At 54.0% G+C, this 115,343-nt stretch carries 115 protein-coding genes and 2 pseudogenes (2 of these 117 running past the window's edge); 80 read left to right on the forward strand and 37 right to left on the reverse strand.

What is annotated here, in order from left to right; all coding sequences use genetic code 11:
* On the reverse strand, positions 1-939 hold the 5' portion of the coding sequence (locus RMR21_RS15320) for a sugar ABC transporter ATP-binding protein (protein WP_498670333.1). Its footprint begins 588 nt before the window's first position; 939 of the gene's 1,527 nt are visible here — the first part of the coding sequence; it begins with the start codon at positions 937-939; its stop codon lies off the left edge, out of view.
* A 162-nt stretch (positions 940-1,101) separates the two neighbouring features.
* Here RMR21_RS15320 and RMR21_RS15325 point away from each other — a divergent pair, with 162 nt between their 5' ends.
* Positions 1,102-2,124, forward strand: a complete 1,023-nt coding sequence (locus tag RMR21_RS15325) for a LacI family DNA-binding transcriptional regulator (RefSeq protein WP_498670334.1) — start codon at positions 1,102-1,104, stop codon at positions 2,122-2,124.
* A 35-nt stretch (positions 2,125-2,159) separates the two neighbouring features.
* Here the strand turns inward: RMR21_RS15325 and RMR21_RS15330 are convergent, their stop codons facing one another.
* Positions 2,160-2,429 (reverse strand): DUF6074 family protein, encoded by a 270-nt coding sequence (locus tag RMR21_RS15330; protein WP_498670335.1) that lies wholly within the window; start codon positions 2,427-2,429, stop codon positions 2,160-2,162.
* Between the two features lie 394 nt (positions 2,430-2,823).
* Here RMR21_RS15330 and RMR21_RS15335 point away from each other — a divergent pair, with 394 nt between their 5' ends.
* Positions 2,824-3,114 (forward strand): exopolysaccharide production repressor protein, encoded by a 291-nt coding sequence (locus RMR21_RS15335; protein ID WP_498670336.1) that lies wholly within the window; start codon positions 2,824-2,826, stop codon positions 3,112-3,114.
* Positions 3,115-3,227: 113 nt separating this feature from the next.
* Positions 3,228-4,223 (forward strand): glycosyltransferase family 2 protein, encoded by a 996-nt coding sequence (locus RMR21_RS15340; RefSeq protein ID WP_498670337.1) that lies wholly within the window; start codon positions 3,228-3,230, stop codon positions 4,221-4,223.
* 19 nt (positions 4,224-4,242) lie between these two features.
* Here RMR21_RS15340 and RMR21_RS15345 read toward each other — a convergent pair whose 3' ends face one another.
* Both RMR21_RS15345 and RMR21_RS15350 read right to left on the reverse strand, forming a co-directional pair.
* Positions 4,243-5,211, reverse strand: a complete 969-nt coding sequence (locus RMR21_RS15345; protein ID WP_498670338.1) for a polysaccharide pyruvyl transferase family protein — start codon at positions 5,209-5,211, stop codon at positions 4,243-4,245.
* Positions 5,212-5,247: 36 nt separating this feature from the next.
* Positions 5,248-6,213 carry a glycosyltransferase family 2 protein gene (locus RMR21_RS15350; protein ID WP_498670339.1) on the reverse strand — a complete coding sequence of 322 codons (966 nt, stop codon included), beginning with the start codon at positions 6,211-6,213 and terminating at the stop codon, positions 5,248-5,250.
* A gap of 114 nt (positions 6,214-6,327) precedes the next feature.
* On the opposite strand from RMR21_RS15350, the gene RMR21_RS15355 reads away from it, so the two are divergent.
* The 10 genes from RMR21_RS15355 to RMR21_RS15400 all read left to right on the forward strand — a co-directional run bounded on the left by RMR21_RS15355 (position 6,328) and on the right by RMR21_RS15400 (position 18,742).
* Positions 6,328-7,800 carry a lipopolysaccharide biosynthesis protein gene (locus RMR21_RS15355; protein WP_498670340.1) on the forward strand — a complete coding sequence of 491 codons (1,473 nt, stop codon included), beginning with the start codon at positions 6,328-6,330 and terminating at the stop codon, positions 7,798-7,800.
* 364 nt (positions 7,801-8,164) lie between these two features.
* Positions 8,165-9,313, forward strand: coding sequence for an acyltransferase family protein (locus RMR21_RS15360; protein ID WP_498670341.1), 1,149 nt, complete (start codon positions 8,165-8,167; stop codon positions 9,311-9,313).
* Between the two features lie 4 nt (positions 9,314-9,317).
* Complete coding sequence (exoK, locus tag RMR21_RS15365) at positions 9,318-10,109, forward strand: endo-1,3-1,4-beta-glycanase ExoK (protein WP_498670342.1); 792 nt, start codon at positions 9,318-9,320, stop codon at positions 10,107-10,109.
* Between the two features lie 53 nt (positions 10,110-10,162).
* Positions 10,163-11,347 carry a glycosyltransferase family protein gene (locus tag RMR21_RS15370; RefSeq protein WP_498670343.1) on the forward strand — a complete coding sequence of 395 codons (1,185 nt, stop codon included), beginning with the start codon at positions 10,163-10,165 and terminating at the stop codon, positions 11,345-11,347.
* Between the two features lie 11 nt (positions 11,348-11,358).
* Positions 11,359-12,375, forward strand: a complete 1,017-nt coding sequence (locus RMR21_RS15375; RefSeq protein WP_498670344.1) for a glycosyltransferase family 2 protein — start codon at positions 11,359-11,361, stop codon at positions 12,373-12,375.
* On the forward strand, positions 12,372-13,316 hold the full coding sequence (locus RMR21_RS15380) for a glycosyltransferase family 2 protein (RefSeq protein ID WP_498670345.1): 945 nt from the start codon (positions 12,372-12,374) through the stop codon (positions 13,314-13,316). The genes RMR21_RS15375 and RMR21_RS15380 overlap by 4 nt, the downstream gene beginning before the upstream one ends.
* The gene (locus RMR21_RS15385) at positions 13,316-14,308 is read left to right on the forward strand and encodes a glycosyltransferase family 2 protein (protein WP_498671717.1); all 993 of its coding nucleotides are present in this window, start codon (positions 13,316-13,318) and stop codon (positions 14,306-14,308) included. Before RMR21_RS15380 ends, RMR21_RS15385 begins: the two co-directional genes overlap by 1 nt.
* A gap of 45 nt (positions 14,309-14,353) precedes the next feature.
* On the forward strand, positions 14,354-15,259 hold the full coding sequence (locus RMR21_RS15390; protein ID WP_498670346.1) for a UTP--glucose-1-phosphate uridylyltransferase: 906 nt from the start codon (positions 14,354-14,356) through the stop codon (positions 15,257-15,259).
* Between the two features lie 75 nt (positions 15,260-15,334).
* Complete coding sequence (locus tag RMR21_RS15395) at positions 15,335-17,683, forward strand: polysaccharide biosynthesis tyrosine autokinase (protein WP_498670347.1); 2,349 nt, start codon at positions 15,335-15,337, stop codon at positions 17,681-17,683.
* Positions 17,684-17,797: 114 nt separating this feature from the next.
* The gene (locus RMR21_RS15400; RefSeq protein ID WP_498670348.1) at positions 17,798-18,742 is read left to right on the forward strand and encodes a 2-hydroxyacid dehydrogenase; all 945 of its coding nucleotides are present in this window, start codon (positions 17,798-17,800) and stop codon (positions 18,740-18,742) included.
* A gap of 5 nt (positions 18,743-18,747) precedes the next feature.
* Here the strand turns inward: RMR21_RS15400 and RMR21_RS15405 are convergent, their stop codons facing one another.
* Both RMR21_RS15405 and RMR21_RS15410 read right to left on the reverse strand, forming a co-directional pair.
* Positions 18,748-21,690 (reverse strand): hybrid sensor histidine kinase/response regulator, encoded by a 2,943-nt coding sequence (locus RMR21_RS15405; RefSeq protein ID WP_498670349.1) that lies wholly within the window; start codon positions 21,688-21,690, stop codon positions 18,748-18,750.
* Positions 21,691-21,831: 141 nt separating this feature from the next.
* A complete protein-coding gene (locus RMR21_RS15410; RefSeq protein WP_498670350.1) occupies positions 21,832-23,046 on the reverse strand; it encodes a TIGR03862 family flavoprotein in 1,215 nt (404 codons plus the stop codon).
* Positions 23,047-23,127: 81 nt separating this feature from the next.
* Between RMR21_RS15410 and RMR21_RS15415 the strand changes: the two genes are divergently transcribed.
* The 3 genes from RMR21_RS15415 to RMR21_RS15425 are packed head-to-tail and all read left to right on the forward strand — an operon-like array spanning position 23,128 to position 25,066.
* Entirely contained in the window at positions 23,128-23,724 is a 597-nt protein-coding gene (locus tag RMR21_RS15415; RefSeq protein ID WP_498670351.1) for an IMPACT family protein, read from the forward strand.
* Positions 23,725-23,763: 39 nt separating this feature from the next.
* Positions 23,764-24,432 (forward strand): pseudouridine synthase, encoded by a 669-nt coding sequence (locus tag RMR21_RS15420; protein ID WP_498670352.1) that lies wholly within the window; start codon positions 23,764-23,766, stop codon positions 24,430-24,432.
* 7 nt (positions 24,433-24,439) lie between these two features.
* Entirely contained in the window at positions 24,440-25,066 is a 627-nt protein-coding gene (locus tag RMR21_RS15425; RefSeq protein ID WP_498670353.1) for a class I SAM-dependent methyltransferase, read from the forward strand.
* Here the strand turns inward: RMR21_RS15425 and RMR21_RS15430 are convergent, their stop codons facing one another.
* Entirely contained in the window at positions 25,067-25,252 is a 186-nt protein-coding gene (locus RMR21_RS15430; RefSeq protein ID WP_498670354.1) for a hypothetical protein, read from the reverse strand.
* A 190-nt stretch (positions 25,253-25,442) separates the two neighbouring features.
* On the opposite strand from RMR21_RS15430, the gene RMR21_RS15435 reads away from it, so the two are divergent.
* The 10 genes from RMR21_RS15435 to RMR21_RS15480 all read left to right on the forward strand — a co-directional run bounded on the left by RMR21_RS15435 (position 25,443) and on the right by RMR21_RS15480 (position 37,304).
* The gene (locus RMR21_RS15435; protein ID WP_498670355.1) at positions 25,443-26,669 is read left to right on the forward strand and encodes a PQQ-dependent sugar dehydrogenase; all 1,227 of its coding nucleotides are present in this window, start codon (positions 25,443-25,445) and stop codon (positions 26,667-26,669) included.
* Between the two features lie 116 nt (positions 26,670-26,785).
* Positions 26,786-27,802 (forward strand): DNA topoisomerase IB, encoded by a 1,017-nt coding sequence (locus RMR21_RS15440; RefSeq protein WP_498670356.1) that lies wholly within the window; start codon positions 26,786-26,788, stop codon positions 27,800-27,802.
* 182 nt (positions 27,803-27,984) lie between these two features.
* Positions 27,985-29,646, forward strand: coding sequence for a phosphoethanolamine transferase (locus tag RMR21_RS15445; protein WP_498670357.1), 1,662 nt, complete (start codon positions 27,985-27,987; stop codon positions 29,644-29,646).
* A gap of 80 nt (positions 29,647-29,726) precedes the next feature.
* A complete protein-coding gene (locus RMR21_RS15450; protein ID WP_498670358.1) occupies positions 29,727-30,380 on the forward strand; it encodes a response regulator in 654 nt (217 codons plus the stop codon).
* A 4-nt stretch (positions 30,381-30,384) separates the two neighbouring features.
* Positions 30,385-31,713 carry a sensor histidine kinase gene (locus RMR21_RS15455; protein ID WP_498670359.1) on the forward strand — a complete coding sequence of 443 codons (1,329 nt, stop codon included), beginning with the start codon at positions 30,385-30,387 and terminating at the stop codon, positions 31,711-31,713.
* Positions 31,714-31,784: 71 nt separating this feature from the next.
* Positions 31,785-32,891, forward strand: coding sequence for an RHE_PE00001 family protein (locus tag RMR21_RS15460; protein WP_498670360.1), 1,107 nt, complete (start codon positions 31,785-31,787; stop codon positions 32,889-32,891).
* A 177-nt stretch (positions 32,892-33,068) separates the two neighbouring features.
* Complete coding sequence (gene ugpB, locus RMR21_RS15465; protein WP_498670361.1) at positions 33,069-34,373, forward strand: sn-glycerol-3-phosphate ABC transporter substrate-binding protein UgpB; 1,305 nt, start codon at positions 33,069-33,071, stop codon at positions 34,371-34,373.
* Between the two features lie 150 nt (positions 34,374-34,523).
* Positions 34,524-35,405, forward strand: a complete 882-nt coding sequence (ugpA, locus tag RMR21_RS15470; RefSeq protein WP_498670362.1) for a sn-glycerol-3-phosphate ABC transporter permease UgpA — start codon at positions 34,524-34,526, stop codon at positions 35,403-35,405.
* A 10-nt stretch (positions 35,406-35,415) separates the two neighbouring features.
* Entirely contained in the window at positions 35,416-36,264 is an 849-nt protein-coding gene (gene ugpE / locus RMR21_RS15475; protein ID WP_498670363.1) for a sn-glycerol-3-phosphate ABC transporter permease UgpE, read from the forward strand.
* Complete coding sequence (locus tag RMR21_RS15480) at positions 36,264-37,304, forward strand: sn-glycerol-3-phosphate import ATP-binding protein UgpC (RefSeq protein ID WP_498670364.1); 1,041 nt, start codon at positions 36,264-36,266, stop codon at positions 37,302-37,304. The genes ugpE and RMR21_RS15480 overlap by 1 nt, the downstream gene beginning before the upstream one ends.
* A gap of 58 nt (positions 37,305-37,362) precedes the next feature.
* Here RMR21_RS15480 and RMR21_RS15485 read toward each other — a convergent pair whose 3' ends face one another.
* On the reverse strand, positions 37,363-38,526 hold the full coding sequence (locus RMR21_RS15485; RefSeq protein ID WP_498670365.1) for a M20 aminoacylase family protein: 1,164 nt from the start codon (positions 38,524-38,526) through the stop codon (positions 37,363-37,365).
* Positions 38,527-38,789: 263 nt separating this feature from the next.
* On the opposite strand from RMR21_RS15485, the gene RMR21_RS15490 reads away from it, so the two are divergent.
* Positions 38,790-38,939, forward strand: coding sequence for a hypothetical protein (locus RMR21_RS15490; RefSeq protein WP_498670366.1), 150 nt, complete (start codon positions 38,790-38,792; stop codon positions 38,937-38,939).
* Positions 38,936-39,228 (forward strand): annotated as a pseudogene (locus RMR21_RS15495) (DUF2958 domain-containing protein). Before RMR21_RS15490 ends, RMR21_RS15495 begins: the two are co-directional and overlap by 4 nt.
* Before the next feature lie 275 nt (positions 39,229-39,503).
* Here RMR21_RS15495 and RMR21_RS15500 read toward each other — a convergent pair.
* Together RMR21_RS15500 and RMR21_RS15505 are read right to left on the reverse strand one after the other, a co-directional pair.
* Entirely contained in the window at positions 39,504-39,650 is a 147-nt protein-coding gene (locus RMR21_RS15500) for a hypothetical protein (RefSeq protein WP_498670367.1), read from the reverse strand.
* 170 nt (positions 39,651-39,820) lie between these two features.
* Positions 39,821-40,000, reverse strand: a complete 180-nt coding sequence (locus RMR21_RS15505) for a hypothetical protein (RefSeq protein ID WP_498670368.1) — start codon at positions 39,998-40,000, stop codon at positions 39,821-39,823.
* 779 nt (positions 40,001-40,779) lie between these two features.
* Here RMR21_RS15505 and RMR21_RS15510 point away from each other — a divergent pair.
* The 3 genes from RMR21_RS15510 to RMR21_RS15520 all read left to right on the forward strand — a co-directional run bounded on the left by RMR21_RS15510 (position 40,780) and on the right by RMR21_RS15520 (position 42,615).
* Complete coding sequence (locus RMR21_RS15510; protein WP_498670369.1) at positions 40,780-41,628, forward strand: NUMOD3 domain-containing DNA-binding protein; 849 nt, start codon at positions 40,780-40,782, stop codon at positions 41,626-41,628.
* Positions 41,629-41,767: 139 nt separating this feature from the next.
* On the forward strand, positions 41,768-42,130 hold the full coding sequence (locus RMR21_RS15515) for a hypothetical protein (protein ID WP_498670370.1): 363 nt from the start codon (positions 41,768-41,770) through the stop codon (positions 42,128-42,130).
* Positions 42,127-42,615, forward strand: a complete 489-nt coding sequence (locus RMR21_RS15520; RefSeq protein WP_498670371.1) for a hypothetical protein — start codon at positions 42,127-42,129, stop codon at positions 42,613-42,615. The genes RMR21_RS15515 and RMR21_RS15520 overlap by 4 nt, the downstream gene beginning before the upstream one ends.
* A 111-nt stretch (positions 42,616-42,726) precedes the next feature.
* On the opposite strand, the gene RMR21_RS15525 is transcribed toward RMR21_RS15520, so the two are convergent.
* The 3 genes from RMR21_RS15525 to RMR21_RS15535 form a co-directional block, all read right to left on the reverse strand.
* Entirely contained in the window at positions 42,727-43,026 is a 300-nt protein-coding gene (locus RMR21_RS15525) for a hypothetical protein (RefSeq protein WP_498670373.1), read from the reverse strand.
* Between the two features lie 425 nt (positions 43,027-43,451).
* Complete coding sequence (locus RMR21_RS15530; protein ID WP_498670374.1) at positions 43,452-44,291, reverse strand: hypothetical protein; 840 nt, start codon at positions 44,289-44,291, stop codon at positions 43,452-43,454.
* 498 nt (positions 44,292-44,789) lie between these two features.
* Positions 44,790-45,503, reverse strand: coding sequence for a hypothetical protein (locus tag RMR21_RS15535; protein WP_498670375.1), 714 nt, complete (start codon positions 45,501-45,503; stop codon positions 44,790-44,792).
* A gap of 197 nt (positions 45,504-45,700) precedes the next feature.
* On the opposite strand from RMR21_RS15535, the gene RMR21_RS15540 reads away from it, so the two are divergent.
* From RMR21_RS15540 to RMR21_RS15550, 3 genes are all read left to right on the forward strand, one after another.
* Entirely contained in the window at positions 45,701-46,141 is a 441-nt protein-coding gene (locus RMR21_RS15540; RefSeq protein WP_498671719.1) for a lysozyme, read from the forward strand.
* Positions 46,138-46,452, forward strand: coding sequence for an endodeoxyribonuclease (locus tag RMR21_RS15545; RefSeq protein WP_498670376.1), 315 nt, complete (start codon positions 46,138-46,140; stop codon positions 46,450-46,452). Before RMR21_RS15540 ends, RMR21_RS15545 begins: the two co-directional genes overlap by 4 nt.
* 350 nt (positions 46,453-46,802) lie before the next feature.
* Positions 46,803-47,060: a hypothetical protein gene (locus tag RMR21_RS15550; RefSeq protein WP_498670377.1), complete on the forward strand. Its 258-nt coding sequence runs from the start codon at positions 46,803-46,805 to the stop codon at positions 47,058-47,060.
* Here the strand turns inward: RMR21_RS15550 and RMR21_RS15555 are convergent.
* Positions 47,057-47,824, reverse strand: coding sequence for a hypothetical protein (locus RMR21_RS15555; RefSeq protein WP_498670378.1), 768 nt, complete (start codon positions 47,822-47,824; stop codon positions 47,057-47,059). The two genes, RMR21_RS15550 and RMR21_RS15555, sit on opposite strands and share 4 nt — an antisense overlap.
* A gap of 107 nt (positions 47,825-47,931) precedes the next feature.
* On the opposite strand from RMR21_RS15555, the gene RMR21_RS15560 reads away from it, so the two are divergent.
* The 7 genes from RMR21_RS15560 (at position 47,932) to RMR21_RS15590 (ending at position 53,039) form a co-directional block, all read left to right on the forward strand.
* Positions 47,932-48,258 (forward strand): hypothetical protein, encoded by a 327-nt coding sequence (locus RMR21_RS15560; RefSeq protein ID WP_498670379.1) that lies wholly within the window; start codon positions 47,932-47,934, stop codon positions 48,256-48,258.
* A gap of 8 nt (positions 48,259-48,266) precedes the next feature.
* A complete protein-coding gene (locus RMR21_RS15565; protein ID WP_498670380.1) occupies positions 48,267-48,563 on the forward strand; it encodes a hypothetical protein in 297 nt (98 codons plus the stop codon).
* Positions 48,563-48,883, forward strand: a complete 321-nt coding sequence (locus RMR21_RS15570) for a hypothetical protein (RefSeq protein ID WP_498670381.1) — start codon at positions 48,563-48,565, stop codon at positions 48,881-48,883. The genes RMR21_RS15565 and RMR21_RS15570 overlap by 1 nt, the downstream gene beginning before the upstream one ends.
* A 57-nt stretch (positions 48,884-48,940) precedes the next feature.
* On the forward strand, positions 48,941-49,687 hold the full coding sequence (locus RMR21_RS15575) for a hypothetical protein (protein ID WP_498670382.1): 747 nt from the start codon (positions 48,941-48,943) through the stop codon (positions 49,685-49,687).
* Positions 49,684-50,382, forward strand: a complete 699-nt coding sequence (locus tag RMR21_RS15580) for a hypothetical protein (RefSeq protein ID WP_498670383.1) — start codon at positions 49,684-49,686, stop codon at positions 50,380-50,382. Before RMR21_RS15575 ends, RMR21_RS15580 begins: the two co-directional genes overlap by 4 nt.
* A 175-nt stretch (positions 50,383-50,557) precedes the next feature.
* Positions 50,558-51,277 (forward strand): recombinase family protein, encoded by a 720-nt coding sequence (locus tag RMR21_RS15585; protein WP_498670384.1) that lies wholly within the window; start codon positions 50,558-50,560, stop codon positions 51,275-51,277.
* An 85-nt stretch (positions 51,278-51,362) separates the two neighbouring features.
* Positions 51,363-53,039: an ATP-dependent nuclease gene (locus RMR21_RS15590; RefSeq protein WP_498670385.1), complete on the forward strand. Its 1,677-nt coding sequence runs from the start codon at positions 51,363-51,365 to the stop codon at positions 53,037-53,039.
* A 107-nt stretch (positions 53,040-53,146) separates the two neighbouring features.
* Here RMR21_RS15590 and RMR21_RS15595 read toward each other — a convergent pair whose 3' ends face one another.
* The gene (locus tag RMR21_RS15595) at positions 53,147-53,914 is read right to left on the reverse strand and encodes a hypothetical protein (protein ID WP_498670386.1); all 768 of its coding nucleotides are present in this window, start codon (positions 53,912-53,914) and stop codon (positions 53,147-53,149) included.
* Positions 53,915-54,105: 191 nt separating this feature from the next.
* Here RMR21_RS15595 and RMR21_RS15600 point away from each other — a divergent pair, with 191 nt between their 5' ends.
* Positions 54,106-54,498: a hypothetical protein gene (locus RMR21_RS15600; protein WP_498670387.1), complete on the forward strand. Its 393-nt coding sequence runs from the start codon at positions 54,106-54,108 to the stop codon at positions 54,496-54,498.
* A 56-nt stretch (positions 54,499-54,554) separates the two neighbouring features.
* Here RMR21_RS15600 and RMR21_RS15605 read toward each other — a convergent pair whose 3' ends face one another.
* The gene (locus RMR21_RS15605; protein WP_498670388.1) at positions 54,555-55,022 is read right to left on the reverse strand and encodes a hypothetical protein; all 468 of its coding nucleotides are present in this window, start codon (positions 55,020-55,022) and stop codon (positions 54,555-54,557) included.
* A gap of 17 nt (positions 55,023-55,039) precedes the next feature.
* Positions 55,040-55,426: a hypothetical protein gene (locus RMR21_RS15610; RefSeq protein ID WP_498670389.1), complete on the reverse strand. Its 387-nt coding sequence runs from the start codon at positions 55,424-55,426 to the stop codon at positions 55,040-55,042.
* 169 nt (positions 55,427-55,595) lie between these two features.
* Between RMR21_RS15610 and RMR21_RS15615 the strand changes: the two genes are divergently transcribed.
* Positions 55,596-55,793: a hypothetical protein gene (locus RMR21_RS15615; protein WP_498670390.1), complete on the forward strand. Its 198-nt coding sequence runs from the start codon at positions 55,596-55,598 to the stop codon at positions 55,791-55,793.
* A 137-nt stretch (positions 55,794-55,930) separates the two neighbouring features.
* On the forward strand, positions 55,931-56,584 hold the full coding sequence (locus tag RMR21_RS15620; RefSeq protein ID WP_498670391.1) for a hypothetical protein: 654 nt from the start codon (positions 55,931-55,933) through the stop codon (positions 56,582-56,584).
* Positions 56,585-56,588: 4 nt separating this feature from the next.
* On the opposite strand, the gene RMR21_RS15625 is transcribed toward RMR21_RS15620, so the two are convergent.
* A complete protein-coding gene (locus tag RMR21_RS15625; RefSeq protein WP_498670392.1) occupies positions 56,589-56,987 on the reverse strand; it encodes a DUF5681 domain-containing protein in 399 nt (132 codons plus the stop codon).
* Positions 56,987-57,253: a hypothetical protein gene (locus RMR21_RS15630; RefSeq protein ID WP_498670393.1), complete on the reverse strand. Its 267-nt coding sequence runs from the start codon at positions 57,251-57,253 to the stop codon at positions 56,987-56,989. The genes RMR21_RS15625 and RMR21_RS15630 overlap by 1 nt, the downstream gene beginning before the upstream one ends.
* A gap of 120 nt (positions 57,254-57,373) precedes the next feature.
* On the opposite strand from RMR21_RS15630, the gene RMR21_RS15635 reads away from it, so the two are divergent.
* From RMR21_RS15635 to RMR21_RS15705, 15 genes are all read left to right on the forward strand, one after another.
* The gene (locus RMR21_RS15635) at positions 57,374-58,786 is read left to right on the forward strand and encodes a terminase large subunit domain-containing protein (protein WP_498670394.1); all 1,413 of its coding nucleotides are present in this window, start codon (positions 57,374-57,376) and stop codon (positions 58,784-58,786) included.
* 80 nt (positions 58,787-58,866) lie between these two features.
* Entirely contained in the window at positions 58,867-61,107 is a 2,241-nt protein-coding gene (locus tag RMR21_RS15640) for a portal protein (RefSeq protein WP_498670395.1), read from the forward strand.
* Between the two features lie 10 nt (positions 61,108-61,117).
* Positions 61,118-61,372: a hypothetical protein gene (locus RMR21_RS15645; RefSeq protein WP_498670396.1), complete on the forward strand. Its 255-nt coding sequence runs from the start codon at positions 61,118-61,120 to the stop codon at positions 61,370-61,372.
* 60 nt (positions 61,373-61,432) lie between these two features.
* Positions 61,433-62,485: a hypothetical protein gene (locus RMR21_RS15650; RefSeq protein WP_498670397.1), complete on the forward strand. Its 1,053-nt coding sequence runs from the start codon at positions 61,433-61,435 to the stop codon at positions 62,483-62,485.
* A 13-nt stretch (positions 62,486-62,498) separates the two neighbouring features.
* A complete protein-coding gene (locus RMR21_RS15655; RefSeq protein WP_498670398.1) occupies positions 62,499-63,425 on the forward strand; it encodes an SU10 major capsid protein in 927 nt (308 codons plus the stop codon).
* 73 nt (positions 63,426-63,498) lie between these two features.
* Positions 63,499-63,840, forward strand: coding sequence for a hypothetical protein (locus RMR21_RS15660; protein WP_498670399.1), 342 nt, complete (start codon positions 63,499-63,501; stop codon positions 63,838-63,840).
* A gap of 1 nt (position 63,841) precedes the next feature.
* Positions 63,842-64,432: a phage adaptor protein gene (locus tag RMR21_RS15665; RefSeq protein WP_498670400.1), complete on the forward strand. Its 591-nt coding sequence runs from the start codon at positions 63,842-63,844 to the stop codon at positions 64,430-64,432.
* Complete coding sequence (locus RMR21_RS15670; RefSeq protein WP_498670401.1) at positions 64,429-65,967, forward strand: hypothetical protein; 1,539 nt, start codon at positions 64,429-64,431, stop codon at positions 65,965-65,967. The genes RMR21_RS15665 and RMR21_RS15670 overlap by 4 nt, the downstream gene beginning before the upstream one ends.
* Positions 65,968-66,287: 320 nt before the next feature.
* Positions 66,288-66,698 carry a hypothetical protein gene (locus RMR21_RS15675; RefSeq protein WP_498670402.1) on the forward strand — a complete coding sequence of 137 codons (411 nt, stop codon included), beginning with the start codon at positions 66,288-66,290 and terminating at the stop codon, positions 66,696-66,698.
* 12 nt (positions 66,699-66,710) lie between these two features.
* Entirely contained in the window at positions 66,711-68,240 is a 1,530-nt protein-coding gene (locus tag RMR21_RS15680) for a hypothetical protein (protein WP_498670404.1), read from the forward strand.
* Positions 68,240-69,772, forward strand: a complete 1,533-nt coding sequence (locus RMR21_RS15685; RefSeq protein WP_498670406.1) for a hypothetical protein — start codon at positions 68,240-68,242, stop codon at positions 69,770-69,772. The genes RMR21_RS15680 and RMR21_RS15685 overlap by 1 nt, the downstream gene beginning before the upstream one ends.
* Positions 69,773-69,820: 48 nt before the next feature.
* Complete coding sequence (locus RMR21_RS15690) at positions 69,821-70,798, forward strand: phage tail tip lysozyme (RefSeq protein WP_498670407.1); 978 nt, start codon at positions 69,821-69,823, stop codon at positions 70,796-70,798.
* On the forward strand, positions 70,798-72,657 hold the full coding sequence (locus RMR21_RS15695) for a hypothetical protein (RefSeq protein WP_498670408.1): 1,860 nt from the start codon (positions 70,798-70,800) through the stop codon (positions 72,655-72,657). Before RMR21_RS15690 ends, RMR21_RS15695 begins: the two co-directional genes overlap by 1 nt.
* A 70-nt stretch (positions 72,658-72,727) precedes the next feature.
* Entirely contained in the window at positions 72,728-74,167 is a 1,440-nt protein-coding gene (locus tag RMR21_RS15700) for a hypothetical protein (protein WP_498670409.1), read from the forward strand.
* An 11-nt stretch (positions 74,168-74,178) separates the two neighbouring features.
* On the forward strand, positions 74,179-74,748 hold the full coding sequence (locus RMR21_RS15705; protein ID WP_498670410.1) for a hypothetical protein: 570 nt from the start codon (positions 74,179-74,181) through the stop codon (positions 74,746-74,748).
* Between the two features lie 84 nt (positions 74,749-74,832).
* Here the strand turns inward: RMR21_RS15705 and RMR21_RS15710 are convergent, their stop codons facing one another.
* Entirely contained in the window at positions 74,833-76,698 is a 1,866-nt protein-coding gene (locus RMR21_RS15710; RefSeq protein WP_498670411.1) for a recombinase family protein, read from the reverse strand.
* Positions 76,699-76,984: 286 nt separating this feature from the next.
* Here RMR21_RS15710 and RMR21_RS15715 point away from each other — a divergent pair, with 286 nt between their 5' ends.
* Complete coding sequence (locus RMR21_RS15715; protein ID WP_498671721.1) at positions 76,985-77,980, forward strand: D-alanyl-D-alanine carboxypeptidase family protein; 996 nt, start codon at positions 76,985-76,987, stop codon at positions 77,978-77,980.
* Positions 77,981-78,109: 129 nt separating this feature from the next.
* Positions 78,110-79,225: a CobW family GTP-binding protein gene (locus RMR21_RS15720; RefSeq protein WP_498670412.1), complete on the forward strand. Its 1,116-nt coding sequence runs from the start codon at positions 78,110-78,112 to the stop codon at positions 79,223-79,225.
* 66 nt (positions 79,226-79,291) lie between these two features.
* Here the strand turns inward: RMR21_RS15720 and RMR21_RS15725 are convergent, their stop codons facing one another.
* Complete coding sequence (locus RMR21_RS15725) at positions 79,292-80,599, reverse strand: GH1 family beta-glucosidase (protein ID WP_498670413.1); 1,308 nt, start codon at positions 80,597-80,599, stop codon at positions 79,292-79,294.
* Between the two features lie 236 nt (positions 80,600-80,835).
* On the opposite strand from RMR21_RS15725, the gene RMR21_RS15730 reads away from it, so the two are divergent.
* Both RMR21_RS15730 and RMR21_RS15735 read left to right on the forward strand, forming a co-directional pair.
* Positions 80,836-81,936 (forward strand): Gfo/Idh/MocA family protein, encoded by a 1,101-nt coding sequence (locus tag RMR21_RS15730; protein WP_498670414.1) that lies wholly within the window; start codon positions 80,836-80,838, stop codon positions 81,934-81,936.
* Between the two features lie 19 nt (positions 81,937-81,955).
* Positions 81,956-82,600 carry a ThuA domain-containing protein gene (locus RMR21_RS15735; RefSeq protein ID WP_498670415.1) on the forward strand — a complete coding sequence of 215 codons (645 nt, stop codon included), beginning with the start codon at positions 81,956-81,958 and terminating at the stop codon, positions 82,598-82,600.
* 40 nt (positions 82,601-82,640) lie between these two features.
* On the opposite strand, the gene RMR21_RS15740 is transcribed toward RMR21_RS15735, so the two are convergent.
* Positions 82,641-83,564: an ROK family protein gene (locus tag RMR21_RS15740; protein ID WP_498670416.1), complete on the reverse strand. Its 924-nt coding sequence runs from the start codon at positions 83,562-83,564 to the stop codon at positions 82,641-82,643.
* A gap of 268 nt (positions 83,565-83,832) precedes the next feature.
* Here RMR21_RS15740 and RMR21_RS15745 point away from each other — a divergent pair, with 268 nt between their 5' ends.
* The 11 genes from RMR21_RS15745 to RMR21_RS15795 all read left to right on the forward strand — a co-directional run bounded on the left by RMR21_RS15745 (position 83,833) and on the right by RMR21_RS15795 (position 94,620).
* Positions 83,833-84,960: a PLP-dependent cysteine synthase family protein gene (locus RMR21_RS15745; RefSeq protein WP_498671723.1), complete on the forward strand. Its 1,128-nt coding sequence runs from the start codon at positions 83,833-83,835 to the stop codon at positions 84,958-84,960.
* A 148-nt stretch (positions 84,961-85,108) separates the two neighbouring features.
* Positions 85,109-86,281: an ABC transporter substrate-binding protein gene (locus RMR21_RS15750; protein WP_498670417.1), complete on the forward strand. Its 1,173-nt coding sequence runs from the start codon at positions 85,109-85,111 to the stop codon at positions 86,279-86,281.
* Between the two features lie 105 nt (positions 86,282-86,386).
* Positions 86,387-87,250, forward strand: a complete 864-nt coding sequence (locus RMR21_RS15755) for a branched-chain amino acid ABC transporter permease (protein WP_498670418.1) — start codon at positions 86,387-86,389, stop codon at positions 87,248-87,250.
* A 1-nt stretch (position 87,251) separates the two neighbouring features.
* Positions 87,252-88,256 carry a branched-chain amino acid ABC transporter permease gene (locus RMR21_RS15760; protein ID WP_498670419.1) on the forward strand — a complete coding sequence of 335 codons (1,005 nt, stop codon included), beginning with the start codon at positions 87,252-87,254 and terminating at the stop codon, positions 88,254-88,256.
* Positions 88,253-89,017, forward strand: a complete 765-nt coding sequence (locus tag RMR21_RS15765) for an ABC transporter ATP-binding protein (RefSeq protein WP_498670420.1) — start codon at positions 88,253-88,255, stop codon at positions 89,015-89,017. Before RMR21_RS15760 ends, RMR21_RS15765 begins: the two co-directional genes overlap by 4 nt.
* Positions 88,998-89,714 carry an ABC transporter ATP-binding protein gene (locus tag RMR21_RS15770; RefSeq protein WP_498670421.1) on the forward strand — a complete coding sequence of 239 codons (717 nt, stop codon included), beginning with the start codon at positions 88,998-89,000 and terminating at the stop codon, positions 89,712-89,714. The genes RMR21_RS15765 and RMR21_RS15770 overlap by 20 nt, the downstream gene beginning before the upstream one ends.
* A gap of 125 nt (positions 89,715-89,839) precedes the next feature.
* Positions 89,840-90,898, forward strand: coding sequence for a hypothetical protein (locus RMR21_RS15775; RefSeq protein WP_498670422.1), 1,059 nt, complete (start codon positions 89,840-89,842; stop codon positions 90,896-90,898).
* Positions 90,898-91,323, forward strand: coding sequence for a hypothetical protein (locus RMR21_RS15780; protein ID WP_498670424.1), 426 nt, complete (start codon positions 90,898-90,900; stop codon positions 91,321-91,323). Before RMR21_RS15775 ends, RMR21_RS15780 begins: the two co-directional genes overlap by 1 nt.
* A gap of 184 nt (positions 91,324-91,507) precedes the next feature.
* A complete protein-coding gene (locus RMR21_RS15785) occupies positions 91,508-92,089 on the forward strand; it encodes a histidine phosphatase family protein (RefSeq protein WP_498670426.1) in 582 nt (193 codons plus the stop codon).
* A gap of 76 nt (positions 92,090-92,165) precedes the next feature.
* Positions 92,166-93,677, forward strand: coding sequence for a glucose-6-phosphate dehydrogenase (gene zwf / locus RMR21_RS15790; protein WP_498670427.1), 1,512 nt, complete (start codon positions 92,166-92,168; stop codon positions 93,675-93,677).
* Between the two features lie 328 nt (positions 93,678-94,005).
* Complete coding sequence (locus tag RMR21_RS15795; protein ID WP_498670428.1) at positions 94,006-94,620, forward strand: pyridoxamine 5'-phosphate oxidase family protein; 615 nt, start codon at positions 94,006-94,008, stop codon at positions 94,618-94,620.
* Positions 94,621-95,394: 774 nt separating this feature from the next.
* Here the strand turns inward: RMR21_RS15795 and RMR21_RS15800 are convergent.
* From RMR21_RS15800 to RMR21_RS15840, 9 genes are all read right to left on the reverse strand, one after another.
* Positions 95,395-96,351 carry an ROK family protein gene (locus RMR21_RS15800; RefSeq protein WP_498670429.1) on the reverse strand — a complete coding sequence of 319 codons (957 nt, stop codon included), beginning with the start codon at positions 96,349-96,351 and terminating at the stop codon, positions 95,395-95,397.
* 15 nt (positions 96,352-96,366) lie between these two features.
* The gene (locus RMR21_RS15805) at positions 96,367-97,062 is read right to left on the reverse strand and encodes a ribulose-phosphate 3-epimerase (protein ID WP_498670430.1); all 696 of its coding nucleotides are present in this window, start codon (positions 97,060-97,062) and stop codon (positions 96,367-96,369) included.
* 4 nt (positions 97,063-97,066) lie between these two features.
* The gene (locus RMR21_RS15810) at positions 97,067-97,876 is read right to left on the reverse strand and encodes an alpha/beta fold hydrolase (protein WP_498670431.1); all 810 of its coding nucleotides are present in this window, start codon (positions 97,874-97,876) and stop codon (positions 97,067-97,069) included.
* Complete coding sequence (locus tag RMR21_RS15815; RefSeq protein ID WP_498670432.1) at positions 97,876-98,706, reverse strand: sugar phosphate isomerase/epimerase family protein; 831 nt, start codon at positions 98,704-98,706, stop codon at positions 97,876-97,878. The genes RMR21_RS15810 and RMR21_RS15815 overlap by 1 nt, the downstream gene beginning before the upstream one ends.
* The gene (locus tag RMR21_RS15820) at positions 98,706-99,782 is read right to left on the reverse strand and encodes a Gfo/Idh/MocA family protein (protein WP_498670433.1); all 1,077 of its coding nucleotides are present in this window, start codon (positions 99,780-99,782) and stop codon (positions 98,706-98,708) included. The genes RMR21_RS15815 and RMR21_RS15820 overlap by 1 nt, the downstream gene beginning before the upstream one ends.
* Positions 99,783-99,833: 51 nt before the next feature.
* Positions 99,834-100,937, reverse strand: a complete 1,104-nt coding sequence (locus RMR21_RS15825) for an ABC transporter ATP-binding protein (RefSeq protein WP_498670434.1) — start codon at positions 100,935-100,937, stop codon at positions 99,834-99,836.
* Between the two features lie 5 nt (positions 100,938-100,942).
* Positions 100,943-101,836, reverse strand: coding sequence for a carbohydrate ABC transporter permease (locus RMR21_RS15830; protein ID WP_498670435.1), 894 nt, complete (start codon positions 101,834-101,836; stop codon positions 100,943-100,945).
* Positions 101,820-102,701 (reverse strand): carbohydrate ABC transporter permease, encoded by an 882-nt coding sequence (locus RMR21_RS15835; RefSeq protein WP_498670436.1) that lies wholly within the window; start codon positions 102,699-102,701, stop codon positions 101,820-101,822. The genes RMR21_RS15830 and RMR21_RS15835 overlap by 17 nt, the downstream gene beginning before the upstream one ends.
* Positions 102,702-102,791: 90 nt before the next feature.
* A complete protein-coding gene (locus RMR21_RS15840; protein WP_498670437.1) occupies positions 102,792-104,045 on the reverse strand; it encodes an ABC transporter substrate-binding protein in 1,254 nt (417 codons plus the stop codon).
* A 126-nt stretch (positions 104,046-104,171) separates the two neighbouring features.
* Here RMR21_RS15840 and RMR21_RS15845 point away from each other — a divergent pair, with 126 nt between their 5' ends.
* From RMR21_RS15845 to RMR21_RS15855, 3 genes are read left to right on the forward strand one after another with little or no spacing between them, the layout of a single operon-like run.
* Positions 104,172-104,546 carry a CidA/LrgA family protein gene (locus tag RMR21_RS15845; RefSeq protein ID WP_498670438.1) on the forward strand — a complete coding sequence of 125 codons (375 nt, stop codon included), beginning with the start codon at positions 104,172-104,174 and terminating at the stop codon, positions 104,544-104,546.
* Complete coding sequence (locus RMR21_RS15850) at positions 104,539-105,237, forward strand: LrgB family protein (RefSeq protein WP_498670439.1); 699 nt, start codon at positions 104,539-104,541, stop codon at positions 105,235-105,237. Before RMR21_RS15845 ends, RMR21_RS15850 begins: the two co-directional genes overlap by 8 nt.
* Positions 105,238-105,265: 28 nt before the next feature.
* A complete protein-coding gene (locus RMR21_RS15855) occupies positions 105,266-106,453 on the forward strand; it encodes an ROK family transcriptional regulator (RefSeq protein ID WP_498670440.1) in 1,188 nt (395 codons plus the stop codon).
* 80 nt (positions 106,454-106,533) lie between these two features.
* On the opposite strand, the pseudogene RMR21_RS15860 reads toward RMR21_RS15855, so the two are convergent.
* Positions 106,534-106,766 (reverse strand): annotated as a pseudogene (locus tag RMR21_RS15860) (IS3 family transposase); the annotation flags it as partial.
* 155 nt (positions 106,767-106,921) lie between these two features.
* Between RMR21_RS15860 and RMR21_RS15865 the strand changes: the two are divergent.
* On the forward strand, positions 106,922-107,557 hold the full coding sequence (locus RMR21_RS15865; RefSeq protein WP_498670441.1) for an SGNH/GDSL hydrolase family protein: 636 nt from the start codon (positions 106,922-106,924) through the stop codon (positions 107,555-107,557).
* Positions 107,558-107,647: 90 nt separating this feature from the next.
* Positions 107,648-109,258, forward strand: coding sequence for an ABC transporter substrate-binding protein (locus tag RMR21_RS15870; protein ID WP_498670442.1), 1,611 nt, complete (start codon positions 107,648-107,650; stop codon positions 109,256-109,258).
* 319 nt (positions 109,259-109,577) lie between these two features.
* Here the strand turns inward: RMR21_RS15870 and RMR21_RS15875 are convergent, their stop codons facing one another.
* A complete protein-coding gene (locus RMR21_RS15875; protein ID WP_498671725.1) occupies positions 109,578-110,417 on the reverse strand; it encodes an alpha/beta fold hydrolase in 840 nt (279 codons plus the stop codon).
* Positions 110,418-110,679: 262 nt separating this feature from the next.
* On the opposite strand from RMR21_RS15875, the gene RMR21_RS15880 reads away from it, so the two are divergent.
* Entirely contained in the window at positions 110,680-111,684 is a 1,005-nt protein-coding gene (locus tag RMR21_RS15880) for a GlxA family transcriptional regulator (protein ID WP_498670443.1), read from the forward strand.
* Between the two features lie 36 nt (positions 111,685-111,720).
* Here the strand turns inward: RMR21_RS15880 and RMR21_RS15885 are convergent, their stop codons facing one another.
* The 4 genes in view from RMR21_RS15885 to RMR21_RS15900 are tightly spaced (at most 33 nt apart) and all read right to left on the reverse strand, a layout consistent with a single transcriptional unit that may run on beyond the window.
* Positions 111,721-112,533, reverse strand: a complete 813-nt coding sequence (locus RMR21_RS15885; RefSeq protein WP_498670444.1) for a TIM barrel protein — start codon at positions 112,531-112,533, stop codon at positions 111,721-111,723.
* Positions 112,534-112,566: 33 nt separating this feature from the next.
* On the reverse strand, positions 112,567-113,685 hold the full coding sequence (locus RMR21_RS15890; protein ID WP_498670445.1) for a Gfo/Idh/MocA family protein: 1,119 nt from the start codon (positions 113,683-113,685) through the stop codon (positions 112,567-112,569).
* 10 nt (positions 113,686-113,695) lie between these two features.
* Positions 113,696-114,475, reverse strand: a complete 780-nt coding sequence (locus RMR21_RS15895; protein WP_498670446.1) for an ATP-binding cassette domain-containing protein — start codon at positions 114,473-114,475, stop codon at positions 113,696-113,698.
* Positions 114,476-114,477: 2 nt separating this feature from the next.
* Positions 114,478-115,343, reverse strand: partial view of an ABC transporter permease gene (locus RMR21_RS15900; RefSeq protein ID WP_498670447.1) — the 3' portion only. Its footprint extends 241 nt past the window's final position; 866 of the gene's 1,107 nt are visible here — the last part of the coding sequence; the start codon falls outside the window, past its right edge; it ends in the stop codon at positions 114,478-114,480.

Here is a 115,343-nt window from a genome sequence, read left to right on the forward strand (position 1 = left end):
GCGATTGCGCAGCCCGACAATGGCTTCTGCAAGCTCGGTACGACCAGAACCGATCAGGCCAGAAAAACCGATGATCTCACCTTTGCGCAAGTCGAAACTCACATCCTTGACATAGCGGGTCGATAGGCCGCCGACCTTAAGAACAATCGCTTCGTCGACATCGGGCTCGCGTTTGGCCGGATAAAGGCTCGACAGCTCTCTTCCGACCATCAACTGCGCAATGGCCTCGCCATCCAGCGAGGATGTCGGCGCAGTTTTCACCCAATGACCATCCCGAAGGACAGTCACACGGTCGGTCAGTTCCATCACCTCGTCCAACTTATGCGATACGAAGACGAAGCTCGTACCCTTGTCGCGCAATTTGCGAACCTGCTGGAACAGGTAGCTTGTCTCGTCACGCGACAAGACGGCTGTTGGTTCATCCATGAACACGATACGGGCGTCGCGGCTGATAGCCTTGGCAATTTCCACCATTTGCTTTTCAGCAATCGATAATGTGCCAATCAGCGCGTTTTCATCCACAGTACAACCGAGTTCATCCAGGACACACCGCGTTTCCGCGCGCATGGCCTTGCGGTCGAGAATCCCGAAGCGTGTGACTTCCCGCCCTAAAAACAGACTTTCAGCGACAGTGAGATGTTCGGCAAGATTGAACTCCTGGTGAATGATGACGATACCAAGAGACTCAGCCGTCCCGTTTGGCGGCAGCATCACAGGTTTGCCATCGAGAAGAATTTCACCTGAACTTGGCTGCTCGAAACCGGAGAGAACTTTGACGAGCGTCGACTTGCCCGCGCCGTTCTCACCCATAAGCGCGTGGATTTCACCTCGCTTCAGCTCAAAATTGACGCTGAAGAGCACCTGCACACCATTGAATGATTTAGAGATTCGACGTGCCGATAGCACGGTGTCTCCGCTCTCTGCGGTGGTCATCTCCATGGCACCCCTCCCCAGGTAGCTCCATCTCCAAATGCTCATGTAAACCTTTACACTCATCATGTAAAGGTTTACATCAGGCTGATCGCACGGATTTAATGGATCAAGTTTGACGGATCAAATGCTACGTGTAGTGTCCGGTCGCGCACATATCCGAGGCCCTCATTGTCGATTCCCTCATCTGCCACGATAGAAGACGTTGCCCGAATTGCGGAGGTTTCCATCGCAACTGTGTCGCGCGCCATTCACATGCCTGAAAAGGTAGCGAACTCGACTCGCCTTAAGGTCAACCAGGCAATTGCGGTGACAGGTTACACCACCAACGCGATGGCCCGCAGCCTCAGGCTGGGCCGGTCCAATATGATTCTGGTGGTCGCACCGGATATTGGCGATCCTAATTTTTCCAACATTCTGGTTGGACTTGAAAACGAAGCGCGCGCGCATGGCTACGGCATTCTCATCGGCCACACGCAAAACGACGCGCAGCGCGGTCTGGAATATCTGAAATTCCTCAATTCGAACCAGGCGGCAGGGCTCATTCTTTTCACGGGCATCTTGCCGTTCGGTCATCAGGCGATGACAGCGCGACTACCGCCAAGCGTGGGCGTCTTCGAGCCGATCTACAATGGCGGTATTCCGTATGTTGGCGTTCACGACATGGCCGGGGCGCGCAAGATTGCCGACATGCTAATCGCCGAGGGTCATCAGCGCATCGCTTTCATCGGCGATTCCAGAACCCGTCTTGCCTATAGCAGACGACGCGCCGGATTTGATGAGGGCATGAAGGGAGCAGGTCTGACCGTGGTGACGGATCTTGTCATCGAGGGAGATGGCACACTGGAAAGCGGGCGACTTGCCGTCGAGCAACTGTTTATGCGCGACAATCTCCCAACCGCTTTTATGTGCGTCAACGATCAAACCGCAATTGGCGTGATGATCGGACTGGCAGCGCGAGGATATGATATTCCACGCGATTTTTCGGTGACCGGCTTCGATGACATTCCACAGGCGGCGTTTATGTCGCCAGCGCTGACGACCATTCGCCAGCCCAGAACATCCATCGGCAAACATGCGATGGCACTACTTTTGGATCTCTTGGAAGGACGCCAGCCGAGCGAGCCCGAGATATTATTGAGCCCGGACCTTATCGTGCGAAATTCGGTCGGCGGGCCTGCGCGGCAGTTATAGAACGCTACGCTGAACCACTTCAGGTTTATGGGACTTCAGTAGGTCTCGCGACGAACAGGTTCATCCTGCTGCGAGGCAGACCAGAGCTCGGCTTGGACGGCACCCTGAAAATCCATGATTTCCTGGCGCATGGCAAGCTCGTCATATCCAAGGCCGGTCAAGTGAGCGGCGAGAGTCCTGCACTCGCTCCGCCAGAAGAGATTTGCCTCTTCTCCGTTCAGTTGCTCAAGCATCTGAACACAGCGCTTGATGTCTACGACGCGATTTTTAGCGGGAAACGCAATTACTTCAGAACGCTCTGTCACACGCACACCTTACTGCTTCGGGAATCAACATCCTATGTTTACCTGCCGCATGGTTAACGAAGTCTACAGACGCTGGATTATCGTCCTGCAGGTCTCGTGTTTTGTGAGGTTGATCGGGCCAAGAGGCCTGATGAAGCGGAACACGGATCCCATGTGGTTTCACTTTCAACCGTCAATTCAACGGCTTTTATTGAAACACCGCACTTCGCATGAGAAGGGATCAAAAATTTGCGCAAATTTTACCATTAAAGATCACCAAAACTTCATTCTGCGCGTTTTAAGAGAAGTATAAGGATATTGAACCGGATTGGGTTCCGTAATATACTGCGTTCAAAAGAAACCAATAAAAAAGCATACCTCAATAGTGAGAGAATGCTTTACGGAGGAGAGAAACATGTACGCGCCGCGCGTTTTCATCAGTATGATGTGTGCTTTGCTGGCGTTTGCAGTTGCGACCTATGTTATCTATGGGTCTTTTTACACGGCTTTCATCCAAACCGTACTCGGCCTCGTCATTATACAGGTCGGCTACTTTGCTGGCATAGTGTTTCTTGTTGCGAAAGAAAAACAGCGTCTGCGCGAAGCCTCTGGTTTTCAGAAAGATGCGCCAATTCTGCCCGAAACGACAATCGTTGACACGATTGCGGCAGTTGCACCACATCGCGCTAAATTAAGCGACTTCTGAGACCTGATCCCTACTCCATTCCTTTTCGCAATTGCGAAATAACGCCCGTCTGTCCATATCTCTGACATTTTCTACGTTGAGAAAACAGCAACGTAACAATGCAGGGAAACGGCATGGCTCCGGGCTTACAATCCATTTGTGTAATCATTGCTGCGAAAAACGCTTCTGACACGATCAGAACTGCAATCGTATCGGCATTGTCGGAGCCCGAAGTTGCGGAAGTCGTCGTTATCGATGACGGTTCGACGGACGCAACGAGCGCTGTGGCGCAGGCGTGTGACGACGGAACAGGACGGCTGAAAGTCGAGCGTTTCGACACGAATCGCGGGCCATCTGCCGCACGCAATCACGCAATCTCCCTATCGACATCGCCACTTATCAGCATTCTCGATGCCGATGACTTTTTCTTCGAAGGCCGCTTCGCAGCTATGCTCTCGACCGATGATTGGGACCTCGTTGCCGACAATATCGCGTTCATCCAGCAATCGGTCGCGAGCGCATCCTCACTACGTCCCGCTCGATTTTCTCCCGAAGAGCATTTTCTCGAACTAGCGGAGTTCATCGAAGGCAATATTTCCAAACGGGGTGTGGAACGCGGCGAAACAGGATTTTTGAAGCCGGTCATTCGTCGCGCTTTTTTGGAAAAACATGGATTAAGGTACGATGAAGCTTTGCGACTGGGCGAGGATTATGAGCTCTATGTTCGCGCTCTCGCTTGCGGCGCGCGTTACAAGGTCATTCGCAATTGCGGCTACGGCGCCATCGTCAGGGGAGACTCCCTGAGTGGCAGCCATCGTACGGACGATCTGAAACAGCTCTTCGAGGCCGACCAGAGGATTCTGGCAGCCTATCCGCTCAAGGAAGAGGAAAAACGCGTTCTTCTTGAACACGAGCGCCACATTCGCGAAAAATTCGAGCTGCGCGATTTCCTCGATGCCAAATCAAAGGGCGGAATGGGTGCAGCGCTGTCCCATGCGCTCAACCGCCTCCCTGCAGTACCAGCGATCGTCCAGGGCATCGTGCGCGATAAAACCGCACGTTTCCAAAAGAATCCTCAGCATACCGCAGACATCAGATATCTTCTACGGGCAACGCCGCTCAATTCTTGAAACCGAGCGGCGTTTTATCTCAGAAGTAGTCTTTTTTGATTGTTTCCAACACAGCCTGAAAACGCTGTTTGCGCTCCTCGAGCTGGCCGTCCGGGCTAAGGCGCGGTTCGGCACGGCTTGCCTGCCACAGAGCGAGCGTGGATGGCGCTGCAAGAACCTGCTTCGCCAGTTTGCGTATAGAACGCTGTTCCTCCTGCGGACGAACGAGAACGTCACCCTCATGGGCGGGCGCTTTCAATGCGGATGCCGATGTCTGTTCGACAATCGCCGGTGGAGGTGGCGGCGGGAAACTCATTCCCCAGAACTTGGAGCCCTTCTTCGCCGCTTCGGCGCGTGTCGAAACCGGGATGTAACGCGGCTCATATTTTACCCCGACACTGCCAGCCCAATCGCTCCACTTGAAGCTGTTGATGGAGGTGGAGGTGCTGACCGCAACCCATGGCACACGGAAGGCATCGGCCAGAATTGCGCCATGCATGGATTCGGCCACGATGAATTCCGATTGGGCGATATGCCTGATGACTGCCTTGGCCTCTCCACGGGGGTCGAGATAGGTCAGTCCTGCGGGCTCGCAAACAGTGTCCCACATGCCGAACTCCGCCGACTCCCAATGCGGGACGAATGTCTTCTTGTGGATTTTGGGCAAGTTCTGGAAATCCGGCATCTCGGTGACCATGACGGCTGGATCGACAATCCCCATCTCAGGCGGAAGGCCAAGCTTGCCTGCAGTCATCTCTCCACGAACGCAACGTATGTCCCAAAGATCGCGGTTCGAAATATCCGGCACGGCGCCATAACCGTAACCACTTCCGACAATCAGCTTGCGCTGCGTTGGCGGAAAGAGGACATCGTTCAGGACAGTTCCGACGCCGACAAGCAACACGTCCGGATGAACGTCCCGCAAACCAGGCAGCAGAAAATCCCAAAGCCATAGATTAAGGTCATCGCCGAAATTGCCGTGATGCGATTCCCAATGATAAGGTCTCATGGACTACTCCTGAATAAAATATGAGTGGCAAGTCGCTTATTTCGGGCGAGCCAGTTTGCCAGTTCCCAACTCGAATGCAGCACGCAAGATCGCCGGATCACGCATCATCCATTTGAACAGAAGGCCCAATTCCGGTACCTTGCGCTGTTTCAGCTTTCCTGCCTGGCTCCACAACGCCTGCTTGCGGGCCGTGTTCTTGTAGGATGCGATGGACGCAACATCGGCTGGACGCTTGGCAAAGCGGCTCTGCAATGTGTCGAGCGCCACCCAGGTGTTGAATTGCTGGCGCAGAAATTCCGGCGAGGTGTTGTCGATGCTATGGAAAATGTTGACGCCCATGCCACGCATGGCACCGGCATCGTCACACAACAGGGAACGCTTGGATGCGAGAATGCAATCGCAGAAAAACAGGACGTCTTCTGCCGCAAGGCGCAGAACAGGGTCGAACCGTATCTTCTCGAACAGCGGCCGACCTATGACCATGCACGACAGGTGCAGGAAGCTCCAGTTGCGCAACATGACGGTGGCGAGATCCGGTAATTCGATGATTTTGGGTGACTCCGACAAGCGCTTTGCACCTTCGTCATTCTCCAGTTCCGCAATAGCGAAGTGATAATAGAACTCGTCACTCGCCTGCATCGACGCCCAGTAGCACTCGCCGCCAAACGTATCGAGGCTGAAAGCGGCATTCTTCAAGTGGTCTGGTGTCCACATATCGTCCGAATCGAGAAAAGCGACGTAGGTGGTTTGTGCAGGCACGTTGTCGAGGCCTGTGTTGCGCGCGCCACCTGGACCAGCATTTGCCTGCTTGACAAGCTTGATGCGCGCCTGTTGGTCTGCGCTGAGTTCGGCGATCTCCTTCTCAATCGGATAGGGCGATTCATCATCGACGATGACGAGATCGAAATCCTGAAGGGTCTGGGAAAAAACCGAGGCCAATGCACGGCCAAGGATGCCATGCTGTTTTTGATAATAAGGAATAACGACTGTAAATTTCGCCATTGTTTCGCCCCTTGTGTTGATCAAGAAGTGTCGGGCCCGATAAGAAGAGCGGCCCCGATGAGTGGCTAACCCCCTGCCAGCCCCCACTGGCCTCCGAATTTATAGGATGCACGCATGCCCCCTGCTCCGAGCGTCAAGACGATTACCGCAAATGTCGGTTGGAGCATATTGTCAAAAACAGGCACATTCGGGCTTAAGTTTGTCACAGTGCCAATTCTTGCCCGATTGTTGACGCCTGAAGAGTTCGGCGTCGTTGCAGTCGGGCTGACCGTTGTCCAGTTTCTCACAATGATTGCCGGCGCGGGGCTGACGTCAGCGCTGATCGTGGAGAAGGAAGAGGATATGGACACGATCCATACCGTCTTCTGGGCCAATCTGGCGATTTCCTGCACCATGGCCGCCATTCTTTACTTCGGCGCGGAGTTTTTCGGCGGTCTGCTGGGTGCGGTCGAAAGCGCCTATCTGCTGCGCATCATGGCCTTTCTGATTCCCTTGCAGCTGGCGGGCGACGTTGCCTATTCGCTTCTGGCGAGGCGCATGAATTTCAGCAAGGACGCCATCTGGAGCATGACGTCCGAAAGTGCCGCTGCCATACTTGCCGTCATCCTTGCCTTTTCCGGCTTCGGCGTGTGGGCGCTGGTCATACAGCTTTTCGCCGCGGCCCTGATTCGGCTTGTCGGCCTTTATGCCGTATCGCGCTACAAGCCCGCCTTCATCATGAAGCCAAAGCGTCTCATTCCTCTCCTGGGTTTCAGCTCTGGGTTAATGGGGTCAGAGATCGCCAATTTCGTCACTTTTCAATCGCCGATGGTTATCATTGCCCGCTATCTCGGCCTTGCGGATGCAGGTGCATACTCGGCATCCAATCGTTTCGCCAGCATTCCGAACCAGGTGGTCCTGTCTGCCGTCATGGGTGTTCTGTTTCCCGCGTTCAGCCTCATGATGGATGACAAAAATCGTCGTCGTGAAGCGCTGATGTTCAGCACGCAGGTGCTAACCGTGTTGTTGGCACCCATGATGTTCGGGCTCTGGGCTATTGCCGAGCCTGCAATGTTGGTAATTTTTGGCCCGAACTGGGCCTACGCCTGGCCGGTGCTGGGGCTTCTAGCCTTGTCGAAAGCCATTTTGACGCCGTGCAGTACATTTATTCCTTATCTCAAAGGTGCAGGATACGGTCGTGTTCTGTTTTGGTCAGCAACGATCCGCGCTATCGTCACCACCGTTGCCGTCTGGCTGGCTGCTCGTTATGGGACGCTGATCGACGCGATGGTTTGGCTGTGCATTGTCAATGCTGTGACACTCGTTGCCTACTCCTGGGCGGTGTTCCGGGCAAGTGAAACGCCGCTTCTTCGGGGCATGTATGTCAGCAGCAGACCGATGATTACCGCATTCGTTATGGCGCTCTGCGTGCGATATGTCCTGCACATATTCGAAACGAGCCTGCCGCACGCCTATATGCAGGTTCTGGTGGGAGCCGCCGTTGGCGGCGTTGTATATGCTGTTCTGATCCTGCTGACGGAACGTGTCCTGCTTCGAAAGATTGTTGGTCTTGTGCGTGACCGGAAAACGAAGCAGGCAGCGGTGTAACCTGCTTAAACATAGCAGTCTGACGGCCACAAAGCAGCCTGCTTTCAACGAGTCACATCCGATTAGTGCGATGAAAGCAGCTCTGTTTTTGCATCGCAATAATTTTAGATGCCTTAAATTTCATCATCCTCCTCAAAGGAACAAAACGCGTGTTTTTAATTTTATTAATTAAAATCAATATTTTAACTATTTTCCTAAAATAAAGAGCTGGCGACTACGCAGATTCACCTGTGATATTTCGGCGGAACTTATGCCGCGCCGCCACATTTTGTCCGTAACTAAAACCGAGACTGCGTTTTCGGGCATACGTTCGTTATGATTGAAATGCGGTTGAGGGAGACACCGCGCAAAAAGGGTAACTGACGTGACTTTTGATCAGAACCTATCCTCCCGTATCAATTTGATGCGCATAGTCTTGATATCTGGAATCGTGTTCGTACACGTACCGCACGATCCTGATACCAGCCCGTTCCTGGGTGTTTATGGCTTTTTCGACTGGATACGTGTGTTTTTGGGTGACGCACTGTTCCGGATCGGCGTCCCCTGTCTCAGCGCGATATCTGGCTATCTGCTTTTCAGGCGTGGTTTGGCGGACTTCGACTATCCGGCGACGATCAAGTCCAAAACACGAACCGTGTTGCTACCGTTCATATTGTGGAACGGGCTCCTGTTTTTAGGCGTCCTCCTGATGCAGCGCTTCGGCGTTGGTGTTGGATATTTCCCGGATTTGTGGAATGCGACCGCACGCGAAATCATGAACCATGGCGCAGCTATCGAAGAGTTTCCTCTCAACGTTCCCCTGTATTTCCTGCGTGACCTCTTTGTCTGCATTCTTCTGTCCCCGGTCCTTGCATTTCTGGTTCACCGTTTTCCCTGGCCGACGCTTGCAGTTCTGCTCATACTAACGGCACTGCCGGATCTCCCACTTTGGATCGTTCAGAAAAAATCGATTCTCTTCAGCTTTTCGCTCGGTATCGCGCTCGCACTTCACAAAGTCGACTTGAAAACGCTCGATCCCTACGCCGGCAGAATAACGCTCGCCATCATGGTTGCAGCAACGCTGTTGGCGACAGGATTGTATTTCACAGGACCGGGATTTACCTTTGAATTGAACCTGCTGCGAAACCTGCTTGCGGTTTCCGGCGCGATCGGTCTGTGGGCATTTTCCTCGATCATGATTGAAAGCCGGGCCGGGCGACGCCTTTCACAGACCGGCAGCCTCAGCTTCTGGATTTTCTGCGCTCACTATCCGCTTCTCGTGATCATGTGGATGATCTGGAACAAGGGCGGTCCAGACTTCTATCCTGCCTTCTATATCGGTGCCGTATTGTTGTCATTCGCCATCCTTATAGTGACGAACGCTCAGGTTCGATCCAAGCTTCCGTCGGTTTACGCCGTGTTGACGGGAAGCCGCAGTAGCAAGCCGAAAAGCCAGACACCTCTGACATCGACTGCGTCGGCGCTATCACATCCAACATCGGCAGACACAGCCTACTCGCAACGACATAGGTGACACCATGACCGCTTCTTTCATATTTTCTCAATCGCGCCTGATCACGGCAGCGATGCTCGCCTTGAGCCTCGGAGCACCCGCCGCAATGGCGCAGGAAGACAACGGCAAGTCATTTGTCGAAAAATTTGACAGCATGGATCGCTCCTTCTGGTACGTCTCCGACGGCTGGAACAATGGTCCACACCAAAATTGCACCTGGTCTAAAAAGCTCGTGAAATTCGAAGATGGGCAGTTGCAGCTCGGCTATCAGGAAGGCAAGGCAGGTGACCGCAACTACTCGTGCGGCGAAATCCAGACCAAGGGTCGCTACCGTTACGGTACATATGAGGCGCGTATCAAAACGGCACCCGGATCCGGTTTGAACTCGGCGTTCTTTACCTATATCGGCCCGACCGACAAGAAACCCCATGACGAAATCGATATGGAGGTTCTCGGCAAGAACAGCTCTGAGGTCCAGTTGAACCAGTATGTATCTGCCAAGGGTGGCAACGAAAAACTTGTCGATGTCGAGGGTGGAGCGGACAAGGCTTTCAACGACTACGCCTTTGTTTGGGAGCCTGAGCGCTTGCGTTATTACGTCAATGGCAAAATGGTACACGAAGTAACGGATGTGTCCACAATTCCACAAAATCCGCAGAAGATTTTCTTCAGCCTTTGGGGCACGGACACGTTGAAAAGCTGGATGGGCAAGTTTGCCTACACAGGCCCGACCGTCATGAGCGTCGAACAGATGGCGTTTACGGCACTCGGCGACGAATGCCAATTTCCTGAATCCGTTGCCTGCGTGTCAAACTAACGCGACAACGCATAGGTAGATTGTCTCGACCACCTTTTTTCAGGACGCATTTTATGACGCATATTCTCTATCTCGCTCACGACCTAGCCGACCCGGCCATCCGCCGGCGGGTTATGACGCTGCAAGCGGGTGGAGCAAAGGTCAGCCTCGCAGGATTTACGCGCGGTGAAAACAGGCTCGCGACTGTCGACGGCGTCACGCCCATCATATTGGGCGAGACTGCCGATGGGCAGTTTGTCCAGCGCATCCTGTCTGTTGTAAAATCAAGTTTTTCCCTCAAACACCTTCTGAAAAACGTGACGAGGCCTGACGTCATCATAGCACGTAATCTTGAGATGCTGGCATTATCACGCCGCGTATCAAGCATTTATGGGCGTGACGTACCTGTGGTCTACGAGTGCCTCGATATCCACCGTCTGCTTCTGAACGAAGGCCCAGCCGGGACGCTCGTGAACGCCGCGCAACGCTATTTCGCCAAAGACGCCAAGCTGCTGATCACCAGTTCACCGGCGTTTGTGAGCCAGTATTTTGCACCACGCTCAGGCTTGGCCTTGCCAGTACTGTTGCAGGAAAACAAGGTTCTCGTTCTTGACGCAAACCAAGCGCAGATCGCCCCCCAGCCCCGCGCCCCAAAAGCCGGTGAGCCCTGGAGAATCGGTTGGTTTGGCGCACTGCGTTGCCGAAAGTCGCTCGAAATTCTCGGAAATTTTGCGAAGCGGATGGATGGCAAGGTTGAAATCGTATTGCGCGGTCGCCCGGCCTACTCCGAGTTCGACGATTTTGACGGTTACGTTGCCAATGCGCCGCATGTGACTTTTCGAGGGCCATACAAGAACCCCGAAGATTTGGCCTCGATCTATGATGACGTGCATTTCACGTGGGCGATAGATTTCTTCGAAGAAGGTCAAAACTCAAGCTGGTTGCTGCCAAACAGGCTCTATGAAGGCTGTCTGTATGGCACTCTTCCCATTGCAGTGGCGGGAACAGAAACAGCTCGTTTTCTGGAGACCAGAAACATCGGGCATGTTCTTCCAATTGCCAACACTGAGACCCTTGAGGCACTTTTCCAGCAGATGGATGAGCCGACCTATCTCGAATCGTTTAAAAACCTTGCATCCATCGATCGTGACCACTGGGTGACGGATAATCAGGACTGCATTCAACTCGTTCATAAACTTGCGTCATTGGCAGCGCCGCACAATGGCCGCTCCGTTGCAGCAAAACTATCAACCGCTTGACGGGGTCAGCCATGAAGTTGCAAACCATTCCAGACGTAAAAACTTTGATCGTCATTCCGTGCCTCAATGAGGCACGGACGATCGATGACCTCCTCCTGAAATTCTCCAGCACGCTGAACAATCTCCAAGACCGCATCATCGTGGCAGACGGCGGAAGCACGGATGGAACACGCGACATCGTCGCCAAGTTTTCCATGCAGGATCCCAGGATCATTCTTCTCGCCAATCCAAAGCGCATTCAGAGTGCGGGGATAAATCTGGCCGTCGAGATGTTCAGCGAGGGATATGATTATCTCATTCGCATCGATGCGCATGGCGATTATCCCGATGACTATTGCCATCGCCTGCTGGAGGATGCCGTTCAAACAAACGCTGATTCGGTCGTCGTCGCAATGGATACGGTGGGGCATGGGACGTTCCAGAAGGCCACCGCCATCGCCCAGAACTCCAAACTTGGCAATGGAGGATCGAAGCACCGCGAGGGGGCGAAGGGCCACTGGATCGACCACGGCCATCACGCACTGATGCGGATTTCCGCATTCAAGACTGTCGGCGGCTATGACGAGAGCTTTAGTCACAATGAAGATGCCGAGCTGGATTTCAGGCTTCGCAAGGCCGGTTTCCGCATCTGGATGACAGACAAGACGCGTATGACCTATTATCCCCGCGCGGATGTGCGGCCTCTGTTCAAGCAATACATGGCATATGGTCGCGGACGCGCGAAGAACCTCTTGAAGCATCGTTCCTTGCCAAAAATTCGCCAGATGATTCCACTGGCCGTCATGCCGATTGCGCTCTTGGCTGTGCTGGGTATTTTTTATTGGATTGCTCTCTTGCCCCTGTGCCTTTGGATCGCCGCGTGCCTCGGTTACGGGCTTTGGATGGCCGTCGCTCAGAAAAACCCATATGGTCCTCTGGCGGCCTTCGCCGCGATGGTCATGCATTTTGCATGGTCAACAGGCTTCTGGCTTGAACTGGCTGGGTCTTTTGGCACTCCGGCGCCGATGACAGGAAAGGCGATCTCATGAGCAGCACGTCACTTGCTTCGGCTTCACAACCGGTCAAAGTCGATATTGGCATCTGCACCTACCGCCGCCCGGCGGTGGTCGCCACGTTGAAGTCCCTGTTCGATCTCAGCGTTCCACACAACGTCACAGTTCGCCTCATCGTGGCCGATAATGACGCAGAGCCTAGTGCGGAAGCGTCAATCGACCGGTTGCGCGAAACCTCGCCCTTTGAGATTACCTACGTTCATTGCCCGAAATCAAACATCTCGATTGCCCGCAACGCGTGCCTCTCCACCAGCGATGGCGACTATCTGGCCTTCATCGACGATGATGAAACCGCACCTGCAGAATGGCTCGTCGAGCTTCTCAAAACCGCGGATGAGACGGGTGCCGAAACGGTCTTGGGACCTGTGACAGCAATTTACAAACCAACCGTTCCGGACTGGATGCGCAGAGGTGATTTCCATTCGACCCGGCCAGTCTGGGTCAACGGCCAGATCATCACCGGCTACACCTGCAACACACTGTTGCGTATGAAGGCACCCTCACTCAGCGGTCGACGTTTTGCCTTATCGCTCGGCCAGAGTGGAGGAGAAGACACGCACTTCTTCTCACATATGCATGCGGATGGCGGACGTATCGCCTTTGCAGAAAAGGCACTGCTTTCAGAGCCCGTGCCCGACACCCGCGCCAGCTTCATGTGGCTCGCAAAACGCCGCTTTCGCTCCGGACAGACGCACGGTCGGTTGCTCGCGGAGAAAAAGCCGGGGATTTCCCGCGTTGCGCAAGGTCTGATTGCCGGGGCAAAGATCATTGCATGTGCTGCCATGGCGGCAATAGGCGCGTTCGATCCTGTGCGGAGGAACAAGCAATTGCTTCGTGTGGCGCTTCACATGGGATCTCTCAGTGGTGCCTTCGGTGTGCGTGAGATACGCCAGTACGGCGCCGTGGAGGCAACATGATGGAGGCGCTGGCACAGCCCGATGTTACCTTTATCATAGCAGCATATAATTCAGCTGAAACCATCGTTCCCGCTATCGAGAGCGCTTTGGCTCAGGAAGACATCTCGCTGGAAGTCATCGTCGTAGACGACAAGTCATCCGACGCGACGCGCGAAATCGTCGGCGCTCTAAGGCATAAAAACCCACGCGTGCGACTGATTGCGCTGGAGCACAATCTCGGTCCAGGCGGGGCGCGGAACGCTGGGATCGATGCTGCCAATGGTCGATGGATCGCCGTGCTGGATTCCGACGACGCGATTGAGCCAAAGCGCGCGGCGCGAATGATTGCCCGTGCAGAAAACGCAAATGCCGTTATGGCAGTTGATAATCTCGATGTCGTTTACACAGATGGACGTCCAAAGGAGACGATGTTTCCCGAGGCGCTTCTGGAGGCGCGTCGCGTCTTGACGCTCGAAGACTTCATTGCCTCGAATGTATTGTTCCGCTCGACTTTCAATTTCGGCTACATGAAGCCGATGTTCAGTCGTGATTTTCTGAATACGCATCAGCTACGGTTTCACCCCACACTGCGGATCGGAGAGGATTACCTGCTCCTGGCATCCGCCCTCGCCGTCGGTGGTCTCTGCGTCATCGAACCACAGCCGGGCTATGTCTACAACATCCGGGAAGGCTCCATTTCCCGCGTGCTTGAGCTTCGTCATGTGGAGGCTATGATCGCCGCCGACGAAGAGTTCCTGGCCCATTATACGCTGCTGCCAGCAGCAAAAAACGCACAGAACCAACGAAGCCGAAGCCTGATCGAGGCGCGTCATTTTCTGATGCTGGTATCGAGCATCAAGAAGCGCTCGGTCGGCGGCATCCTGAAAATTGCGCTGCGCGATCCGGTTGCACTGCGGCATCTTCGCATGCCGATCGAATTGCGATTGAGGAAACTCCGCGAATCCCTTTTTACTTCAACGATTGATCGGGACGTGAAGCGGCAGGCATCCTGATGCTTGGCACGACCCGCTCGTAAAGTATTGTCCAAGGAGCATGCTGTGGACCTGAACAGGACCGTCAGAAAAGCTGTTATTCCCGTCGCGGGAAATGGAACGCGATTCCTGCCTGCTACAAAGGCCATGCCGAAGGAAATGCTGACAATTGTTGACAGGCCCGTCGTACAATATGCCGTCGACGAAGCGATGCAGGCTGGAATCGAACACATTATCTTCGTCACCAGCCGCAACAAAACGGCGATCGAGGATTATTTCGACAGCGCCCCCGAACTTGTGAACACTCTGACGCGGGCCGGAAAGACAACGCAGGTTCTGCAACTGGAAAAAATGTTACCGCTTGCCGGAACCGTCAGCTACACGCGCCAGCAGATACCACTCGGTCTGGGGCACGCCGTTTGGTGCGCTCGAGAACTTGTCGGAAAGGAGCCTTTTGCCCTGCTGCTGCCCGATATGGTGTCTTATGGAGCCCGCGGTTGCATCTCGGGACTGATGGAGCTGTATGAAGAAGTCGGCGGAAACATTCTGGGCGTGGAAGAATGTAAGGCTGAGGAAACATCGGCCTATGGCATTGTCGGCGTCGGCCCGACGGTAAATCACGGATTTCGCGTCACGGAAATGGTGGAAAAGCCTGAACCTTCCCAAGCGCCATCCCATTTTTACCTCAATGGTCGGTATATTTTGCAGCCGGAAATTTTTGATACTCTCGCCAAACAGGAGCGCGGCGCAGGCAACGAGATACAGTTGACGGATGGTATGAGGCGCCTTGCCGAAACACAGCCGTTTCATGCCCAGAAATTTATCGGGCGAACATTCGATTGTGGTAGTAAACAGGGGTTTATCGCGGCAAACGTTGCCTTCTCGCTAATGCGCTCTGACATGGAAGCCCAAGTCCTGGCTTCTATCAAGGAACTTGTCTTAAACCACGAAAGCCGCGTCAAAGCTGCCTGATATTCAATAATCCGATGCAGGGAGGGCAGAGAAAATCTGGCTTCCCGCTCGCAATTTAAACCACAAGGTGGGTCCATGCACCACAAGACCTTTAGATCGAACATGAATTTCCAGGAACCATCGAAGGATGCCGATACATTCATAGACCTCGACCGTCTCTGGGCGGCCGTCGTACGCCGCGCGAATATCATCGGTGCCTGTGTCATTGTCTCCATGGTTCTGGCTGGACTTTATCTCGTGTTCGCGACGCCGGTTTACACAGCGATGACGCAAGTCCTGCTGGACGATAGCCTGTCGCGCTATGCCGAAGAAGAGGATCCTGTTCCGGCGGCTCAGGTCATCGACAACCGCATCGCCAGCGCCGTCGAAATTCTGAAGTCGAAGGAAATGGCCTTGACGGTCGTCGACAAGGCCAAGCTCGACCAGAATGAGGCGATCGTCAATCCGCCGATGTCGCCCATGGATCTAGTCAAGTCTTCCATCAAAGGGGTCGCTGATCTGCTGACGCCAAATTCGCCTCCGGCATCTGAAGCGGCGATCCGCAATGGCCGTCGCGAAAAGGCGGCTGCGATCATTCAGCAAGCACTGACGGTTGAACGCGTTGGTCGAAGCTCAGTCATCGCCATATCCATTCTCTCGACTGACCGGCAGTTGGCGACCCAGATCGCCAAGACCTACGCTGAATCCTATCTGACCGAACAGTTGAACGCGAATTTCGATGCAACAGAACGGGCGTCTGTTTGGCTGCAAGAGCGACTGACAGACCTTAACCAGCGCTCTCAAGCTGCATCCCTTGCCGTTGAAAAATACAAGGCCGCCAACAACATCGTATCGTCGCGTGGTGAGTTGATGTCGGAAAGCCAGCTTTCTGACTTGAACGGACAACTGATTGCCGCCCAGGCGGATGCCGCAACTGCGTCGGCTCGTTACAATCAGTACAAGTCGATCACTGATCAAGGACCCGACAACGCGGTCAACAACGCGATCGTATCCGCGCGCGATACCGACAACTCGGTCATCCAGGATCTGCGCAAACGCTACATCGCCATCACGGACCGTGAGCGCGGCGTTGTCCAGCAATTTGGCAAGGATCACCCGCAGGCGATAGCGCTGGCGAGTGAAAGAGGCGACCTCTCCCGCCAGATTTATCAAGAACTTCAGCAGCTCACCGGCAGCTTCAAGAACGATTTCGATGTCACGGAGTCGCGCGTGCAGTCCTTGCGTGAGAACATTGACCGTGTCGCTGGTCGAAATTCGGAAGCCAATATGACGCTTGTCAAGCTTCGAGAGCTTGAGCAGCAGGCAGCGGCGCTGAAGACGCTTTATGAATCGTATCTTGGCCGCTTTGAAGAGGCGTCTCAGAAGCAGTCGTTCCCGATTGCCAAAGCTCGTATCATCTCCGATGCGGGACTACCAACGTCCCCGTCCAGCCCCAAAAAGACGATGACCATGGCGCTTTCCATCGTGCTGGGTCTGATGCTCGGTGGTGGTGTCGCTGCAATTCTGGAATTCCGGGACAGATACTTTCATACCGGAAACGATGTGCGCGACAATCTGCGTATGCGCTTCCTTGGTTACCTGCCATTTATCGGCGAAAGGGGCGTCGACGTCACGAAGCCAGAAACGGGTGCGGCGACGCCTGATGTCCCCGATAGCGACATTGAAGAGAACGGACAGGTCTCGTTCCAGAAAATGCTGCGTCTCGCCGTGGATAGCCCCCGATCCAGCTTCACCGAGACCCTGCGCAATGTGAAACTGACCGCAGATGTTGTCATTCAGGAGAAACAGTGCCGTGTGATCGGCGTCATCTCCTGCTTGCCGAACGAAGGGAAGTCCGTCGTTGCGCTTAACCTGGCTGGCCTCATCGCCACGACCGGCAAACGCACGCTGGTCGTCGACGCCGATATCCGCAATCCCGGTCTCAGCCGCATGTTGACTACCCGCCAATCGGCCGGTCTCGTGGAAGTCGTGCTGGATGAGGTGCCGTGGACGAAGGCTGTGAAGGTCGATAGCCGTACGAAAATGGGTATTTTGCCCGTTTCAACCAGCAACCAGTTCGCGCATTCCAGCGAGTTGCTGGCATCTTCGGGCATGCGCAAGTTCATGGAATCCGCGCGGGAAGCCTGTGACTACATCATCGTTGACCTTGCCCCGGTGGTTCCCGTCATCGATGCCAAGGCCTTTGCGTCGCAGGTGGATGGCTTCGTATTCGTGACCGAGTGGGGCAAGACGCCTATCCAGATGGTGCAGAACCTGATGAGCCACGAGCCGGAGATTGCCAACAAGACACTTGGTATCGTGCTGAACAAAACCGACATGACCGAGTTGCAGCGTTATGCCGGCCCCGGCGGTTCCGAGCATTATCACGAGAAGTTCTCGGCTTACTACGGCGATGCAAAGAAGCCGGTAACCGAACCGGCCTAAATCCAGAACAAAATGCCCGCCTCATGCGGGCATTTTTTTGAACCGAGCGCTGGATTTCACGCTCGGTTTTCCGCATTGATGTCGCACGTAAATCTGCGCAGGATATTTTCAACCATGGCTTCCCCTATCGCATTCGTTTCCCGCACGACAGAAGCCAATGAGGCCGAGTGGATCAAAACCCTGTCCGCAGCATTGCCGGACGAGACGATCCTTTCCATCAAAACGCTGACGGATGAGCAAAAGTCACAGGTAGACGTCGCTATCGTGGCAAATCCTGATCCAGCAGATATTGCTCAACTGACTGGATTGAAATGGATCCACAGTCTGTGGGCAGGCGTGGAGCGCCTTGTCGCAGAGCTCGGTACGGCATCGCCGCCGATCGTTCGTCTAACGGACCCGGAACTGTCTCGGGTGATGGCCGAAGCGGTGCTCGCATGGACCTATTATCTCCAACGCGATATGCCTGCCTACCGACAGAACCAGCTCAATTCAGTCTGGCGGGAATTGGATTACCGACATCCCAAAGACATGACCATCGGCATATTGGGGCTCGGTGCTCTGGGCGCTGCGGCAGCCGCAAGATTACGTCAAGCGGGGTTCAACACTGCAGGCTGGAGCCGGTCATCCAAAACACTCGACGGTGTCGAGACGTTTTGCGGTGACGAAGGTCTCACAACACTGTTGAAAAAAAGCGACATTCTTGTCTGCCTTGTTCCACTGACGGCCGACACTCGGGGCCTATTGAATAGGAACAGCCTCGGTATCATGAAAAAAAATGCTGCTATCATCAACTTCGCGCGCGGTGCGGTCATCGTTGCAGATGATCTGCTAGCCGCTCTTGATACAGGTCATCTCTCGCACGCGGTTCTGGATGTGTTCGAGGAGGAACCACTTTCGGCTCAGTCGCCGTTCTGGTCACATCCGAAAGTCACCGTTCTGCCGCATATTTCGGCGCCTACGAACCGGCAGACATCTGCCACTATTGTTGCCGCAAACATCGAAAACTGGCGCCGGACGGGTGTGCTTCCACCGACAGTGGGTATGGCTCGCGGCTACTAACAGCTCTAGACGTCAGCGCTCATCGCCTGAGTGATGGCGAAGCGAACATCGTTTTCGTCGTAAGGCTTACAAAGAAGGACAGAACCGGCCGGGGCATTCTTCGGCAGAAAGTTGTCACCGGTCGCAAACACGATACCGATTTCCGGCTTGCGTGTTTTGATGAACAAAGCAAGCTCTGAGCCGCTCATATCCGGCAAGCCGACATCCGTTACAAGCACATCGAACTCTTCGCGTTGGATGAGGTCCATGGCCTGTGTGGCGTTTGCGGCTTCTATCACCGTATGTCCGCCCTCCAGAAGGATGTCGGCCGTATTCATGCGAATTAGATCGTCATCTTCGACCAGCATGACACGCATTGATGTCTTGGCCCGCAATTTGGCAAGAGTTGCCTGTTCTGAGGAACGGTCCCGGCTGGCTTCAACACGCTGCTTCTGGTTGGCGATCACGTGGCGCAAACGTCTGGCCAAAGCTTCACGCGTATAGGGCTTCGACAGCAGCTCGATCCCTGCATCCAGCTTACCGCCATGGACGATGGAATTTTCGGTATAGCCGGACGTGAACAGGATTGCGAGGTGCGGCAGACGCTCTTTCGCCCGTCGTGCCATCTCGCTGCTTTTCATCGGACCCGGCATCACCACATCGGTGAAGATCACGTCGATGGGCACTCCGCTTTCGGCAACTGTCAAACCTGCCTGCGCATCCCGCGCCGTCAGCACGCGATAGCCGAGATCGGACAGCGTTTCGACCACGATGCTTCTTACTTCGTCATCGTCCTCGACTACGAGCACAGTTTCCGTGCCGCCGACAATCGGGCCGGTTTGCGCGACAACTTCACGGTCCTCATCCGAATGCGAGCGGGGTAGATAAATCTTGACGGTCGTCCCCTGCCCGACCTCGCTGTAAATCTTGACATGCCCGCCAGACTGCTTGACGAAACCATAGACCATGGAGAGGCCAAGTCCCGTCCCTTTGCCCTCGGCTTTGGTCGAAAAAAACGGTTCGAACACCTTGTCGACAATCTCTGGCGCCATGCCAGAGCCCGTATCGGACACTGCGAGCATCACATATTGGCCAGCCTCGACTTCAGCATGCGTTCGCGCATAATCCTGGTCCAGAGATGCATTTCCAACCTCGATCGTCAGTTTTCCGGAACCTTCCATCGCATCGCGGGCGTTGATCGCAAGGTTCAACAGAGCGTTCTCTACCTGTGTGGGGTCGGCATAGGTATTCCACAGGCCACCGACAGTGACGACCTCGACTTCGACTGCCTCACCGAGTGAGCGTCGCAGCAGGTCGTCCATGCCGACAACGAACTTGCCGACATTGATGACCCGCGGCTCTAGCGCCTGGCGGCGGCCGAAGGCCAACAACTGACTGGCGAGTTTCGCCCCGCGACTGACACCCGCCAACGCGTTGCCAACCCGCCGTTCAGCACGTTCATTGCCAGCGACGTCTTTCGCCAAAAGCTGAAGATTCCCGGCGACGACCTGCAACAAATTGTTGAAATCGTGCGCAACTCCCCCCGTCAATTGGCCGATGGACTCCATTTTTTGTGCCTGTTGAAGCGCTCTTTCTGCCTGTCGACGCTCACCGATTTCGGCAGCGACACGCGCTTCGAGACCTTCGTTGAGGTGGCGCAACTGGTCTTCTGCCCGTATGCGGTGGCGAATTTCACGTTCAAGATTGGCGGAGTGCTCTTTCAGCGCGACTTCAGCGGTGCGTTGTTCGGTAATATCGGTGTGAACGCCGACCCATTCAATGATTGATCCTGCGCTATCGAGAATGGGAATGGCGCGTATGGCGAAGGTGCGGAAAACGCCATCGTGACGGCGAACGCGGTGCTCCCACACATAGGTGGACTTCATGGCGACCGCTTTGTTCCAACTGTTGATCGAGCCCTCACGATCATCGCTGTGAACGGCCTCTGCCCAGCCATAACCCTGATACTCATCGAATGTCTGGCCGGTGAGTTCCCCCCAACCGCTTTGCTCGCCAACCATCTTCCCATCCGGGCTGTTGGTCCACAGAACCCCATGAACGGCACTGACGGCAGCACGAAAACGGTTGTTGCTGACCAACAGCTCCCGCTCGGCGCGCTTGCGTGTTTCTATATCGATGATGAGAACATAGCAGCCATCGATTTGACCTTGCGAGGTACGTCGCGGGACATAGCGGATTTCGGCTGCACGCTTTACACCATCAGCGCCTGGAATCTCCGCGTCGTTGACAACAGTTTCCCCACCCAGAGCACGCTCGATAAACGGAAGCCGTTTCTGATAGAATATCTCGCCGATAACGTCCGAGACTTTTCGTCCCAAAACGTCTTCGGGACGGTGGTTGAACCATTCCAGATAACCCTGATTGGCGAACTGGTAGACATGATTTTGATCGATAAATCCGACAAGGATTGGCAATGCGTTGGTTAGGCGGCTCAGCTCTTCCCGGCTCGCAGCCAGCTCCGCCATGGCCCTAACCTTGTCGGTGTTTTCAAGGACCGTGCACAAAACGCCATCAACGGTGCCGGCATCGTTGTGGATGGGTGTGTAGAAGAGATCGAAGATCACGTCTTCGGGCTGCCCATGCCTTTTGAGAATAAGCGTTTGCTCGCGGAAAGACTGGACCTCGCCACGAAAACCCGCTTCCAGGATTTTCTTGTTCCAGTCCCAAATCTCGGGCCAGATGTCCTCAACGGTGCCACCAAGCGCTTTCGGATGGTAGTTGCCCGCAATCTCGATATATCCGTCATTGTAGATCATGACGTGGTCCGGCCCCCACATCAACACCTGGGGGATCGGCGAATTGACGACGGAATTGACCTTATGCCGCAGATTTGCAGGCCACGATGGAATGGCACCAAGCGGCGTTTCAGACCAGTCAAATGCGCGGACCAGAGAACCGGCTTCACCGCCACCCACAGGCCATTGGCCGAACCCAGAAATATCAGTCATAAAAGATCACCAACGAGAGCACCAACCCTCATCCACCCAAAGCTGCAGTCAAACGGGACTGACAGGCACCATCCAATGCATGCGAAGAAACTTATCAAGCGTTTTTTTGACGCCGACGCAATAGGACATTGAACGATATCGTCAGCCCGCAGATTTCAGCCAGTCGACGACGCCCTGCCCTGCTGCTTTTCCCGTAGCAAAACAAGCTGTTAGAAGATACCCCCCAGTTGGGGCTTCCCAGTCCAGCATCTCGCCCGCCACGAACACGCCAGGCATGGATTTCAGCATGTAGCGGGCGTCAATACCGTTCAAAGCGATTCCCCCGGCACTGGAAATGGCTTCTTCAATGGGCCGTGTTGCCACAATCGAAATCCGTAGAGCCTTTATCTGCTCGGCAATCTCCGTAGGCGACATGGCGGACACGCCAGGGACGCATTCGCGCAATAGGGCGACTTTGATCGGCGACAACCCTGCCGCCTTTCGCAATTTGTTCGAGAGACTGTCTTTGCGAGAGTGTGTTGTCAAAGCGCTAGAAAGGCGATCTTCAGAGCGCCCCGGCGCCAGATCAACGATCAAGCTGGGCTGTTCACCCTTCTCAAGCGCATCACGAAGGCAGGCTGAGTGCGCATAGATCAGACTGCCTTCGATACCGTATCTCGTTACGACAAACTCACCTTCGAAACGTCCTGCTCTGGAACTCGCAGCGACGGATTTGACGGGTTCTCCGGCACATCGATCGCTGAAATGATAACTCCAGCCGACGTCGAACCCGCAATTGGCAGGGCGAAACCCATCAATGTCGATGCCTTTCTGCGCCAACCACGGAACCCAGGCGGCATTAGAACCGAGCTTCGGCCAACTCGCGCCGCCAAGAGCGAGGAGAACGGCGTCGGCAGTGATAACAATACGGCCATTGGGCGTATCGAACGTCAAAGCATCATCTTCAAAACCGGTCCAGCGATGCCGGGTTTTGATATCGACGCCCTGTTGCTGCAACTTCGCCAGCCATGCCCGCAGAAGCGGTGAGCCCTTCATAGTGACCGGGAAAACGCGACCAGACGTTCCCGTAAATGTTTCCTGTCCAAGCGAAAGCGCCCAGGAACGAAGCTCGTCCGGCCTGAACCCGTCAAGTGCGGGTGAAAGCAGATCACGGGCCTTGCCAAATCGGGTCACGAAATCCCGGTAATCTTCTGCATGCGTGAGATTAAGGCCGGACTTGCCTGCCATCAGGAATTTCCGCGCAACCGTTGGCATAGCCTCAAACACCGTGACGGCAAGACCTGCAGCGGACAAAACCTCTGCTGCCATCAGGCCGGCTGGCCCGCCTCCAATGATGGCGACTTGCTTGTCCTGCATTGCCAAATTCCCACCGCGGTTTTCGTTATGATCTGCCTTATAACGATTTGCCTGTCACAATACATGCGCTAATGAAGCGTCATGTTCACGCTCAATGGCCTCGAAACCTGTTCTCAGGACATCAAGAAAAGCCGGTTCATTGCATGGGCCAGCCCTGTCGCGGATGAACAGTTGGCCAAATGCTTCATCGAGGAGCGTTCGGATGCCACGGCCAACCATAATTGCTGGGCATGGCGCATTGGCCAGGTTTATCGTTTCAGCGATGATGGCGAGCCATCCGGAACCGCTGGCAAACCCATCTTGCAAGCCATCGACGGACAGTCCCTCGATCGCATTGCCTTGGTTGTCACGCGATGGTTCGGAGGCATTCTTTTGGGCAGCGGTGGCTTGATGCGCGCTTATGGGGGTACCGCCGCAATTTGCCTGCGTAACGGCGGAAAAACACCGTTGGTTGCAACAATCTCGACGACCCTCGACTGCGGATTTTCCGATCTAGCCTTGGTAAAGTCCAGGCTTCTGGCTGTGCCGGATCTTGTGATCAAAGCAGAGACATTCACAGATAGCGGTGCAAGCCTATCTCTCGTGGTACCCGCTTCAAATGCCACCAAAGTTGCCCAGATGGTTTTGAACCTGACAGCTGGACGCGTAACGCTTCCATTGCCACAATCCTCGCCATAGACCACCTCGCCATCAGACAAATTTATGCTATGAGACAGCATGTCATCTGCGCTTTCAAATCCGCATTACCATCCACCGATGGAGCCATATATCTCCATGCTCTACCGGGATGGCGATATCGTCGTGCTCGACAAACCGAGTGGCTTGTTATCGGTTCCAGGTCGAGACCCGGCACTTTCCGACAGCCTGGCAACGCGGGTTCAAAAACAGTTTCCCAAGGCTTTGATGATCAACCGGCTGGACAAGGATACATCAGGCATCGTGCTCATGTCTCTGAACCGCAAGGCTCATGCCGCGATCGCGTCGCAGTTCGAGAACAGAACGACGCACAAATCCTATGTCGCTGTTGTCTGGGGACATGTTGATGGCGAGGCAGGTCAAATCGACCTTCCACTCGCGATTGATCCTGACAATAAACCGTGCCACCGCGTGGACCATGAGGCTGGCCGGGCATCGCAAACTGAATGGAGCGTTCTTGAGCGTCTGCCGCTTCCAGCAACGCGGCTTACGCTTCATCCATTGACCGGGCGGACACACCAGTTGCGGGTCCACATGAAGGCGATCGGTCACCCGATATTGGGCGATGAATTTTATTCCGATGGCGAAGCTTTGAAGGCTTCCGTACGATTGCTGTTGCATGCCGAGGCGTTGGGATTTCGACACCCTGACGGTCGCGACGTAACGTTCAACGTTGCCAGCCCTTTTTGAGGTGACGATGACGGACAAAGATCGTGACGAGCGCTTTATCGTAGATTTTGTAGGCGGAGCCGTCGGGCACAGATTGCGCTCGGGTGAGGGCCGTGGCCAGACACTGGCCAAAGCGGCCGGGATCAAAAGTGGCAAACTTCCGAGAATAGTCGATGCCACCGCAGGGCTGGGACGGGATGCGTTTTTGCTGGCTTCGCTGGGAGCGGAAGTGACACTCATTGAACGATCGCCGCAGATGCATGCCCTGCTGCACGAGGCGATATTACGCGCCATATCTGAAGGTGGCATCTATGAGACTATCGTGTCGAGAATGACACTACTTCACGGAGACTCGCGAGAAATCATTCCTACGCTGTCTCCAGAAGTCATCCTGGTCGATCCAATGCATCCACCGCGTCAGAACACGGCTCTTGTGAAAAAGGAAATGCGGGTTTTACGGGAATTGGTGGGGGCCGATCCTGACCAGACCGAGCTTATGCACATTGCGCTAGCCCACGCTCAAAAACGTGTCGTTTTGAAATGGCCACTTCGTGCCGACCCTATGCCCGGCATCCGTAAACCATCCCATCAATTGCTTGGAAAAAGTACGCGTTACGACGTCTTCATGATTTTGAATACAACAACATTCACCTGATCAGCGAAGCACGGCCTTTCTCTGGGCATTCATCAAAAGTTCATGGCGCGAAGCGAATTCTCCGAAAAGTGTGCGCAAACGCGACTCCTCTGTTTCATCCAGCCGATAACGGCGGCAGAACTCCGCGACGCTCTGGATCGGCTTCACATCCGCCGTTTCCATTTCCGTATTGACCACGATTTGCATTCTATCCTCCTTGGCATTTCAAGGAAGCAAAACCCGTGGCAAATCAAAGCGTTCCAACTCACTTCTTACCCATAAAATATCAGCCCTTCCCATTTACACGATGGAATCAAGTTTTGTTGAGACAGTTTGACGAAACGAAACTGCGACCCATATGTTTCCGGCCAGTCATCATAAATTGGAAGGGAGATCCATGCAGCGCGTTCATCTACTCACAACGACCGTTCTCGCCATGTGCCTAGTGGTGCCACTCGGCACGAACGCCCACGCACAATCCGCCAACTCGGCTGAAGCGGGTCAGGCAAATGCGCCGGATCAACGACCCGCGTTTCAAGGACAGACGCGCGCTCCGCAACCCGACACATTGCCATCATTGACCAAAACCGTCGTTGCAGAAGGGCTTCCTCACTTGTGGTCGATGGAAATACTCCCTGATAGCCGCATGATTGTGGCCGCCAAAGAAGGCACGATGCATATCGTGACAGACGGCAAGGCGAGCCCCGCTCTCGAGGGTGTGCCCAAAGTCTCGTCCGCTGGCCAGGGCGGGCTTCTGGACATCGCGCTTGCGCCTGATTTCGAAACGTCGAAAATGATTTATTTCTCATTTTCGGAACCGCGTGATGGCGGCAACGGTACCTCTGTCGCATCTGCCAAACTCGTCGAGAGCGACGGAAAAGCCCTATTGGAAGATACGAAAGTCATTTTCCGCCAGATGCCAACCTATGACGGAGACAAGCACTTCGGTTCGCGCCTCGTCTTCGGTCCCAATAAGGAATTGTACGTGACTGTTGGCGAACGCTCCGACAAGGAGCCACGTGTTCAGGCACAGGATGTATCGAGCGGCCTCGGCAAGATTTTCCGCATCGATGCGAATGGTAAAGCCTTCCAAGGCAATCCCTTCATCGGTAAAGACAACGCTTTGCCTGAAATCTGGAGCTATGGTCATCGCAATATGCAATCCGCAACCCTTGACGGTCAGGGTCGTCTATGGACCGTCGAGCACGGTCCCAAGGGCGGAGACGAACTCAACCTGCCCAAGGCCGGTTTGAACTACGGGTGGCCCGTCATCACGTACGGTATCGAATACAGCGGTAGTGCCGTTGGCGACGGCATGACGTCCAAGGACGGAATGGAACAGCCCGTCTATTATTGGGACCCGGTCATCGGTCCATCAGGCATGGCCTATTATGATTCCGACGCCATTCCGGAGTGGAAGGATTCGATCATCATCGGTGGCCTCGTCACCAAAGGCATCGTTGTTCTAAAAATCGACAACGACAAGGTTGTCTCTGAAAGCCGCTTGCCCCTGGAGGAGCGTATCCGCGATGTGAAAGTCGGTACCGACGGCTCCATCTATGCGGTGACGGAGCAACGCGGCGGCGGCAAGTCCCAAATCCTGAAGCTCACGCCGGGCGCATGAAGCAACGCGGCCGGGAGCGATGACAAACCCGCTCCCGGCAGCGTCCTTTAGCTGCTTCTGGAACACGGACGCGCTGGGCGCATTATCCTCCATAGGACGAGGAGCCATTTGCGAACATGAACCAGTTGCCAATCCGCTTATTGAAAAAAATCGGGCTGACTTACGTCAGCGATCAAGAACCGGGCATAGCACGTGAACGCCGCGGCAACGGGTTTTCCTACCGCCTGCCAAGTGGCGAACTTCTCTCAGACAAAATCGAAATCAGTCGCCTCAAATCGCTTGGCGTGCCACCAGCCTATGAAAAGGTGTGGATTTGCATCGATCCAACCGGCCATTTGCAAGCCACGGGCTATGATGCGCGTGGGCGCAAACAATACCGCTACCACCCTGAATGGCACGCCTTCCGGGGCGATACGAAATTCTACCAGCTCAAGACGTTCGGCGAGGCTTTGCCATCAATCCGCAGACGCGCAGCATCCGACATTGCAAAGCAGGAAATCGGGCAGAATGCGACCCTGGCTGCCCTCGTTCTCCTTCTCGATGCAGCCCATTTGCGTGTGGGCAACAAGACCTATCTGGAAACAAACGGCACCTATGGTGCAACAACACTTCTCAAGAAACACATCAAATTCGGGGAAACGATCGAGCTACGGTTTGCAGCAAAGGGGGGACAGCGCGTCAAACGCAAGCTAAAGCATCCTCGCTTGCAAAGAATTCTGGAAAATATCGCCGACCTGCCCGGCAGACAGCTGTTTGTCTGGCAGGATGACGAGGGTGACGTTCACCCGGTCGATTCCAGCGCGTTGAACGCCTACATTTCTCAAAGCGCTGGCGAAGGAATTTCCGCAAAAACGTTTCGCACATGGGGCGGAACTCTTGCAGCCTTTGGGCATGCCGTGCGGGCGCTCGAAGACGGTGATCGGCCAACCATTAAAAGCATGTGCGTTGCGGCATCCGAGGAATTGTCAAACACCCCGACAATCTGCAGAAAAAGCTATGTGCATCCTGCGGTGTTGGATATCGCAACGGATGAAAAGTCGATCAAGCGCATGGAGAAGGTCCTTGGCAGCGACTTGAAACAAACCTCTGGCCTGCGAGCCGACGAGCGTAAACTCCTGGCATTTCTTCCGTAGCGTCTGCCAACCGTGGCGCGGCATCGACCCTTAAAAGCACGCTGGACATGATGACGTGCATCGACAACACGTCGTTCAGTTTCATGTCAGCTACATGACACATCCACCTTCCTAAACACCATCTTGCGTCGCCGCTTTTCCCGGCGGGGGCGCCTATGGTCTGGCTTATTGGAAGAAATGCGATGTCTTTGTCATCTACAACATTGAGAAACGGTCGTGCTGAGATCAGGCGGCCCGCTGTCGGTAGCGTCACGCTTGGACTGGTGACAGCCCTCTATGTGCTGGCTTTCACAAATCACACGTTCTGGGCAAAAGCTCACACCTATCTTGCTCCTTATCCAGTCGCCATTTTCGGGCTATACGTTGCGCTGGGTGCTGCATTTTCGGCCGTCTTCATTCTGTTTACGGCAAAATATGTCACCAAGCCGATCTTTGGGTTTCTCATCATCGTCGCTGCGGTCTCGTCCTGGTTCATGGACAGGTTCGGCGCAGTTATCGATAGCGATATGGTGCGAAACGCGTTTGAAACGACACATGCCGAAGCCAACAATCTGATGACTCCGGGATTTGCCTTACATCTCGTAATCTTTGCTGGCATCCCGATTGCTATTCTCTGCGTGATCAAGATTGAGCACCGCCCGTTTTTTTCGAAACTGTTGTGGAACACACTCGCCATCATCGCTTGTCTTTCAGTAACGATTGCCATCGCTGCGGCGAACTCCAAGACGTTCACGACCGCCGTGCGCCAGCACAAGGATCTCGTCAAAAGTCTGAACCCGCTGACGCCGATTTCCTCGACGATCCATTACGTGATGCAGGCTGATCAAGAGGCGAAATTGACGGTGTCCCCGACCGGACAGGACGCCAAAATCATGCCTGCTCTGGCTGGCGTTCATAAGCCGCGCATCACCGTCATCGTCGCCGGAGAGACGGCACGTGCGGTGAACTTTTCCCTGAACGGATATGGCCGTGAGACAAATCCGAAACTCAAGGCGCAGAACGTCGTCTACTTCCCCAATACGGTGAGCTGCGGAACCGCGACTGCCATATCGTTACCTTGCATGTTCTCCCGCTTTACCCGCTCGGAATACAGTCACAGCAAGGCATTATCGAATGAGAATCTCGTCGATGTCCTTGTCCATGCCGGTGTCGATACCCGTTGGTGGGACAATGATACGGGCAGCAAGAACGTCGCCGACCGCATACCCTATTTCGATCTTTCCGCCACTCAGGACCCGAAATTCTGCCCGACGGGCGAATGTCGCGACGATATATTTCTGGACAGGCTTGATAGCTGGCTGGACGGCGTGACAAAGGATAGCGTGATTGTCCTTCACCAATTGGGCAGCCACGGCCCCACCTACCATCTTCGATACACGGACGAATATCGCAAATTCACGCCCGATTGCCAGACCGCCGAGCTTGGGAACTGCCAGGATTCAGAGATCGTGAACGCCTACGATAATACGATCCTTTATACAGATCACTTCCTCTCAGCCATTATCGACAAGCTCAAAACGCGATCCAACAAGCTGGCGACCAGTATGATCTATGCGTCGGACCACGGTGAATCGCTGGGTGAAAATGGAATCTATCTGCATGGTGCGCCTTATATTCTTGCCCCGGCCGAGCAGACGCATGTCCCCTTTGTTGTCTGGGTTGATAATGACTTTGCAAAATCGATGGGATTGGACAGCGCTTGTCTTTCTAAAGATGCGCAGGCTGGCGGTCGGTCGCATGACAACTTCTTCCACAGCATTTTGGGCATGATGAACATATCGACATCCGTCTATGACCGGTCGCTTGATGTCTTCAGCAACTGCACCCGCAGACCGGCAGCTTGATCATATGGAGCTTGACGAGATCAGATACGCAGAATACCCACTGTAATATCCCAGTCATTGGGGTCGAAAGCGAGGTATTCTTGCGTGTTCTGCTTGTCGAAGACGATCATGTGCTGGGCGAAGCACTTCGGGATCACGTTGCGGCAGCAAGCCATGCAGTCGATTGGTTCAAGACCGTCGCCGACGCGACGGCTGCAACGCAGACTGTTACCTATGGTCTCGTTCTGCTCGATCTTCGACTGCCAGATGGTGAAGGCCTTTCCATATTAAAGGGCTTGCGAAATCGCAATGATGCGACGCCGGTCATCATTTTGACCGCTCACGACCAAGTGTCTGACCGTATTGAGGGTTTGAATTCCGGCGCAGACGACTACCTCGTCAAACCGTTCAATCTGGGCGAATTGACCGCGCGCATGCTGGCCGTTTCCCGTCGTTATGAGGGCCGCTCGGCATCGGTCGTCAAACTGCCGGGCATAGAGATCAATCAGGTTGCCCGCAACATTATTGTCGACGGGCAGTCGCTGACGCTGAGCGCACGCGAGTGGGCCGTGCTGGAAAAACTGGTTGAAAGACCCGGAGCCGTCGTCTCGAAGGCGCAGCTGCACGAGACACTTTACGAATTCGGTGCGGAAATCGAGAGCAATACGGTCGAGGTCTATGTCAGTCGCCTTCGCAAGAAAATTGGCTCCGACAGGGTCGAAACGGTACGCGGCCTCGGCTACACGATCAGGTAAGGCAATGAAACGAAAAGACAGTATGACCCGCACAATGGTCATCGCGCTCACAAGCGTGGTCGCGCTCTCTTGGCTGGTCGCCTCTGGTCTCGGTATCATGGTCATGCAGGATGAGTTCGCGGAAATCTTCGACAGTTCCGTGCAGGAAACCGCTGAGCGGCTGATGCCGCTGATCGCCGATGACCTGAAAGAACGCAGCCCGGAAGCGGAACGCCGCCTCGTGCAACCCGCCTCGGGCGAAGAGTATCTGACCTACCAACTGCGGGATCGCGAAGGCGAGCTTCTGCTGCGTTCCTACGAGAGCGCGGCCGAACCCTTTGACGTGCCGGTTACGCCAGGGTTTGCCGATACGGCCACGCACCGCATCTATACGGTCAGCAACGCGGACGGCAGCCTCTATCTGCAAGTCGCAGACGCCTTTGCCAACCGCCGAGAGGCCATTGTCGAAGCCGGGACGGCGCTTGTGCTGTTTCTGCTGTTTCTGATCCCAGCCAGCATCGTCGCCGTTGTCCTCGTCGTTCGGCGAACACTCGCACCCGTGCAGACATTACGCGATGAGATCGGGCGCAAGGACAGTGGCAACATGGCACCTGTTGATGACCAGCATTTACCGCGAGAACTTCACCCGATCGCCAGATCCGTCAACCTTTTGCTGGAGCGTCTGCGCGCAGCTCTGGAATCCGAGAGGGCGTTCGCGTCCAATAGCGCCCATGAATTGCGAACACCCATTGCAGGTGCGCTTGCCCAGGCCCAGCGGTTGAAGGCCGATATTCCCTTAGCGTTCGCGCCGAGAGTGGACCAGATCGAGCGATCCCTGTCTCATCTCGCGCAACTTGCAGAAAAACTCCTGCAAATGTCACGGGCGGATGCCGGCATTGGAACATCGGAGACCCATACGGATTTGCTGCCCATCGTCGAACTCATGTTGGAAGACATTGGACGCTCGGACCTCGGAACGGGTCGCATTCAGCTACATCTGCCTGACGATGGCGGCTTGGAGGGCAAGATCAGCCCTGACGCCTTCGGCATCGTTGTGCGCAATCTCGTTGAAAACGCCCTCATTCACAGCCCGGAGCGAAGCCGGGTGGATATCCATGTCGACACTGACAATTCGTTTCGTGTGGTCAACCAGAGCGCCATTATCGACCCTGAGCTCCTGCCAAAACTGACCACCCGGTTTACAAGAGGCGCGACGCAGGCTGCAGGCTCGGGCCTGGGTCTTGCAATCGTCCACCATCTGGTGAGCCAGATGAAGGGATCGATGCTGATCACTTCACCTGCCACCGCTCGTAACGATGGCTTCGAAGTCAAGGTGTCCTTGCCGAGGACATAAAAATCCGGGTAAAACCATATGAAAGCCAGCGCCGAAATTGCTTTCATATCGGCTCCATCCTATCAATTTTCATGCTCTACGATGTCACCCGCCTGCCACTCGACCGCCTGCTCCTTGCATCCACCAAGGCGACAGAGGGCTTGGCGCGTCTGGACGAACGGATCTTGCGCTCGCCGATCGGTGAAGGTTTTTTGCAGCGGCAAGACTTTATGGATGCGGTCTCATCGCTCTGGATTGATGGGGAACTGGTTCACATCGAAGATCTTGTGCTGCACGATGCGCATATGGATATTCGCGCGCCGACCCACGAGATGGCGATAGCAAACCGGATTTTGCGCACCCGCAGGCAGATTTTCGGCAACGGGCCTCTTTGGGCATTGAGCCCATCCGGGCTTTCGCGTCTGCGCGGTAACGACGTTGCAGATAAGGGCAACACGCTGCATCTTCATGTGTCTCCAGGCGAGCAATATCCGGTTGCGCCAACTGATGATGAGGACGCGATGCTGCTCAGCGATGAGTTATCCGCCATCGACAGATTGATCGCCCGCAGCACAGCCACGCTCGCCTCGATCACGACGAAGGACACGCAACCGCAGCATCGAGCTGACAGCCTCACGCGTGATCCGGACTGGAACGAAGACGAGCGACTAGGGGAATGGAAACAATCGTTAAAGGCGACGGAGGGATTGCCCTCCGTTCTGCGCGCCGCTGTAGCCCTCGACGCATGGCAGCGGCTGGAAGTGCTGCAACGGAGCCCATGGCTTGGACGGCAACTGGCTGCGGCATTACTGAGGGAGGAAGGGCTGACGACGTCCCACTTGGCCGCATTGAATAGCGGATTGCGGGCAATTCCCCGTGAGCGCAGAAATGCCGGGACGCAGGTGGAGCGGATCAGTGCCGTTTTGGATAGTCTGCGAGAGGCTGCCGCCCTCGGCATGAAGGAGCACGATCGGCTGTTGAACGCCAAGAGCCGCATGGAGCGAAGGCTGACCGGTCGCCGGTCAAACTCGCGCCTGCCGGAGTTGATCAAGCTTGTCCTTTCGCGACCCGTCGTCTCTACAGCCATGATTGTCAAGGCCTTGGGCACGACACCCCAAGGTGCCGTGGGCCTCGCCAACCAGCTGGAGCTACGCGAAATGACCGGGCGCGGCCGCTTTCGCGCCTGGGGAGTCATCTGATCGCTGGCGTCCGGATCGGCTGATAACTGTCGGTATCCACGATTATATTAGCGGGCTAACCAACAACTCTCCACCATCACGAAGAAAGAGGTTGCTAGTGGCCGCCTAAGTGAGCAAGAAATGCTGAAGGCGATTCTCAATCGCCGTATAATGAGTTCATGGTAGGGAGGAAATTCCATGAAAGTCGTTCTCACATCGGTGACTACAGCTGCAACTGCTCTTTTGATGGCGTCCAGCGCGCTCGCCGCGACGGAAATCCAGTGGTGGCATGCCATGACAGGTGCAAACAACGAAGTTGTCGAGCAGCTTTCAAAGGAATTCAACGAAAGCCAATCCAACTACAAGATCCTGCCTGTCTTCAAAGGTACCTATCCTGAAACGCTCAACGCGGGCATCGCGGCGTTCCGTGCCAAGCAACCACCAGCCATCATTCAGGTTTTCGATGCTGGCAGTGGTGTGATGATGGGTGCACAGGGCGCGATCGTGCCGGTGGCCGAGGTCTTGGAAAAGGGCGGCTTCAAATTCAATAAAGCCGACTATCTACCTGGCATCGTCTCTTATTATTCCAAGCCTGACGGCACAATGCTGTCATTCCCGTATAATTCCTCATCGCCGATCATGTACTACAACAAGGACACCTTCAAGAAGGCCGGACTGGATGCGGAAAATCCACCGAAAACATGGTCTGAAGTTTTTGAGGCTGCCAAGAAGATCAAGTCGAGCGGCGCTGCTCCTTGCGGCTTCACATCCACGTGGCTGACATGGATCCAGACCGAGAATTTTGCCGCATGGAACAACCTTTCCTACGGTAGCAATGAAAACGGTCTGGCTGGCACCGACGTGAAACTGGCCTTCAACTCCGAGCCTTTCGTCAAGCATTTCCAGGCGATTGCCGATCTCGCCAAGGATGGCACGTTCCGCTATGGCGGTCGCACGTCCGAGGCCAAGCAGCTTTTCACGTCCAGCGAATGCGGCATCCTGACCGAGTCTTCCGGTGGCCTTGGCGATATCGTCAAGAGCGGCATGAATTACGGTATCGGCCAGCTTCCCTATGACGAGGGAGAGGGTCGCCCGCAAAATACCATTCCCGGCGGTGCCAGCCTCTGGGTCTTCGGCGGCAAGTCCGACGACGAGTACAAGGGCACCGCGGAGTTCTTCCACTTCCTGTCGCAGACCAAGATTCAGTCGCGCCTGCACCAGGTGTCCGGCTATATGCCGGTGACGCTTGCGGCTTATGAGGACACCAAAAAGTCTGGCTTCTATGAAAAGAACCCGGCTCGCGAGACCCCACTGCTGCAGATGATGGGCAAGCCCCCGACAGAAAACTCCAAGGGTGTGCGTCTGGTCAATCTCCCGCAGGTTCGCGACATCATGAACGAAGAGTTCGAAACGATGCTCGCTGGCAAGCAGGATGCAAAAGCCGCCCTCGACAAAGCGGTCGAACGCGGCAACGCAGCCATCCAGCAGGCGATCGGCAAGTAAACCGCCTTCTAGCCGCTCGCACCCGCTCAGGGTGCAGCGGCGATGGTTGGATCGGAGCGGCACGGTTGAAACGCGCCGCTCCTCATTCGTTCGCGTATCGGATGATGTCCGGCTCATTTTTTCGGTCCGATGCTCTCAAGGAGCCCGCCTTTGCAAAGCGTTGTCTTTCCCAACAAGATACTTCCGTATTTTCTCGTTGCTCCGCAGATCGTTCTGACGGTCATTTTCTTCTTTTGGCCCGCGAGCCAGGCACTTTACCAATCGGCGATGCGAGAAGACCCGTTCGGCCTTCAGAGCACCTTCGTCGGCTTTGCGAACTTCTCCGCCATTCTGTCTGACCCCAATTACTTGCACGCGCTTCAGGTCACCGTCGTCTTCAGCATTGCAACCGCGCTGCTTTCGATGGCGGCGGCCCTTTTACTGGCAACGGCTGCCGATCTGGTGGTGCGCGGCAAGGGCTTCTATCGCACGATGATGATCATCCCCTACGCCGTCGCGCCTGCCGTGGCCGGTATGCTGTGGCTGTTCATGTTCAACCCGGCCATGGGCACCCTCGCCTATCTTCTGCGCCGCAATGGCATCGCCTGGGATCCTCTGCTGGATGGCAATCAGGCCATGGCGCTGGTTGTCGCTGCTGCTGCCTGGAAGCAGATCAGCTACAATTTCCTGTTTTTCGTCGCAGGTCTTCAGGCCATACCCAAGTCTCTGCTGGAAGCCGCTGCGATCGATGGTGCACGGGGAGCCCGGCGATTCTGGACGATCATCTTCCCGCTTCTGGCACCGACGACCTTCTTTCTGCTGGTGGTCAACACCGTCTACGCCTTCTTCGATACATTCGGCATCATTCATTCCGTCACCGGCGGCGGACCGGCCAAGGCCACGGAAACGCTGGTCTACAAGGTTTACAATGACGGCTTCGTCAATCTCAACCTCGGCTCATCCGCCGCACAATCGGTGGTCCTGATGGTCATCGTCATTGCGCTCACGGCATTCCAGTTCCGCTTCGTCGAGCGGCGCGTGCATTACGGTTGAGGAGAACATCATGATCCAGAACCGTCCCATCGCAACGCTCATGGCGCATCTGATGCTGATCATCGGCATCATCATCGTAGCGTTCCCGATCTACTACACATTCATCGCCTCTTCGGCGACATCGACCGACATTCTGCGCCCGCCCATGTCGTTGCTGCCAGCCGGACATCTGGCGGAAAATTACCATGAGGCGATTTCCGGCGGTGTGGAGCGCGTCGTGGGCGTCAGTCTCGAGCGTCTGCTGTTCAACAGCTTCGTCGTGGCTGTTGCGATTGCGCTGGGCAAGATCGTCATCTCGTTCCTCTCGGCGTTTGCCATCGTCTTCTTCCGGTTCCCCTTCCGCATGGGATTCTTCTGGATGATCTTCGTGACGCTGATGCTGCCGGTGGAAGTCCGCATTTTGCCGACCTACAAGGTGATCGTAGACCTCGGCCTGTTGAACACCTATGCGGGCCTGACGCTTCCCTTGATGGCGTCTGCCACGGCCACCTTCCTGTTTCGCCAGTTCTTCCTGACGATACCCGGCGAACTGGTTGAGGCGGCGCGCATCGACAATGCGGGGCCGTTCCGCTTCATGCGCGATATTCTGCTGCCGCTTTCGACAACGAATATCGCGGCCCTTTTCGTGATCCTCTTCATCTATGGCTGGACGCAATATTTGTGGCCGTTGCTGGTAACGGATCGCGCTGAAATGAACACAATCATAATTGGCCTGCGCCGCATGGTGGATTTCACCGATGCATCGACGCCGTGGAATTACGTGATGGTGACAGCGATCCTGGCTATCATCCCGCCCGTTCTCGTCGTCGTCTTCATGCAGCGCTGGTTTGTCAAAGGCTTGGTGGAGACTGAAAAGTAATGGCGACAATCGAACTCAAGGACGTCCGCAAAGTCTATGGCGGCAACATCGAGGCGATCAAAGGCGTCTCGCTGGACATTCAGGATGGCGAAATGATCGTGCTGGTCGGGCCGTCTGGTTGCGGAAAGTCGACCCTTTTGCGCATGGTGGCCGGGTTGGAGAGTATCAGTTCGGGCAGCATCGACATCGCGGGCAAGCGCGTCAACGATCTCGAACCCGCCGAGCGCGACATTGCCATGGTCTTCCAGAACTATGCGCTTTATCCGCACATGACGGTGCGCCAGAACCTCGCCTATGGCCTGAAGAACCGCAACACACCGAAGGACGAAATCGACCGCCGGATAACGGATGCGGCAAAAGCTCTGGAAATCGAACAGTATCTGGAGCGTAAGCCGCGCCAACTGTCAGGTGGCCAGCGTCAACGCGTTGCCATGGGCCGTGCCATCGTGCGCAAACCGTCTGCGTTCCTGTTCGATGAGCCGCTGTCCAATCTCGACGCAAAGCTGCGCGTGCAGATGCGCGTCGAAATTCGGCGTTTACAACGCTCGCTCGCCACGACCAGCATCTATGTGACCCACGACCAGATGGAAGCGATGACGCTTGCGGATCGCCTCGTGGTCCTGAATGCAGGACGTATCGAGCAGGTCGGCACGCCTATCGAACTTTACGAAAAGCCGGCGACGAGTTTCGTTGCCACCTTCATCGGTTCTCCGTCGATGAACCTGCTGCCGCTCAATGGCTCCGTCTGGAACGTGCCGGAAAACGGAAGCATTCCCGCCAACGCGACCACAATCGGCATTCGCCCTGAAAACCTTATTATTGCGGACACGGCTTCGAACGCCGCATTCAAGCTACCAGTTCAAGTGGCGGCGGTAGAACTGGTCGGCGCGGAGAGCTACGTTCACGGCGAAATGCCAGACGGTAGCACCATCGTCTTCCGCGTCCCCGGTCGCTCGGCGATGGAAATCGGGCAGACCGTAACGATCACGGCAGATCCAGCCCATTTCCATCTCTTCGACGCCGCTGGTTCGCGCATTTAGCGCAAAGATGGGTAACGACCGCGCTCAAAGATCGCGGTCGTTCACAGCCTTATGCCTTTCAGCCTGCCAAACGCTGCTCGGCAAGCTTCACCCAATAGGACACACCATAGGCAATCGCCTCATCGTTGAAGTCGTAGGCAGGATTGTGCAGCCCGGCACTCTCGCCATTGCCGAGAAATATGAAAGCGCCTGGACGTTCGTTGAGCATGTAGGAAAAATCCTCTCCCGCCATGGATGGGTCCACATCAGGATCGACATTCTTGTCGCCGACGATATCGCGCGCGATACGAATGGCGTGCTCCGTCTCATCGGCATGGTTGACCGTCACGGGGCAATGCCGCTCGTAAACCACTTCCGCCTCAGCATCATTGGCTGTCGCAATGCCCTCAGCAATCTGCTTGATGCGGTTTTGTGCCACGTCGCGCACCCCCTCATCCAGCGTGCGGACCGTGCCTGCGATCACCGCCTCGTTGGGAATGATGTTATGGCTGGAACCCGCCTGAAAACGCGTAACAGAGACGACCACCGAGCGAATGGGATCGGTATTGCGCGAGGCAATCAGCTGGAGATTGGTCACGATCTGCGCCCCGATTGAGATCGGGTCTATCGTACGATGCGGCTGAGCCGCATGACCGCCCCGCCCCTTGACGACGATGGAGAATTTATCCGGGGCCGCCATGATCCCACCCTTGCGGATGGCAAATGAACCCAGTGGAATACCCGGCATATTGTGCATGCCGTAGACTTCATCGATCTTGAAGCGGGTCATCAGGCCGTCTTCGATCATGGCAAGCGCGCCAGCGCCACCCTCTTCCGCTGGCTGAAAGATCACAGCGACAGAGCCTGTGAAATTGCGTGTTTCTGCCAGATGTTTTGCAGCCCCCAGCAGCATGGCCATATGGCCATCGTGGCCACAGGCATGCATCTTGCCTGCAATTTTCGACGTCCAGGGCTTGCCGGTCTCCTCCACGATCGGCAAAGCGTCCATGTCGGATCTGAGACCTATGGTGCGCCCTTTTCCATGCCGACCATGGATGATCCCCACGACACCGGTGCGACCAATGCCTGTCACGATCTCGTCAACACCAAAGGATTCCAGCTTGCCTGCGATGAAAGCCGCGGTGTCGTGAACGTCGTAAAGGAGTTCAGGATTTTCATGGAGATGGCGCCGCCACTCGCTCGCTTCTGCCTGCAATTCGGCGGCTGTGTTCAAAACTGGCATACTGTTATTCCCGATTTCCCATTCTCGACATCTGCATCACGCGCGTTCGCTACGAATATTGCGCCGCATAATTGACGCAATCAATGTACTTGCAAGATGCTTATTTTGCACATGTGTCGCTCTCGCTTTATCGCCTTGTTATAACGCGTAAACCTCTGCCACGCAGCAAAAAGAAGATTTTGAGGTAGTCAAATCTTTGCTCGCCCTGATCACCAACTGGAATTAACTCTGAGTTGTAGATACAACTTATAGGAGTTACGCAAATGGGTTTTAAGGTCTGGGGCAAGATCGACGGCAAGCGTTTCGAACAGGTGTTCACAAGTGTTGCTGAATGGCGTGCTGAGCGTAGCGTGATCGAACGTGTGGCTGCGGTAGTCGTTATGGGAATGGCGAGTGTCGAGGTTGCAGCGTGAACCAACTGCTCACACCTGAACTACGTGCGAAACTCTTGCACAACAATGCGACAGCGCGGGAACACGATCATATTCCAGTCGTCAAGTGGTTTACACCTTGGGGTGCTGCGACGTGGCTGCTTACGGCATGGGCGAACCTGAACTCGGCTATGTCAGCCTAAGCGAAGTAACAAGCGTATCAGGACCACATGGTTTGAAGATCGAGCGCGACGAGCATTTCAACCCAACCAAGCGTTTATCCGCTTACGTTGAGGCTGCGCGACAAGATCGACGAGTGGTGGACATTTAATTGAGGATGATCTTTGTCTTGTGATCAGACTCGGACGCAGCAAGCCTTCTCAATAACTCGTTGAATGCATCGTCGTTTTGCACGGCGTGAGATAAAGCAGATCGTGAGGTCTGCTTTATCATCTCGTGGCTAAGGTGCTTGGACAGTTGATGCTGTTGGTCTGTCATAAATTTCGCCTTGTGTTCCCCGACCACCAAACGAAAAGCAAAACCGTAGGTTCCAACGGAATGGCTGAAAAACTCTAAGTGGTTGCTTACGATCAGTGATTTGTGGGTCTATCGATGAAGGAAACGATCTTTGAAACGCTCGGCATCGCGATAGTCGGTATCATCGATAAATCGACTGATCTTTCCCATTAGAAACCAAGCGCGGATCAACAGGATGACGAATGCGCCTGTGATCAGATAACCCCAAAACTCCATGTGCTTGCCTCCATCGCAAAAGCAAAGCGCTAGTGCCATGGATTTCATTGGGCAACCGCCCAATGAAAAGCCCGCTTGGAAATGAGCAAACCAAGCGGGCTATCGATCCCAGAGGTGGAGTAAACTCTTGCATTGGACCAACGCCACCACAACATGGCGTCCGTCCTTATTTACTCAGGGGCATTCAGACCGCGTAATTCTGCGATCCACTGGCTCACCCGCAGTATGCGGTGCTTTTCTTCCGTCTCTGGCACATCAAACGCTTCAAAGCGTTTCAATATTGTCGCCTCTCCTTCGAGAGGTTCTGGTTTGCGTCTGCGGGTTGGTTGGGTCTTGAACTTATTTTCCATTCCCCATTATGCGTCCGACCCATCACCTGGGTCGATAAAAGAATGAGGTCATCGCTGGAATGCTCACTTAAAGTGAAGCATTCATCCCGCGCCATAGACGCTCATACAGCGAGGTCAAAAAAGCCCTGCGTAATGTTGCGCGGTTGACGTTAACCGTACCCAGTGACGCTCTTTGACGCGTTTCCGTCAGCGCAATTGCATTTACCTACCCGCCACTTCTTTATTGCCTACGGCGTCGCAGACGGAAACACTGACGGAGTGGAGCGAAGCGACCAAACGGATATCACGAAGTGGAGCGGAGCGACCAAAAACAATGGCTATGCCGCCAGCAGTGAAGTGGAGTTCCCAATTGGGAACGAGCGAAAGCGACCGCGTGTAGCAGAGGTGAGTGGGATTTGAGTGCCAACGAAAACCCGCGAAGCGATGCGTGAAGCCGCCAGCGCTTTGCGCTAGTAGAAGTGGGATTTGTTGGGTCCATATACATATATGTATATGGATCTAATTAACCTACCTCTGTTAGTGTAATGCCTGTTCTATATTATATGGTTCCTATCAACCTACCTGTCAAAGATAAGACGAATGAAAATACAATGATGAGATAAATAACAGGTAGATGAAATATTCTCCATGTCTTTCCTCGACATGCGCCGTGGCCGATCTCAACTTGGCCACGGCTTTTTTATGCAAGAAATATCATGACTTAATCCACGGCAATATTTTATAAATAGATAGACTAAGCGCAGTTGAGATAGCGCCAATAATAAGAAAAGAGGAACAACATGGAATATCCAATCAAGAAGCCGAAAGCATCGGCCCGCGAAGTTATCCGCGCAATCACAAAACAATCTGATCCAGTTGAGATGGCTGCCGTTGTGGATGCAGCATTGTACGCGCAATGGCAAAACGCCCGCGATTATCAGGAATTGAAGAAGCGCACGTTCACTCTGACATTTGCAGAGTTCCTGTCGCTGGTCACTTCAAGCCGTCGCCAACGCATGGAAAAGGCAATGGCGGAGGGGCAGTTCGAACGGATGATGAAAGGCAAGTTCGGTTATGTGCTGGGCTGGAAGAACCGCAAGGCATTCCAAACCGGCATAATGAGCGTGGAAACTGCCGCGTTTCTGAATCGTGAAGATAGCGAACGTTCCACACAGTTCGGTCCCGGTGATCAGCATTCCGATGAGAGCAAAGACCTCATCCGCAAAGCCCGCACTGGCAAAAAGGCTTCTGACACGACGAAGAAGAAAATGTCCGACGCAAAGAAGGGCAAGACGCGTGATGCCGAGACAAAACAAGCCATCAGTGCAGCGTTGAAGGGCAAGCCGAAAACGGAAGAGCAGAAAGAGAAGATCAGGGCCGCTGTGAAAGCGCGTCTGGCGGAAAAGAAGGCCGCAAAAGCAGGGGAACAGAAATGCCTAGAAAACACACTGACGCAACCAAAGCAAAAATCGCAAATGCCCGCAGAGGCAAACGTCATTCCGATGATGTCAAACGCCGGATCGGTGAAGCCCAGCGCGGCAAGACCTTATCCGCAGAACATCGCGCAGCAATTGCAGAGGGCCAGCGTATTCGTTGGGCGAAAGCCAATGGTCAAACCATATGAGGCCGTTTTGAGCGTGCAGGCATAAATACAACGTTAGACGACCATAAAAAGGAGAACTCAAAAATGAGCAATGACACAAAACTAATCCAAGCGTTGGACGACGCAGCCGATGCCATCCAAAAGGCCATCGCTCACTTCGCACGTACAGCGAAGGAGAACCAGCAATGAGCATCAGATCAGAATCAATTTTCGAGAATCGCAAAAAGCGCCTCCTGAGAGAGTTCGCAAAAACATTTCCCGGACAGACACCACCGACAACCGATGAAGAAGTTCACCACTACTTGGATGAAGAGCAGTTTCTGGCTGTTCGCAGTCTCGTAAATCGTCAGTATTCGTGGTGGCATCCAACTTTGGATAAGCCAACCTCCCGCGAAGCAATCTTAGCGATCCGTCAGTGTCACTTGGGAGAAATGGACCTCGATGCAGCGCATGAGGAATGCACGGAGGAAACGGGCAAGAAAGAGATCATCGCGCTCGCACGCAATATCATCGAGCAGCAAAAGATGACACAGGAGCAAACCCGATGAGCATTTCAATTAGCACTTTTGCAGACATCTTCGAAGTCGTTCAGACTGTCATTGAAACCCATCCCGACGCACTGGCCCTTGATCCAATTGCGGACCTCAAGGCCAAGTCAACAGTTCGCATCCCATACACACGGAAGCCCAAACAGAATGCCTCGTCCGCGTTCATGACTATCAAGAAAAAACATAAGAATTGGATTGGTCTACTGCTTGGTGAACTTCAACATTTTGTAACTGGCGCTCACGGTGACATCACCATCATGCATGGCAAAGCAGGTGCAAAAAGCAGCGTCAAGCGCAAGTCGCAGACATGGCACGAGTTTGTCACCGAACTGTACGACGACAAAATTGCAAACCGCGACAACATTAGCGAGGCACAAGCCCGTCAACTCGTCGCATTGATCGCACAGTTATCCGCAAGCGGTCACAAGTTGAAGGGTTGCGGTGATATTGAGTTTGTCGATGAGACCGGGAAGGCGCTGTGTTGAGCGTCCAACGCGACTTTAGAACACGCAAGTATGTTCACTCAAAGTGAAGGGCTTTCACACGAAGAAAGCCCCGGCGACTTCGCTGTCATCCGGGGCCTTGTTTTTTAAGGGTCACCATTCGAATTTCGGATTGATGTCCCACTTGTCGATTGCAGTATACGGTAATCCGAGTTTGTGGTCGATGTACCAGAGATACGGTAACTTCTTCAGGGTATCCATGTCAGGCCAGTTGTTGAACTCGTGCTTCGTTCGAAAGTGCAGCCGCCAAGGAAAGCGACGTGCGTGATCATGCGACGTGATGATACCGGGAAAATCACTTTCGACAGGCTGTTCTGGTAACTTCAGCGGGTCTTCCAGATAAACCCACTCGTTGTCTGTGAGTGTCTGGTGATAAAGGCGAAGATATCGCACTTCGACCATTTCCCTGCGAAAATCTTTGCCCCAGGTAGTTCTCCATCGAAAGTCGTATTCTCCGTCAGATCCCCGCTTGCTCGGGCATTCTCGGATAAGCCGATTGAGATTGGTCATCACGTAGCAACTACTATAAACGTTGTTCCGTAAATGCTCTGGACAAACATCTGCTGGTTTCGTCAACCCGATATAGTCGCTCAGCAACCGACCATAGAGTTTTGCAATCGCTTCAAGTTAGTCTTCGTTGAAAACGTGCTTAAACTCATCAACCCTAACCGGTTTTCCCAGACATAGTCGGTCACGAAGTCCATGAAGTGTGTTTGACCGTAGTTTCTCCTGAATGCTCGCATTGAAAGGGCTAACAAACACAGGAGAAGAAGGGGCGGGATTAACCGCCCCCTTTCGTTTCCTCCGACCGAACCGCATCATGCAGCCTCTTTGCTTGAAGCCTTTGTTGCCTCGTTCAAATTGGCCACCTGCTTGTTGATCACACGAAAAAGCGCATCACCTTCCAATCCGCTATCAAAGAGGATCGTAAGTTCGCCTTCTTCAACGTGGACGATGACAGCAGCGTAGCCGTCACTCAGTTTCACCGACTTTAGAATGTCATCGGTGACCGGAAGTTTTGCGACCGGCCCAAAGAGAGCCGCAGCAGTCTTCGCTTCGTCGGTCCAAACGTTCGTGTTGCGACGAGCGCCTTTTTGTTGAACCGTATCAGCAGCAACGATGTCGCTGATGCGTGGCCTTACACCGTCTTCCGAACCTTCTATCTCGATGACGTCATCACCAATCAAGATTTCAACGACCTTTTCGTGGCTGATCTTGTTGTGGAGAAAAAACCGAATGACACTGGCATACTTTTCGAAGGATCGATTGCGCGACCACTTCTGTTTTGGTTTGCCATCTTTGTTCTTCACCGGCTTACCCGTTACGGGGTGCAAAACCGGCTTCCAATTTCCATCAACGATGCTCATCATTGGAAGGAAAATGTTCGGGTTTTTCGCCATCACTTCTGGATCATGCAGATTTACTGGCGTGATGCCATGCGCAACGCATTCAGCATCAATCTTCGACTTTACATCGGAGACATTGACGTAGGCCTCTCCCATTTCGACAAAAGACGCCACCATGACAGCCATAGCCTTTCGGCTTCGGCTCTCAGCGACGTTCATCGCAGTGATGGTTTCTTTTACCTTCCGCATAAGCGACTTCGCGTCGATCGATGCAGCAGGGAGAGTGGTGGAGGTGTTCTTTTCAATAGACATTTGCGCGTTCCTTCCGCTTTCCACCGGCACCATGCCAGTGGCCCCTTGGAAGCCGACGCGCTCGTTGAGCAGGTCGTTTGAATGGCCCCAAGGTTAGCGCACGCTTCGAATGACGAATGTCAGCCGAACCCGTCTCCGATGCATCTCAACGATATCGTTGAGTTCGTGCCGATTTGAACGGCGTACCCCAGACGGTGGAATGCTAGCGCGAATGTCAATTTTCAAAGAACAGTCGGTCGATTTCTCAGCCAGACATGGGCGTTCTAACATGGACTTCCCGATAGTCAACAATAAAACGCAGTAATAAGTAATTTTATGCTTCACCTGCGAGTGAAAGATGAATAATTAAAATCTTGATGAAAGCATTAGTTAAAATTCTAAATAACAAATACTTCACTTAAAGTGAAGAAAGCGCAGCTTCGTTCACATAGTTCACTCCGTAAGCCCTTTCGAAAGAGCGGGCTTTTCTTATGATAAGCCGCGTACATGCGTTGGAGCCTACGGATTCGCCTTGTTTTCTTCTTGTGTCCCGTCAATAGCAGAGGTCGTGGCTTGGCCAGTCGGGCTACGTCTTGAAAACACTAATATCATGGCAACGAAAGCAAATAGGGGCAAGAAAATGAAGGCAAGTCCGGTCACGATGGTTTCATCTAGCAGCCAGTATCGGTCCTCAATGTATCTCGTGGCGACAGAGGCACCTTTCTTTTCAGCGTGATCGGCAATGTCCTCCGATTTGAAGTAACTCTCACCGTATGTCGCGAAGGCGGTAGCCTCAGAGTAACCATGCATAGCGATCAGTCGCACCATCTCGCCGGGCGGAATGTTAAACGTCATGGTGGGCTTGTCGATTTTGGTGCTCTTGCTAGGGGCCGATTGATAGATTTGGTCTGCACCACGGATAGTAACCTCGACGTCGCGGAGGACCACGTCAGACTCATTCACGACATTAAATTGCGTGATGATAAAACCCGATGAAGCGTTACTTAATGCTCGTTCGAGGTCGGGGTCTTTTGCCTCTTCAATAGCGCGGGACCGGACATCATAAGGAATTGGTTGCGCTGGAACCCGTATCTGCTGAGACAATAGAGAAAGTTCTGGCTTCTTCGGCACGGTTTCTTTTTCGTTAGAACCGACAGTTAGTAGATAGCCACCGACGACCGTGACGACCACACCGACAAAAATCGAGTTCAACGTCGAAATCCAAGCCTTCATGGTGGGGCATCAACCTTCTAATCTTCTTCGATTCAATGTCGCTACTATATCACCGCTTCGGTCGAAACCTGTTAACTGATCCTTAACTCACGCGCTGAATCCTCAACAAGTCACAGGTTTGCTGGCCGAGGCCAGCAAAGGTGTGCCTGAGCATCACGTGGAGCCAGTGCGTACGTTCGCCATCCAGTAAATATGGGATGGCAATAAACAAAGCATCCATCGATTTAATCAGGCAGTTTGAAGGCTGCGAACTCACTGCATATCTTTGCCCCGCAAACGTGCCAACCATCGGATACGGCACCACAAAGGGGCTGAAACGCGCCGATGTGGGTCGGAAGACAATTACTGAGGCAGAGGCAACCCGCTTGCTGCTTGAAGACGTGGCTCGTTTCGAGAAGGCCGTGGACAAATTGGTGAAGGTCACATTGACCGATAATCAGCGCGGCGCACTGGTCAGTTTCACCTACAACCTGGGCGAAGGAAACTTCGGTTCATCCACACTGCTGAAGAAGGTCAACGCTGGTGATTTCAAAGCCGCGCAGTTGGAGTTTGCGAAGTGGGACAAAGCCGGTGGCAAAGTGCTTGCCGGTCTTACTCGTCGTCGTGCTGCCGAAGCAAAGTTGTTCGGCACGCCATGAGGAACCGCTTTGAAGAAAAGGTCGCAAAGACGCTCGGCCCTGAATACGAATATGAAACGCTACGGCTCTCCTACACGGTCCAGCGTAAGTACCTGCCTGACTTCATTGATACAGCGGGTAAGAAGATCGTGGAGGCCAAGGGGCTATTCACTGCCGAGGATCGAGCCAAGCACAAGGCCATAAAGGCGCAGCACCCGGATTACGAAGTGACCATCGTGTTTCAGAACGCACAGCGCACGATCTCCAAGACCAGTAAGACCACATATGCGGGCTGGTGCGATGCCAATGGCATCAAGTGGCAGCAGGCTTGATTGGCATACAAGAATTTTCGATAATCGCTTTTCCACAGATAACGCATCAAAACTCATTGACAGGTATTGTCGGCAGGCAACCGTATTTGTATAAAGAAGACGAAGGGTGTGCGTACTAAAATCACGCCCAGTCATCCCCATGCTGCGTTGGCAGTTGTTTTGGAAATCGAAGTGCTGGCAACGATTTCCGGTTGGGTTAAAGTAAGCCAGATGTTGTTGAGTTTCTTGTCGGGCGAATGTGGTGCTCCGACACGGTTTTGCAAAAAGTCACGTAGAGACTTGTAGGTGCCAGTACACCGTACGAAAACCGAGAAGCGGGACGACATCTTCAATTCAAACGTGAGAGCCTCATGGACAATTTGTTCGATAAGGCGATTGCGGCTGCATTGAAGATGATCGATTTCGTGAACCTGTCCGAAACAATCGTATTCATCATCGTCGTTGCCGTACTTCGCATCCTCCATCTCCTTGCTGCTGGCTGGGTAATGAAACATTGCGGCCTTCAAAGGTTCAAAACGCTCGGAATGACGCTTGAAGCGCCGCCTGCGATTAAACTAAAGAAGTCCGTTGATCTTGTGAGGCCATCCAGAGAGGACGAAGCCGCTTAAAGGTCTTCCAGCGGAACTGTTGGCGTATTGTAGCGGCCAATGGCCTCTGCTGTGGCACGAAGTTTCTCGATAAGCGCGGGTAGATCACGAGCGGTATCAAGATCACGCCAAGAAACTGTGATCTTTCCAATCGGAATACCGCGGCCATCGCGGACGCCGCATTGGAGCATTTCAACAGTGCCAAGGTTCTTCATGCTTGCACGTATGTAGGCGCTTTGAATGCCTGCTCTAGTCCAGTGACCACACTCGGTGACACCCGGCGAGGGAAACAACACGTTATTAGTTTCCGCAGCAATCGAGTTTGGTATCTTCTGGAACTCTTCGGGAATGTAAGCGATGCCTTCACGGACGAATGGGCAATGCACATTCGCGTAGTTGAATGGCACACCACCGAGGCCATATGAGCCATTCGAGAATGTCCAGAACGTTGCACGCTCTGCATCGAACTCTTCGCCAATCTCATCCACAGCCGCGCATGTCAGTGCATCACGTGGAATGCTCTCTTGCAATCGCTTTGCTTCTTCTTCCGGTGGAATAGGAACAGGGATTGGCTCGATCAGTGTTTGCTGGGCAGGGACCACATACACGGCAACCTTCTCGGCAATCTCAAAGGCACGAGGTGGATCAGTAAAACCCACGTATATGAGCGTGCCAATCGCAGCGACCAGTGAGAGGATTAATGTGCCGAATACAGTGTGAAGTGGTCGGCGCGTAAGAGTGTCGATAAACGACGAGAACGCCGTCGATAATGCTGTAAAGTCCATAATGATCCCAAATGCAATGCGTAGAGTATTTAAAGGAAACCAGCGTTTGGGCGCATCGAATCAATAGATAGATAAATACCTTACACAACAATAAGTGAGGTAACAAAATGAGTAACAGAAACGACGAAGTCTTTGCCGAATACATGGTGCGACTGGCGAAGAAGATGATCGAACGTGAAGACCAGCGAGAGGAAGAGCGAGAGGCTGCAAACGCGGCATTATCGGCAGCGAAACTGGCAATGACCCAAATAGCCATGACGACGCAGACTACGTCCGTCGCAACGAAGATTGCGGCGCTTGCGTTAATACCGCCGCAATTCGTTAGATTAGTATCCGCAAACGAGCAGAACGTCACCCACGACGAGATGGCTGTAATCCGCGCCTACTTCAACGGTGAGGACGTGCTGACGACAATCCTCAGCCAAACTCGTTGAGGTGAGTGATGAACAAAGTCACCATTCAAATCCCGCTAGGTATCGAATATTACCACGCGAAAATCGCTGTTGTCAGAACGAAATCTTTGCTGCCGATAGACCCGCACGAGTTGCTGGATCTTGTGGTAGTTCAGATGCGAGAAACCTTGAAAGAGCGGTTCGAAGCAGAAGAATACCAGATCGAGCCACCTGCGATCATCAGAGTGGAATTTCATAGCATCGATGACGATTTGATAGACGTCGAATTGTATTTCGCTAACGAGAAAGCCGCCATCGTGTTCAAACTCGCCCATGGAGGCGAGTGATGCCCTACACGATCAATATTCCGGTCGACTACAACAAGATTATCAAAGATGCGTGGGCAGTCATACAAGCGGGCTTCACTAGCGGTGCACCAATCGCGGACATGATCACTTTGGGCGAGTTTGAACACGATGTTCAATTCGATCTGCTTTACGAGTTTTTAGTGGCGGCTCATGCCCGCGCAATTATCTGCGACCTCAATGGGTACGATGCCACCTACAGTCGGGTGGTCAAGGCGCATTGGCTTGGCGAGCACTCCTATGCGGAAGTAGAATTCCAGACAAAAGCGGATGCCATGGTGTTTAAACTCGCGCACACCTAGACGAAAAATAATTCTCGATGACAAGCATTATTGGGGTTGCCAAGCGGAAATTCCTGAGTGACCATGTTTATACCGCAAACATTGAGAACAGAAATGAAAGTAATTTTAAACGTAATCGCCGGCGTATGCGTGGGTATTGCTGCCGCTTCCATCGGACTAATCTATCTCTATAGGGTAATGGGTGTACCAACCGACCCAACACCATTCAAGATTTTCTTAGAGAACTATGGATTAAACCTGCTTGGAGACTCCTTGGCTGGTATAATGGCTTTGGTCACACTGTTGGTTGTTATTGCATCGCTTGCGTTTCAGATGGAGGCTGCAAAACAGACCGTAAAAGACATGAAAGCCCAAAATGATCTGAATGCGCAGATTGCAGACGCTAACTACAAATTGGCCCTCCATGAGAAACGTTTGGCTGTTTATCTTAAGTTGAAAGAGTGTTTCTTCGATTCTTTGAAGACTAATAAAATTACGCCTGCCATACGGGTGGAGATACTATCCGCCATCGAGGACGCGAAGTTTCTTTTCAACAAAGACGTCTTTGGATATGTGGATAATATGGGCAATAAGGCCGTAGGGCTTGCGATTGAAGACGAGAAAGAAGCGCGACTCAAGCAAGAAAAAGGAGGAACACCTTTGGATAGTGAACAAACGAAGGAGTGGAGGAAGGTTCTTGATAAAAAGCGTCAAATCGAAGAGTCTTTAAAGGCTGAACTAACGCCTGAAAACCTGCGAAAACACTTTCATCCATACTTGGAACTTCCAGAGAGCATCGCTAAGGCTTTGTACAAAGACACATGACTGTAATTCGGATCACCATTTTGTTGTCCAGCATCATGCTGGCTTGTGCTGCGCTTTGGATGGTCTATTCGTTCCACGTGTATGGCGTTCCAGTCGAACCAACAGATTTGAAGAACTATGTAGAGCGAACCGGTTTGAACCTAATAGGTGACGGACTGGCGGGCTTTATGGCACTGGTCACACTGTTGGTGGTTATCGCGTCATTTGCTCAACAAACTGCGCAGGCGAAGCAGACCATCAAGGACATGAAGGCGCAGAATGACCTGAATGCGCAGATAGCAAATGCCAATTACAAAGTGATGATGTTTGATCGCCGTGTCGAGTTGGTCAGCAAGTTGAACAAGATCGCTGATGCCATAGTGCAAGCGGGTTCAATGGAACCAGAAACAAGATTTATGTTTTTGGATGCCGTCGAACATGCCCGATGGATTTTCGATGGCGACTTGCTGGACTGGCTAAATGACCTTTCAACCAAGTCTCATGCAGCAATGGCGTTAGAATTTCGAGTTGGACGGCTTTCGAAGAAAAAGCAAATTCGGGGATGGTCAGCAACGGAAGAAGATTCCTACACGAAGATGCTGGATGAGCAGGAAAAGATCATGGGGGAGATTGAGGCCGAGTTGCAGCCTCCGAATCTGCGAAGCAAACTTGAAGGCTTTCTAATGTTGCCACCAACTATCATCACGACAACGTAACAGCGATAAATCAACGCGTCTTGAGGAAGACAGGTAGCACATAAGGACAGTCTACGATTTTCACAGACTGCCACAAACTTTCGTAGACAGACATAGACTTCACATATGAACAACCACATCGCCCAGCCTGCTCAAAGAGCCGTGGTAAATCCGTAGGGTTGGCTATTGTTAGCCTTTGGCATCAGAGGGCAAGCCTATCTTTGGCTTTGCCCTTTTGTTTTTTCGGCAGCAGACATTCGACGTGCAACCAATGTCAGAGGCTACAATGCAACCAGTACAACCGCAGCAGTTTGTCGCTTATCTCCGCGTCTCCACACAAAAACAAGGGCAGTCGGGTCTAGGACTTGAAGCGCAACGCACTGCTTGCGCGGGTTATCATCCAATCGCAGAGTTCGTTGAGGTCGAGAGCGGCAAGCACGATGACCGTCCAGAACTTACCAATGCCATTGCTTATGCGAAACAGAACAACGCCGTTCTATTGGTGGCTAAACTTGACCGCTTATCTCGTGATGTGGAGTTCATCGCGGGGTTTATGAAGCGGGTTGTCCCATTCCGCGCCGCTGATATCCCCAACGCGGATGAATTCATGCTGCATATGTATGCGGTGCTGGCTCACAAAGAACGCAGGTTCATATCGGAACGGACAATAGCAGCGTTGGCAAAGGCCAAAGAGAAAGGCGTTAAACTAGGTGGCGCTCATCAGTCCAAACAGGACAAAGCAGAGGACTTTGCACAGGGTATTCGTGCAGACGTACAGGCGATCATAGACAGCGGCATAACCACACCAGCAGCAATCGCTAAGGCGCTTAATGAAGCCGCTATACGGACGCCACGTGGTGCCGCATGGGGAACTGGTCAGGTTGTAAGGCTACTGCGAAGAATAGGGAAGGGATAACCATGCACCACCCCCTATGGGCTCTTTAAATTCTCTATTAGATGCTACACCAATTTTGATACGAAGTCGTTTATGGGGAAGTTAATTGTATATCGACAGAATGACTTTCAAGGCCGGGTCCTCAACTGGTGAGCCGCCTCTAACGATCACTCCAAAAAGGGTTACTGTGTTTGTCGGCCCTAATAATGGTGGGAAAAGCGCTTCCCTGCGAGAGATATACGGAAGCATTTCTACGGGACTAGACCAGAATGTGATTTTTTCCGAGATTTCACACTCGATACCTGAACTTAGCGACATCGAAGGATTGATCAGCCCCTTTGTTTTCAGGGACATGCCAGTAACAAATGCCGGCCACGTATTGTTTGGATACCGGGGCAGTCGGCAGGAGGTAAACCTCGATTACCTTAGAAGTCGTTTTTCGAGGGGCCCAAATGGGAGACCCTCCGACTACGTATACGCGTTGGTGTTGAAGCATTTTGTTCTCAATCTAGGGGGCGAGAACCGACTGGGTATGGTGCACGGAGGTGGGGCGCAATCATTGAGAGAAGAGCCTCAATCGACAATTGCTACAATTTTCAAAGACAACGAATTGCGTCGCAGGATTTCTGACATTGTCAACGAGGCATTTGGCCAGCACCTAGTTGTCGATCCGACTGTAATGGGCACGTTCTCATACGTCTTCACTGACGAATATCCGCCAGATGAAATCAGTCAGTCGTTCAACGAGTCTTCGCTGGATTTTTTTGCGCGATGTTCGCCTGTGGCCTCTGCCTCTGATGGAACGAAAGCATTTATCGGGATTATGACAGAGGTGATGGCAGGTCGTCATGATATCCTGACAATGGACGAGCCCGAGGCGTTCTTACATCCTGCGCTTGCTTATCTTCTGGGCCGGGAAATCACTCGAAATCTTTCTGACGACAAGCAAATGTTCGTCTCGACCCATAGTCCCCATTTCTTGATGGGATGCATATCTGCGGGGCTTCCCGTTGATATCGTTCGGCTAACTTATAAATCGACAAAAGCAACCGCTAGACTTCTGCCTTCCGAGGAAGTCAAAAAGATGATGTATGATCCCTTGCTGAAGTCAATTGGCGTCATGGGTGCGCTTTTCTTCGAAAGTGCAGTAGTTGTTGAAGCAGACAGTGACCGAGCATTCTATGATGAGATCAACAGTAGATTAACTCTCTATGGAACCGGCGGAGTGAAGCACGCCTCTTTCCTCAACGCGCACAATAAACAAGAGGGTGCTCACATCGCTCGCGTGCTTCGCAATGTTGGCATTCCGGCTGCAATGATACTCGATATCGACTGGATAAAAGAGGATGGCAAGGTCGCTAATCGATATTTCGCAGCGGCTGGTGTGCCTGCTGGTTTACGTCCTGGACTACTCGAGACCCGTCGCAGAGTGAGAGCATCGCTAGTGGCAGTGGATGAGAACTATAAAGCAACCGGTGGAGTTAGCCTGCTACACGGCGATGATTTGGCAACCGCGAATATCTTCTTCGACCAGATGGCGACCTATGGGCTTTTTACTGTGAGAAATGGCGAACTTGAGCATTGGCTACCTCACCTTGGAATCAAGGTGCGTAAAGAGTTGTGGCTCGGTGCTATGTTCGAGCGTCTGGGTTCTGATCCGTCTGACGAAAATTTTGTGAGACCAAGTGGAGATGATGTTTGGCGACAACTACGGCTCGTCGACATTTGGATTCGGGATTCCGAAAGAACAGGCATGACATACGTCGACCCGGCAGAACTCTAGAAGTAGAGGCTACTCGCGTCGAAAATCTTCCGTTGCCTTAATTATCAACAGATATCATCGAAATGCCGTCGACTGGCGTGGTTGATTTAGTAGCGTCCAACGGCGGACTATTCGTTTAATGAATATGGAGGTTTGGACCTCCATCTTTTAGTCTGAAAGCGATCAAAAAACGCGAAAAAAACACCCGCCATGATGATAATTAACCCGATGAAAACAAGCGACCTAATCGCTTCGTTACTGTCGGGAATTGGCGACGTGATGAATTCCGACACGCCAATAATGACGATCATCGTAACCAAACTCATAAACGTATTGGGAATGGCGGAGAGAAGGGTATCAAAGAATCCACTCCGGTCGCTTTTCATCTTACCTATGCCCTTCAGCGTCCCATTAAGGCTAACCGTGTTCTCCGCAGCGGTGTGCAGTATTTCACATTTAAACCCTTGGTTTGGATCAAGGAAATCGAATGTCGGGAACACGCCACTAGATGTCAATAAGTCCACTCGAACCGCGTTTGCTGACACCTTGGACATTGTGGTGAGTTGGAGGATTTGAGTTCCTTCTGGGAGCGCGATGCTGATCCGGTCATTTAAAGCGATGTCAGACGAGTTGATTGTCCTGTTACCGCTGTTCCAAATCCATAAGGTGGTTCTCGTAACTCGGTCGATCACCATATCGTCGAAGCGAATTTCAACCCTGTTATCGAGCATAACTGGACTGTGGCCTCCGACGATAGTTTCGTCTGTTATTTTGTAACTCATGTTGCGTCGCTCTCGCGTACGGACATAGGTGTAGATTGAAAACAGCCCGGAAAGCACCCCAAGTGTCAGACCAATGTAGTCAAGCGTAAAGTAATCACTGAGCATTGATGGCATTTTTTCTTCCGTGGATTGTGACTTGTAATAAAAAATCCGTGACGTCGGTTATTGTCAATCGCACTTCGGCGTTTACTCATCGTTTAAAGATTTTCTGACCTGAGCAGTCTTCGCTCGCCCTTTGATCCTACTGGAAACAGGAAGAGAGCAGCAGAGCAATAGCGCACTGCTTGAATCGAAGGAACTAAACAATGGCAAACGCACTCGACACACTTAAAGCAGCAGCAACAACTGGTCACATCGCTGGTCAGAACCCCGTCGATATCTTCTTTGGTAAGTTGAAGACACAGATCGATTACGCTGGTCAGGTCAAGGAAGGCAAAGCGATCAACTCGAGGTCGCTATGGTTCCGCAAGCAAGGCGCAGAATATGTGGTGCGTATCGGTCGCAACGCTTTCGAAATCGCAGGGAGCAAACTATTCCGTGCAAATGACCTCGATGGCGTGGTTACAATCCTCAACGCTGCTAAGGAAGCAATCGAGGCGGATAAGAAACTGCAAGACACCATCGCACTGCATTCTCTGGAGCGCAGTGAGCGGTTGAAGGTTGGTCGTGCAAAGGGCAAGGCCGCGAAGGCAAAGTAACTGAAACTCCTCTTGCGCAAGTGGAGTGGCCTCGGCAGCAATGTCGGGGCTTTCTATCAAACGATCAAAATACCAGCATCTATGAGCCGCACTTTAGCAGCAGACAAAACGATCTCGTCAAATTGCTCGGGATGACGCAACACGACAGCCTCGAAAGTCAGTTCAGACATCTCACGCTCTATCAACATGTGGAATCCCTCTGACGGTTTAGGTTTCATCACCAGCGCTTTGATTGTCTCCAGTTCACCGACAGCAGTGATTTTTTGCCGGGTGCGGCTAAGTCGCGTGGTTTTTTCTCTCTCTTGAGTGAGTGTCCCCTCCAACGCATGGATGCTTTTCCAGACATCGTACTCGAGAGTTCCCGGCGCTTCCTTCGGAAGGACCTGATAAAGTTTCAGGTCTGCTCTTCGGGCGACGTCGAATTCCCCTAGTTTGCGGGCGTTGACGCCAATACTGCGAAGTCTCTCAGGGTCTGTCGACGTTTCGATCATTGTTAGAGCGCGTGCTACTGCTTCACTATTCATGGCTTTCATCCTCTGCGTTACGCTACTGGAAGTGACTGGAGAAACTGGGATAAGCGTTCGGCTTCCCTTGCGGTCAGGTCCGCTGGCAATTCGAACTGGACTTGCACGCCAGGGCGAAGATGGAAACTATGGCGAAGGTTATCAGTGTTTTCAGAAATGGCTTGGACAGAACTGCTAGGGCTTTCCAAATCGGATATCGCGGCGACGATACGCTCCACATGTTGAGTCCCAACATTTGCGTTCTTTTTCATGAGGTTATGAAGAAACGTTCCGCTGATTTTGAGTTTTTCTCCAAGTGCTTGATATGACATTCCTGTCGTATCTTTTATCTTCGCAAGACGTTGGAGCGTCTCAGCGTTTAGTGGGCCGTTAGGTGTGGATTGAAATTTTGTAGGATCAAACATGGTCGTCGTGCGCTCCGCTGTTCAGATGACGATAAAGTATCAAACTTTATGATAGTTGCCAACTAGACGGCGCGAAACTGTTGGCGCTTTATGATTTTCTCTACTGGCGATCTTTGACCTTCACTGGCCGCCACACGATCCGCTCAGGTACTCGGTCAAAGCCATCGGGTTGCAGATAAATCTCGCACGCGCCGGGATCGCACTCGGTGCATCTGAACCGTATCGTCCGGTAGTCACGCTGTCGGCCATAGACGCCCGCAAGATCACTGGCAAAAGCCTTGGCTTCTCGCTTGCAATGCTTGCAGCGTCCTACGACAACCATGCGTTTCTCAGCGGCATATCCAAGGCTCTTATCTGGCATGATTGAACGCTAGAACAAAATAAGAACGCAGGCAACGGCTATCAAAGCAATCCACAGGCCCGATCCCTAACTGACTACAAAGATGCTGTCATTCTTGGCATCATATTTGATAGAGGACGGGAGGTAAAAGTGAGGCGGACAGTATGAAAATTACAGTGCAAGATTTGACGATTTTTATTGCGGGCTTCGTTGCCATATTATCCGCTTACACTGTTGGCAGCACAGGTGCGCTGGGGGTTCTAGTAGGATGGGAACTTGCGGTTCTTGTTGTTCCGCCAAACCTGTACGAAATGGCACTGGCCGCTGTTCGTGTGATTATTCTACCAACGTTTGCGTTCTGCTTCGCAAATGGCCTAGCACTGGTGTCCCGCTCTTTCCGTCAGGAACATATTCGGACCGTTTATATCGTCTTGATAATACTGGGTCTCTTTGTCCTCGGTGAGGTATCGGACAAATGGTTTACCAGCGAGTTGTCAGATTTAATGATTTACGTGGTGACTACCCTAATCTTCGCCCTAATTATCCTCGAAGGCAAAAACCTGAACCTGAGTGTGGTGTTGATGGCCGCGCTAACCTTACCCTTTATGATGAAGGGGTACATGGATCAGTCACGTGAATTCAAGCACACGATGGATTTCCCAGGGAGGTCACATATTGTCGCTGGAGACAAGAACTATGTGAATACAAAGATTCTGCGCTCAACGTCGACAGGCGTTTTGATCGCTTCAGGAGGTGAGTTCATCTATTATCCAATGAACCAAATCACCCAAATCTCGCGAAATCAGACGCTCAATTAAATCACTACGTATCAAAATCGTTGCTTGGGCTCTCGCAGAGTTTGATCGGTTCGACAGCGACAGCCTCAATAACATTCGCCTGCAAGGTTTTGCGTGCGCGGGCCGCATCAGCGAGAATGTCGGCCATATGTGTCACCTGCACGTCAACGTCGAGTTTCTGCGCTGCTTTGCTAACGAACGGAGCCAGAAACATATCTGTGGCTTTTAAGCGGACCATTTCGTTTGTGCTGTTCATCATCAAGTCGTAGGCGACCGCGACTGCTTCCAGCGTTCTAGCCTGTAGCGCTTCTTTGATCTCATCCGGCAACGGTGGGCGACCCTTTGGATTACCACTTTGCCCCGGCTTAAATCGATTGCGTTGTAGGGCTGCTTTTTGGGCTTCGCTTAGTTTACGTTCAGCCATTATGCCTCCATCTCATGACCGCCCAGCATGGCGAGAAACTTCCGGCCATCGTCTTCGTAAGTGAAGTCCACGATGAACGATTTCGAACTGGTCTGTTGGAACTTGTAATCTCCACTGATTATCGTGGTGATCCACGCCCCGAAACGCTTCTCAATCCATTGAGTAGTCGCGTCTTTGGCTGAAATGCCGGGGTTTGTTTTCAAGTACTCGTTAAGCCCGTTCTCTCCGCGCTTATGGCCTTCTGCGATTTCATATTGAATTTTCATAGGTGTGCTCCTGCTGCCAGTATTTAGCCGGAGCAAGCAAAAGAGCCGAGTTTTCTGTTTGAGCGTCCAAAACGTGAGGTGAAAATAAATAGCCGGACTTAAACAGCCGGTAGACAAAATATGAACCTCAATGACGAGGAGAAGAAGCAGTTAGAAGAACTGCTGATTTCGTTCCAAAATGACATAGAACTCTTTGCAATCGCCATATGGGGCGAGGAAAACGCACTACGCCCCAAGCAGATCGAGTTCTGCAACGCATTCCGCAATAACAAGCGCATTACATTCAAGGGTGGCGTTGGCTTCGGTAAAACCCGATCTCTCGCGATTCTCGTGTGGTGGGCGTTATTCACTCACAACGACGTTCAAATAACCATCTTCGGTCCAAACCAAGATCAGTTGAAGGGCGGTATCTGGAATGAACTGCAAAGCCTTCACGGCAAGATGCGTGCAATCTGGAAGGACAATTGGGACGTAACAGCAACCCGCATTCAACGCGTCAAAGACGGTGCTGATTGCTTTGCTGAATTTCGCCTTGCCAACAAGGACAACATCTCAGCCGCACGCGGTATTCACAAGACGAACAACTTCGTTTTCGTGGACGAGGCAACGGGCGTTCCAGACGAGGTCTTGACCGTTCTCAGTAACGTCCTGTCCGACCCAAACGGCAAGTATTGCCTCATCTCAAACCCTTCATCGGCTAGCGGCTACTTTTGGGATACGTGGAACGGTCATCTCGCCCCGTTGTGGACGAAGGTGCACGGCAAAATGACCGATTCACCGCATGTCACAGAAGAAGACCTGTATGCGAAAGAAATCGAGTACGGCGGCAAGTTCTCGCGTGACTACCGCATTTACGTCCATGGCGAGTTCCCACTCAGCGATACTGACGGTCTGATCCCTCGCAACCTCGTTGAACAGGCCATTGAGAATGAGGACGCAAAGCCCTCAGAGCGCCTACCAATCATATGGGGGCTTGATCCCGCTGAAGGTGGCGACCGCAGCGTGTTGGTGATCCGTCACGACAACAAGGTGCTGGACGTTCACTCATGGCGCGGACTTGAAACCAAGCAGTTAGCATTCAAGGTCCGTGATCTCTATCAGGCAACGCCAAAAGCGCAGCGACCTATCGCAGTCTGCGTGGATGCCATCGGTATCGGCAATGGCGTTTGGGGTGATCTCCAATACATGGGCCTTCCGGCAAAGAAGGTCATTGTCTCATCCAGTCCAACGCGCCGCCCTGACTTCTACAGCCGATTACGCGACCAGTTATGGTGGGAGTGCAAGGAGTGGTTCGCAACCGAAAACGTCTGCATTCCGAATAACGAAGACCTCGTTATGGAATTGCTTCTGCCAACTTACGAGAGCGACAGCGGCAAGATCAAAGTCGAGAAGAAGTCAGACATGAAGAAGCGTTCAAAGGGCGCTTCTCCTGACCACGCAGACGCGCTGTGTCTGACCTTTGCAATCAGCCCGACCAGATACGCCAGCAAATACGAGTGGAAGCCAGACGTGGACCTCAGACACTACGAGTGAGGCCAATACAGCGACCCGTAATAAATACCGGACAATCAATAAAAATAAGAACGGCGGATAAAACCGCTGCGAAAGGCCCAATGGCGAAAATCACCAAGACGAAGAAGATCGATGAAGACGCGATCACTCGCAGCATCGCATTGGCAGTCAGAGAGGCGGTTGGTGTTTCAGTAACAAACATCGCCAACAAGCAGGAAGAAGCCCTTAAACTTTACATGCGCGAGCCGTTCCAGACCGACAAGGCAGGAGATGGAAAAAGCAAGTGGATCAGCGCAGACGTTCAGGAACGAACCGATTGGGCTACAGCGCAGTTGATCCGCGTTTTCGATAGTCAGAACCAAGTCGTCAGTTTCTGCCCTAACGAGCCGAATGACCAGCCCATCGCAGATCAGATGACAGACGTTTGCAACTTCGTTGTTCGCTCGAAAAACTCCCACGTCGCAATGCTCAGTCCTTGGGTCAAGAATGGCTTTCTAACCGGCCTTGGCATTACAATGGTCGAGTTCCGCAAAGAGCGGGAGGAACTGAAAGAGGAAGTGCTTAAAGGCGTGGCAGATCAGCAGTTGGTTGATCTCGTGGCGCAGGAAGAAGCAGGACAGATCGTCATTGAAGAGCGCGGTGAGGCATATGATGCTCCTGCGCAGGCAGTGCCGGGAATGCCGGAAGAACTGGCAGCGATTGCAGCACAGATGCAGCCAAAGGTTCGCGATATAAAAATTCGTCGTGTTCGCGAAATTCGTCAAATGAACATTGTGAACCTTCCACCAGAAGATTTCATCGTTTCCAAGGATGCGCAGTTCGACCAACAGAGCGGAGGCATCAAAGCGAAATTGCAAGGCCATAAGCGAACGCTTAGCCGCAGTGAATTGCTTGAGATGGGTTTCGACAAGGCAAAGGTCGCATCGATCCCGCTGGCTGATGCCGAAAGCGATGGCATGGCTTTGCAGCGCTCCAAGGAAACCGATTATGACGATGGCGTTGGTGAAGTCGAAGATGATGTAATCGTCTACGAAGTCTACACTAAGATGGTCGTTTCCGGCGAAAAGCGTCGTCACTATCGCCTCGTGCTTGGTGGTGATCTCGAAAACAAGCCAGTGCTGCTCCACTATGAGGAAGTCAGCAAGTTCTACCCATACGCTGCGTTCGTCCCGTTCCCAATTCCCAACACACTGTTTGGACAGGGCATGGTGGATCGCGTTGGTCCAACTCAACGCCTTGTGTCGCAGATCACTCGTGCGCAGCATGACAACCTAAACAAATCGGTCAATCCGATCACCGTCTACAATCCCGACCTTGTTCGCGCCGATGACCTCTTGAACATTCACGCGGGCAAAGCAATCCGCAGCGAAGACCCAAGCGCGGGCATTTCGTGGGTGCAGCATCCATTCACAGCAATGCAGGCACAACCCATGCTGGACAGTCTCAAGCAGGACTTGGATTACACAACGGGCGTGGGTGGCGCTTTGGCCTCGGTCAACGCTTCGGACTTGCAGAACACGACAGCAACGGCAAATGCACAACGCGCTAGCAGCCAGCAAATGCTTGTGGAGCAGATTTGTCGCGAATTCGCGGACACAGGCTATCGCTACCTATTCCGCATTATCGTTGACCTATTCCAGCAAAATCCAGAGGACGCAGAAGTTTACATTCGTCGTCTCACTGGCAATTACACGCCTATCCAGATCGATATGTGGGATGCTGATATGGACGTAACAGCGAACGTTGCGTTCGGCGTTACCGACAAAATCGGCAATGGCGCAAACCTCAATATGATCCTCACCCTACAGCAGCAATTAATGCCGATGGGCTTGGCAAATCCGCAGACGTTGTATCACACGGCAGTCAAGATCGCTGAAAACAGCGGTGAGAAGAACGCGACGCCGTTCTTCGTTGATCCATCGACATTGCCGCCGCAGCCGCCGGCTCCACCACCACCGGACCCAAATGCGGCGTTGATCGAGGAAATGCGTATCAAGGCGCAACTGGATCAAGCGGCAAAAGAACGCGAATACGAATTTGAGATGCGCAAACTCATCATCGAAAACGACCTGAAGCGTGACCAGATGGCACAGGATTTGGAACTCAAGCGTGCTGAGATCGAGGCGAAATATTCGGCCCAGGTCGATATCGCACGGATTGGGCAGGAGCAGGCACGCGAGCGCAGTGATGTTGATTTTGCCATCGCAGCGCAAGACGCACAGGTGCAAATCAAAGCGGCTCAACAGCAGCAAGCACAACAGGAACAGGCAGCGGCACAGCAGGCAATGCAACAGCAGCCTATGATGCCTCCGCAGGCTCCTATGATGCCCCCACAGTTTTAAGGAGTAAGCAGTGAACCAAGAAATTATCGCACGCGGTCAGAATGCAAAGCGCGTGTTGGACATGCCAGAATTTAAAAGCCTAACAGAAGAGGTTCAAACCGAGTTGTTTGGGCAGTTCCGCAAAACGAACGTGAACGACCGATCAGAGCGCGAAGAAATTCACAGGGTGATCTACGCCTGTGACCTGTTCGTGGCTCGTCTGGAAAAGTACGTTTCACAGGCAGAAACAGAGATCGCAATGGCTAACCAAGTGCCAGATGCATAAGAGCAAGCAAAACAACCTACCTCACTAAATACGTTATCACTAACGTTACTGAGGTAATTTATGGAAACGACCAATACTCCCAATGAGGGAACTGGTTACTCTGTGGCAGAAGCCGCAACACACATCGAACAACTCTTGGACTCCGAAGGAACAACCGAGCAAGTAGATGCTGATAACGAAGCCGATGAGGTTTCAAACACCCTAGACGCAGAAGTCGAGGACGACACGGACACGCTGGAAACAGAATCCGAAGAAGTCGATCTTGAAGAAGCCGAAGGCGATGCAGACGAAGTAGAAGAACCCACAGTCGCTGACCCAAACGAAATCGTGTTCGAGCATGACGGACAGCAGATTACTCGTGAGGAAGCAACAAAGGGATATCTACGCCAGTCTCAATTCACGAAGAAGATGCAAGAACTCGCAGAACACCGCAAAAAGTGGGTGGTTCAAGAAGTCGAGTTTCATCAGGTTCGTGCTCAATCTGAGCAAGTGCTGAACAATCTAGCATCTCACGTTGCGCAGGTATTCGAAATGTCCGAGTTCGGCCAAGAGCCGGATTGGGAGTACGAATTCCAGACTGATCCTTACGAAGCAAATTTGAAGCGCATTCGTTGGGAAAAGGACAAAGCAGCGTGGCAGCAGAAGCAAGGCAACCGTGAAGCCGCTGTAAAGGCGATTTACGAGGCACAGACTGAGGTGGCTCGCCAAAACGAGGCATTCTTGAAGAACAAGCAACAGCACGAGATTATTGAAAGTCGTGAAATGCTTGCTCAGAGATTGCCTGACGTATTCGGCGATCCGCAAAAGGCCAATGTCCGTCTTATGGCAATGTCCTCGTTCCTACAGGATCAAGGTTACAGCCCAGACGAAATTCAGAACGTCACAGACGCTCGCACAATCGCTCTAGCGCATTACGCAATGCTTGGAATGGAATCTGCGAAGAAGGTCAAGGCGGCGGTTCAGAAGATTGAGGCCAAGCCTGCGATGACAATGCCCGGCACGACAACGGCACGTACGCCGACCGCTGACCAAGCATTCAACAAGGACAGGAAGCGACTAAAGCAGAGCGGAAGCATCAATGATGCGGCGGCTCTAATCAGCAGACTACTATAAGGAGAAGCCAAAAATGGCCACATTGAAAACTACGGACCTTAAAAACGTTCGCGAAGACCTTGGTGATTTCATCAGCGATATCTCACCAAAGGAAACACCTGTTTTGACCTCTATCGGCAAGACTAAGGCAACAAACACCTACCACGAAACCCTCAAGGACGAACTTGCTCCTGCAAACAAGGACAATGCTCGTGCTGAAAGCGCAGACGCACCAGAAGCGACGAATTTCGGTCCACAGCGCATCGGTAACTGGACACAGATTTTCTCCAAGCAGGTTTCAGTGTCTGGCACTCTTGAAGCCGTCGACAAGGCTGGCGCACGCAGCGAAAAGGCTCGTCAGATCGCAAAGGCTGGTCTTGAACTCAAGCGCGACGAAGAAGCAGCAATCACTTCCGACAACGCTTCTGTTGCTACTGGCCTAAAGAAACTCGGCGGTATCGGCGCTTGGCTAACAACCAACGTGAATAAGGGTGCTAACGGTGCTTCCACTGGTTTCAGCAACGGTATTGTTGCCGCGCCAACAGCGGGTACTTCCCGCGTACTGACTGAAGTAATGTTCAAGGACATGGCACAGAAGGTTTGGGAACAGGGTGGCGATCCTACTCTAGTGTTCGCTCCCGGCTCGCTAAAGGCGAAGATTTCCGGCTTTAACGGCGGTGCGACAAAGTTCAACGCTGTTGAAAAAGAAACAGTCTACGCGAACGTGGATATCTACGTTTCCGACTTTGGAACTCACAAGATCATTCCTCACCGCTACATGCCATCCACAAGCGTCTATTTCCTAGACAAGTCGCTTTGGAACAAGGCTGTGCTGCGTGGTGTGACAAAGTACGACCTAGCGAAGTCTGGTGACTCTGAGAAGATGGAACTGATCGAAGAGATCACACTAGAAAGCCTCAACGAAGCAGGCAACGGCGTCATTCGCGACGTAACTGCTTAATCGACTACAGAATGGGGAGCGAAACGCTCCCCATTTCGCATAACGCCGAAAACAAAAATAATAAGAGGCGACATTGATTGAACCAGAATTCACAATTGGTGACTTGGTCACGCATGGAACATACGTCCTTGTCGATGACCCCCAAAAGACCGTTTACATAACCCGCGATGGCGACCTCATGCACGTGACAACGGCATGGAAGGGTGTGCAAGCGACATTCGATCTAAACGCAAGTGATGCAGCCGATTACCGCCGTAGCGATGGAATGGGTGACTTCCAGAAAGTAGGTCGTATTCCCCTTGGTGTTTACCACAAGTGGGTTGATGACGGCATCATGGATGATCAAAAGGCTCTTGCTCGCCGCTTGAACAATGGTGATTTCAGCAAGTTCCGCGTCAACGATGTGAGGGTTTGATATGGCCCTCGACACATACGAACAAATCAAGACAGCGATTGCCGATTACATAATGCGACCAGATGCGCCGATTGATAATTTCATCGCGCTTGGACAACAGGACGTTGCCCCATACATCAAACATTATTTGCAGGAAACGACCGTCAATCTGCGAACCGCTGCAAACGCGGCGACATTGCCAGCGGACTTTCAAGAGGCGCGTCGTGTCGTGGTTGATGGCGAGTTAGCCAATCCCACGAGCATCTACCGTAAAGACTTCGTCGCCTGCTCACCCAACTACTATCAGAAGGGCAAGCAGTTGGTGTTCGTGCCTGAAAAGAACACGAGCCGCAGCGTTGAACTTACCTATCACGCTCGCTTCCCATTCATTGACGCTACACGCCAGACGAACTGGCTCACTGAAAACGGCTTCTCGTCCGTGATCTTCCATGCTGCGCTGGTTCGCGCCTATCGCTGGATGAAGGACAAGGATTCAGAAGCAACCGAAAAAATCAGTCTTCAGGAAGCAATTGCAAATGTGGTGGCCGACAACAGCCGCGCAATAAGCAGCAGTAATCAGGTCGAAATCGACTTTGGAGGGCCACTGTTTTGATCCTCGAAAGTGTTTTTGGACCATGGCGCCCCGACCTACCAGACCTCAATAATCCCGGTGTAACCGTGGCTCATAATGTCACGCCTGGCATTGGGGCGCTTGCCGGTTCTGTGACCTACGGCCCGCTTCGTCGTGCGTCTGTGTTTTCTGACACTTCAATGGAGAGCCGACCCACTGGAACAGCCGTGGGACAAGACCAGTACGGGAATGCCAAGGTCTACGGTGGTTGCGCTAGCCGACTTTACAGACTTGCACCTGCAACACGCGCATGGACCGATATGAGCCGTAGCGGCGGCTACACAAGTGGTGATCGTGATCGATGGAACTCGGTGGAGTTCGGTTCGTATCAGATTTTCAGTAATTTCCATGATGATCCCCAATACATCGACATGAACACCGACGATGCGCCGGGGGCAATCTTCAAACCCCTTACATCGCTGGTTCGTGGTCGCTACATCGGCACCCACAAGGGTTTCGTGGTCCTCGCAAACACGTGGGACCCGCTCGACGGACCAAAGACGAACCGCATCCGTTGGAGTGGGCTGGAACTTCCCGGTGATTGGGGCTTCTCGGCGCAGACACAGGCGGATTTCCAAGACATTCACGGCTACGGCGCGATCCAAGGCATCGTCTGCAATGACAGTGTTTGGATCTACATGCAGCGTGCAATCGTGCAGATGACTTACATCGGCGCACCTTACGTTTTCCGTGTTGATACTCGTGTTGAAGGTAAAGGCTGCTCGGTTCCTGAGAGCCTCGTAACCGTTGAGGGAAAGACCTTCTTTTTCAGCGAAGACGGCTTTTACATGCACGAGCGAGGCGATCAGTTGCTGCCCATTGGTATCGGCAAGGTCAACAAACATTTTCTAGCCGACGCAGACGTCTCGCAGTTTCAATACATGACAGCGGTTGCTGACCCTCGCGAAACACTCATCTACTGGTCCTATGTCAGCAATGACGCCGTGGATGGCACGCCCGACAAGATGCTTATCTACAACTACCAGACAGGCGAATGGTCTGAGGCAGAGTCAACTGCCGACTTCCTGTTCGCCTCTCGCAGTTTGCCTTTGACTATCGATCAATTGGATCGCTACGGCAGCATCGATAACGTACCCGCAAGTTTCGACGACCCTCTATGGGCCGGTGGTAATGCGATGCTTTGGGCAATGGACGTGACTGGAAAGGTCTACTCGTTCTCTGGCTCAACCCTGTCCGCGACAATCGAGACACAAGAGCAACATTTAATCAACGCGGTGAGGGCTCTCGATCCTCGCGCAATGGGAGATCGGACGAATGTTTTCGGTGTCCGTCCATTCTTCGAAGGTCATAGCGCATCAGCAGTCCTAAGTGTTGGGTCGCGAAGCCTTAGCGATGGTGATCTAACATGGTCGTCTCCTACGCTTACTCACCCAGATACTGGCTTTGCACCGTTTCGTTTACAGAACCGCTTTCATCGCTTTCGACTGCAATTGAATGGCGATTGGCTCAAGGCTTACAAACTGGAAATCGACGCTAATTCCGCTGGCTTCCGGTAAATACGGGAACAGAAGAGGTGAAGCGTGCAGAGCATTTACAATCCAGATGACAAACGAGCGATCGCACAGACCATCAATGACCTTGTACGTCAGTTCGAAAACTACGGATCAGTAACGCTCGTAACTTCTGACACGAAGACAATAGTTAGCAATCCAAAGGTGTTGCCATCAAGCGTGATCGTTTTGCAGCCCACGAGCATTGGCGCAGCATCAGCAGCACCCACAACATTCGTCAGCAGCAAGAGCAGCGGACAATTCACGATAACCCATACGAGCGCAACGACAAGTCGCGTGTTCGACTACGTAATTCATGGAGCATAATGGCAGTACAGCGGATCGATAGCGCAGCGCAGTTTGATATTGAATATCCTCGTGTCCGCGAGTGGCTGAATAAAGCACTCAAGCGCCAAGTCTCAGGCGGCAATGAAACCGACCTTCTAGAGGGATTGGTGGCTCGTAAGTACGTGCTGTGGACAAGCCCAAATGCAGCAGCGGTAACCGAATTCGTCAATATGGATGGTGCCGAAGTTTGCCACTTCTATCTCGTGGGCGGCACGCGAGCCAATGCGCTCGATGAAATCCTCGGTGAAGGTATTAGCGAAGTAGAGCAATGGGCAAAGTCCAAGGGATGCAAGGGCTTTTCCGGCATTGGACGACCGGGATGGGAAAGCGCTCTCGCACCGCATGGTTTCAAGGTGCAGTCGATCAATTTGTATAAAAAGTTTGAATAAAGGAATTGCGTTATGGGCAGTACGCCGAAGGAAACGACAACTAAAACAGAGCCGTGGGACGGTGCGCAGCCATACATCAAAAAGTATCTGGCACAAGCCGATGAACTCTACGCCGCTGGAAAGCCTGAATATTATCAGGGTGACACAGTCGTAGATCAATCATCTGCAACTAAGGATTCATTGGCTCAGCAAGAAGCCATTGCACGTTCCGCAGGTGCAGCCGGTGGACTGGCAACAGCAAGCAATGCTGTTAACAACATCACGTCTGGAAACGCATTCAGCGGTCAAGCCAACAACACGCTATCGCAGTTGCAGAACGGCATTAAACTGGGAGCAAACCCTGCCGCTGCTACCGCTGCAAATCTTGCTGCTGGTGGCGCTAACGCTCCGGGTAATCCAACCCTTGCCGCCGGTCAGAACTTCACGAACGCAGCGTTTGGAGCACAGCAGGCACAAGCCGGTGCGTTGGCATCCGGTAATAACCCAGCGATGGACTATCTCAAATCAACAGCATCGGGCGCGAACATCGGCAAAAATCCATATTTGGATTCGATGGTTCAGAACCAGCAGTCAAAAATTGCCGACCAGTTCCGCAATATCACCGCTCCGCAGATTGATGGTCAGGCTGCAAGTCTAGGCCGAATGGGTTCAGGTGCATATGCGACACAGCGCAATAACGCGGAAACGACAGCAGCGACGGCAATGGCTGACGTAGCGACGAATATGTACGGCAATCAATACAATACGGACAAAGACCGTCAGTTGTCGGCTGCTGGACAGTTTGGAAACTTCTACAATAGCGATCAGACCAACCAGTTGAACGCAAATGCCAACTTGGCAAGCACAAGCAGCAATCAGCAGGGCTTGCGCACAGACGCAGCGAATGCCGCCAACAGCCAATATCAGTTCGACAAGAACCTTCAATTGCAGGGTGCTGGCCTACAGAACGATATCTACAATTCCGGCATCAGCAACCAATTGCAGAACAACACGCAGAAACTGAATGCTGCGAACTCTCAGGCCGGAAATCAGGTCGCGCAGGCTAATACCCAATTGGCAGGCGCTGGCATGGCTGGTGAGCAGTATGCAAACCAGTATCTCCCAACAGACAAACTAGGTCAGGTTGGTCAGCAGATCGATACCCGAAATCAGGACGTGAGAAACGCCGATATTCAGCGTTGGGACTTCCAGCAGAACCAACCCCTTTCCAATATCGCGAACATGATCAATCTCGCGAATGGCGGCAATTATTCCAACACGACAACGCCGGTCTATTCCAACAAGGGCGCTCAGGCGGCGGGCGGTATCACCTCGCTACTCAGTCTTCTCGCAATGTGTGACGAGCGCACGAAGATCGTCTTCGAATGCGTTGGTAATTTCCCGAACGGCATTCCGATGTATCGCTTCGCTTACAAGGACAATCCCGACGAGTTGTTCATTGGACCGTTGGCGCATGAAGTTGAAGCCGTGTTGCCGGATGCAGTCGTTGAGATCAACGGCATCAAGCACATCATCACAGACACATTCATAGAGGCAGCGTAATGTTTGACCTATTGGAATTACTCAAGCGCTTTCAGGAAGAAGACGCCGCCCCACAGGGGACAATCGCTACTGCGCAGCCGCCGCAAGCCGTGCCCCAGCCGCAACAGCAAAATCTTCTCTCACGCTTTCTTCCACAGGATGAGGACAAGCGCGATGCTTTGTCCATGTTCCTTCTAAATGCAGGTGCCGGGATGATGGCTGCTGGTGGGCCTAGCACGACCCCTGTCAATTTTGGAAGTGCCGTAGGCAAGGGACTCGGTGCTGGTGCACAAGCATATACTCAGGCACGCAAGGACGCAGCGGACGGCGCTGTGAGCCGCGCTAAAGTGCGTGGGGAGCAGGTTAAACTCCTACAAGCGCAAGACGCGCAAGATTTCGCCTCAAGTATGCCTACCAGTGGCGATGGCGCGTACTCGGTGCCAGACCTCAAAAAACTTTACCAACGTTATCTGGCGATGGGTGAATACTCTGCTGCGAACACGATCCTTGAGCGCATTCAGCGTCTTGATGATGAGCGCCGCAAGGATGGTTTGGTTCAAGGCCCAGGTGGAGACTACGAACTTGCTGGCGGTGTGGCCGAAGGCGCAAACGAAATGGAGCGTCAAAAATCGGCTGGCCGTGTTGAAGGCGAGGAATTGTTCAAGAAGACCGACGACATTCGCGAATACGAATACGGGCAGGATGATCCTGCTTTCAAGACACAACAGGCGGAAAAGACCAATGCTGGACGTCAGGCAAACCGCTTGCAAAAAACCGGCGCATACATCGATCCAAAGAGCAGCCGTCGCTTCAACGGTTATTTCGACAGCGCAACAGGGCGCACAGTCTATATGGATGCTTCGAATAATCCGGTCGATGATCCAGACGTTATCGACCGCATGGTTGAAGACACTCCGGGCCGTACGAAAGCCAACATGAGTGACCCTGTGGTCAAGGACGAGCGTTCAGCAGAAGCAGCACTTGCACAAGCCGCTGGACGATCTCAATCCACAGTGGGGGTCATAGATCGCATGGAAGGCTTGTCCAACGACATCAATACGAATTCGTGGTTTGGTACTGGTGGCTACAACAGCACAGCGAAAATGCTTGATACGGTTCTTCCCGGCGACAACTTCTCCGGTTCAAAGCGTCAGGAACTAGACAATTTGATGCAGGAGCAGATCAAGCAGGAAATTGAAAGCCTTCGTGGTCTTGGTGCAATGTCCGACAGAGACTTGGCCGCAATTCAAGATCGCGTTTTGAACGGCAGTCTCAATCCTGATGCTCTGGAAGAAATCGCAAATCGTATGCGCAAGATTTCGACCTACAACGCATCCAAATATCAGGCTTGGAAGGACTCAGGACAGAATGACGAGTTCCGTCAGTGGTCGTTTAAATACGACAATGACAAGTACGAAGGCTTCATGAACCCAAAGAAGGAACAGAAGCAGGTTCAATCAAACGATGTGATCGTGACCGGTGGAGATGGCGTTCAATACCGCTTCAAGGGTGGTGATCGTAACAAGAAAGAGAATTGGGAACCCATTCTCTAACCCGCGCAAGCGGAGACAATAAGAAGCCCGAAAAGGGACGAGGTGCAATTGGCAAAGCCAAATCTTAACAGCAACGCGATGTATGCGTATCGCTACCTACAGGACAAGTATCAACTGAAGCCTCACCAAGCCGCTGCTGTGGTGGGCAACCTCATGCAGGAAAGCACGATGAATACCGGGGCGAAAAATCCCGGTGATGGTCGTGATGGCACGGACAGCATTGGTATCGGCCAATGGAATGGTCAGCGTGCGAGAAACCTTAGAGGCTTTGCTGGTGAGAACGCCGGTTCGCTCGATACGCAACTTGATTTTGTCATGCACGAGATGAGTGGCAAGGGTGACAATGGCGGCGGATCAGAAGCCTACGCCTACAACAAGTTGATGGGCGCGGATAACGTTCATGACGCAACAGCAGCAATGATTTCATATGAGCGTCCTGCGGGCTGGTCACGTGCCAATCCCACAGCAGGCCATGGTTTCGACAATCGCCTTTCGTGGGCTGGCGAAACCCTTGGTATGTCGCCGGATCAGGTGGCCGCTGCAAAGCCTCAGTCATCGCAACCACCTGTAGTTCAAGCAGGGCAAGCCCCGCAAGCACAGGCTCAAGCCGTGGCTGCTACAGACGAGCGTGGCATAGGCAAGAAAATCTTCGACCGTGTTCTCGGTACGGAAACACCGGAACAGGCCAAAGCATCTGTGTTGCCGAAATTACTTCCAGACGAATTCATGGGTGTGAACACCAAGAAAGGCATCAACCTACTTGGCGCTCTTGGTGGGGCTTTTGCGGGCGCAGACCAGACGAACACACTTAACCAGCAAGCACAACAATCAGCACAGGCAGGACAAGCCCGCCGTGGTCAGGCGCAGCCCGTGGAAATGGGACTGATGAGTTCGCTCGCGGAGGCAAAGAATGAAGTTCCCGGCGGCATGGACGCCTTGGCAGGACTAACACCCGAAGAACTGATGGAATTGCTCAAGAAGCAAAAGATGGGAGGTCTTGGTGGCCTCGGAGGATGGCGCGTATAATGGCAATGCCTTGGGAGATGAACTGGGAAGACCCAGAAAAAGAAAAGACAGTCGATGGTCCTACAGGTGGAATGCCTTGGGAACAGGATTGGTCTGCTGAAAAGTCCAGCGAACCTCAAGAACCCAAAACTGTGTTCAGTGGCTCATTGCTCCCTTTCAGCAAGGACGAGAACGGCGATGTTAGTTTCGACACCAACGCTGGTCTGCTTGGCGGCTTTACGCGTTCCTTTATGACCCCCGGTGATGCAATGGCCGGTAAGTTCGATCCAATGAGCGAAGAGGGCATTGGTCGTGCATTCGAGTTCGCGACCACGTTCAGCCCAGCCGGTACACGTTTTGCAAGTCCAAAAGTAGCAGAGACAGTCTTGCCTCGTGGCGGCTTCAACCCCGTCAAGAACAGAATAATCGGAGGTGCCGACGAGGCCGCTGTTATCGCACAGCGCGTGAAGGATTTTACCGATATCGGCGTGGAGCCAACAACTGGCATGGTTTCCGGCTCAACTCGCGCAGCGGCAAAAGAACAGGCGCTTTCAACTACGGGCGCGGGTAAGAACCTTCAAGCGCGAATGGAAGACGCTTACGCCAAGCAAGGTGACGAGTTTGGTCGCGTTATCGATGGCATCACCACACGCAACAATCCCGGCGCAAAGACGAACACTCGCCAAGAACTCGGTGACATGCTCCGGCAGCAGGCGCAGTCGGCAAAGGATGCAGCCTTCACACGCTCGGAAAGCCTCTATGATGATGTTGGTCGTATGACCGGCGAACGCGCTGTTACGGGCGATGCGACTAAGGCTTTCAGCAAATCACTAGCGGAAACGAGGAAGGGTCTTGGAAAGTCCGAGACAATCAATCGCGGTCCTCAAATCGATCAGGCTCTTGTTCAGACGAAAGCAATTGTCGATGACATGAGCAAGGGCATGACCTTCACGAAGTTGAAGGAAGCACGCACGGCCATCAGCCAGATCGCAAATAAGCCCGATGTTGATCCCACTTTGAAAGCACACCTACAGGGGCTTCGTAACGCGATCACAACCGACATGGAAGCAACTGCACGCGGCGCAGGGGAGAACGCGCTACAGGCGTTCCGTAAGGCAAACAACCACTACCGACGCACCGTGGATGCCGAGACTGGTTTCGGCAAGGGAAGTCCTGCTAGCACGCTGCTCAACAAGAACACGCCAGAAGAAATCTACGGCTACGTCATGGGCAAATCGAAAGAGGGCGGCACACGCTTGAACGCGGTTCGTCGTCAGATCGAGAAGTCCGACGATGGCAAGGCTGCTTGGGACAATCTCGCTGGTTCAGTGGTTGAACGGATGGGCTTGAAAAACGCGGATGATGTCAGTTCCTATGATCCCGGCACATTTCTGCGAAACTGGAAGACGATGGCTCCAGAAGCCAAGGACGTACTGTTCAAGGGAACAGGTCGCTCGCAATATCGGTCAGACCTAGACCGTCTCGCACGCATTGCCGATGACATGGGAAAATACAACAAACTCAAAAACCATTCCAACACTCAGACCCACAAGACGATGCTTGAAGAAGCGAACCCCTTTGACAAGGGTAGTCTGCTTGCGGCGGCGTTGGCTGGACCAAAAGGGTTTGCTGTGGCGGTGGGTGCTAAGGGCGCTAACGCCCTGACGAAACGCTATCAGGCAAAAATGCTTGCCGACCCTGAAACTGTTCGTTGGTTGTCTGGCATTCCAAAGGCCCAGATCGAAAAAGGTGGCCTGCGCAAACACGTCGATAACTTGGTAGATATCGCACGCAAAACACCTGATCCACTGACGCGCACTGCGGTTCATGAATACCTGCGTAGCGTGGGCTACGAGGTCCAAAACGACGAGAACGATTAAATACGGAATACGAAGCGGCAAAGATCGCTCGTGACACCCAATAAGAAGAATAAGAAAGCGGTGATCGCCAATGGTAGATATTATTGACCCAAAGTGGTCTGAACTGGATGCAGCGAATAACAGCGCTGCACCAGACGGCATACAAGGCACATATGCGCCAAGCACGGTCGCACCAATCCTCAAAGGCACGAGAGGTGCGATCAAACGCGCCTATACGAGAATAAACGCCATCTACACGACTACAGGAACATCTGCTGCTCTTGTCCTGACATATGCGCAAGCGCCCGCTGCATATTCAAAGGGAGAGCGTATCGCGTTCTTTCCCAATGCGACGAATGAAGGTCCGATGACCCTCAACATCAATTCGTTGGGTACGAAAAGCATTCTTGCTGCTGATGGAACACCACTAACAGCGGGAGACATCGCAAGCGGTGAATTCACAGAACTCGTTTATGATGGCACTGCATTCCGCATTGTCAGTGGTGGCGGTGCGAAGTTCAGTGGCACAGTGACGGCTGGTTCTTTCGCTGGGAATGGCTCGGCCCTGACGGCACTCAACGCTTCGAACATTGCCACTGGCACGATCAACGAAGCCCGTTTTCCTGCCACGTTCAATGGCAACAAAACCTTCAATGGCGGCTTGACGCTTAACGGTGCAACAGCCGCCGACAGAACTATTGGCTGGCAGACTGCCGGTACGCGACACTGGTCTGCATTTACGACCAACGGCACTGGTGAAGCCGGTAGCAATGGCGGTTCTGATTTTGCTTTAGCCAGACATACGGACAACGGAACTTACATCGATCTCGCTCTCTCCATCAATCGCGCTACCGGCAGTGTCAACATTCCAAATGGTTTGTCAGTCGGTGGCAATCGAGTGCTTACCGTTGCGGATTACGGCACAGGAAAAGGAATAGACGCTGACAAACTGGACGGCCAAGAAGGCTCGTATTACCTCAACCGTGCCAATCAAACGGGCTCTGTTCCGCTAGCAAACGTCACCAATTTGCAGGGTTCGCTAGATGCGAAATTGAACCTAACAGGCGGCACGATTACAGGCGGGTTAGTGGTCAACGGTGGTATGTCTTCCGCTGGTGATATTTCAATTAACAAAGCCAATCCTTCGTTGACCCTGCATTATCCGGGTGTTCGGCAAGGTCAGATGCTAGTCGACGGTAGTGGATCACTGATATGGCGCGATCAGGGTAGTGGTGACATTAAGATGTACATCACAGACGGTGGGGCGATTTGGACTAAGGAGTTAGGTTCTCTTAACAACCGCATCGAAGGTCGTGCTCTTGCTTGGGCAAATGATCGTGTCGCCAACCTATCGTCCAGATTGGTGGCCCGTGGTGTAAGCACCGCTAATGATTGGGAAGGGGCAAGCGGCACAGTAGTAACCGGATATACCCGGGAGGGCGGCACTGCTGGTCAGGTGAGAACTCTCTACTACCGTTACCTACAAATGTTTGATCCGGTGCGTGGTTGGGTCGGGACGTATTACACTTGATGGAGCATATTATGAAAATTATTAATTTTGGACATTTCAAATCAAGCCTGCAAGGCAGCACGTTTGTTTATGTCAACGAAGACGGACAAGACTGGTATGATCTACGACGCGGGTTGACCTCGTGGACCGAGAGTGGAGAGTTTATCGACGCCATCTATGGCGCTTGGGCAACCGTTGATCCACAGACATTACTCGTTAGGAACGTCGAATACGATCCATCCCGATTAGTACCCGACAATCGCATTGTCTTGGGGATAGATGCGGATTGGCAGGATATCAAAGAGGGTATGCTGTTTCAGAACGGGGAACTCGTAGAACTTCCTGCGCCACCGCCTGACCTTGTTCCCGTAACCAAGCGTCAACTTCGATTGGCTTTGGTTCGTAACGGCATCAGCGTGAATTCCATCGGAGAATTGATCGACGGTATGGAAGACGGTCTTCAAAAAGAGGAAGCGCAAATCGAATGGGCAGATGCTAGTTCGTTCGACCGAGATCATCCAACGCTTCTCTTGATCGCCCAAGCACTCGGCCTGTCAAAGACCAAGGTCGATGAGATGTGGATAGAAGCCATGGCAGCGTAAGATGAGCAAGGTGAAACGCTCACGGACCTACGAGTAGCAGGGGCAATAGCCCTTTGTGATCTGTTAGTGGATTAAGCGAGACGACTACCTTTGCTTAGCCTTCGCTCTTCTCGCTTTCAGCGCCTGAACATCAGGATCGTCAAGCCGAGGATTAACTATAGGCTCTCGCTTCGACAGAGCGTGAACTATTTTGAGCCGGTCTTCGCGCGCATCAAGGTCGCTTTGTATGTCCGTTGTAAAATGCTCAGGTTTCAAAGCACCACCAGACACGAGAGTTGTACCGCCATCACGATCAGTCCAAAATACAGGTTGCGCTGGTCGGTCAATAATCGGCCCCATGTCATAGCGTTCGGTGATGTCCCCGGAATAACTGAATTTGTAGGCCCGCAAGCCACCAGCCACAGCAATCATCAACTCTTTCTTACCGAGATCGATCGTCATGGTGACGATGATGCGCTTCAGCATCCTTGCAACGCGGGAGCGGCTGTCAAAAACGTCGGTCGTAGTCCCGTTAGCCCAGGATAGTCGCTCTAAATTCAGGCGTTCTGCGAACGATGCTAATTCATGTCGCTTCGCTTCGATGTTGGCGAGATCTTCTTTCTGTTCATTGATCTTGGCTTTCAGTTGCTCGATCCTCGTCCGAGCCCCATTCATTTGAGCAGCCACGTCTCTTCTTGTTTCATCATCATCAATGAGAGCCAGCGAGGCCATGAGATTTTTACGAACGCGCTCCTGTTTTGGAATTTCCGCCTCATTGGCTTGAATAACTTTCAGAAGGGCATCGCGAAAGTTTCCATCGGCTTTGCCATCGGTATCTTTTTCTGGGTCGAGTTCGACAAGTTTGCTGAAAACGATCTCTTCCAGTTTATCGTACCGATATAGGCCACCAATGCTGGAGCAATTTGCGGTCCTGTAAAGGTTGTCGCAGTAGAGATATTTGTGTGGGGTACCAGTGCGCAGCCGTAGCGAATTTCCGCATTGTGAGCATGCGACGAGACCGGAAAACAGGTTAGATATGCTATTTCCTTTGTGGCGCCCTTTTGCGTAACCGACTTTGATTCCGCGCTGGACACGCCAGAACAACTCGTCACTGATTACAGCCGGATAATAATCCCTAATTGGCTGACCTAGGCTCTGCCTCACTCCTTCCACGACATGGGTGGGCTGGTATGTCCCAACGACACTCTCATCTCGCAGTATTCGGCCAACATTCGGCGCAAACCAAAACCCTTTGCCACGAAATGTTGGTATCTTTTCCTCGTTCAGTCGCCTTGCTATTGTGACCTGTCCAATCCCACTATCTGCGAGTTGAAAAATCCTTCGAACCGCTCCTGCATGCTCATTTAAAGTGAAGTCCCACTTATTGGGACCGACTTGCTCGCTTTTAATCCAGCCCACGTGCGTAGCACTGAAGCGCCCTACCCCTTTTGCGGCTGTCCTTTTGCGATTTGCAGCCACTGCCTTCAATCGCTTGCTTTTCGTCTCACTTTCCTCGTGAGCGCGTGCCATAATCGTCAGTGAAACGATCAATTGCGTGAAGTTGGCATCGACAGTGGCTTTGGAATAGACTTGATCGTCCGACAGCGTGACGATCACGATGTCCGCATTGATCAGTTCCATAAAAGGCACGAGCGCGTTGCGCACTTGTTGGCGGCTTATGCGGTCAAGGCTTTCGACAAGCAAATAACTCCCCGCTTTTATTTGCCCTGATTTGGCTGCCGTTAGAAACTGGCCAAAGGCTCCCTCGGTCAGGTTTGCTCCGGTCCAAGCACTTACGCCCTTGTCGGAAACCATCGAACTCTCATCGAGCCGCAAGCCATGATTTTCGGCGTAAATTTTGGATAGTTCAAGTTGCCGTCTTAGGCTGTCCCCCTTGAGTTGCCGCTTCGAACTCATGCGAACATATGAATATGCAATCGGGCGCTCGTCAAATTCTTGCACTTCAATCACCTTAACACTTGCAGTTTGTGCTGCGCTGGGCCTTAACTCCGCGAGGGATTGTGCAAGATTTAAGACCTATGCGTTTAGGAAGTGTGCAAAAAAAGCAACGTGTTTTGCCATTGCAAGGACATATATGGTGAATATTGCAAATCCCGAAACAAAGACGGGAATTCGAGGATAAGCCTTGCAAGAAAAATCCAGACCAAACCGTGCCGCAGGGCGGCTCGTGAAAACCTTTGCTGCGATCTCCGCCAGTGTTCTGGCTTTGACATCGGTTGCCCATGCCAATCCCAAAATGGTGATTGATGTGCGCACTGGCAAGGTCATTTCGCACCAGGAAGCCTTCCGCAAATGGTATCCCGCATCCCTCACCAAGCTCATGACGGCCTATATCGCCTTCAGCGCCATGAAATCCGGCAAGCTGAGCCCCACCACGGAAGTGGTGATGAGCAAGAAAGCCGCCGACCAGCCAGCCAGCAAGATGTACTTCAAGCCGGGCTCAAAGCTGACGCTGGATAGCGCGTTGAAACTTCTGCTGATAAAGTCCGCCAACGACGTGGCCGTTGCGATTGCCGAAACGGTTGGCGGCACCACCGAAAATTTCGTGGCACAGATGAATGCGCAGGCCGCCCGCCTCGGCATGTCCTCCACGCATTACGTCAACCCGAACGGTCTACCGGGCAAAGGGCAATATACCACCGCGCGCGATCTCGCCGTTCTCGCCCTCATTTTGAAGCGCGAGTTTCCAGAATACGCGGGATACTTCGCGCTGGAAGGCGTGAGCACGGGCAAGAAAAATTACGCCAATTACAATATGCTCGTCGGGCGCTTCCAGGGCGCTGACGGAATGAAGACCGGCTTCATCTGCGCGTCCGGCTTCAATCAGGTGTCCTCTGCAACGCGCAATGGCAGGCAGGTCATCAGCGTTGTTCTCGGTGCCGATAGTCTTGCGGGCCGCACAGACCAATCAGCGGACCTTCTGCAAATGGGGCTGACGGCACCGACCAGCCAGGGCGTATCGATTGCATCGCTGGCACCCTACGGTGAAACGCAATTCGTCAATGACGTCAGTGCCGATATCTGCAATCCGAAAGCTGCAAAAGTGCGCAGCGAAAGTCGCGACGATGCAGGACGGATGATCATCAAGTCGCCGTTCGTTCAGGAAATGACGCGCCCACCTGTCTATTCCTATGCGGGCCTGATCCCCGGCAGCGAGACGTTAGCAGCCAACACGCCCGCGAAGGATAACACGGCGAATGTGCCGATCCCGATCCCGCGCCCCACATTCTGACACCTTTCTGAAACGGTCCATTCCCTGCAATGGGCCGTTTTCACTTTTGTAGATCGACACTTTCGCATGCGGTATTTCTTGCTATAAGACGTCGCTTCAAATGTAATGTTCTAACGCTACAGGTCGTCTATGGCACTCGATCGCATTCCAGTTTCCATCATCACGGGTTTTCTCGGCGCGGGAAAATCAACGCTGCTAAATCAACTCCTTAAAGACCCTGCGATGCAGGACGCCGCCATCATCATCAATGAGTTCGGCGATGTCAGCATCGATCACCTCCTTGTAGAGCGGTCCGGTGATGGCATCATCGAGCTGGCAGAAGGTTGCCTGTGCTGCACGGTGCGCGGTGAACTTGTGGATACGCTTGCGGAGCTGATGGACGGCATCCAGACCGGAAAATTGAAACCGGTCAATCGGATCGTCATCGAAACCACGGGCCTTGCGGACCCCGCCCCTGTGATGCAGTCCATCATCGGCAATCCCGTGATTGCGCAGAACTTCTCGCTTAATGGCGTTGTGACAGTCGTCGATGCCGTCAACGGATCCTCTACGCTCGACCAGCACGAGGAAGCGCACAAGCAGATTGCCGTTGCAGATCGGCTTATCGTCACAAAACAGACGATGACGGATGAAGCCCACGTCGCCGCCCTCATCGCCCAGATCAAAACGCTCAATCCACGCGCCCCCATCGAGAATGGTGATCGCCACGACTGGTCTGCAGTCGCGCTTCTGGAAAACGGCCTCTACGACGCGGCGGCAAAAGTGGGAGATGTCAGCCGCTGGCTGGGTGAAGAAGCGGAACACGATCATGACCATCACGATGATCATGCCGGACATCACCATCACCACCACAACGTAAACCGACACAACGCGTCGATCCGCTCATTTTCGATCGTTCACGACGGGCCGATCGACCCGATGGCGCTTGAAATGTTCGTCGATCTTCTCCGGTCAGCGCATGGAGAGAAGCTTTTGCGCATGAAGGCCATCGTTCAACTGTCGGATAATCTCGACCGCCCCCTCGTACTGCATGGGGTCCAGTCGATCTTTCATCCGCCACAACGGCTGGCTGCCTGGCCTGACCCATCCGACAAGCGGACCCGTATGGTGCTCATCACCAAGGATTTGCCCGAGGCTTTCGTGAAAGACCTGTTCGGGGCCTTTACGGGCGCCGCCAAGATCGACACGCCGGATCGACAGGCGGTGATGGACAACCCTCTCGCCGTTCCGGGCATGCGTTTCTGACGGCAGCCTTGCGCCGCCAACATCCAGCCGCCCACTGAAACGGGACGGCTGGACGTGCAATGACGATCAGCCCTTCGTCAGCATCTGCCGGAACGCGTGGTAGCTGTCTTTCGGTTTGCGATCTCGGGTGGCAGAGTCCATTCCGACAATGCCGAATTTCGGGCCATAACCTTCAGCCCACTCGAAATTGTCGATCAAGGTCCACGCGATGTAGCCTCTGACATCGGCGCCTTGGCGTTGGGCATCGATGATTGCAGCAAAATGTTTGTCAAAGAAATCGATCCGCTTGGCTTCATCGGCTTCCGACATACCATTTTCAGTGACGTAGATCGGCAGTCCTGGATAGTCTTTGGACGCACGCACCAGAAACTCCGTCAGGGCCTGCGGATAGATTTCCCATCCGATATTGCTCTTCTCCAGATCGCCGCGTGATTGGGTGAAGGGGAAAACAGGCACGCTTTCATCGTATTTATAAAGCGAACGGGTGTAGTAGTTGATGCCAATCCAGTCGATGGGAGGGCTCAACGTCGCCATGTCGTCTTGCCATTTCGTCGGCAGGTAGGGCTCCAGAATTTTTACAACTCTGTCAGGATACGTTCCCTTCACGACACCATCCAGAAAGAAGCGATTGAAGATGTCGTCGCCCAGTGCTGCAGCTTCCACATCCTCCGCGCTCTGACTGAACGGTTCTGTCTTTTCCATGTTCACGACGATGCCGAGTTTTGCCTTCACACCCGAATCACGCATTGCGGTGACACCGAGGCCATGCGCGAGCAGCACGTGATGCATGGCGCGTGCCGTCGCTCGGACATCGCGATAGCCCGGCGCGTGAATCCCCATGAAGTGGCTGAGCACGGTCACGCACCACGGCTCATTGAACGTCGCAATGCTTTCCAACCGGTCACCGAAATGGCGCGCCGCTTCGGCGGCGTAGTCGGCGAAGGCATAGGCCGTATCACGGTTCATCCAGCCGCCACGATCCTGCAATGCACTCGGCAAATCCCAATGGTAAAGTGTCGCGAGTGGCTTGATGCCACGCTCCAGCATGCCGTCGATCAGACGGTGATAGAAATCAAATCCCGCATGGTTGCGCGCACCGGTTCCCTCAGGAATGAGCCTTGGCCAGGCGAAGGAAAACCGGTAGGCATCAAAGCCCGCGTCTTTGATGAGATCGAGATCTTCGGGCCAACGATTGTAATGGTCGCAGGCGATCTTTCCCGTATCCGCGTTCTTCGTATTCCCCGGCGTGGCGGCAAAAGTATCCCAGATGGAAGAGCCTCTCCCGTCCGTCTGCCCGCCCTCGATCTGGTGCGCAGCCATTGCAATGCCAAACAAAAAATCTGGTCCGAAATCAGTTCTATCGTGTGAAAACATTATCGCATTCCTGTAGCCAAAAATGGCCTTCTTCTGTGTGCTTTAAACGCGCGCTGACGCGATGACCTTCCATCAGTGAAACAACCTCACGACCTGAGCAAGGCGTTCGGCTTTAAGCGGGATAAATTCCTTTAATTTCGCGCTGACATACGAATCCTTGGATTTAGAGCTTACTTTAACGTTACAGATTGGTACAAAGCAATGCGTTTGCGATTTGATTTACGGGAGGAAATCATATGAAGACGGTCGGCATCGGCATCATTGGCTGCGGAAACATCTCCAGCGCCTATCTCAAAGCCATGGCATCTTTCCCCATTCTGGACATCCGGGGGCTGGCGGATATGAACCCCGAAGCCGCCAGAACGCGGGCTGATGAATTCAGCCTTGTGGCCAGAACAATCGAGGATTTGCTGGACGATCCCGAAATCGAGATCATCGTCAATCTCACCATTCCCAAAGCCCATGTCGAGGTGGGTCTGCGCGCATTGAACGCTGGCAAACACACCTATTCGGAAAAGCCGCTGGGCATCAATTTCGCCGAAGGCAAAACGCTCGTGGATGCTGCGAAAGCCAAGGGCCTGCGTGTCGGATCGGCACCGGACACTTTTCTCGGCGGTGGCCACCAGACGGCACGTACGCTCATCGACCAGGGTGTTCTTGGCATTCCCGTTGGGGGCACAGCGACTTTCATGTGTCCTGGTCACGAGCGATGGCACCCCAACCCCGGCTTCTATTACGAGGTTGGCGGTGGACCGATGCTGGATATGGGGCCTTACTACATCACCGATCTCGTCAACTTGCTGGGGCCAGTGGCAAAGGTGGCGGGCTTTGCCTTTGCCCCTCGCAACGAGCGGATCATTACAAGCGAACCCAAGAAGGGTGAAACGATACCGGTCCATGTCGCAACCCACGTGTCTGGCATGATGGCATTCGAAAACGGCGCGGTCGTCCAGATCGGCATGAGCTTTGATGTCGCTGGGCACAAGCACGTTCCGCTGGAAATCTACGGCACGGAGGGCACGATGATCGTCCCTGACCCGAACTATTTCGGTGGTGAAATCGAGCTTTTGCGCAAAGGCGGGGATTTTGAACCGCAGGCACTGAGCGCACCCTATAGTGACGGCAACTACCGTTCCATCGGTGTCGCCGATATGGCCTACGCCATCAGACAGAACCGCCCGCACCGCGCAAATGGTGATCTGGCTTTGCACGTGCTGGAGGTCATGGAGGCTTTCCAGAAAGCATCCGACACCGGCACGACGATATCCATCACGACCAAGGTGGAGCGTCCCGCTCCGCTCGCACAATCGCTGGTCGATGGCCAGCTTGGACGTTAAAATTCTGAGGAGGAAAGAAATGCCAGAAGCACTGATCGTTTGGGGTGGCTGGAGCGGACATGAACCGGAGCAATGCGCCGACGTCGTCAAGACCATGCTGGAAGCGGATGGTTTCACGGTTCTCGTCGAAAGCTCGACGGAAGCCTTTGCCGATCCGTCGATCCACGATTTGAGCCTCGTGGTGCCCATCATCACCATGTCGAAAATCGAGAAGGAAGAAATCAAGAACCTGGCGAAAGCGGTTGAAAACGGCGTTGGGCTTGCCGGTTTTCACGGACAGGCGGGCGACAGTTTTCGCGAATGCGTCGAGTATCAGTTCATGATCGGCGGACAATGGGTCGCTCACCCGGGCGATATCATCGACTACCAGGTCAACATCACACGTCCCGATGATCCGTTGATGCAGGGGATTTCAGATTTCCCCTACACCTCAGAACAATATTACATGCATGTCGATCCTTCGAACGAAGTGCTGGCCACGACGACGTTTACGGGCGAACACGCATGGTGGATCGATGGGGTCGTCATGCCCGTCGTCTGGAAGCGGAATTACGGAAAGGGCCGCGTGTTCTTCTCGGCCCTTGGGCATCAGGCAAAGGAGTTTTCCGTGCCCGAAATGAGAACCATCTTCAACCGTGGTGCAAACTGGGCAGCGCGCGTGTAAAGACGACCCGAAGACGATCTCGTGGCAGGACGTGCTCCTGTCACGAGATCCCGCGATTTGCCAGAAAATCAAAGCCGAGGACGGCTGCACCGACGAGGCCTGGCTCTATCGTGCATTGCGCCTGCACCACGAGCGGGCGCGCGAAACGCCTCAGAATACGGGAGCGAACAGCCTGATCGATGGCTTCGATCAATGCCGCTGATTTGGACAGTCCACCACCGACCGGGACGATGGTCGCGCCTGTGACATTGACGACCATTGCCAGCGGGCCAGACAGCATGTCGATATAGACATCGATCGTGCGTGCGGCATCCCCATCCCCGGATTGCCAGCCGCCGATGATTTCCTCCGCAGTCAGGCTTTTTCCAGAGATATGCTTGTGGAGTTTTTCGATGCCGCGCGCGCTACAAATAGCATCCAGACAGCCATCCAGTCCGCAACCGCAGGCAAAGCGGGTAAGATCGAGCGGTGGGTTTCCTGCGCGTGTTGCAGCCACCGGCCCGTGGCCCCACTCACCGGCAAAACCACCCGTGCTGTTGATCAACTTTCCATCGATAACGAGACCGCCACCGACACCGGTCCCCAGGATAGCGCCGAAGACGACGTGATGACCCCGCGCTGCCCCGACCCCATATTCCGCCAGAACGCAGCAATCCGCATCGTTTGCGAGCAACACGGGAAGGCCGAGCGCCGCTTCGAGATCAGACTTCAGCGGCCTGCCATGCGCACAGGGAATGTTCGCGATAATAGCTTTGTCCGTATCGGGGTCGATAACGCCCGTAATCGACAAAGAAATGCAATCCGGCACTGCTCCGATATCCGAAATCGCCGTTTTCAAAACACCGACGAAGGCATCGAAATCATGAACAGGTGTCTGCTGGCGTGGTAACGGCCTGATATCATCCACAGCCCAAGCCCCAGCACCCTTAATGGCCGTTCCGCCAATGTCAAAACAGATAATCACGCGCCAGCCTTTCGTCGCTGCATATCCACAAGCATACGAACACCTTAACGCGTCTGCCCCGCTTGCGTCTTCCTGTATCAGACCGAACTTGTTGCAATCCAGGACTTTTATGCTTGGCGACCGCTGCATTCCGGGATAGGCACGAACTTCGTAAAACACAGCATTCTTTTGGGGAAGCAATCATCGTGATGGCGAGCAATCGAGCAAGTGGCAGCGGATGCCCTCTGCGTTTCCAGTCTTCACAGGAGCGACCAACATCATGGGCGTGATGACCGATTGCCTGTCCACACCACCCGTTACTCCCTTGCCGGCCTGTGAAGATCGCGAATGGGCGCGCCGAGCAATCGGCATCCTTCAGGGGGATGGTCGTCGCTCTGCCGATACGCATCTGGTCAAGCCCGTCTTCAAGGGCTTGAAAGGTATTTCGATCTACCTGAAGGACGAATCGACCCACCCGACCGGCAGTCTCAAGCACCGACTTGCGCGTTCGCTGTTTCTCTACGGCATCTGCAACGGAAAGATTGCGCAAGGCACAACGCTGGTCGAGGCATCCTCGGGATCGACCGCGGTCAGCGAAGCCTATTTCGCGCATCTTCTGGACCTGCCATTCATCGCCGTGATGCCGCATTCCACCAGCCGCCAGAAAGTCGAGGCCATCGAGCGCTTTGGTGGCACCTGTCACTTCGTTGATCGGCCTTCAGAGGTCTACACCGTTGCCGAACGATTGGCAGCCGAAGCCGGTGGTCATTATCTCGATCAGTTCACCTATGCCGAACGCGCAACGGACTGGCGCGGCAACAACAACATTGCCGATTCCATATTCGAGCAGATGAGAAGCGAAGAACACCCGGAGCCCGAATGGGTGGTCATGAGTGCTGGAACGGGTGGCACCTCTGCCACCATCGGCCGCTATATCCGCTACCGTAATCTTTCCACCCGGCTTTGCGTCGTGGATGTCGAACACTCGGCATTCTATGCTTCCTATATGTCCGGCGACAGCAACGTGACCTGCTCGACCCCATCCCGCATCGAAGGCGTCGGACGTCCCCGCGTGGAGCCCTCGTTCATTCCAGGTGTTATCGATCACATGATTAAGATACCGGATGCTGCCTCCATTGCCGCGATGCACGTTCTGTCGGACCGTCTGTTCCGGCGCGTTGGCGGGTCCACCGGCACCAACTTCTTCGGCCTGTGCTGGATCGCGGCGGCGATGATGAAGGAGGGCAAGGAAGGATCGCTGGTCTCATTGATCTGCGATAGCGGCGACCGCTATGCCGCGACCTATTACAATCCCGATTGGCTGGCAAAAAACAACATCGATATAACGCCATACCGCGACATGCTCGAAACCTTCATCGACAGCGGCACATTCGAAAACTTCGGGACAAAAGTGTGAGGAAAAACGGAGCAATGCATAACTTGGGATATATGCATCAAGCCTGATTTATTCATTTTACATTACCGTTTCGCCCCGCCTATGATCGACACGGGTGCGGCTGCCTGTCGCCCTGGTGCGGGAGTGCGCCATTGATCTGGGAGGATTTATGAAACGGTTCGTTCTGGCCGCGCTAGCGGCAATCACCATAAGCAGCGCGGCTTATGCCGATACCATCAAGGTCGGTGTCGTCGGGCCGTTTTCGGGGCCGTTCGCCTTGCAGGGCAAGAACTTCAAGGCCGGAATAGACGCCTATATCGCCACCAACGGCAACAAGGTCGGCGACAACACTGTCGAGATCATCTATCGCGATCTGCCAGCGGCAGATCCTGCACAATCCAAGGCACTCGCGCAGGAACTCGTTGTCAAAGAAAAGGTCCAATATCTCGCCGGCTTCTATTTTACCCCTGATGCCATGGCTGTCACGCCTATCTTGAAACAGGCGAATACGCCGCTCGTCATCATGAACGCGGCCACATCTGCCATCGTTACCAAAAGTCCACTCGTCGTTCGCACCTCCTTCACCACGTGGCAGACCTCGACGCCAATCGCAAAAGTCGCGCACGACGCTGGTGTCACGAAAGCCATCTCCGTCGTCAGCGACTACGGTCCCGGCGTCGATGCCGAGAACGCCTTCAAGGCGGCCTTCGAGAAGGAGGGCGGGCAGGTCGTAGAGGCGATCCGTATGCCGCTCTCCACCAACGACTTCAGCCCCATCATGCAGCGTATCAAGGATTCTGGCGCTCAGGGTGTTTTCGCCTTTCTGCCGTCCGGTCCCACGACCCTGGGCTTCGTGAAAGCCTATAACGAAAACGGACTGAAATCCGGTGGGATCAAATTCTTCGCACCCGGGGACCTGACACAGGAATCCGACCTGCCTGCGCTCGGCGAAGCGGCGCTCGGCATCCAGACGACTTTCCACTATGCGGTCTCGCATGATTCTCCTGAAAATAAGGCTTTCGTGGAAGCAGCCTCCAAGGCTATTGGCAACAAGGCGGAACTTTCGTTCCCTTCCGTCGGTGCCTATGATGGCATGCACGTCATCTATAAAATGATCGAGGCGACCGGCGGCAAGCAGGACGCAGCAAAAGCCGTCGAGGCCGTGAAGGGATTGTCGTGGATCAGCCCACGCGGACCAGTTTCGATCGACCCGGAAAGCCGCCATATCACGCAAAATATCTATCTGCGTGAGGTCACCAAGGCGCAGGACGGGACGTATTTCAACAAGGAAATCCAGACCTTTGAAAAGCAGGGTGATCCCGGCCTCTCCGCAGCCAAGTAACGCTCGCATCATGGCCTAACCGCTCGGCAGATCACGGACCAGGATAGCAAAAGCGCATCGAGGTCCGTGGTCTCCCACTCGTCCATAGCGCATCGGGATCACCTCATGCAGACAGTTTTCAGTATCGCCGTCGATGCGCTCGCCTACAGTATGGTATTGTTCGTCATTTCTATCGGCCTGTCTGTCACCATGGGTCTGATGCGCGTCGTCAATCTTGCGCATGGCGCCTTTGCGATGATTGGCGGCTATATCGCCTCCTATGCGGTGCGGGACCTGGGGTTCGGTTACGGGATCGGCGTTCTCGCCGCTGTCATCGGTACGATCATCATCGCCCTTCCCATCGAGCGCTTTCTCTACCGTCGTATTTATGGCGCGCCGGAACTGACCCAGGTGCTGATGACGATCGGTATCACCTTCTGCATCATCGGCATCGCCAATTACGTTTTCGGGCCGACATTGAAAACCATCCCGCTGCCCCCAGCCTTGCAGGGATCGGCAGATCTGGGCTTTCGCACCATTCCCATCCATAGGCTTTTTGCCATCGTCTGCGGGCTTTTTGTGGCGATCGGCCTGTGGTTTGCCATCGAGCGAACGAGCTTCGGCGTCAAGTTGCGAGCTTCCGTGGATAATGCGTCCATGGCTGCGGCTCTCGGCGTTCGAACCGAGATCATCTACGCCTTGAGTTTTGCCATAGCCGTCGGCCTCGCTGCGATGGGTGGTGTCATCGGTGCCGAACTTCTCCCCGTGGAGCCTTATTATGCGCTGCGCTATATGGTCACGTTCCTCGTGGTCGTCTCGGTGGGCGGAGCAGGCTCGATTTCAGGCGCATTGATTGCCTGCCTCGTGCTGGGCAGTATCGACACGACAGGACGCTACCTCATGCCTGAATTCGGCGAGTTTTTCTTCTATCTCGCCGTCGTCGCCGTCATCTGCGTCTTTCCGCGCGGCTTTGCCGGGAGGGCACGTTGAGATGGTGACACTCGCCAACCCAAAACAACAAGGGGCCGCACGGCTGCGCCGCTCGATCCTGCGGGACGTGGGCGGCATTGCCGCGATCATCATCTTCGCCGTGATCGGCTATGTCCTCTTTCCCGATAATCTCGCTCTGCTCACCCGCATCATTGCAGTCGCACTTCTGGTCTTATCGCTCGATCTGGTGACAGGATATTGCGGTGTCGCCACGCTGGGGCATGCCGCACTCTTTGGGTCCGGCGCTTATGCGGCTGGCATCGTTTCGGCCCATTACGGCATCAACGATCCGTTGCTGATGACGCTGGCCGGTATCGGCGGTGGCGCGCTTGCTGGGCTTTTAAGCGGTATCATCCTTCTGCGCGGACACGGGCTCCCACAACTTGTTTTGTCCATTGCGCTCATTCATCTGTTCCACGAATTTGCCAATAAGGCATCCAGCTGGACCGGTGGCAGCGATGGGCTGTCTGGCATATCGCCCGATCCTATTTTCGGGCTGTTCGAATTCGATCTCTATGGACAAACGGCTTATGCGTTTTCCATGGCGCTTCTCCTGATCGTGTTCATCATATTACGCCTCATCGTCCGCTCGCCATTCGGCATGCTCTGCCGCGGCATCAAGGAAGATCCTCTGCGCGTGCGTGCCATGGGCGGATCACCCAAAACAGCCATTATCAAGATGTTCGTGATCTCGGGTGCTGTTGCCGGTGTCGGCGGCGCGTTGAATGCGATCACGACCCAGGTCGTGGGCCTCGATAGCCTGTCGTTTACTATGTCTGCCGAAGCGCTGGTCATGGTCGTTCTCGGCGGCACCGGCTCGCTGTTTGGCGCCTTGATGGGAACCGTCGTTTTCATGCTGTTCGAAGACTATGTTTCGGCAGCAAACCCCTTCCACTGGTTGACGATGGTCGGCGCGCTCCTGATCGTCGTCGTCTTTTTCGCCCCCAAGGGACTATACGGAACGGCAGCGACATGGCTTGCCCGCAAACGTCAGGTGCGCCCATGAGTGCTGTGTTTGAAGTCGCCAACCTTCAGAAATCGTTTGGCGGACTTTCGGTGACCAACAACGTTTCCCTGTCGATGGCACCGGGAGACAGGGTTGCCCTCATCGGTCCGAACGGTGCCGGCAAAACCACCTTCGTCAACCTCGTCACCGGCAACCTCCATCCCGATTCCGGGGATGTCAGGCTCAACGGAGAGACGGTGACGAAAATCGATGCCAACGGTCGCGTCAAACGCGGCCTCGTGCGTTCGTTTCAGGTCACACGCCTGTTTCTGGACATGACCCCGGCCGAACATATCGCTCTGGCGGTTTTGCAGCGCCAGGGGAAAACCGGACGCATGTTCGGAAGCTATCTCGGCATGCCCGATGTCATGGCTGAAGTTGATGCGTTACTGAACACGCTTGGCCTGACCGACTTGATGCATCGGAGCGTCAGAGAGATTGCCTACGGCCAACAGCGGCTGCTGGAACTGGCGGTCGCCATGGCGCTCAAACCGAAGGTTCTCCTGCTCGACGAGCCCGCAGCAGGCGTTCCGCAGAGCGATACGGGCCGCATCGAGCAAGCCCTTTCCGATCTACCGCCCGACCTTGCCGTGCTGATGATCGAACACGATATGGACCTGGTTTTTCGCTTCGCAAAACGCGTGGTCGTGCTGGCTGCCGGTACCATCATTTTCGACGGCTCGCCTGCCGATGTTACACAAGATGCCCGCGTTCGCGAGGCCTATCTCGGGAGCTACGCCAATGCCAGCCATGCCGCTTGATGTCGCAGGACTGTCGGCCGGCTACGGACCGACGCGGATTCTGGAAGATATCTCCTTCTCCGTTCCATCCGGCGGGCGGCTGGCTCTGCTGGGGCGCAATGGAATGGGCAAGACAACGTTGCTGTCGACGCTTGCCGGACAAACGAAACGCTACGGCGGCACGATCAATATCGGGTCTGTCGATGTCACGCCTATGGCCAGTGCCGCACGCGCATATGCCGGTCTCGGCTACGTGCCGCAGGCCCGGTGTATTTTTCCCAGCCTGTCCGTGGAAGAAAACCTGTCCGTTGGCCTTAAATCCCGCCCCAAAAGCGCGTTGGAAGAAGCCTACACGATGTTTCCGCGTCTGAAAGAGCGACGCCGAAACCTGGGCAGCCAGCTGTCCGGTGGGGAGCAGCAGATGCTGTCCACCGCGCGCACCATCCTCGGTCGCCCCTCGGTGCTTCTTCTGGATGAGCCTCTCGAAGGCCTCGCACCCGTTATCTGCGAAGAGCTGATGATCGTCTTTTCGGAACTGGCCAAGACAGGGGACATGACGATCGTTCTGGTGGAGCAACGTATTCAAAGCGCTCTCGACTTTGCAGATACCGTCATCGTCCTCGAGCGCGGACGCGTGGCATGGACGGGAACGCCGAGCCAACTGTCCGATGACAAGGGTGCAGTCGAACGGCTGCTGGGTGTCGGCGGGTTGCACTGATGGTGGCTCACAAGAAGCTATCCTTAGATAGGTTCAACCTTGCATAAGCGTCTTTCAGCTCATAATGATTTTCATGATAGCTCTAGGTTTATAAATATCGACAATTTGTAGAGGGACATATCACCGTGTCACGCCTGTGTATTGCCGCATTGTCTGCCGTTATCGCCATTTCGGCTCCTGCGACGGGCATGTCTCAAGATGCCGTTGCCACGATCGAGACACCCTCGCCAGCGACGCCGCCCAGAATTGCGACCATGCGTCAGGGCTTCGATCTCAAGATGCTGGAGCCCGTCAACGGGATCGATTTTAGAAAATACAGCCACATAACCTACGCCATGTTTCTCGATCCCGATGGCGACCACGAGGCGGTTTACCAGAAATTCGGAACCGACAAGGCTAGCTTCGATGCCGCAAGCACTGCATTTGGCGAACGGATGAAGGTTGATACGACCTTTGCAATGGTAGAGATTTTCGGTGCCTATTTTGCAGAAAATGCGCAAGGCACCTATGCGGCGTTCGGTCAGGATGTTGCGCAATCGGTGCTCAATCAGGCACCTCTTACGCAAAGCGAGCCGATGCCGGAGGAGACGTTTCGTGAAATCCAGGTCTATTACTCCCGGAAAGCGTCGGTGGCTGGCACGTCGTTGGGAGAACAGGACGAGGTCCTGAAACCCTACCATATAACGTTCAACGACTTTAACATTCTGGGTGCGTGGTTTTCGAGACGGCTGGCTCTCCAGACCATGGACCTCTCGGCTCCTCAGGTTCGCTCCGACGGTGGTGCCGTTGCGGCGCCAACGGAGCGGCCTGAATGGGGCGGTCTGTGGCGCTTCACGTGGAAAACGCTGCAACGGACCGAGACGGAGATGAAGGTCGTAGAAGCTTCCAAGGATATCTGCGTCAAGGACGACATGACAGCCGACACTCTGCCGTTGATGCCGAAACCGGCAGGCGTAAAATGCGTTCTGATTGATAAAGTCCATTTTTACGACAGCGGCGTCCAAATGCGCGCGGAGTGCGACCTCGGTGGCATCGGGGCATCATGGGGCATGTATCTTCAGCCCGAAAAGGATGGCGAGAATTTTACCGGCCAGATTTCCTACAACGAGACCTACGAAGGCGATATGGACATGCCGCAACCTACGACCGATGTCGTCGTCAACCGGATGGGGGAATGCAAGTGATGAAGACCACCTCACTCATCCGGCTTTCGGTTCCCTTTGCTCTCTTGCTGCTATCGACACCCGTTGTGGCGCAGGAATCCGGTCTTCCAACGGGTTTGTGGCAGGTGCGTCTCTTCACCCCCATTCCGACACCGGAGCTCAAGAACGATGAGCAGGTCTTTCAGATCTGCTATAATGAAGCGGCCGCAAAGGCCCATGTGAATCCGGTTCTTCCCAAGGCACAAGCGAGCAAATGTGATCTGGATTTCACCGACATGGGTGATCTGGCCTATGATGCATCTTGCAAGGACGGCGACCACCGGCTTCGGATTTCCGAAGCCGCGGAGGGCCTGTGGCGTGGAACCTACAGGTTTGTCGGCAAGGCTCCCGACACAATGCTGGAACCCGCCGTCGAGCTCAAAAAAATCGCAGACACCTGTCAGTAGTCCAAGACGACGCTCACCTCAATTTTCCTCAAACTCTTCACCAATCGCAACGAGCGGGCGCGCTCATCTGCATGATGACTAGTTCAGATGCGAACCTTTGAAGCGAAAGGACGTATTTTGGGCGTGAAGCCAGCTCATCTGAGGCAAGATGAAATAAGTTTTCATCAATCGAGAGGGTTCCGCCATGACCACTAAATATCCGCATATCGTTTTGGTTCGTCACGGCGAAACGGACTGGACGCTTTCGGGGCGACATACGGGGCGCAGCGATATCCCGTTAACTCCAAATGGAGAGGCGGCAGCACGGCTTGTGGGAGGGCGCTTACCCGCGCTCGTTTTCGATGCGGTGCTGTCCAGCCCGTCGCAACGCGCGCGAAAAACCTGTGATCTGGCGGGTTTCGGCGCGAGAGCCGAGGTAGAGAACAATCTCGCGGAGTGGAACTACGGTCGTTACGAAGGTCTGACGACAAAAGAGATACAAACGCAGACGCCGGACTGGAATGTTTTTCACCATGGCTGCCCGGACGGAGAAAGCGTCCAGGATATCAGCGATAGAGCCGATTCAGCCGTTGCAAAGATCAGAGCAATCGGCAGCAATGTTCTCATTTTCTCGAGTTCGCATTTTCTTCGGGTTTTGGTTGCCCGGTGGCTGGGCTTGGAGGCAGCAGCCGGTGCCTGCTTCATTCTGGACACCGCCAGCATCAGTGTCTTGGGATATGAACACAATCTTGACGAACCGGTGGTGCGAAGCTGGAACCAGACATAATCCGGTCTGAAGCATGCACTAGCTTTGCCGTGATCAACCGAACGTCTCAGTCTTTCGCGAATGTGGAGATATCATTTTGGACGCTGCCCCCGCTCCTCCCGTTACCCTCGTTATCTTCGGCGCTACGGGCGATCTGACCCGCCGCCTCCTTATCCCGTCCCTCATCAACCTTACCCGCAGCGGACTGGTCGGTGATGACCTCCACATACTGGGTGTGGGTATAGAACCTGGCGACGATGCCATGCTGGTGGAAAAGCTGGACAGCTTCTTGTCCGGGCTGGGCGGCGCGGAGCCGGTTTCTGCGGATCAGGCCTGGCTTCGCCTGAAGCAGCGTATTTCCTACATCAGTGGAGACTTTACCAAGGACGAAATCTACACCCAGATCTCCAGCCGTCTTGCCGGCACCGCTGTTGGAAATGCGGCCTTTTATCTGGCTGTCCCACCCCAGTTTTTCGGGACGATCGTCGAAAAACTGGGCCAGCATGGGTTGGTTGAAGAAACAGATACGGCGTTCAGACGGGTCGCAATCGAAAAACCCTTCGGAACGGATCTCGCCTCTGCACGAGCGCTGAATGCGCGGATTTTGAACACGATCTCGGAAAAGCAGGTTTATCGGCTGGACCACTTCCTCGGCAAGGAAACAGTCCAAAACATCATGACGGCACGCTTCGCCAATATGATGATCGAAGCCCTCTGGAACAACAATTACATCGATCATGTGCAAATAACGGCAGCGGAAATCGTCGATGTGGGTTCACGCGGGAAATTCTACGATGCCACCGGCGCCTTGCGCGACATGGTCCCCAATCATCTGTTTCAGCTTCTGGCCATGGTTGCCATGGAACCGCCAAACAGCTTCAATGCCGAAGCCATCCGCAACGAAAAGAGCAAGGTGCTGGAAGCGTTGCGCATCTACACGCCCGAGGAAGCACAGAGCCACTCTGCCCGCGGTGCCTATAGTGCCGGAACATCGAACGGTGCCGCCATTCCCGCATACAGGGATACGAAAGACATCTCACCGCAATCCAACACCGAGACATTCGTTGCTTTGAAGCTCTATGCGGACACATGGCGCTGGGCGGGTGTCCCGTTTTACCTTCGCACCGGCAAGTCAATGGTCGCCCGGGACACAGAGATCGTCGTGACGTTCAAACAGGTTCCGTTCGCGCAATTTCGTCAAACAGATGTTACACCTGACCTTCCCCCCAACAGGCTCGTCATTCAGGTGCAGCCAGATGAGGGCTTGAGCATGGAACTGTCGATCAAATCGCCCGGCCAGTCGGTCGATACCGTGCCGGTGGCGCTTGATTTCCGCTATGCGGACCGGTTCGATATCAGCAAGACGACAGGTTATGAATCTCTTCTCTACGAGCTTTTCGTGGGAGATCAGACGCTCTTTCAACGTGCAGACGGTATCGAAGCCGGTTGGGCTGCAGTGCAGCCATTTCTGGACCTTTGGGCAAAAGGCGGAACGCCCGAGCCTTACGAACCTGGAAGTATGGGACCAAAATCTGCGCAAGATCTCATCGAGCGCGATGCACGCCAATGGCGTGAACTCGGCGTGCCAAGTGGGCACAAGCAAACATAAACATTTTTTTTGAAAACGGCTCTGGTTGGATTTGCAGCCGGCAGGGCCGATTGGATGTGAGAGCAAAAATTGCTTGCGTTTGGCAACCACTTGGTTGCTAGATTGCAAGACCAAACAAGGAGACATTCGATGGCCAAGGGTCAAGTCCGCAGCAACAAAGAAGTCAGAAAACCAAAAAAAGACAAGGCCGCAGCAGCTCCGGCACCCACACTGGGATCGCAGGTAAAGGCGAGCGAGAGCACGACAAAAAAGAAGTGACGCGACCTTAACGACAGCCTTGCGGCGCTCAGCCTCTGAACGCCGCAACCACTTCCCGCCGGAGAGCCACATGGCGTATGGATTTCTGGACATTGCGACAACACCCAGTGTTCGAGCCGCGCAAGCCGAGATGGGTGCAGATCATTTATGGTCTGATTTCAGTGGACACCGCGAGTTCGACCGTTTTACCGAAAACGAAGAAGCGTTTGTTCGTAGTCGCGATACGTTTTACATGGCTTCCGTTTCTGAAACTGGCTGGCCCTATGTCCAGCATAGGGGCGGTCCACCTGGATTTCTCAAAGTGGTCGATGACCGCTCACTTGCATTTGCTGATTACCGTGGCAATCGCCAGTACATCAGCACGGGAAATTTTGCGGCGAATGACCGCGCCTGCTTGATTCTCATGGATTATCCCAGCCGCAGCCGTCTGAAAATCTATGTCCATGTTGAAAAGCTCTCGCTGGACGATGAGCCAGGGCTCACAGAACTCGTCATCGATACCGCATATAAAGCGAAGCTCGAGCGCGTTTTCCGGCTTAAATTGGTAAGCTTCGACTGGAACTGCCAACAGCATATCACGCCGCGTTTCACCCAGCCGGAGATCGCAGCCGCGATCGAGCCGCTACGCGCCCGTCTCGACCAGCTTGAGGCAGAAAATGCAGAGCTGAAAGCGCGTTTGGGTTGACCAAGGCTCCTCACCCTAAGCGCGGGTCGGAATGGTCAGGTTTTCAGATTTACATAATATAGTCCGAAATTGACGGCCAGCATGAACAGCAGAATTATCAATGACGCCGCGATGAAATATCCCAACCTTTTAAGGAAGCTCCAAGGTTTGTTCTTCCTGCTAAACGCTGCATATCCAGCAGCGCCGAAGGAAATACCGATAATAGCGGGGAGCGAAAGCATTTTTATTAACCTTACATGATGTCCGGCATATCCGGACCGACAGACGTCCTTAAAGAGCGCGATGGGAGGTGCAATTCTAAGGAGAATCAACCACCGGCAACTTATGATTTCGATCAGGCTCTGATCAATAGGTTTTCAAAAAATATCCGCACTCGACTGACGAAAAATGGGGATGGTGCTCCATTTGGCATCCAAGACATTAAAGTATCTGTTTTGATCAAGCAGTTTTTTGGGTCTATTTCCGGTTGTTCCGCAGCAGGTCGTTTGCGAGCAGGATGAGCTTGCGCATAATGACGGTGGCAGCGAGCTTTGGCGGTTTTCCAGCAGCTTTGAGCTGGCTGCATCTGATCTTTAGGTCTGGGTTGGAGCGGCATGCGAGGGGCGCGGGCCTGTACAGAGCCTACGGACGATGGCCCTTCTGCCCGCAATGAAGACGCGTCCGTTTCATCATCCGGACTGACGGCTTAGGGCGTTTCACTTCTCGGACCAGAACCACGCTATAATTGAGGATTGTTATCCAACGCATTCATTCCAGCCATTGTGACGACCGCGTTCAACTGCTGCTGAAAGCATCCGAATAAAAGGCCAGAGCAGCCGCCCCGACAAGACCCGAGTTCTGCCCCAGCGCGGCCTGCACGACCGGCACTTCCCTGAAAGCGGGCATCGCCCATTGGCTGATATAAGCTTGGATGCCGGGCTTTAGCCGTGCGAATTCATGTGAAAGACCACCGCCCATGATGACGACATCAGGGCTGAATAGGTGGATCAGACTGGTAAAGCCCCTTCCAAGAATTTCGGCTTCGTCCTCGATCAGCTTGTTGGCTAGGCGGTCGCCATCTCTTGCGGCAGCAAAGACCGCTGCTCCGTCAATGGCCGTACCGTCTTTGCCGAGGCTCGTTTCCGAACATTGCAAGGCGCTTTCAATCGCACGCAACGCAAAAGCTGTTCCCGACCCATAGGCTTCAAAGCAACCATGGTTTCCACAGGGGCAAAGCGCACCGTTCGGCTGAACCGACATATGGCCGACATGACCCGCCATACCTTTTCGTCCCCGAAGCACCCGATTATCGAGAATAACGCCGCCGCCTATCCCCGTACTAACCGTAACATAGACCAAATTTTCAAGCCCCATCCCCGCACCGAACTGCCACTCTCCGATTGCTGCAGCAATACCATCATTCTCCAGGCTTAATGGGCAGGCGAAGCGCTTTTGCAATTCAGCGCGCAATGGAAAATCCACAAACCCTGCAAGCGTTGGCGTATAGGTTGCAATTCCCGACACAGTGTCGAGTGGGCCGGGTGCCGATACACCGACACCCACCACAGTGAGAGGATCGATCTCCGCAAGCAGACCATCCGCCAGCGCCTGTATCTGCTGCAAGACCTGTTCCGGGCCAGCTGTTGCGTCCGTGCTATTCTCTACGCGGGCGAGAACCTGGCCGCGCCGATCCACAAGAGCGGCACGAACCGTGGTCCCGCCCAGATCTATTCCGATGGCGATGTTCTTCATTCACATGACCACGGGTTAGAGAGCGTGGAGCCACGTCATTCGCTCTGGAAGCGATGGCGCGTTGAATGCGAGGGAGCCTAGAACCACGGTTTCCGCACCCGCGGCCCGCAGCACAGGCACGGTATGTTCGCGAATACCGCCATCGGCGGCCAGCACGATGCGATGGTCGGCGCCGGAAGTTTCGATGATCTGCCGCGCTTGCCCGAGGCGCTCGCCAGCCTTCTCATCAAGACCTTGGCCCTTCACGCCGATGGCCGTGCCGAGTAAGGTCAGGAAATCGAGACGGGCGGCGTATTTACGCACGCGCTCAACCGGGGTTTCAACGCGCAGCACCATGCCAGCGGCAACACCACGGCGTTCCAGGAGATCGAGCGCCTCATCAGCCACCGCATCGTTCTCAACATGCAGGCTGATAAGATCACTGCCCGCATCTGCAAATTGTTCAATCTGCGAGAGAACAATATTGTCAGCAATCATCAGGTGCACATGGATGGGCTTTTTCGTGAGCTTGCGCACGCCCGCCACGAGATCGGGGAAGAACAGCATGGCAGGCGCGAAATGGCCATCGGCAACGTCGATATGCAGAACATCGACATGTTCATCGACACGGGCGAGATCGTCGGCCAGGTGCACAAGATCTGCCGACCACACGGAAAATTCCGCGATAAGCCGGTCTTTCGGGAGATCGTTGATCCAGGTTTTATGGGGCATGACTTCAAAGTTCCTTCAGAAAATTGCCGATAGCGAGATGGAAATCCGCGACATATTGAGTGCGGCTGACGGTTTTGGGGGTGATCTGCACAAGACGCGCAGCGGGGATCATGGACGCCAGCGCCTGCGCATGGGCGAGTGGATGAACGACATCCTCCTCGTGACCGATAACCAGTGTCGGCACACGGAGATTGCCAAGATCGGCTTCGCTGACACCGGGTCCATCGCCGGAAATTTTGGTGAGCAAGGCAGCCGTGACATCATGCGGCTGGCGCGTGAAAAAACTGGAGAGCGAGGCCAGATTGTCCGGCGCCTCAAGCGCCAGACGTTGACTGGTTTTGCCTGCCAAAAAGACGGCTTTTGCCTCTTCCGGCGGCATGGCCTCCAGTAGACGTCCGACCTCGGCATTGGGTGCCATACTGGCGGGAGCCGCATCTGTTGACCATGCGGGCCGTGCGAGGATCAGGGCTTTCACCAGATCGGGACGCGTGACTGCAAGGCGCAGAGCAATGGCCGCCCCCATGGAAATGCCGCCGACAACCACCGGAGCGGTGAGGTTCTTCACGGTATAGAGGGCTAGATCATCGGTGAAGGTTGCTATGGACAGACGGGCAAGATCGCCCGGTTCCGAACGCCCGTGGCCCCGTGCTTCAACGGTAACACGCCGGAAACCGTTGCCAAGCGGAAACGCCTCTGAGACTTGTCTGGCATCGCCGCACAAGCCATGCTGGAACACCACAGGCATGCCGTGACCAGAAGTATCGACATTCAGAAACGTACCATCCGCCGTTTTGAATGGCTCTGCGTTGCTCATCACACAAGCTCCGCAAGTTGCTGTTTGAGGAATGCAGAAACGCCTGGGGCTTCAGCCGCCGTGAGACCATGGGTAATCAAGCTGCTCTCGAAACCAATGGCTTTCAATCTGCCGAGATAATGCGGATAATCGAGAACACCCTTGCCCGCGGTTGCAAAACGTCCATCGAGGTTGCGGTCCTTGGCATGGGCCATGGCGATGCGGTCTCCCAGGAGATCGATCGCTTCTGACACGATATCACGCTGTTGCTGGAGCGTAGCGATCTCGAACAAATTGGCCGGGTCGAGGACGATTTTGATGCGCGGGCTTTTCAGCTCGGCAATCAGCCTATGGGCCTTTTCAGCGGAGTTGATGACATTGGCAAGTTCCGGCTCGATACCGAGATCGATGTTGTAGCGATCGGCAATACCGATGGCCGTCTCCATGGCTCGCAACAGATCGCGCCATGCCTCCGGCGTATCGTTGTCCGGGTGCTCTTTCCATTGGTCATGGGGGTCGCGGGTGCCGGTGCAGAGCGTAATCAGGCTCGTTTGCATGTCAGCGCAGCGTGCGGCAAGGGTTTCCAGCCTGCGGAGCCCCGCCTCGCGCTGCACCAGATCGGGATGGATCATGTTGTAGGTGCCTGATACCGCAACGATATCGATACCCGTCTTTCTAGCCGCATCGGCCACGGTGCCGGCCTGTTCTGCGCTGATCTCATCCGCCATCGAGGGCAACCCGGAGCAGGCCATGTTATACTGGGTGCAATCGAAGCCCGCAGCAGCCACCGATGACAGCACCGTTTGCGGCTCTGTTCCCTCAAAAGTCTTGGCGAAAATTCCGAGCTTCATCACACGCCACCTGTGACATCGCTAAGCTTTACTGGCTTGCCAGTTTCAACCGAGCGGGCAATAGCCACCATGGCCTGCACCGAGGCGAGGCCATCATGAATATCGGCGCCCTCCATAGGTGTGCCGTCAAGAATGGTGCGGGCGAAGCCCTCTACCTGGCGGCGATAGAAGTGGCCATCGGCACCGAGAACACGGTGGGTCGCACCATCTGCCTCGCGGAAAATATCGACCTCGCTGCTTTTGTAATACCATGGGTTATAGGTCTTGCCGAGAATGCTGCCGTTCTTACCGTAAATCTGGAAACCTTCGTGCCAGTCCATGCGTACCTGAACGGTGAGATCGAGATGGCCGAGCGTGCCGGAGGCGAATTCGAGATCGACAAACCAGCACCAGATCCCGGCGCGCTCCAAAAGCCGGGCCTGCACAGAGATGATGTCGCCTGCAAAATAACAAGCGGTATCAATGAGATGACAACCATGAGCCAACATATAGTATCGCCGCAGATCGGCTTTGGGATTGGCAGATGGCTTTCTGGCATTGGCGCTTGTGACGACCAGTGGCTGCACGGCATCGGTCATGGGATAGCGGTGAGTGCTATCGCAATACCATGCCTTGAGCGCCACCAGATCGCCCATCTCGTCCTGAATGAAGGACTTTGCCGCCTGAAGACCGGCATCGAAGCGCTTCATATGGCCAACCTGAAAAACCTTGCCGGATTTTTCCACGGCAGAGCGCAGTTCCACGCATTCCTCAACGGTCAGACCAACAGGCTTTTCGCACAGTACATGCTTGCCAGCTTCAAGCGCCCGGATGGAGGCGGGAACGTGGAAGGCATCGGCTGTGGCGATGATCACCGCATCGATATCGGGATCCGCCAGCATCCGGTCATAGTCGTTGTAACCCTTTGCTGCGCCGTGAGTGATCACCATGCGCTCGCGCAGATCGTCGGCCACATCGCAGATGGCGTGGAGATCGGCATTGGCAGCCTTGGTGCAGCTTTCGAAATGGGCCGCCTGGGCGATTTGCCCCGCTCCTAGCACGCCGACCCGTAGTCGGTTTTCCTGTTTTGCTGGCATTTTATAAGTTCCTGAATTCACGATTTGAACGGGTAGAGAACGGCTGGCCGTTCAGCTGATGGGCCGATCCTTGCTGAGCGCAAGACCGCTTTCGGCATCGAACAGCACAGCCTTTGAAAGATCGATGGAGAAGGCTGCCTTTTGTCCGGTGCGCACCGGTGTTCCGGTAGGCAGTCGCGCCATGATTTCCTGTTCGCCAGCTCGCAATGCCACGAAGACATCGGGACCGGTCGGCTCGATGACATCGACCTGCATATCGATCCGCGCCAGCGTGTTCTGCGCATCTGTAACCAACGAAAGCCATTCGGGGCGCAGGCCGAGCAGAACCTGTTGTCCGTGCGAAAGCGCGGGCACCGGAACCGGCAGTGTCTCGCCGGTACCCTTTAGCCGGAGCTGCGATCCGCCCTCACCTTCCACCACGGTTGCGGGCAAAAGGTTCATGGCGGGAGATCCCATGAAGGTGGCTACGAAGACATTGGCGGGCCGGTCATAGATCTCTTCCGGCGTGCCGAATTGCTGGAGAATACCGTCTTTCATCACCGCAATGCGGCTGGCCATGGTCATGGCCTCGATCTGGTCATGGGTGACATAAACGATGGTCGAACCCAAGCGCTGGTGCAGCTTCTTGATCTCGGTGCGCATTTCCACACGCAGTTTGGCATCGAGGTTGGATAGCGGCTCATCGAACAGAAAAATTTTCGGTTCGCGCACAAGCGCCCGGCCCATGGCCACACGCTGGCGCTGGCCGCCCGAAAGTTGCCCCGGCTTGCGCTTCAGAAGGTGAGTGATCTGCAAAAGTTCCGCCACCTTGTTAACGCGTTCGGTGCGCTCGGGCTTCGGCATCTTGCTCATTTCAAGCGAGAAGCCGATATTCTGCTCCACCGTCATGGCGGGATAGAGCGCGTAGGACTGGAAGACCATGGCGATATCGCGCTCTTTCGGCTCCAGACCCTCCACAGACTTGCCGTCGATGGTGATGGTTCCCGATGTGTGGCTGTCGAGACCGGCGATGATAGCCAGCAGCGTCGACTTTCCGCAGCCGGACGGACCGACAAGAACCAGAAACTCTCCATCCTGTATCGAGATATTGATGTCCTTGAGGACTTCGAGGCTGCCGAAACTCTTTGTGACATGGTTGATTGCGAGATTGGCCACGATGGTTATCCTTTGACTGCGCCGGCCATCAGGCCACGAAGGAAATAGCGGCCCGCCGCCACGTAAATGATGATGGTTGGCAGGGCAGCGATCATCGCAGCAGCCATATCCTCATTATAGGCTTTGGTTCCGGTCGACGTATTGACGAGATTGTTGAGGGCGACCGTCACGGGCTGGTTCGAACCCGCTGCGAACGACACGCCAAAGAGGAAGTCGTTCCAGATGCCGGTGAATTGCCAGATGATCGAAACCATGACGATGGGCCAGGAAATCGGCAGCAATATGCGGAAAAACACCGCCCAGAAACCAGCGCCATCAATGCGCGCTGCTTTGAAGATTTCGGCAGGTACAGTCACGAAGTAATTGCGAAAAAACATCGTGGTGAAGCAGACACCATAGATGACATGGACGAGAACGAGACCTGGGATCGTGCCTGCCAAATTGAACGTTCCGAGCAGGCCGGCCATCGGAATGAGAACGATCTGAAACGGAATGAAACAGCCGAACAGGATCAGGCCGAACAGGACATTGTCGCCTTTGAAACGCCAGTTGGCGAAGACATAGCCGTTCAGCGCGCCGAGACCCACAGAGATAAGGGTGGCCGGAATGACGATGAGGAACGAGTTGCCGAAATAGCCCTTCAGCCCGGTGCAGGTCACGCCGATACAGGCGGCACCCCATACTGTCTTCCACGCCTCGACCGTCGGGGCCATGGGAACGGAAAGAAGATTGCCGGAGCGGATTTCCTCCATGCCTTTGAGCGATGTGAAAAGCATGGACACCAGAGGTGCCAGAAAAGCTCCTGCAAGAATGGTCAGGCAGGCATAGATGAAGACACGTCCAGCCACTTTCGAAACGCGCAGCTTTCCTGCCGTATTGCTTTCAGGCTGTGCGGTCATTGCCAAGCTCCGAATAGAGATAGGGTACAATGATGCTCGCAAGGCTGACGAGCATAACGGTGGCGCTGGCGGCACCCACCCCAAGTTCGTTGCGGGTAAAGGTCATCGAGTACATGAAGGTCGAGGGCAGTTCGGTGGAAACACCTGGGCCGCCCTTGGTTAGTGACACCACCAGATCGTAGCTCTTGATGGCAAGATGGGCCTCGATGACGAAGACGGTGAGAAAAACCGGGCGCAAGGCGGGAATGATGATGCGCGTATAGACTTTGTGGATCGGCGCGCCATCGATACGGGCAGCGCGAAGGATTTCGGTATCGATCCCGCGCAGACCGGCCAGAAAAAGCGCCATGACGAAGCCCGTAACCTGCCACACACCGGCGATAACGATGGTGTAAATCGCCATATCCGGATCGACAAGCCATTGAAAGGTGAAGCTTTCCCAGCCGAGGCTGCGCATCATATGCTCAAGACCCACACCGGGATTGAGCAGCCATTGCCAGATGACCCCTGTGACGACAAAGGAGAGCGCCATGGGGTAAAGAAAGATCGCTCGGAACACGCCCTCCACGCGGATTTTCTGATCGATCAAGATGGCGATGAACAAGCCGAGGCAGGTTGCGCCCACCACATAGAGGCCGCCGAAAATGGCCATATTTTCTATGGCAGTGATCCAGCGCGGATTGTCGAAAAGGCGTTCATATTGCCGCCAGCCGACGAAATCGAAACGCGCAAACATCTTCGATCCGGTAAAAGACAGCAGTGCAGTATAGGCGATGAAGCCATAAACGCAGACCGTTATCGCCGCGACAGATGGCGACAAGACAATCGCCGGAAATGCGCCTCTGACACGTTTTGAGAAAGCCATGAATTGTCCACCTGTTTTGCCCTGAACTCTGGGCCGGATCATGTTCACCGCCACATCCGAAGATGTGACGGTGTTCTCCGGGAGAGATCATTATTTGGCTGCGTTGACCGATTTGATCAGGGCGGCCACGGCATCCTTAGACGACATGTCAGAGTTGAAATGCTGGGTAACGACATCAAACATTGCGCGCTGAATACCGGATGGTTCGGCATGACCGTGTGCAAGCGAGCCCATTAGTGTGCCAGCAGCCTCAGCAGTTTTCAGATCGGCCATGGATTTCTGTCCGCAAGCATCGAATTTCGTGCCGGAAACGTCGGTTCTGGCCGGGATCGACCCCTTCACCAGATTGAATGCTTCTTGGAAGCTCGGTGACATAACGCTGGTTGCCAGCTTGTTCTGAGCATCAACCTTGTCTTTTCCAACCGGGAACATCGCGAAAAAGTCAGTATTGAAGAGGAACGAACCTTCTGTACCGGGAGCGGTAACACATAGAATATCCACACCAGGCTTCAATCCGGCCTTGACGATCTCGCCCTTGGCCCAGTCACCCATAAGCTGCATAGCGGCTTCGCCCTTGAGAACCATACCGGTTGCCAAGTTCCAGTCACGGCCTGAGAAGTTAGGGTCAACGAAACCACGAATTTTGCGCATCTGGTCAAAAACCTTGACCATGGTATCTGAACCGAGCGCTGTTTCATCGAGTTGAAGAATAGCTTTTTTGTAAAAATCTGGACCACCGAGACCGAGCACCACATCATCAAAAATGGTCGTGTCTTGCCAAGGCTGACCGCCATGCGCAAGCGCTACAATGCCCTTGGCTTTCAACTTTTCGGCGACCGTATTGAATTCATCCCAGTTTGTCGGAGGCTGAAGGCCGTTGTCCTTGAAAACCTTCGCATTGATCCATAGCCAGTTTGGGCGGTGAATATTGACGGGAACCGCTTCCCACTTGCCATCATGGACGGCAAAGGCTTTTATCGCGCCGGGAACGACTTTGTCCCAGCCTTCCTTTGTGGCAACAGGCGTCAGGTCCCCGAGAAGACCCTCTTCAGACCATTCATTGACTGCCATGCCGAGCAATTGCGCAGCGGTTGGCGGGTTTCCCGATGCGACACGGGCTTTCAACGCGGTCGTCGCGGCTTCTCCACCGCCGCCGGCAACCGGCATATCCTGCCACGACACGCCCTGCTTCTGAAGGTCTTCCTTCAGTACGCCGACAGCGGCGGCTTCACCGCCCGACGTCCACCAGTGCAAAACCTCGACGCTCTCCTGAGCAAAGGCATAGCCTGATACAGATGCACCAAGGACGGCCGCTAGGGCCATCTTTTTAAAGGTAGAACGCATATTATCCTCCCACAGACCGGCCCGATGCCGTCCCTCCAAAACAAACGATACTCCTCCCGTTTGTTTGGGTTGAAAACAAACATAATGATCGTTTAGTGTCAACCTGCATATTGTTGGAGCCATACGATGCTGACGGGAATAACGACCATTCTGCTTTTTCAACTGATTGGCGAGATCATCGCCTATTTTTCAGGCAACATCGTTCCAGGTCCGGTCATCGGAATGGCTTTGATTGCGTTTTTTTTAAAAGGACTGACGGCTCGCAATTGGCTCCCTGGCCTAGAAAACAACTCCGTCAACGCTGCGAAAGCATTGCTTGCCAATCTCGGAATTCTGTTTGTGCCAGCGGGAGTGGGTATCATTCAGCACTTAGACCTTCTCGCAAACCGAGGCATCGCGCTGTTGATGATCGTCTTCATCTCCACGGTCTTAACTCTTCTGGTGACCGTTTTCGTTTTCATATCGGTGAAGCGCCTCACTGGAGGAGCCAGACATGAATGACGGCCTGTGGGTCTATCTGTCGACCTCACCGCTTCTATGGCTGGCGGGAACTCTGGCAATATGGCAGATTTCACTGCGTGTGTGCGACCTGCGTCCGGCTAATCCTTTGCTGAACCCAGTCATGATGAGCGTCTGCCTCATGGTTGGAATCCTGCAAATTGCAAGCATCGATTACACAACGTATTTCGAAGGCGCGCAATTTATACACTTCCTTTTGGGGCCTGCTACCGTTGCACTCGGTATTCCGCTCTACCGGCAGCTTTCACTCGTGAAAGCCAACCTGTTTCCCATCCTCTGCGCATCGGTTATCGGCAGTGTAACTGCGGTGAGTTCGACGATTTTCCTGTCTCAACTCTTCGGTTTCGATCAGACAGTGATAGCGTCACTGGCACCGAAATCCACGACAGCTGCGGTAGCAATGGCTATCTCGTCAGGGTCAAACGGAGACCCTGCTTTAACGGCTGCTGTTGTTATTATAACCGGAATTTGCGGCGCAATCATCGTGACGCCACTGATGAATGCCCTGAAAATCCGTGATTATAGTGCAAGGGGATTTGCCGTAGGACTTTCATCCCATGGTATCGGCACGGCCCGCGCTTATTCCGTTGATCCAATCGCAGGACTTTTTTCCGGTATCGCGATGGGCCTGAATGCAATCCTGACGTCCCTGATCGTCCCTCTTTTACTTTAGAATGCCAAAGGCCAGAAAATCGATGTCCATGCCACGCGCCGTAAGGCACATAAACGAAATACGGGTTCTGGAGGTTGTTTTCCGCGCGGAAAAGGTCAGCCGGGCAAATATCGCCCGTGAACTCGGTCTGACAAGATCGACGGCTAGCAGTCTTGTTGCGGGACTGGCTGATGAAGGTCTCCTGCTCGAGGATTCCTCGGGTGAAGATAAGGGTGCCGGCACCGGAAGACCTGGCACATTCCTGCGCCTAAACCCGAAACATGGTCTTTTCCTGGGAGCGGATATTGGTGTCGGGCACATCACGATCATTGCACTTGATTTTGCCGGATCGATTATTGCCAATCGTAATTTCCAATTTGAAACCGACAGGAAAGACTTCGAGAAGCTCACCAGCCAACTTGCTCGTTGCGTGAGCAAAGTGGTGCGCAGTATCGGACCAAACTACATTCTCCGAGGTTTAAGCGTGATCGTACCGGGCGTCATTGACAGGTCAGGCACGGTTTTGCGTGCACCGTTCCTGGGGTGGAGGCGGGTTCCACTGTTGGAGCGGATGTCTGCCCTTTTGCCGGAAATGCCTGTTATCGTTGCCGAAAATGACGCTAATGCTTTCGCACTTGCCGACGGATACAGATCTCAGATCGATCAGAACGATACCAGTATTTATATCCTTCTTGACGCAGGTGTGGGTGGGGCTGTCGTGACCTCTGGCCAATTGCTCCGTGGTCACGATGGCTATGCCGGTGAATTCGGCCACATCATTCTTGGAGAACAAGGCTTCGTCGAACTCGCCACACCCAGCGGGTCATTCGAAAGTTTTATCGGCCACGATGCCGTTCTTGCGCGCAATCGCCATTATGGAGGAGCGTGCAAGACCATCGACGCGCTCGTGAAAGCTGCACAGAGTGAGGAACCCGCTGCACTCAAAACAATCAGCGACTGGTCGTTTTATCTTGGACGCGGACTGGCGCTTATCAGCAGCATTTTCAATCCATCACGAGTTGTTCTGGGCGGGCGCGTGGCCGCGCTTTACCGCCTGTGCGTCGAACAGACGCGACTGAACATCAGGGGCAATTTATTAGACGATCATCCACTACCACTTGTAACTCTGTCGCGTACAGGGTTAGAGGGACCGGCACTCGGAGGTGCGTCAATGCTTCATCGGCAAATGTTCTCGGTCGACAAAAACCTGGTTTTTCGGACTGATTTGCAGACCTAGATGTAGAGCCCCAAAGTGTGATGGTGTATCTTTTTCACGATCACTGAAGGAAACTTTATGGGCCAATTTCTTCATGGCAACGCCAACAGGGCAATGACGGCAGCGACATGCAGCCAGCCTGATGCGGTCCACAATAGGTGAAGTCGGCAACCCGTTTCCTGTTCGTCCGCTCTGCCATGAACTGACGGTCCGGCACATTCGGCATCACGACGACACGGTCACCGGCATCCTTCGGCAAGCCACACCATTTCGGCTTGGCCCTGAGCGCATTTAAGCGCATCAGCCGTTCAACACGATGGAGGCCACAGGATAACCAACAGAATGTCAATCATCGAGTTTTATGATGCCGTCCGACAAACCCCACAACTTCCAATGCGGCCTAGACTTAGGTCATATCCACCGCACATACTTGTCTGACATATTCATTTATGGTTTTCATAGATGGATGGAATCATAAGGTGGACGATTTTGAAGCAGATCCTAGCATTTGGCGACAGTTTGACATGGGGTGCCGATCCGGTGACCGGGGGGAGGCATACTTTCGACCACCGCTGGCCGACATCCTTAGCCAGTGAACTCGGCGGTTCGGCGAACATCGTCGCTGAGGGGCTCGGTGGCCGGACGACGTGCTTCGATGATCACGCCGCGCCCAATGAGCGCAACGGCGTAAAAGCGCTCCCAATGTTGCTGGGAAGCCACTACCCTCTTGATCTCGTTATCATCATGCTGGGAACGAATGACCTCAAACCACAGCTTTGTGGTCTGGCGAACGGGGCTCAGGGTGGCATGAGGCGATTGGTCCAGCTTATCCAGCTTTACCCTTGGAAATCGGGCGTACCGGTGCCAAAAGTCCTGATCGTTGCCCCACCACTCTGCTGCCTGACGGACGACCGCCGTCCGCCTGCGCAAAATCGCCTGGTGGCGGAATCGCAGAAATTGGCTCCGCTCTACGCGGCGGTAGCGAGCGAAATGGGCACAGGTTTTTTTGATGCGGCCAAAGTCGCGGAACCCTCTTCGGCTGATGGCGTACATCTGGACGCCGACAACACTAAGCGATTGGGTATCGCGCTCGCACGCCCGGTGCGAGATCTCCTTCTCATGTAACTCATACTACAATTGACAAATTTTGTCATATATGATGCAAATCGCTAACCGCATGCTGGTGGAGGCTAGGCGGTTTATCTTGGAGGTTTCATGAACATATTTCTTTCGACGGTTGCTACCGTCGCACTCAGTGTCAGCATTTTGAGCGTACAGTCGCCGGATGCTTTCGCCGAGACCCCAAAAAATCAGCTTGTCGTGGCGACGTCCATGGCGAATATTCTTTCGCTCGACCCAGCTGGAATTACCGGTCGCGATGCGGTGATGGTGCTTTCCAGCGTATATGACAGCCTGATCGTTGCCGATCCAGCCGACCGCAGGAAGCTTGTCCCGCGCCTTGCGGAAAGCTGGGAGGTTGCCCCGGATGGCCGGTCGATCACGTTCAAGCTCCGCGCGGGCGTCAAATTCGCATCGGGCAACAAGTTTACGGCAGAGGACGTCGCCTATTCTTTCAAGCGACTGATGATGCTGAACCTTGCGCAAGCGTCGTTTCTGAAAACACGAGGCTACACCGCCGAAAATGCCGATGCCTCGTTCGAAGTTGTGGACGAGACTACGTTCAAGCTCAACCTCCCTAAAGCTGATGATCCAGATTTCGTCATGATGACGATCTCACAGGCCGGTCCCGGCTCGATCGTCGATAGCGCGCTCGTCAAGGAGAAGGAGCAGAACGGTGATTGGGGCGCTGCATGGCTCAAGACGAATTCAGCGGGTTCTGGCGCTTACAACCTGCGTGAGTGGCGCTCCAACGAATATGTGCTGCTCGACCGCAACACTGGATACTGGGGCGCAGAGCCTCCCATGCGTCGCGTCATGATCCGCCACCTTCCCGAGTCACAGTCACAGCGCTTGCAGTTGGAGCGCGGTGATATCGATGTGGCATACGCACTGCTTGCAGCGGATTTGCAGGCACTTGAGACGGCCGACGGTGTGAAGGTAGAAACGACGCCCGGTGCTGGTTTCTATTACCTGGCCGTCTCCATGAAAGACGAACGGTTGGCCAATGCCAAGGTCCGCGAAGCCCTGCGTTACCTTATCGATTATGAAGGTATCAACAAGTCTGTAATGCCGTATTATGGCGTCTCGCATCAACGCCCGCTGAGCACCGGTGTGATGGGGCTTCTGCCTGATCCGGGCTACAAGCTTGATGTGCCGCGTGCAAAGAAGCTGCTCGAAGAAGCTGGCTTCAAGGACGGCATGCAGGTGACTTTACGCTCGCTTTCGGAGCCGCCTTTTATCACTATTGCGACAGCTATCCAGGCGACTCTTGCACAGGCAGGCATCAACGCTCAGGTCATCACCGGCTCGGGCGACCAGATTTACGGTGCAATGCGTGAACGAAAGTTCGAACTGCTAGTAGGCCGCGGTGGCGGCGGACAGCATCTGCATCCGGATTCCAACCTGCGTGCCATTGCCTACAATCCCGACAATTCCGACAAGGCGGGCTTGGCGAATTATCAGGCATGGCGCACCAGCTTCTTCGACGAGAAACTCAACAGCCTGATTGTCGAGGCCTTGCTTGAAAAGAACAAGGAAAAGCAGGTCAAGGACTATGAGGACATTCAAGTCTATTACGAAAAGATGGTCCCGGCCATCCAGCCGTTCTCGGAAGTGGTCGACACTGCAGCCTTCCGAACGGATGTGAAAGGCCTGATCGTGAACCCTTGGATCACACGCTTTGAAACCGTGACCAAAGACCGCTAACAAGAAAAGCGGGCTTCCAAGCCCGCCTTTATTTTTCTTGACGTTGGAATGCCGGATCTGGATCCAGCGTCTCTCTCTACGCCAAATCTGTCGTGAGCAGGTCGGTCGAGGCGAGATAGGGGCCGCTATGCACTCTGGAATGAACACCTTCAAGTCGGTTGAGTAGCCATATATCGAACGTGCATCGGAAAAGTGCTGGGGCATTTTCGGCTTGGTTTCCCGTTTGATAGATGGTCAAACCCGGTGTGTTTCAGGCTATGCCATCACCATTGACCGCAGCGCAAAAACGCTGCGGCTCATTGATGAGAGGCTATTCGGTTCAAGCCTGAATGAAGGCCAGGAGATCTGCGTTGAGCACCTCGGCATTAACCGTCAGCATGCCGTGGGAGAAGCCTGGATAGGTCTTCAGCTTACCGTTCTTCAGCAGCTTGACCGACTTGTGCGCTGAATCGGCGATTGGCACGATCTGATCGTCTTCGCCATGCAGGACCAGCGTCGGGACGCTGATCGCCTTCAGATCTTCTGTCTGGTCTGTTTCCGAAAAGGCCTTGATGCCATCATAATGTGCCTTGGCTCCGCCCATCATGCCCTGACGCCACCAGTTCTGGATGACACCTTCGTGCACTGTCGCGCCATCACGGTTGAAGCCGTAGAAGGGGCCAGCCGGAACGTCGCGGAAGAACTGCGCGCGGTTTGCGGCAAGTGCGGAGCGGAAACCATCGAAAACCTCCATGGGCAGGCCTTCGGGGTTGGCATCCGTCTTCACCATGATCGGCGGGACGGCGGATACGAGAACGGCCTTGGCAACGCGGCCAGCAGGTTCACCGTGCTTTGCAACATAGCGGGCGACTTCGCCGCCACCGGTGGAGTGGCCGATATGAACGGCGTTCTTGAGATCGAGCGCTTCAACGACGGCAAAGGCGTCCGAGGCGTAGTGATCCATATCGTGACCTTCCGAGACCTGGGCCGAGCGGCCGTGGCCACGACGGTCATGGGCCACGACGCGGTAACCCTTGGAGAGGAAGAACAGCATCTGCGCATCCCAATCATCGGATGACAGCGGCCAGCCGTGATGGAACACAATCGGCTGCGCGTCCTTCGGACCCCAGTCCTTGTAAAAGATGTCTACCGCGTCCTTGGTGGTGATCGTACCTGTCATATCCATAGTTCCTTCTGATTTAGAAATAGCGGGCGTTTTTGCGATCGCCGAAACACTCAGTCCGGCAAGCGAAATGGCGGCGCCTGCGCCGACGAGGACCTTGCGTCGGGTGGTCGTTGGACCGAAGCTTTCTAAAAATGTAGCCATTGTTTTTCCTCTCTCGGGGCTGCTAGCGTTATTGGCTGCGATGGGAACGGGTGTACTCGGTTCCCACGTCCTTGTGAGGTGGCGAAAATGACTTTAAATATGCCGAAAGTGACAAATGGCTGGTAATCTCGATCTTGTCTCCGAAATCGGGCTTCTGATCTACCCAGACTGCCAGCTGTCTGCCGTCTACGGATTGACCGATCTGTTCCGCATCGCCAACCAGTGGGCACCGCAAACAGCCGAAACCATGAGGGCAATTCGGGTGTCGCATTGGCAAGTCGTCGATAACGCTGTCGTCTGTGTGTGGGACAGCCACCCGGAACACCGTCATCGCCTCGGGCACGTCATTGCACCACCCAGCATCATCATGCCGAGGGAGATGAAACCGATGCCAGCCGCAGCGGCCTGGATGGTGCAACAACACACGTCGGGCGCGACAATCTGCTCCGTCTGCGCAGGCGCCTTTGTTCTCGCTGAGACAGGTCTGATCGACGGACGAAAAGTCACCACGCACTGGGCTTTCAGTGAGGAGTTGGCTGCTCGCTATCCAAAGATTGAGCTTGCTGCAGAAAGACTGGTGATAGACGACGGTGATATCATGACGGCGGGCGGCATACTCGCCTGGACAGATCTGGGATTAACGCTGGTGGAAAGGTTGATGGGTTCCGGCGTCATGCTGGCAACCGCTCGTTTCCTGCTGGTTGATCCGCCGCGGCGCGATCAAAATCTCTACCGCAGCTTCATTCCAAAATTCGATCATGGCGATCCTGCGGTTCTTGCAGTCCAGCACCACATCCATGCGGATGTCGCCGACACACACGAGGTACCGGCAATGGCACTGCGTGCCGGATTGGCCGAGCGGACCTTCCTGCGACGGTTCACCAGGGCAACCGGGCTGCGGCCTACGGAATATTTACAGCAGGTCAGAATGATGAAAGCGCGCGATTCACTGGAAACAACGAGCACTCCCATTGAGAGGATTGCATGGGAGGTCGGCTACACCGACGTGACGGCGTTTCGCAGGGTTTTCCAGCGCTTTACGAGCCTAAGCCCTGGCTCATACCGACAAAGATTTGGGATTGGCGGAAAAGTGCTCAGCACAAGATCACATGAATATTGAACTCAAAGGCCACCTGTTGCAGCTTGTTAACACGACTTACGGAACTGCTAATTCGTTACCGCTCATGTCCACTGTAAATGCGCGCCGAAATGCCTCGAGAGCATGTTCTGGCTGATCTTTTGCATAAGCCTCCATTCCAACAGGACCACGGTAGCCCATATCCAATAGTGCCTTGGCGATGCCGGAATAGTTGATTTCACCTGTCCCTGGTTCATATCGCCCAGGCACATCGGCAACCTGTATTTCGCCGATCCAGGGCAAGCACGCCTTGCATGTCTCTATCAAATTACCCTCACCAATCTGCACGTGGTAGAGATCGAGATTGAGCTTCAAACGTGGATGGTTGACGCTTTCGACCAGCGCGAGTGTATCTTCCGCACGACCAAATGGGGTACCAGGGTGGTCAACCGGAAGGTTAAGGTTTTCCAGAGTAAAAAGGACGTCTTCCTCTTCGGCGAGGTCGGCGATACGCGCAAGTGTATCACGCGCCTTGAGCCACATTCGTCCTGTCATCACTTCGCTTGCGCGGACCGGAAGCCCGCCTTCGCCAAGGCCTGTGCCATGCAGATTGAGGCGTGCCACCCCCAGCCTTTTACCGACCTGGGCCGTTTCGCGAGCAGACCGCAGCAACTCCACGGCCCCCTCGTCGTCCGCAAGTCTGCCCGTGAGATAGCCGTTCATGATCGAAAAGGTCGCTCCCGACCTTTCCAGCGCCAACAGATCATGCTCCGGCCAATTCCATAAACCCACCATGAAACCAAGATCGTTCAGACGCGCACAGCGCCACTCGATAGGTTTGTCACGCCAAAGCATTTCAGCGCAGGCGGCAAGCGCAAACGGTTGCTCCATTGGTTTCTCCTTTTAAAGGCTGCTTCCATACCGCTACAAGCGGATGAAGGCTCCGTTCGATGTGGCCATGGCATGGATGATTTTTTCTATCTCGAGCCCATGGGCGAAATCAGGGCCGACATTCGGGGCTCCGGCGATAGCGGCCAGAAAGTCGCGTGCTTCGATAACTTTTTGCTCGTTGAACCCGAAATTGTGACCGGGTGCAGGGCAGAAAGCGGCGAAATCGGGCTGATCCGGTCCCGAGAGGTGACGGACAAACCCTGCCTCACCGGTCTTGTGCACCCAAAGCTCGTTCATGTTTTCCTGATCGAAAACGATCGTGCCGTCCTGTCCATGCACTTCCCATTGAAGCCGGCATTTGCGTCCGCGTGCCACCCGCGACGTTGCAAAGGAACCCTGAGCACCCGACGTGAACCGCAAGAGCGCCATTGCGCTGTCCTCGTTCTCGACCGGCTTCGGCCCATCGGGAGATGGACGCGTTGGAATGGCGACCTGGGTTTGGGCGACCACATCGGCCACTGGCCCCATCAGTGCCAGCATGTGACTCACGAGGTGGCAGCCAAGGTCGCCAAGTGCGCCTAGGCCACCACCTTCGTGAGTCATCCGCCAAGACCACGGGAGGAGTGGGTCGGCGGAGTAATCCTCGTCATAGACCCCGCGGAATGCGAGCGGTCGGCCAATCGCACCGTCTCGGATCAGTTGTCGTGCGGCCTGAAAGGCAGGACTTCTCAGATAGTTGTAGCCCAGCATAGTCGCTTGATCGGGATATCTGGCGGCTGTCGCTGCCATCGCCTCGGCATCTTTGAGCGTCAGTGCCATCGGCTTTTCGAGCCAGACGTGCTTGCCGGCCTCCAGAGCAGCTTCGGCCATTGGACGGTGCATGCCGTTCGGAGCCGTAATCGAAACGACATCGACGTTGGGGTCGGCCACCGCCTCCTGCCAGTGTGCCGTAGACCGGGAAAAGCCGAACTGGCGGGCAAAGCTTTCAGCACTTTCCGGCGTGGCATCGCTGAGAATTTCGAGACGATGGTGGGCGCCACCGAAGACGGCAGCGACATTTCGCCAAGCCATGGCATGGCACTTGCCCATAAAACCAGTGCCAATCAGCGCAATGCCAAGCGGTCGGTCGGGAAGGATGGATGGTGTTACCATGATAAAGTCCTCAGATCGTTCCGCCAAGCGAGCCCTCGAGCGTCGCCATTTCCTGCCCTCCAGCCATCATGTCCTGCAGTTGCGACGGTGTGATTTCCCCGCGCGTGGCGGTGCCAAGCGTTTGGCCACGGTTGAGAACGGTAAACCGGTCGCCGACTGCCATGGCATGACGGACATTGTGCGAGATGAACACCACACCAATACCCTGTTCCCGCACGCGTTTGATGGTGGCAAGCACATTTGAGGTCTGTCGAACCCCGAGTGCCGACGTCGGCTCATCGAGGATCAGCACCTTTGCGCCGAAGTAAACGGCGCGGGCAATCGCAACTGTCTGCCGCTCACCGCCCGAAAGTGTACCGACAGCCTGATCCGGACCACGCAAGTTAATGCCCATCTTGCGCATTTCGGCCATGGTGACTTCATTGGCATGCTCGATATCGAAGCGCTTGAACAACCCCCGGCCCTTGGTCGGTTCTCGCCCCATGAAGAAGTTGCGGGTCACCGACATGAGCGGGATCATCGCAAGATCCTGGAACACAGTCGCTATTCCGGCCTCCATCGCGTCACGCGGGCTGCTGAATGACAGCGGCTTGCCCTCGAAGGTGATTGAGCCTTCCGTCGGCTTGTGCACGCCCGACATCGTCTTTATGAACGTCGACTTTCCCGCACCATTGTCTCCCAGCAGGCAATGGCATTCACCCGCCCGCAAGTCGAAGGTCACGCCGTTCAGCGCAATCACGTTGCCATAGTGCTTCTTGATATTCTCCATATGGATGATCGGCACAGACATGCTCAGCGTTCCCCTGTCACACGTCGACGAATGACGTTGTTGAAGATGACGGCCAAGAGCAGCATTGCGCCGAGGAACACCTGGAACCAGTCCTGGTCGAAGCGGGTGTACGTCAATCCGATCGTGACCATCCCGAAGATGATCGCGCCGAAGAAGGCCCCGATCGCGGAACCATAACCTCCCGTGAGAAGGCATCCACCAATAACGGCTGCGATAATCGCCTCGAATTCTTTCATGAAGCCACGACGCGCATCCGTGGAGCCGGCATCGATGACCGTGATTATAGCCACGAGCGCCGCAGCAACTGCCGTGAGCATGAAGAGCGATATCCTGACGCGGCGAACCGGTACACCTGAGTTCTGCGCTGCGACGGAATCGCCACCAGTCGCAAAGATCCAGTTTCCAACCGGCGTCCGCAGAAGGATATAGGTCGAGATCAGCGCGAATGCGATGAACCAGATGATCTCGACAGGGATGCCAGGCACTTTCGGCACACCCGACTTGAAACTGTCAACGATACCCGCTTCAGCCAGCCATCGCATGACGAAGCCGAAGGCGTCACCGGAAAACAGCGGTGCGAGGAAGTCACCTTCAACGGCCTCACGGATGCCACGCAACTGCGTCGAGCCTCCTGTAAAAATCTTGAGGCCGACCAACGAAGCCCCCCTGAGGACAAAGAGGCCAGCAAGCGTGACGATGAAGGACGGCAAGCCTGTGCGCAGGACGATCATCCCATTCGCGGCCCCGAGAGCCGCAGCAAGCCCCAGGGTCAAAGGTATAGCAATGATCAATGGCATTCCGACATTCACGACGAAAACGCCAAACATCATACCTGCGAACGCCACCATTGAGCCGATCGACAGGTCGA

The organism is Agrobacterium sp. rho-8.1, from assembly GCF_033957725.1.
Taxonomy (GTDB): domain Bacteria; phylum Pseudomonadota; class Alphaproteobacteria; order Rhizobiales; family Rhizobiaceae; genus Agrobacterium.

Excerpts from the sequence above, each read along its gene's own strand:
- RMR21_RS15600 (WP_498670387.1), top strand. The coding sequence starts at position 54,106 with ATGGCAAACGCACTCGACACACTTAAAGCAGCAGCAACAACTGGTCAC.
- RMR21_RS15350 (WP_498670339.1), bottom strand. The coding sequence starts at position 6,213 with ATGGCGAAATTTACAGTCGTTATTCCTTATTATCAAAAACAGCATGGC.
- RMR21_RS15490 (WP_498670366.1), top strand. The coding sequence starts at position 38,790 with ATGGGTTTTAAGGTCTGGGGCAAGATCGACGGCAAGCGTTTCGAACAG.
- RMR21_RS15485 (WP_498670365.1), bottom strand. The coding sequence starts at position 38,526 with ATGCCAGTTTTGAACACAGCCGCCGAATTGCAGGCAGAAGCGAGCGAG.
- RMR21_RS15870 (WP_498670442.1), top strand. The coding sequence starts at position 107,648 with ATGAACATATTTCTTTCGACGGTTGCTACCGTCGCACTCAGTGTCAGC.
- RMR21_RS15685 (WP_498670406.1), top strand. The coding sequence starts at position 68,240 with ATGTTTGACCTATTGGAATTACTCAAGCGCTTTCAGGAAGAAGACGCC.
- RMR21_RS15625 (WP_498670392.1), bottom strand. The coding sequence starts at position 56,987 with ATGGCTGAACGTAAACTAAGCGAAGCCCAAAAAGCAGCCCTACAACGC.
- RMR21_RS15805 (WP_498670430.1), bottom strand. The coding sequence starts at position 97,062 with ATGCCCCATAAAACCTGGATCAACGATCTCCCGAAAGACCGGCTTATC.
- RMR21_RS15355 (WP_498670340.1), top strand. The coding sequence starts at position 6,328 with ATGCCCCCTGCTCCGAGCGTCAAGACGATTACCGCAAATGTCGGTTGG.
- RMR21_RS15435 (WP_498670355.1), top strand. The coding sequence starts at position 25,443 with ATGCAGCGCGTTCATCTACTCACAACGACCGTTCTCGCCATGTGCCTA.
- RMR21_RS15500 (WP_498670367.1), bottom strand. The coding sequence starts at position 39,650 with ATGGAGTTTTGGGGTTATCTGATCACAGGCGCATTCGTCATCCTGTTG.
- RMR21_RS15370 (WP_498670343.1), top strand. The coding sequence starts at position 10,163 with ATGACGCATATTCTCTATCTCGCTCACGACCTAGCCGACCCGGCCATC.
- ugpB (WP_498670361.1), top strand. The coding sequence starts at position 33,069 with ATGAAAGTCGTTCTCACATCGGTGACTACAGCTGCAACTGCTCTTTTG.
- RMR21_RS15795 (WP_498670428.1), top strand. The coding sequence starts at position 94,006 with ATGGCGTATGGATTTCTGGACATTGCGACAACACCCAGTGTTCGAGCC.
- RMR21_RS15395 (WP_498670347.1), top strand. The coding sequence starts at position 15,335 with ATGCACCACAAGACCTTTAGATCGAACATGAATTTCCAGGAACCATCG.
- RMR21_RS15885 (WP_498670444.1), bottom strand. The coding sequence starts at position 112,533 with ATGGAGCAACCGTTTGCGCTTGCCGCCTGCGCTGAAATGCTTTGGCGT.
- RMR21_RS15425 (WP_498670353.1), top strand. The coding sequence starts at position 24,440 with ATGACGGACAAAGATCGTGACGAGCGCTTTATCGTAGATTTTGTAGGC.
- RMR21_RS15455 (WP_498670359.1), top strand. The coding sequence starts at position 30,385 with ATGAAACGAAAAGACAGTATGACCCGCACAATGGTCATCGCGCTCACA.
- RMR21_RS15375 (WP_498670344.1), top strand. The coding sequence starts at position 11,359 with ATGAAGTTGCAAACCATTCCAGACGTAAAAACTTTGATCGTCATTCCG.
- RMR21_RS15340 (WP_498670337.1), top strand. The coding sequence starts at position 3,228 with ATGGCTCCGGGCTTACAATCCATTTGTGTAATCATTGCTGCGAAAAAC.
- RMR21_RS15535 (WP_498670375.1), bottom strand. The coding sequence starts at position 45,503 with ATGAAGGCTTGGATTTCGACGTTGAACTCGATTTTTGTCGGTGTGGTC.
- RMR21_RS15605 (WP_498670388.1), bottom strand. The coding sequence starts at position 55,022 with ATGAATAGTGAAGCAGTAGCACGCGCTCTAACAATGATCGAAACGTCG.
- RMR21_RS15420 (WP_498670352.1), top strand. The coding sequence starts at position 23,764 with ATGTCATCTGCGCTTTCAAATCCGCATTACCATCCACCGATGGAGCCA.
- RMR21_RS15840 (WP_498670437.1), bottom strand. The coding sequence starts at position 104,045 with ATGCGTTCTACCTTTAAAAAGATGGCCCTAGCGGCCGTCCTTGGTGCA.
- RMR21_RS15580 (WP_498670383.1), top strand. The coding sequence starts at position 49,684 with ATGACTGTAATTCGGATCACCATTTTGTTGTCCAGCATCATGCTGGCT.
- RMR21_RS15890 (WP_498670445.1), bottom strand. The coding sequence starts at position 113,685 with ATGGTAACACCATCCATCCTTCCCGACCGACCGCTTGGCATTGCGCTG.
- RMR21_RS15705 (WP_498670410.1), top strand. The coding sequence starts at position 74,179 with ATGAAAATTATTAATTTTGGACATTTCAAATCAAGCCTGCAAGGCAGC.
- RMR21_RS15635 (WP_498670394.1), top strand. The coding sequence starts at position 57,374 with ATGAACCTCAATGACGAGGAGAAGAAGCAGTTAGAAGAACTGCTGATT.
- RMR21_RS15730 (WP_498670414.1), top strand. The coding sequence starts at position 80,836 with ATGAAGACGGTCGGCATCGGCATCATTGGCTGCGGAAACATCTCCAGC.
- RMR21_RS15460 (WP_498670360.1), top strand. The coding sequence starts at position 31,785 with ATGCTCTACGATGTCACCCGCCTGCCACTCGACCGCCTGCTCCTTGCA.
- RMR21_RS15830 (WP_498670435.1), bottom strand. The coding sequence starts at position 101,836 with ATGACCGCACAGCCTGAAAGCAATACGGCAGGAAAGCTGCGCGTTTCG.
- RMR21_RS15385 (WP_498671717.1), top strand. The coding sequence starts at position 13,316 with ATGGAGGCGCTGGCACAGCCCGATGTTACCTTTATCATAGCAGCATAT.
- RMR21_RS15750 (WP_498670417.1), top strand. The coding sequence starts at position 85,109 with ATGAAACGGTTCGTTCTGGCCGCGCTAGCGGCAATCACCATAAGCAGC.
- RMR21_RS15745 (WP_498671723.1), top strand. The coding sequence starts at position 83,833 with ATGACCGATTGCCTGTCCACACCACCCGTTACTCCCTTGCCGGCCTGT.
- RMR21_RS15855 (WP_498670440.1), top strand. The coding sequence starts at position 105,266 with ATGCCACGCGCCGTAAGGCACATAAACGAAATACGGGTTCTGGAGGTT.
- RMR21_RS15400 (WP_498670348.1), top strand. The coding sequence starts at position 17,798 with ATGGCTTCCCCTATCGCATTCGTTTCCCGCACGACAGAAGCCAATGAG.
- RMR21_RS15720 (WP_498670412.1), top strand. The coding sequence starts at position 78,110 with ATGGCACTCGATCGCATTCCAGTTTCCATCATCACGGGTTTTCTCGGC.
- RMR21_RS15800 (WP_498670429.1), bottom strand. The coding sequence starts at position 96,351 with ATGAAGAACATCGCCATCGGAATAGATCTGGGCGGGACCACGGTTCGT.
- RMR21_RS15755 (WP_498670418.1), top strand. The coding sequence starts at position 86,387 with ATGCAGACAGTTTTCAGTATCGCCGTCGATGCGCTCGCCTACAGTATG.
- RMR21_RS15675 (WP_498670402.1), top strand. The coding sequence starts at position 66,288 with ATGGCAGTACAGCGGATCGATAGCGCAGCGCAGTTTGATATTGAATAT.
- RMR21_RS15445 (WP_498670357.1), top strand. The coding sequence starts at position 27,985 with ATGTCTTTGTCATCTACAACATTGAGAAACGGTCGTGCTGAGATCAGG.
- RMR21_RS15770 (WP_498670421.1), top strand. The coding sequence starts at position 88,998 with ATGCCAGCCATGCCGCTTGATGTCGCAGGACTGTCGGCCGGCTACGGA.
- RMR21_RS15725 (WP_498670413.1), bottom strand. The coding sequence starts at position 80,599 with ATGTTTTCACACGATAGAACTGATTTCGGACCAGATTTTTTGTTTGGC.
- RMR21_RS15785 (WP_498670426.1), top strand. The coding sequence starts at position 91,508 with ATGACCACTAAATATCCGCATATCGTTTTGGTTCGTCACGGCGAAACG.
- RMR21_RS15570 (WP_498670381.1), top strand. The coding sequence starts at position 48,563 with ATGCCCTACACGATCAATATTCCGGTCGACTACAACAAGATTATCAAA.
- RMR21_RS15845 (WP_498670438.1), top strand. The coding sequence starts at position 104,172 with ATGCTGACGGGAATAACGACCATTCTGCTTTTTCAACTGATTGGCGAG.
- RMR21_RS15510 (WP_498670369.1), top strand. The coding sequence starts at position 40,780 with ATGGAATATCCAATCAAGAAGCCGAAAGCATCGGCCCGCGAAGTTATC.
- RMR21_RS15405 (WP_498670349.1), bottom strand. The coding sequence starts at position 21,690 with ATGACTGATATTTCTGGGTTCGGCCAATGGCCTGTGGGTGGCGGTGAA.
- RMR21_RS15520 (WP_498670371.1), top strand. The coding sequence starts at position 42,127 with ATGAGCATTTCAATTAGCACTTTTGCAGACATCTTCGAAGTCGTTCAG.
- RMR21_RS15595 (WP_498670386.1), bottom strand. The coding sequence starts at position 53,914 with ATGCCATCAATGCTCAGTGATTACTTTACGCTTGACTACATTGGTCTG.
- RMR21_RS15620 (WP_498670391.1), top strand. The coding sequence starts at position 55,931 with ATGAAAATTACAGTGCAAGATTTGACGATTTTTATTGCGGGCTTCGTT.
- RMR21_RS15665 (WP_498670400.1), top strand. The coding sequence starts at position 63,842 with ATGGCCCTCGACACATACGAACAAATCAAGACAGCGATTGCCGATTAC.
- RMR21_RS15545 (WP_498670376.1), top strand. The coding sequence starts at position 46,138 with ATGAGGAACCGCTTTGAAGAAAAGGTCGCAAAGACGCTCGGCCCTGAA.
- RMR21_RS15560 (WP_498670379.1), top strand. The coding sequence starts at position 47,932 with ATGAGTAACAGAAACGACGAAGTCTTTGCCGAATACATGGTGCGACTG.
- RMR21_RS15815 (WP_498670432.1), bottom strand. The coding sequence starts at position 98,706 with ATGAAGCTCGGAATTTTCGCCAAGACTTTTGAGGGAACAGAGCCGCAA.
- RMR21_RS15735 (WP_498670415.1), top strand. The coding sequence starts at position 81,956 with ATGCCAGAAGCACTGATCGTTTGGGGTGGCTGGAGCGGACATGAACCG.
- RMR21_RS15765 (WP_498670420.1), top strand. The coding sequence starts at position 88,253 with ATGAGTGCTGTGTTTGAAGTCGCCAACCTTCAGAAATCGTTTGGCGGA.
- RMR21_RS15550 (WP_498670377.1), top strand. The coding sequence starts at position 46,803 with ATGGACAATTTGTTCGATAAGGCGATTGCGGCTGCATTGAAGATGATC.
- RMR21_RS15345 (WP_498670338.1), bottom strand. The coding sequence starts at position 5,211 with ATGAGACCTTATCATTGGGAATCGCATCACGGCAATTTCGGCGATGAC.
- RMR21_RS15610 (WP_498670389.1), bottom strand. The coding sequence starts at position 55,426 with ATGTTTGATCCTACAAAATTTCAATCCACACCTAACGGCCCACTAAAC.
- RMR21_RS15835 (WP_498670436.1), bottom strand. The coding sequence starts at position 102,701 with ATGGCTTTCTCAAAACGTGTCAGAGGCGCATTTCCGGCGATTGTCTTG.
- RMR21_RS15715 (WP_498671721.1), top strand. The coding sequence starts at position 76,985 with ATGGTGATTGATGTGCGCACTGGCAAGGTCATTTCGCACCAGGAAGCC.
- RMR21_RS15335 (WP_498670336.1), top strand. The coding sequence starts at position 2,824 with ATGTACGCGCCGCGCGTTTTCATCAGTATGATGTGTGCTTTGCTGGCG.
- RMR21_RS15650 (WP_498670397.1), top strand. The coding sequence starts at position 61,433 with ATGGAAACGACCAATACTCCCAATGAGGGAACTGGTTACTCTGTGGCA.
- RMR21_RS15875 (WP_498671725.1), bottom strand. The coding sequence starts at position 110,417 with ATGACAGGTACGATCACCACCAAGGACGCGGTAGACATCTTTTACAAG.
- RMR21_RS15630 (WP_498670393.1), bottom strand. The coding sequence starts at position 57,253 with ATGAAAATTCAATATGAAATCGCAGAAGGCCATAAGCGCGGAGAGAAC.
- RMR21_RS15760 (WP_498670419.1), top strand. The coding sequence starts at position 87,252 with ATGGTGACACTCGCCAACCCAAAACAACAAGGGGCCGCACGGCTGCGC.
- RMR21_RS15880 (WP_498670443.1), top strand. The coding sequence starts at position 110,680 with ATGGCTGGTAATCTCGATCTTGTCTCCGAAATCGGGCTTCTGATCTAC.
- RMR21_RS15515 (WP_498670370.1), top strand. The coding sequence starts at position 41,768 with ATGAGCATCAGATCAGAATCAATTTTCGAGAATCGCAAAAAGCGCCTC.
- RMR21_RS15505 (WP_498670368.1), bottom strand. The coding sequence starts at position 40,000 with ATGGAAAATAAGTTCAAGACCCAACCAACCCGCAGACGCAAACCAGAA.
- RMR21_RS15415 (WP_498670351.1), top strand. The coding sequence starts at position 23,128 with ATGTTCACGCTCAATGGCCTCGAAACCTGTTCTCAGGACATCAAGAAA.
- RMR21_RS15640 (WP_498670395.1), top strand. The coding sequence starts at position 58,867 with ATGGCGAAAATCACCAAGACGAAGAAGATCGATGAAGACGCGATCACT.
- RMR21_RS15480 (WP_498670364.1), top strand. The coding sequence starts at position 36,264 with ATGGCGACAATCGAACTCAAGGACGTCCGCAAAGTCTATGGCGGCAAC.
- RMR21_RS15810 (WP_498670431.1), bottom strand. The coding sequence starts at position 97,876 with ATGAGCAACGCAGAGCCATTCAAAACGGCGGATGGTACGTTTCTGAAT.
- RMR21_RS15895 (WP_498670446.1), bottom strand. The coding sequence starts at position 114,475 with ATGTCTGTGCCGATCATCCATATGGAGAATATCAAGAAGCACTATGGC.
- RMR21_RS15680 (WP_498670404.1), top strand. The coding sequence starts at position 66,711 with ATGGGCAGTACGCCGAAGGAAACGACAACTAAAACAGAGCCGTGGGAC.
- ugpE (WP_498670363.1), top strand. The coding sequence starts at position 35,416 with ATGATCCAGAACCGTCCCATCGCAACGCTCATGGCGCATCTGATGCTG.
- RMR21_RS15540 (WP_498671719.1), top strand. The coding sequence starts at position 45,701 with ATGGCAATAAACAAAGCATCCATCGATTTAATCAGGCAGTTTGAAGGC.
- RMR21_RS15380 (WP_498670345.1), top strand. The coding sequence starts at position 12,372 with ATGAGCAGCACGTCACTTGCTTCGGCTTCACAACCGGTCAAAGTCGAT.
- RMR21_RS15530 (WP_498670374.1), bottom strand. The coding sequence starts at position 44,291 with ATGTCTATTGAAAAGAACACCTCCACCACTCTCCCTGCTGCATCGATC.
- RMR21_RS15850 (WP_498670439.1), top strand. The coding sequence starts at position 104,539 with ATGAATGACGGCCTGTGGGTCTATCTGTCGACCTCACCGCTTCTATGG.
- RMR21_RS15700 (WP_498670409.1), top strand. The coding sequence starts at position 72,728 with ATGGTAGATATTATTGACCCAAAGTGGTCTGAACTGGATGCAGCGAAT.
- exoK (WP_498670342.1), top strand. The coding sequence starts at position 9,318 with ATGACCGCTTCTTTCATATTTTCTCAATCGCGCCTGATCACGGCAGCG.
- RMR21_RS15655 (WP_498670398.1), top strand. The coding sequence starts at position 62,499 with ATGGCCACATTGAAAACTACGGACCTTAAAAACGTTCGCGAAGACCTT.
- RMR21_RS15780 (WP_498670424.1), top strand. The coding sequence starts at position 90,898 with ATGAAGACCACCTCACTCATCCGGCTTTCGGTTCCCTTTGCTCTCTTG.
- RMR21_RS15410 (WP_498670350.1), bottom strand. The coding sequence starts at position 23,046 with ATGCAGGACAAGCAAGTCGCCATCATTGGAGGCGGGCCAGCCGGCCTG.
- RMR21_RS15820 (WP_498670433.1), bottom strand. The coding sequence starts at position 99,782 with ATGCCAGCAAAACAGGAAAACCGACTACGGGTCGGCGTGCTAGGAGCG.
- RMR21_RS15695 (WP_498670408.1), top strand. The coding sequence starts at position 70,798 with ATGGCAATGCCTTGGGAGATGAACTGGGAAGACCCAGAAAAAGAAAAG.
- RMR21_RS15555 (WP_498670378.1), bottom strand. The coding sequence starts at position 47,824 with ATGGACTTTACAGCATTATCGACGGCGTTCTCGTCGTTTATCGACACT.
- RMR21_RS15430 (WP_498670354.1), bottom strand. The coding sequence starts at position 25,252 with ATGCAAATCGTGGTCAATACGGAAATGGAAACGGCGGATGTGAAGCCG.
- RMR21_RS15565 (WP_498670380.1), top strand. The coding sequence starts at position 48,267 with ATGAACAAAGTCACCATTCAAATCCCGCTAGGTATCGAATATTACCAC.
- RMR21_RS15440 (WP_498670356.1), top strand. The coding sequence starts at position 26,786 with ATGAACCAGTTGCCAATCCGCTTATTGAAAAAAATCGGGCTGACTTAC.